This is a genomic window from Mesorhizobium sp. P2_C4 (genome assembly GCF_056404575.1).
In genome coordinates, this window is the sequence record NZ_JBFUDT010000011.1 from 1 (window position 1) to 114,213 (window position 114,213).

The following is a 114,213-nucleotide window of genomic DNA, read 5'->3' on the forward strand; positions in this document are numbered from 1 at the left end:
TCGCAAGAAGTGCCCGCAGCGTGGCATCAAGCTGATCCATGATATCCTGAGCAGCGTCCGCAATCGCATGCTTGCCGTCCATGGTCGCACCCAGTCACCGATCGAGTAGCGGTAGCACGATCGCCATAAGCTGTGAGCTTAGCCATTCGAGGGTGTTCGCTAGCGTGCCGCGCGTCCTAGCGTGCGCCTGTGGCAGCTGCCACCGCAACCAAGCCTGTTCGGCATCCTGCCCATATCCGGCCGGCATAGACTTCCAATCGGCAGGCGGCAAGCGCATGGTCCACTTGGCATCGCGAAAGCCCCAATGCTCGAGCCCGACCATTTCGGACCCATCAAACCAGACTGTCACATTGAGCTTTGGAAAATGCAGGGGCTTCGCCTGCCACCATGTGCGTTCGATCTCGTATTCGCCGACGCCTTCCGCCCACCGGGCCCAGCCGCGGCCGGGACGCTTTGTCAGTTCGCTATCGCGCATTTGCCACCCGCGATGACCGGCAAGATCCGAGCCAGAGCGGCCATCCAATGGTGCGAAGCCAATGACGCGTCTATCGGTGGAGCACTGAATCGGCCGGCTGAGCCGTCGTTATGGGATCGGCATGACGATGCACAATCTTCCAGAGACCATCTTCTGGGCGAAAGACGCTCGTCACGCGTAACGCCAGAGGCGTGACATCGCTCCGACCGCCAACTTTGGACCTGAGCCGCTCTACTTCGACGAGGTATGCCAGTTCAGACGTCACACACTTTGCTATGTTCTCGAAGCCGGTAGCGTCGCCGTCCCTGTAATTAGATGCCGCTTGCTCCATCGTCGCAACGACCTGCTTCCACCCATGCGCGAAAGGGCCAAAGGGATTGCCCAGTGTTACATCGTCTCGTTGGGAATAGAGCTTCGTCGCAGGCGCTGGGTTTCCTTTCATGAACTCATCCAGAGCCAGGTGGTATTTTTCAACCGCCTGATCGAAGTCATTGGCGTCGAGGGCCATGTCATCTCCCTGTTGGCTTGGTCAGTGTAGCACAGCGCGAGACAAGTCAGGCTTTCACCGCTACGGCCACCACGCCAGCGCCAGAACGACGCCAGCCGATAGGGTGAAGGCGAGCCAGGACGCGATCATCGAGAGCTAAGCGTGAGCATGATTTCGCCCTTCGCCTCACCAGTCGGATGGCGCTGCCGTTGATGGCCTGGCTTTCGACGAACGCAATGGTGCGTTCCTGGCCGTGAGGCCGTGCCGAAGATAAACCCGGCATCGCCGTAAGCAGTTCGCTGAATTGAATGCGAAGGCCACCCTGGCGTGCTACACTGGTTGCTTGGCGCGAAGAGTGAGCCATCTCACAGTGGAGACTGGCGGCACGGGTTAAGTTGGCAAAGCACGCTACTTGATCATGAGTGCGATCGATGCGGTTCTGGGCCGTCATTGTTGGGATGCTTTTGCTGACTGCGGCAGACCTGTCGCAGGCAAGCCTGTTCGCGGCTGACAGCAATCGCGTGGCGCTGGTCATCGGCAACAGCAAATATGTCTATGCGCCGGCGCTCCCCAACCCGGCAAGCGATGCGCGCCTGATGGCCGAGACGCTGCGGCATGCCGGGTTCAATGTCATCGAAGGCGTCGACCTCGACTATGCCGGCATGCGTGACCGGCTCAACAGGTTTACCGAGGCCTCCTACGACGCGGACACGGCGCTCATCTACTATGCCGGCCACGGCATGCAGGTGAACGGCAAGAACTACCTCATTCCGGTCGACGCCGAATTGACGGCGCCGTCGCATCTCAAGACGCGCACCATTCAGATCGACGAGCTGCTGGCCGCGCTGCCGCCGGATCCGGCCGTCGGCATCGTCATCCTCGATGCCTGCCGCGACAATCCTCTGGCCAGAACCTTGGCCGCTTCGTTGCCGAAGAGCCGCTCGACCACAGCGCCGGGCCTGGCGCCGATCAATATCAGTCCGACGGATGTTGGCACCGGGGGCGTGCTGATCGCCTTTGCGACCGACCCCGGCGCGGTGTCTTATGACGGCAACGGCGCCAACAGCCCCTATACGACCTCTCTCGCCAGGCATCTCGCCGAGCCCGGCGTGGAAATCCAGAGCGCGCTGACCCGCGTGCGGGGTGAGGTGGCGGCCGAGACAAACGGCCGCCAGCGGCCCTGGCACAATGCTTCGCTTGGTCGCGAGGTCTTCCTCGGGCCGCAGGCGCCGGCGGCAGCGGTTGCACCTCCGCAGGCGCCGAGCGGCGAGCCTTCGAACCAGGCCGCTGGCAACGACTCTCGCTCATGGGACGTCGAACAACGCGTGTGGGACGAGGCCTCCAAGCGCAACACGGTTGCCCACTATGAAGCCTATCTGAAGCAGTTTCCGAACGGAGCTTTCGCCGCTCTGGCGCGTCTCAACCTGGATGAGATCGAGAAGGGGAAAGTGGCGGCCAAGGCGGAAACCGATACGGCAAGATCCACCACCCCGGAGCAAACTCCGGCCGCGAACGCCGATCCCGGCAACGAGACCGGCACGGAATTGACGGAGAGTGCGCTCGGGCTTGATCGTCAGGCAAAAGTCGAGCTGCAGGAGAGGTTGCTGGCGCTCAGCTATGATCTGGACGATGCCGACGGCACTTTCGGCGCCAAGACGCGCCGGGCCATCGGCCTCTGGCAGGAAGCGAACGGCCTGTCCGCGACCACCTTCTTGACCCCAAAGCAATATGCTCGCCTGAAGCTCGATTCCGACGCCGCCCTGAAGACCTATCGCGCCCAACGGGCGTCCGCGGCGGAGGCGAGCAAGCAGGACAGCGTCACGCCGCAAAAGGCGGGGAAACCGCAGCCGGTTGTCCGTGCGAAGCCGAGACGTGAGCCACAACGCGAGGCGGCAAATCCGCGGCAGGCGCCGAAGCCAAAGCCGGCCAAGCCAGCGACGGGCAAGTTTCGCACCTGCAAGGGCATTGAAGGTCCCTATTCTGTTCCCATAACGCAGAAATGCCCGGTAAGCGGCTACGCCGCTCGTTAATGTGTCATTGTCGTCGCCCCTTTTCTCCGGCAGGCTATAGCCTCCCGCGCTAGGTGTTTCGATAACCCCAGCCATGTGCGGCGCAAATTGGCCACGCCCGTTGCAGCGGGGCGCTAGCTACCCGGACTAGGGCCCAAACCCTCTCAACCGGACGCCGGATCCGGATGCGCGTCGATCGCACTCAGAAAAACCTCGCCGAACTCCTTGAGCTTCGCCGCACCCACGCCATTCACTTCGGCGAAGGCGTCGAGGTCATGCGGGCGGCGCTCGGCCATGTCGATCAGCGTGCGATCGGAAAACACCACATAGGCCGGCACCCGGCGTTCCTTGGCGAGACGCAGGCGCACCGTCTTGAGCGTGGCCAGCAGCGACGCATCCACGTTTTCGCCTTGGGGAGTCTGGCCGGCGCGGGCCTTGCCGCGTGCGGCTCGCGTGCGCATCTCGACACGATACTGGAACGCGATTTCGCCTCGCCCAAGCGCATGGCCTTTTTCCGCAATGGCAAGGCCGCCATGGCCGCCCGGATCCGGCACCAGAAACCCACCCGCGACAAGCTGGCGCATCAGCGACAGCCAGAAATCCTTCTTGTGTGCCAGTCCGGTCCCGAAGCTGGCGAGCCTCTGGTGCCCCCTGGCCAGCACCTTCTCGGTTTCATGGCCGAGCAGAATGTCGACGACATGGCCCGCGCCGAAGCGTTCGCCGGTCTCGCGCACGGCAGCGAGGATGATCCGCGCCTCCGCCCCGCCATCGGCGCGCGGCGCCTGGTCGAGGCAGGTGTCGCAATTGCCGCAAGGCGAAGCTTCTTCGCCGAAATAGCCTAGCAGGATCTGGCGGCGGCACTCGGCCGTCTCGCAATAGCCGATCAGCGTATTGAGCCGGCCATGGGCGCGTCTCTTGTGCTCCGCCGGCGCGTCCTCGTCGTCGATGAAAAGCCGGCGCATGCGGATATCGCCGAGACCAAACAGCATATGCGCCTCGGCTGCCCGCCCGTCGCGGCCGGCACGGCCGATTTCCTGATAGTAGGCCTCCAGGCTGCCCGGCAGGTCGGTGTGGAAGACATAGGCGACGTCGGGCTTGTCGATGCCCATGCCGAAGGCGATGGTCGCCACCATGACGACCCCAGACAAGGTCATGAAACTGTTCTGGTTGGCGTCACGCGCCTCTTTGCTCATGCCGGCATGATAGGCCAGAGCGGTGACGCCGTTCTTGTCGAGGAACGCCGCCATCTCTTCGGTCTTCTTGCGCGACAGGCAATAGACGATGCCGCTGCGGCCTTGATGACGCTGGACGAAGCTGAGCAACTGGCGCTTGCTGTCCTGCTTGGCCTCGATGCCAAGCTTGATGTTCGGCCGGTCGAAACCCAGCACAACGGTTTCGACGCGTCCGGCAAACAATTGCGCCTCTATGTCGGTGCGCGTGGCCTCGTCGGCCGTCGCCGTCAGCGCAATGATCGGCACATCGGGGAAAATATCGCGCAGCCGCGACAGTTCTTCATATTCGCGCCGGAACGCCGGCCCCCATTGCGAGATGCAATGCGCCTCATCGACGGCGATCAGGCGGACATCTAGCCTGGCCAGCGCCTCAAGCATCCGCGCCGTCATCAACCGCTCCGGCGCAAGATAGAGCAGGCGCGTCTGGCCCGCCGCGACGCGGCGCCATGCGGCGATATTGGCATCGCGCTCGATTGAAGAGTTGATCGTGTCGGCGGCGACGCCGGCAAGCCGCAATGCCGCGACCTGGTCCTGCATCAGCGCCACCAGCGGCGAAACGACAATGGTGAGCCCGCCCAGAACCAGCGCCGGAACCTGGTAGCAGAGCGATTTGCCCGCGCCCGTCGGCATGACGGCCAGAACATGACGCCTGGCCAGCAGCGCCTCCATCACATCGGCCTGGCCGGGACGAAAATCGTCGAAGCCGAACACGTCCTTCAAGACACGCCGCTTGGGATCCTGCGCCGGGAGGCTCGCCGCCGATATTTGCATCACCTTGTCGCCTGCTGTTGAAGCGGATGCATGGTTGAGTCCGCCGGCGCTATTCGTTCCGCCGGCATTCGACTCGCCAAAGACCTGCCGTCCTGCTTGGCCGATAAAGCGGGGCTAATCCAGCCCTGTTAAATCTATTTTCACCATCTTGCGGCACCGTCCCGACCCTGCGGTCATGTATCGAGTACCGCGGCGCCACAAGCGCCCAGGCAACAAGCCCGCGCCTCTCCGGAGGCGCGGGCTTTTCGTTTCGGAACCCTGCAAGAAGATTTGCGTCAGTCCAGGAAATCGGCGCGGTGCGGGGTAAAGCTGTCGACCAGACGCCCGGCCTCGAGCGCTTTGACGCCATGCACGAGGTTGGACGGGACGATGAAGCTGCCGCCAGTCTCCAGGATTTCGCTCCTGCCGTCGATGGTCACCTCGAAGCGACCTTCGGCGACATAGCTCGCCTGGACATGCGGATGCGAATGCAGCGCGCCGACGCCGCCCTTGTCAAAGCCGAACTCGACCATCATCAACTCATCGGTGTGCAGCAGAACCCGCCTGCGATTGCCGTCCGGGGTCGGCGTCCACGCGCCCTCGCCGGCATGCGCAAAGATCTTTGCTTCGGTCATTGCTACTCCTATCGCGCCAGCCAGCCGCCATCCACCGGCACCACGGCGCCATGCATGTAGTTGGACGCCGGCGCCAGCAGGAACACGGCGGCGTCACCGATGTCTTCCGGCCCGCCCCAGCGACCGGCCGGTATGCGCGCCAGGATGGCTGCACTGCGATCGGGATCGGCGCGCAGCGCCTCAGTGTTGTTGGTTTCGATATAGCCCGGCGCGATGGCGTTGACGTTGATGCCTTTTGCTGCCCACTCGCAGGCGAGCAGCCTTGTGATGCCGAGCACGCCATGTTTCGAGGCGGTGTAGGAGGCAACGCGAATGCCACCCTGAAAGCTCAGCACCGAGGCGATGTTGACGATCTTGCCGCGCCGTCCCGGATTGGCCAGCACACGCCTGGCAAGACTCTGGCTGAGAAAAAAGACCGTCTTCAAATTGACGTCGGTGACGTCATCCCAATCGGCTTCGGTGAGATCGACCGCATCGGCACGGCGGATGATGCCGGCATTGTTGACCAGGCCGTCGAGTGGCCCGGTTTCCTCCCAGACGCGGTCGAGCATCGCTTGTGCGGCGGCATGGTCGGCGAGATCGCAGCCTACCGCCTCGAACTGTCCGCCCGCTGCGGCGACTTTCTCAGCTGTATCGTCCATCGCCGAACGGCCGACGCCGATGACTGCGCCGCCGGCGCGCGCGATCGACAAGGTTATGCCCTGCCCGATGCCGGTGTTGGCGCCGGTGACGAGGATGCGCTTGCCGGCAAGGCTGAAGGCGGAGAGATCGATCCTGGTCATGCTCATCGTGTCCACCGTTTGCGTGTATTCCATGGCCCGCGACCCCAAGGCGCTGAAAAAGCGCAAGCGTCAGCTCAGAGTCGATAGGCCTTTTTTGCCAGCGTGTAGGCCAATTCCCGCGCCAGCTCATGCGCCTCGTCTTCGCGCAGCCGGTGCTCGGCAACGAGGCGCGCGAGAAAGGCGCAGTCGACCCGACGCGCCACATTGTGGCGAGCCGGGATCGACGGAAAGGCGCGGGTGTCGTCGTTGAAACCGACGGTGTTGTAGAAGCCGGCGGTCTCGGTGGTCATCTCGCGGAATCGGCGCATGCCCTCAGGACTGTCATGGAACCACCAGGCTGGGCCGACTTTCAGCGCCGGATAGACACCGGCCAGCGGCGCCAGTTCGCGCGCATAGCTGGTTTCGTCGAGCGTGAACAGGATGATGGTGAGATCGCGCTCCAGCCCGACACGGTCGAGCAGCGGCTTCAGCGCCGTCACATAGTCGGTTCGGGTCGGGATATCAAAACCCTTATCCCTGCCGTATTTCTGAAAAATAGCCGGCGAATGATTGCGCCGGGAACCGGGATGGATCTGCAGCACCAACCCGTCATCGCGGCTCATCTTGGCCATCTCGGTCAGCATCTGGGCGCGAAACAGTTTGCGCTCACGCTCATCGTCCGAGCCGCTGCGGATGCGGCTGTACAGTTCTTCAGCCGCGGCATCCGAGAGATTGGCGGTGTCGGCTGTCGGATGGCCGTGATCGGATGACGTCGCGCCGAAACCTCTAAAGAAGGCGCGCCGCTGGCGATGCGCATCGAGATAGCCGCTCCAAGCACCGGTGTCGCAGCCGGTGATCTCGCCAAGCCGATCGAGGTTGGCGGAAAACCCTTCGAAATCGGGATCGACGACCGCGTCCGGCCGGTAGGCGGTAACGACACGCCCTTGCCAACCACTCTCGCGGATCGCTCTGTGCCATTTGAGATCGTCGAGCGCGCCCTCGGTCGTCGCGATGACCTCGATGTTGAAGCGCTCGAACAAAGCGCGCGGGCGAAACTCGTCGCGCTGCAGCAGGGCAGCGATCGTGTCGTAGTGGCGGTCGGCTGTTGCCGCATTCAGCGGCTCGTCGATGCCGAACAGGTGGGCTAGCACATGGTCGAACCACAGGCGGGTCGGCGTGCCGCGAAACAGATAATAGTGCTCGGCAAAGCGCCGCCAGATCGTCCTGCCGTCGGTCTCCACCGGCGCGCCGTCGAGTGTCGGCACGCCGAGATCCTCAAGGCGAACGCCCTGGCTGAACAGCATGCGGAAAATGTAGTGATCGGGCACGATCAGCAATTGCGCCGGATCGGGAAACGGCTCGTTGAGCGCATACCAGCGCGGATCGGTATGGCCGTGCGGGCTGACGATCGGCAGATCCTTGACGCCGGCGTAAAGGTCGCGGGCCAGCGAACGCGACTGCGCTTCGGGCGGAAACAGCAGATCCGGATCGGTCAGCGCGATCATCGAAAAGCGGCTCCTCCCAGGCCCGGTATCGGTACGGTCGGGCCGGAATGATGTCAACGCCGTCGCCGGACATTGGCGTCCTTGCGGCATCGGGAAACAGGTGTTACGCCGCTTGTGATTTGCCGCGCAGGAACCCCGCCATGCACACCACCTCTCAACCCTTCTGCATGCCATGACGCACGGCCATCTCTCCATCAGCACGCTACGGTCATTGCCGAAACAGGTCGCCATTCCCTCGTATGACCGCGGCAGTGTCGCGCCGGGCATCGTCCATCTCGGCGTCGGCGCCTTCCACCGCGCCCATCAGGCCGCCTATGTCGACGACTGCCTGGCGGCGGGCGAAACCGGCTGGGGCATCGTCGGCGTGTCCTTACGCAGCCCCGACACGCGTGACGCGCTTGCGCCGCAGGACGGGCTCTATACGCTGGCGGTGAGAGGCAGCGACGGTGAGAGCCTGCGGGTCGTCGGCTCGATCCAGTCACTGCTGGTGGCGCCGGAGGACCCCAGCGCGGTGCTGGCCGCGCTGACCGATCCGCGCACCCTTATCGTCACGCTGACGATCACCGAAAAGGCCTATCTCAGAGCCGCCGACGGCAGTCTCGATACAACCCATCCCGACATCGTCCACGATCTGGCGAACCCGCAAAGCCCGAAGACGGCGCATGGTTTCCTGACCGAGTCGCTGGCGCGCCGCCGCAGTGCCGGTCTCCCGCCTTTCACCGTGCTCTGCTGTGACAACCTGCCGGCCAACGGAGCCACGCTGCACCGGCTGCTGGTCGAATTCGCCAAGCAGCGTGACCCCCGGCTCGCCACAGGCGATGCCCGGCTCGCCACTTCTGGCGATGCCGACCTTGCCCGGCATATCGCCGACGAAGTGGCCTTCCCCTCGAGCATGGTCGATCGCATCGTGCCGGCGACCACCGACGTCGACCGGGCGCGTATCGCTGTCGAGCTTGGGCTCAACGACGCCTGGCCGGTGATGACCGAGCCATTCTGCCAATGGGTGGTCGAAGACAATTTCCCGGTGGGCCGGCCGTCCTGGGAAAAATTCGGCGTCACCATGGTCAGCGACGTCGGCCCTTTCGAGGACATGAAGCTGAGATTGCTCAACGGCTCGCATTCGGGGATCGCCTATCTCGGCCTGCTCAGCGGGCACGCCACGGTCGACCGCGCCTTCGCCGATCCGGCGATCCGGCAGTTCGTCGATGCCTTGTGGGCCGAGGCCGCTTCGACGCTGCCGGAGGATGCCGGGCTCGATACATCGGCCTACACGGCCGAGCTCACTGAGCGTTTTTCCAACACTGCGCTCGCCCACCGCACGGCGCAGATCGCCAATGACGGCAGCCAGAAACTGCCGCAGCGGATTGTCGCCTCCGCCATCGAGTGCCTCGAAGCCGGTACTGAGTTCGTTCATCTCACGCTTGTGGTGGCGGCCTGGATCGCCGCTTGCGGCGCGCGCGGAACAACATTGCCCGAAGGCCATTTCACCGATCCGCTCGACACGGCTTTGACGGCGCTTTTGAGCCAGCATCTGCCGGCGAACGAAACCGTGGCCGCGGTGTTCGACCTGGCCGGCTTCGCGAGGGACCACGCCGAGCGTCAGACGCTGATTGAACTCGTCGCCGTCCATCTCGTCCACCTGCGGCGGGGCGGTCCGACCCTGGCCTTCGCCGCGCTCGGCATACAGAGTGAACAATCCTGAGCTATGCGCTGGGATCAGTGCGCGCCCCTCTGTCCTGCCGGACATCTCCCCCACAAGGAGGGAGATAGGCAGCCCGGATGCCGGTGCTGGTCCTGTAACGTTGGAGATGGCGCAAGCCCCGCAGTGGCAGCCGATCTCCCCACCTGTGGGGGAGATGTCCGGCAGGACAGAGGGGGGCGCGAAGGATCGCTACCGAACACTCATTCGGCGCTACTAATGTCGCGGCATGAGTCCCAAGCCTGCGCTCCGCTTCGCGTTCGCTCCGCTTGGAATGACGAGGAAATAGCCGGCCCTTACGCCGGCAGAATGGCGCTTTCCAGCGTGGTGAGCTGGCTAAGGAACTGCTCTGCCTTGCTGCGGGTCTGGTCATCCTTGGCGTCGGCAGCGTCTTCCCTGGCTTCCTGGATGCGGCGGGCGAGATCGGTGCGATCGACATCCTTCACGGCCACGGCCGATTCCGCCAGCAGCGTGCAGCCCGACGGCACGATGTCGGCAAAGCCGCCGAACACCACATAGCGTTCTTCCTGGCCTGCCGCGGTCTTCAGCGTGACGACACCCGGCTTGATCGTCGTCATCACCGGCGCGTGATGCGCCATCACGGTCATCTCGCCTTCGGCGCCCGGAATGACAACGGACTCGACCTGCTCGGAAACCAGCAGGCGCTCCGGCGAAACCAGTTCGAATTTGAAAGCTTCAGCCATGCCAATCTAGCGAGTAGGGAATAGCGAGTAGCGAATAGTTCAGGAACCCTCGCCACTCATACGCCCTATTCGCTACTCCCTATTCGCTATTCGCTTCTTTTCGCTTCTTTATGCTGCTTCGGCCGCCAGGCGCTGTGCCTTCTCGACCGCTTCCTCGATGCCGCCGACCATGTAGAAGGCAGCTTCCGGAAGGTGGTCATAGTCGCCGTTGCAGAGGCCCTTGAAGCCCTTGATGGTGTCGGCGAGGTCGACCAGCTTGCCCGGCGAACCCGTGAACACTTCGGCGACGAAGAACGGCTGCGACAGGAAGCGCTCGATCTTGCGGGCACGCGCCACAGTCTGCTTGTCCTCTTCGCTGAGCTCGTCCATGCCCAGGATGGCGATGATGTCCTGCAGCGACTTGTAGCGCTGCAGAATCGACTGCACCTGACGCGCGACGCCATAGTGCTCTTCACCGACGACCAGCGGGTCGAGCATGCGCGAGGTCGAATCCAGCGGATCGACGGCCGGGTAGATGCCCTTTTCCGAGATCGCGCGGTTAAGCACGGTCGTCGCGTCCAGGTGGGCAAACGAAGTCGCCGGCGCCGGGTCGGTCAGATCGTCGGCCGGCACGTAGATCGCCTGCACCGAAGTGATCGAGCCCTTGGTGGTCGTCGTGATGCGTTCCTGCAGCGCGCCCATGTCGGTGGCCAGCGTCGGCTGATAGCCCACGGCCGAAGGAATACGGCCGAGCAGCGCCGACACTTCGGAACCTGCCTGCGTGAAGCGGAAGATGTTGTCGACGAAGAACAGCACGTCCTGGCCCTGGTCGCGGAAATATTCGGCGACCGTCAGTCCGGTCAGGCCGACGCGGGCGCGCGCGCCCGGCGGCTCGTTCATCTGGCCATAGACCAGTGCCGCCTTGGAGCCTTCGCCGCCGCCCTTCTTGTTGACGCCGGATTCGATGAACTCGTGATAGAGATCGTTGCCTTCGCGGGTGCGCTCGCCAACGCCGGCGAACACCGAGAAGCCACCATGCGCCTTGGCGACGTTGTTGATCAGCTCCTGGATCAGCACCGTCTTGCCGACGCCGGCGCCGCCGAACAGGCCGATCTTGCCGCCGCGGGCGTAGGGCGCCAAAAGGTCGAGAACCTTGATGCCGGTGATCAGGATCTGCGCTTCCGTCGACTGCTCGACATAGGACGGGGCAGGCTGGTGGATGGAGCGCATCTCGATGCCGTCGACCGGGCCTTCTTCGTCGACCGGCTCGCCGATGACGTTGATGATGCGGCCGAGCATGCCCGGGCCGACAGGAACGGTGATCGGCGCGCCGGTGTCATAGACCTCCTGGCCGCGGACCAGACCTTCGGTCGAGTCCATGGCGATGCAGCGCACGGTGTTTTCGCCGAGATGCTGGGCCACTTCGAGCACGAGGCGGTTGCCGACATTGACTGTCTCGATCGCGTTCAGGATGGCCGGCAGGTGATCGCCGAACTGCACGTCGACGACAGCGCCGATGACCTGGCGGACCTTGCCGACAACACCCGTCTTCTTGACCGAAACGACCGGCGTCTTGGCTGCGGCTGCCTTGACGGGAGCTGCCGCCTTGGCGGGCGCAGCTGCCTTCTTGACCGGAGCGGCCTTCGCCGCTGCTGCCGGAGCCTTCGCTGGTGCCGCCTTCGCGGCAGTCTTCGGGGTCGCTGCTTTCGCCATCGTCTTTACCCTTTTCGTCCTTTGTTTCTCACGCTCCATCAGAAGGCCGATGACCCTCTGGCGGTCGCGCCTAGAGCGCTTCGGCGCCCGAAATGATTTCGATCAGTTCCTTGGTGATCTGCGCCTGCCGCTGGCGGTTGTAGGTGATCGACAGCTTGTTGATCATGTCGCCGGCATTGCGCGTCGCATTGTCCATGGCGCTCATCTTGGCGCCCATTTCGCCGGCTGCGTTTTCGAGCAGCGCGCGGAAGACCTGGACGGAGATGTTGCGCGGAATGAGATCGGAGAGGATTTCGCCCGGCTCCGGCTCATACTCATAGACGGCATTGCCGCCGTCCGCAGCAGCGGCCGGAGCGGAAGCCAGACCCGCCGGAATGATCTGCTGCGTGGTCGGGATCTGGCTGATCACCGACTTGAACTGCGAATAGAACAGCGTGCAGATGTCGAAGCCACCCTCGTTGAACAGGTGGATGACCTTGCGGGCAATCGCATCGGCGTTGACGAAGCCGAGCGTCTTGACCTCGCGCAGATCGACGCGGTCAATCACCAGCGACGCGTAGTCGCGACGCAGTATGTCAAAGCCCTTCTTGCCGACGCAGATGATCTTGACCTGCTTGCCGTCGGCCAGGAGCTTGCGGATGTGGTCGCGGGCGAGGCGGGCAATCTGCGAATTGAAGCCGCCGCACAGGCCGCGCTCGGCGGTGCAGACGACGAGCAGATGCACGTCATCCTTGCCGGTGCCGGTCATCAGCGCCGGGGCATCGCCGCCGCCGCCGATCGCCTGCGTGATGTTGGCCAGCACCGCGCCCATCCGTTCCGAATAGGGGCGTGCAGCTTCCGCCGCTTCCTGCGCGCGGCGCAGCTTCGCCGCGGCGACCATCTGCATCGCCTTGGTGATCTTCTGCGTCGCCTTGACCGAGGCGATACGGTTACGAAGGTCTTTTAATGAAGGCATGCTTCAAACCTGATCCCGTCCGTACGTCTTCGTTCAAGCAAAGGTCTTGGCGAAGGCGTCGATTTCCGCCTTCAGCTTGGCGCGCAGATCGTCCGACAGCGCCTTCTCCTTGCGGATGGCGTCGAGCACGTCCTTGCCGGCTGCACGCATATGCGACAGCAGGCCATGCTCGAACTTGCCGACCTGGTTGATCGTCAGCTTGTCGAGATAGCCGTTGACGCCGGCGAAGATCACCGTGACCTGCTCCTCGACCTTGAGCGGCGAGAACTGCGGCTGCTTCAACAGCTCGGTCAGGCGCGCGCCGCGATTGAGCAGGCGCTGCGTGGCGGCGTCGAGATCGGAACCGAACTGCGCAAAGGCGGCCATTTCGCGGTACTGCGCGAGCTCGCCCTTGATCGAGCCGGCGACCTGCTTCATCGCCTTGATCTGCGCCGAGGAACCGACGCGCGACACCGACAGGCCGACGTTGACGGCCGGGCGAACGCCCTGGAAGAACAGATTGGTTTCCAGGAAGATCTGGCCGTCGGTGATCGAGATGACGTTGGTCGGGATGTAGGCCGAGACGTCGTTGGCCTGCGTCTCGATGATCGGCAGCGCGGTCAGCGAACCGCCGCCATTGTCGTCATTGAGCTTGGCAGCCCGCTCGAGAAGACGCGAATGCAGGTAGAATACGTCGCCCGGATAGGCTTCGCGGCCCGGCGGGCGGCGCAGCAGCAGCGACATCTGGCGGTAGGCGACGGCCTGCTTCGACAGATCGTCATAGCTGATCAGCGCGTGCATGCCGTTGTCGCGGAAATATTCGCCCATGGTGCAGGCGGTGAATGGCGCCAGGAACTGCATCGGCGCCGGGTCGGAAGCGGTGGCGGCGACGATGATGGAATATTCGAGCGCGCCGCGCCCTTCGAGAACCTTGACGAACTGCGCAACCGTCGAGCGCTTCTGGCCGATGGCGACGTAGACGCAGTAGAGCTTTTCCTTCTCCGGGCCGTTGTCGTGCACCGATTTCTGGTTGAGCATCGTGTCGAGAATGATCGCGGTCTTGCCGGTCTGACGGTCGCCGATGACAAGCTCGCGCTGGCCGCGGCCGACCGGGATCAGCGCATCGATGGCCTTGAGGCCGGTCGACATCGGCTCGTTCACCGACTTGCGCGGGATGATACCGGGCGCCTTGACGTCGACGCGCTTGCGTTCGGTCGCCTTGATCGGGCCCTTGCCGTCGATCGGATTGCCGAGCGCGTCGACGACGCGGCCGAGCAGGCCCATGCCGACAGGCGTGTCGACGATGGCGCCGGTGCGCTTGACGATGTCGCCTTCCTTGATGTCGCGGTCGGCGCCGAAGATGACGACGCCGACATTGTCGGCTTCGAGGTTGAGCGCCATGCCGCGGATGCCGCCGGGGAACTCGACCATCTCGCCGGCCTGGACATTGTCGAGGCCATAGACGCGGGCGATACCGTCACCGACGGACAGCACCTGGCCGACTTCGGAGACCTCGGCCTCCTTGCCGAAATTCTTGATCTGGTCTTTCAGAATTGCGGAAATTTCCGCGGCGCGGATGTCCATCAGCCGACCTCTTTCAGTGCAAGCTTGAGCGAATTGAGTTTGGTTTTGAGTGACGTGTCGATCTGGCGCGAGCCCATCTTGACCACCAGCCCGCCGAGCAGCGACGGATCGACGGTGACGGTGATGGCCACGTCCTTGCCGGCAACGCTTTTCAGCGCCGCCTTCAGTTCAGTCTGCTGGCCGGCCGTCAGCTCATGAGCCGAGGTGACTTCAGCAGCGGTCTCGCCGCGATGTTCGGCGGCGATCTGGCGGAAAGCCTTGATCATGCCGGGGACAGCGAAGAGACGGCGGTTGCGCGCAACGACACGCAGGAAATTTCCGGTCAGCCCGGTGATTTCAGCCTTGTCGGCGATTGCCGCGATCGCCTTGGCCTGGTCCTCGCTGGAGAACACCGGGCTGTTGATGAGGCGGGAAAGATCGGCGCTGTCATCGAGCATCTTGGCGAAACTGTTGAGGTCGGCCTCGACCTTGGCGATCGAATTTGCCTGCAGCGCGAGTTCGAACAGCGAACCCGCATAGCGTTCTGCGACACCTGAGATTGGCGATGACGATTGGGCCACGGACCGTCTTTTCTCTTGTCTGACAGGCCGCAGATTGTTGGCGCGAGCAAAAACTCTGGCTAAATCTTTGACCTTACTACGTTTTTCCAAGCACGGAGGCGCGGCTTCCGCTATCCCCGGCCGAAAGTCGATTGCCGTCTAGCACAGGCATTTTAAGACCGCAATGCGTCGTTCCGCATGCTTCTCAGGCACTATTGTCGCATCCGGCGGCTGAGTTCAACCGAAGCCGTTGGATTCAAGGCAAAAAGCCGAAGGCGAAGGCGAGCGGGAGCCCGGCCAGCACCAGTTCCACGACGATGGAAACCCAGTTGAAAGGCGTGTTGGCGCCATCCGACATCATCGACAGCAAGCGGCCGAAGGCGGTGAACAGCCAGGAAAAGCCAAGTGCCATGTAGAGCAAGGGCTGCGCCAGCAGGAGGCAGCACAGGCTGACGCCAAGATAAAAGCCCGACATGCGGCCGCGCCCTTCGGCGATGGCGGCGAGTTTTTCGGGCTTGGGCTGCAGCCGAAGAATCCTGAAACCAATTCTGGGCGCCAGAAACAGCAGCAGGCCGAAGGCGAGCGTGACGACGGCGCTCGACCATGCCAGCCACTCGCCCTGGCTCGTCGGCCACGGAAATGCAAATTCCATTTTTTGGGTCCCCTCACAGCAATGGATGCATTGAATGTCGCTGGGAAAGGAAGTCAAGCGTGCAGCGGGCCAGCCGAAGGTTCGGCACCAGGGCGCTGGCCTGCTTCGTCCGCACGCATGATCGGTTTGCCGCCAACTCGACCGGTATTTAAGAAAACTCTTAAACAAGAAGATCCGGTGTGATTTCTTCTACAGTATAGGCTGCCTGTCTTGCCCTAACGTAAAGTCAGTACTATGCTTCCAATGTTCTTTTAGCTGATTTCTTGTTTGCTTCGCCAATTTCGCATTTTTCGCAATCACTTGTGAAATCTGTGCCGATGAATTGCTGCAGGCAGGATCTGAAAATTCGGAGAGGATCATGCCAGGTCTTTGTCGGACGTTGCATCTGGCCGGGATCTGGATTGCTGCGGCAGCCCTTGCGGCGATCGCGCAGGGCGCACGCGCAGACTGTATCGCCGAACGACCGACGGCCATGGTTCCTGCCGATCCTTTGGCCTGCCAGCAGCTCGAGGCGACGATCCGCAAGCCTTCGGCGCTGTCCCTGGGGGACTACGAGAACAAGCTCAATCAGTATCTGGGCAATTACTGCTATCGCAGCGAGGCTGCCGGATGGGTGCACGACAAATTCGTGCGCCCGGCCGGACCGCGCATCGCCACCCTGGTCAACGGCGCGTGGCAGGGCAAGGATTTCGGAACCCATGCGCCTGTGATGATCTGGTATTCACCGGAGATGGCGGACTGGCTTCGCAAGAACCGCCCGGCCGAAGGCGAGGTCGATCATCCGCCGCCGGTTCCCGACGGCGCCATCATGGTCAAGGAGATGTTTTCCGAGCCGGCGTCGGATTGCCGCGCCGTCGATCCTCGCAAACTGTTTCCGACCAGCGGCGCCGCCATCATGATCCGCGATGCCGCCGCCTCCTATGACGGCTGGTTCTGGGGCTGGTACGGCTTTGGCAGCCAGAGTGGCTGGACCCCGGACTGGCCGGCGCTGCCGGCCGACAACAACAGCCTGCCGAATATGGGCTTTGCCCAGTACTGCATGAACTGTCATGCCTCGGCGACCGACAATCTGACCTTCGCATCTCCCAAGAACATCGCGGGTGAACCCGGCAAGCCGCTCAACTATCTCGCCCAGGATTTTTTCCAGGGGTCGCCGGCGCCGACCTTGCACCAGACCGTCGTTCTGCCGGTCAATGCCAAGCCGCGGCTTGGCGAACCGCTTTATAGCCCGAACGCCGGCGTGATCGCGGCGCTGCGGGCCTATGTCCGCGAGATGCCGACCTATGACACCGTGTCGCGAATGCCTTCCGAGACCTACGACAACACCTGGGTCGGGGCCAAAGGCCCTGACGCATCCGACACCTTCCTGACCTCGAGCCAGTGCCTCGGTTGCCATGACGCCGGCAGCACCGGGCTGCAGTTCGACATGACCAAGCCGAACCCGCATGGCGACGGCCTGATCAACCTGTCTCCGCTGGCCACCTGGCGAACCTCGCCTATGGGGCTCGGCGGCCGCGACCCGATTTTCTTCGCGCAGCTGGCGAGCGAAACGCAAAGCTTTCACCCCAAAATGTCTGGTGTCGTGCAGGACGTTTGCCTCGGGTGCCATGGCATAGCCGGGGAACGGCAATTTCATATCGACGAGAAGGCGCGCTCGGGCAAATGCGAACTGTTCCTGCGCGACATGGTCGATGCGACGCCTTGGCCGGCCGATAATCCGAGTGCTGCACTTGCCAATTACGGCATGCTTGCCCGCGATGGCATCACCTGCACCTCCTGCCACCGCATGGTGCTCAACAGCAAGGCCAGCGAGCCGCTCGCCGACAAACCGCAAAACGCTTGCGTGGAGGAGCGGCAGGCGCTGCTCAATCCGCACGCCAGCGGCTTTGCCAAGACCTTCACCGGCAGCTTCATGGTCGGTTCGCCGGATGCGCTGATCGGCCCCTTCGAAAAGCCGGAAGTGGGACCGATGCACACCGCGCTTGGCATCAAACCGGTCCACGACGCCACGATCATGAGCTCCGAGGTTTGCGGTACATGCCACACGGTTCACTTGCCGGTCCTGCAAGGCACCAACACCCTGGCGCATATCTACGAACAGACAACCTATCCGGAGTGGGCGTTCAGCGCCTATCGAACCGGCAGCACGCCCGACGGTCCGCTGCCGCTGGGCGCCGGCGCCACGCCGCGGAGCTGCCAGGGGTGCCACATGCCGTCGACGGAAGCGGACGGATCGCCGACGATGAGCAAGATCGCCAGCATCCAGGAAAACCTGAATTTCCCGCAGACCGAGTCCAGCAACGCCCCTGATCTTTCGGGTCGCGAGGGATTTGCGCGCCACACGCTCGTCGGTCTCAACGTCTTCCTGGTCAAGATGGCGCAGCAGTTTCCCGATGTCTTCGGCATCAGGACGCGCGATCCGATGATGGGCAAGAAGGCGCTCGATCCGCTCGTCCTCACCGAGCAGTCGATGCTGGACATGGCGTCGCAGACAACCGCCACCGTCGCCATCAGCGATATCGCCATGACCGGACATGCGCTCGACGCCAAGGTGACGGTGAAGAATTTTGCCGGTCACAAGTTTCCCTCCGGCGTGGGGTTCCGGCGTGCGTTTCTCACCTTCAGCGTGCTCGACCAGAATGGCGAGCAGCTCTGGGTCTCCGGCCGAACCAACGCCGCCGGTGTGATCACCGACGCGGATGGCAAGCCGCTCGATGGCGAGCTGTGGTGGAAGGACGATTGTTCCGGCCGGATCCATCCTGGCGAGCGGCCGCATCAGCCGCACTACCAGAAGATAACCCGGCAGGATGAGGTTCAAATCTATCAGGAACTGGTCTCGACGCCGCCCGCCAATACGCCCAATCCGGTCTGCAATGCGCATTCGAAGCCGGAAGGCGAACTGACCACCAGCTTCCTGTCGATCTGCACGGAGGTGAAGGACAACCGTATATTGCCGTCCGGCTTCCTGCCGCTCGAAGGCCGCCTCGAAATCGCCAAGGCGCTGGGTGCAGACGAGGAACTCGCCGTCGATGTCGGCACGACCGCTGTCGAGGACGATCCCGACTATGTCTCGGGCGGCAGCGACACGCTGACTTACTCGATCCCGCTTGCCGATCTGCCGAAGGGCACGCGCCCCGCCAGCATCGTGGCGAACCTGTACTACCAGGCGACGCCTCCCTCCTATCTGCAGGACCGCTTCTGTACCGCCAAGGGCCCCGACACCGATCGCCTGTATTTCCTCACCGGGCATCTCAACCTGGCCGGCACGGAAGCAGATGGATGGAAGCTGAAAGTGGTCGGCAGCGGAAATGTCGCCGTGGCCGCCCAGCCCTGAGTCAACGGCAGCAGGCTACGGCAGCAGCCTATGGCAGCATGAACGCCACCGCCGCCTCGGCATGGATGCGCGTCGTGTCGAAGACCGGAATGTCGAAATCCGGCTGACCGATCAGCATGGTGATCTCGGTGCAGCCCATGATGACCCCATCGATCTTTTCATCGCGCCGCATACGGGCAAGTTCATCGATGTATGCCGTCTTCGACTCCGTTGTGACGATGCCCTGGCAGAGCTCCTCGTAAATGACGCGGTGAACCATGTCGCGCCCGGCTTGATCCGGCACCACGGGCTGCAGCCCATGCTTCTCGATGAGCCGGCCCTTGTAGAAATCCTGTTCCATGGTGAAGCGCGTCGCCAACAGAGCTGGACGGCTGACGCCGGCAGCCTTGACCGCGACGGCCGTGGCATCGGCGATATGGATGATCGGGATCGACACGGCCGCCTGCACGGCGTCGGCCAGTTTGTGCATGGTGTTGGTGCAGATCAGCAGCCCTTCGGCGCCTGCGGCTTCCAGTTTGCGCGCGGCTTCGATCAACTGCACACCGGCGCCTTGCCAGTCACCTTCATGCTGCCGTTCGGCAATCTCGGCGAAATCGAACGACCACAGCAAAAGCTCTGCCGAATGCAGCCCGCCCAAACGCTCGCGAACGATCTCGTTGAGCAGGCGATAATAGATCGCCGTCGATTCCCAACTCATGCCGCCGATCAGGCCAAGGGTTTTCATGACGTTCGCTGCTCCGATCCGACTTGCATCGTCGATTTCACAAAAAGCTCTGCGGGTCGATGTCGACCTGCACCCGCACCGAGCCACGCTGCTTCGGCCCCTCGGCCAGCATGGTGCGAATAAAGCCTTGCATGTCGGCGCGCCGCTCGCCCTGGATCAGCAGCCGGAAGCGATGGCGTCCGCCGAGCAAGGACAACGGTGCTTCCGCCGGGCCGAGCACGAACAGGTCGGTCGCTTGCGGTGCGGCACGGCGCAGGCCGCGCGCATGACCCTCGGCTTCCGCCCGCGACGCGGCGCTGACGATGACGCCGGCGAGCCGGCCGAAAGGCGGCAGTGCCGCCCGCTCGCGCTCGGCGATCTCGCGTTCGTAGAAGGCATCGGCATCACCGGAGACGATCGCCCGCATCACCGGATGCTCGGGTTGAAAGGTCTGCAGCAGGCCAAGGCTTTTCTTGCCGGTGCGGCCGGCACGGCCGGTCACCTGGCTGAGCAGCTGAAAAGTGCGCTCGGCGGCGCGCGGATCGCCATTGGCAAGGCCGAGATCGGCATCGACGACGCCGACCAGCGTCATGTTGGGAAAGTTATGGCCCTTGGCGACCAGCTGCGTGCCGATGACGATGTCGGCTTCGCCATCGGCGATGGCTTCCAGCTCCAGCCGCAACCGCCGCACGCCGCCCATCAGGTCTGACGACAGCACGATGGTGCGGGCGTCGGGAAAGTGCGTGAAGACCTCTTCGGCGATGCGCTCGACGCCCGGACCGCAAGCGACGAGATGGTCGAGCGTGCCGCATTCCGGACAGGCCTCGGGCCGGCGCTCATTGTGCCCGCAATGATGGCAGACGAGCTGGCCGCGAAAACGGTGCTCGACCAGCCAGGCCGAGCAGACCGGGCAACCGAAGCGGTGGCCGCAGACCCGGCATAGCGTCAGCGGCGCATAACCGCGCCGGTTGAGGAACAGCAGCGACTGTTCCTGTTTCTCCAGAGTGCGCCGCATATGGTCGATCAGCACCGGCGACAGGAAACCGCCGCGAGCCGGCGGGGCGCGGCGCATGTCGATCGTCTTCAGGTCGGGAAGGGCGGCCTCGGCAAAGCGCGCCGAAAGCACCGCCCTGCCGTAGCGGCCTTGCAGCGCGTTGACCCGGCTCTCCACCGACGGTGTCGCCGAAGCCAGCACCACCGGAAAGCCGCCAATATGGCCGCGCACCACTGCCATGTCGCGCGCATTGTAGAAGACGCGGTCCTCCTGCTTGTAGGCGGGGTCGTGCTCCTCGTCGACGACGATCAGCCCAAGTTCCCGGAACGGCAGGAACAGCGCCGAGCGGGCGCCGGCGACGACGCGCACGCCGCCTTCCGCCACTTGCCGCCAGACCCTTTCGCGCATTTTTGGCGGCAGGTCCGAATGCCATTCCGCCGGCTTGGCGCCGAAGCGTTGCTGGAAGCGTTCGAGAAAGGCGTGCGTCAGCGCAATCTCCGGCAGCAGGATCAGCACCTGCTTGCCTTGGTCGAGCGCGGCCGCCACCGCTTCGAAATAGACTTCCGTCTTGCCCGATCCTGTGACGCCGTCGAGCAGCGTAACGCCGAAGGCGCCGGCCATCACATTGCTGCGCAGCGTGGCGGCCGCATCGGCCTGGTCCGACATCAGCTCGGGCGCGGCATAGGCGGGATCGGGTGCTGCGACCACCAGTCGCGGCGGGATCATCACCGTCTCGAACACGCCTTGCGCCTTCAACCCGTCGATGACGGTCGACGACACGCCGGCCGCATGCGCCAGCCCGGAGCGCGTCCAGGCGAGCCCGCCTTCGGCTGTCTCCAGCACCCGTATTCTCGCGGCCGTCATCCGGTCGGGCTCGGTCACGGTGCGCAGCAAGCCCTCGATCCATGGTTCCGGGTCAAAGGCTTCCGGCGCCCGGAGCAGCATGCGCGCCACCATGCCGGGCGGCGACAGCGTGTATTGCGCGATCCAGTCGACGAACTGGCGCATCGCACGATCGATCGGCGGGCAGTCGAAGACCTGCTCGATCGGCCGCAATTTCTTCGCATCGACCTTTTCGACAACGCCGTCCCAGACGATGCCGGCAACCTGGCGCGGACCGAGCGGCACGCGCACGATCGAGCCCGGCACCACCCGCATGCCGGCAGGCACGGCGTAGGTGTAGGGGCGTTCGGCAGGCATCGGCACCAGCACCGGTGCGGCTGCGGCAAAGGGCGAATCTTCGATCATGAGGCGTGACCTTGCCCCGACTTTGGTCTAGATCAAAGGGCAACCCCGAATGTGCATTGCATGCACATGAAAATCTTCAGGAGACCCCCCATGAAATTTTTTGTCGACACCGCCGATATCAAGGACATTCGTGAGCTGAACGATCTGGGGCTGCTCGACGGCGTCACCACCAATCCCTCGCTGATCCTGAAATCCGGCGGCAAGATCGCTGAAGTCACCAAGCAGATCTGCGACATCGTCAAGGGCCCGGTCTCGGCCGAAGTCACCGCAACTGAATATTCCGAGATGATGCAGCAGGCCAAGGTTCTGGCCAAGATCGCCGACAATGTCTGCATCAAGGTGCCGCTGACGCTGGACGGCCTGAAGGCCTGCAAGACGATCCGCACCGAGATGAACCGCCTGGTCAACGTCACGCTCTGCTTCTCGGCCAACCAGGCTTTGCTGGCAGCCAAGGCCGGCGCCTCGTTTATCTCGCCTTTCGTCGGCCGCCTTGACGACATCGGCCTCGACGGCATGGAGCTGATCCAGGAGATCCGGCAGATCTACGACAATTACGATTTCCAGACCGAGATCCTCGTTGCCTCGGCGCGCACCGTAAACCATGTCAAGCAGGCAGCCCTGATCGGCGCCGATGTCGTCACCGCGCCGCCGGCGACGCTGAAGGCGCTGGTCAAACACCCGCTGACCGACAAGGGCCTGGAACAGTTCCTCGCCGACTGGGCAAAGACCGGCCAGACGATCGGCTGAGGTCAAGGCGCATCGCGCTACAAAAAAGGCCGAGCGATCGGCCTTTTTTTGTTGCCAGGAATCTAAGCGGGAAAGCCTCTAGCTCGAGGCCTTTCCATGCTTGACCAGGTCCTGGGCGACGGACAGGGTCACCATTTCGGCCAGTTCGCGCGCAGCGCGGTTCTCGGCGTCGATCTGCGCCCGGTAGGAGGCGAACTCCTGGGTCGGCTTGTCGAACGACGATGGGATCGAGCGCTTGCCCGTGGCGATGACCACGCCGGTCTTGGCGTCGGTCAGCACGTAGTTCGCGGTTAGCGTCACCGTACCCGCGGTCGGCTCGTCCTCGTCGGTTTGAATCTGCACCTGCGCCGCCGATTCGACCAGTTCGGTAACGCCAAGATCAAGCATATAAACCGGCGCGGCCGGCTCGCCGGCACCCTGGCCAAGCGCGAAGATCAGATTATTGCGGACCTGCTGGGCGTAGCGGGTCTTGACCGGCTTGACCGAGATCGACGCCAGTTCGGCCGAAGCGCCGACCGTGGAGCCGGCCGTCAGCGGCGCGCTCGAATAGAGCGGGCGCACCGTGCAGGCGGAAACCAGCGCGACCGAGGCGATCAGGCCGAAAAGCGCGGTACGGCGCAGCAAACGCGTCACTTCTGTCTTCCCCAGGTCAGGCAACGACATTGACGATCCTTTGCGGGACGATGATGACCTTGCGCGGCGCCTTACCTTCGAGCGCTTTTTGCACGAAGTCGAGGGCCAGCACGGCTTTTTCGACAGCACCTTGGTCCGCGTCGCGGGCAATTGTCAAATCCCCGCGCTTCTTGCCGTTGACCTGCACCGGCAGCACGATCTCGTTGTCGACGACCAGCGCCGGATCGTAGACCGGCCACGGCCTTTCGGCGACCAGATCGGTACCGCCCAGCGTGTGCCAGCACTCCTCGGCCAGATGCGGCATGACCGGCGCGACCACATGCACCAGGATCTCCACCGCTTCGCGGCAGGCGCCCTTTAGCGCCGCATCGGCCTTGCCCTCGGCAACGTCGTTGAGCGGCGTGGTCAAGGCATTGGCCAGTTCGTAGATGCGGGCGATGGCGCGGTTGAAGCCGAGCTTCTCGATATCCTCGCCGATCGCTTTCAGGATCTTGTGCGCGGCCTTGGAAACAGCACCGGCCTCGCCGTCGCTGGCCGCCTGCGGCTTGACGCCGTCGAGCGTCTCGGCGGCGATCGACACCAGGCGCCAGACGCGCTGGATGAAGCGATGCGCGCCGGCAGCGCCATCGTCGGTCCATTCGACATCGCGCTCGGGCGGCGAATCCGACAGCATGAACCAGCGCGCGGTGTCGGCGCCGTAGCCGTCGGTGATGTCTTCCGGGCTCACCGTGTTCTTCTTCGACTTCGACATCTTTTCGAGCGAGCCGATCGTAGCCTCTTCGCCGGTGGCGATCTCGATGGCGCGGCGCTTGCCGCCGACATCCTCGATCTTGACCTCGCCCGGCGACAGCCAGCGGCCATTGTTCGACGCACCGCCGACCCGGTAGGTCTCGTGCACCACCATGCCTTGCGTGAACAGGCCCTTGAACGGCTCGGCCAGGTCGAGATGCCCGGTCTCGCGCATGGCGCGGGTGAAAAAGCGCGAATAGAGCAGATGCAGGATCGCATGCTCGATGCCACCGATATACTGGTCGACGGCCAGCCATTCATTGGCCGCGCGGGGATCGGTCGGGTCGTTGGCCCAGGGCGCGGTGAAGCGCGCGAAATACCAGGACGAATCGACGAACGTATCCATCGTGTCGGTCTCGCGCCGCGCGTCCTTGCCGCATTGCGGGCATTTGACATGCCGCCAGGTCGGGTGACGGTCGAGCGGATTGCCGGGGCGGTCGAACTCGATGTCGTCGGGCAGCTTGACCGGCAGGTCGGCCTTCGGCACCGGCACCACGCCGCAATCCTCGCAATGGATCATCGGGATCGGACAGCCCCAGTAGCGCTGGCGCGAAATGCCCCAGTCGCGCAGGCGGAAATTCACCTTGCGCTCGGCCATCGGCCGGCCGCCAATGCTCTTCTGCTCCAGCAGCTTCGCCACTTCGTCGAACGCCTGCTCCGGCTTCATGCCGTCGAGGAAGCGCGAATTGATCATCACGCCGTCATCGACATAGGCTTCTTCGGTGACCTGGAAGGTCTTGGCGTCGGCGCCTTCCGGCATCACCACCGGGATGACCGGCAGGCCGTATTTGTTGGCGAAGTCGAGGTCGCGTTGGTCGCCCGACGGGCAGCCGAAAATGGCGCCGGTGCCATATTCCATCAAAACGAAATTGGCGACATAAACCGGCAGCGTCCAGCTGTCGTCGAACGGATGCACGACACGGATGCCGGTGTCGAAGCCTTTCTTCTCGGCCGTCTCCAGCGCCGCCACCGAAGTGCCCATGTGGCGGACCTCTTCGATGAACTTGGCCAGCTCGACATTGGTCTCGGCGGCCTTCCTGGCCAGCGGATGGTCGGCGGCAACCGCCATGAACGACGCGCCGAAGATGGTGTCGGGCCTGGTCGTGTAGACTTCCAGCTCGTGCGCGTTGCCAACGGGTGCCGCCAGCGGCCAGCGGATCAGCAGCCCTTCCGAGCGGCCGATCCAGTTCTGCTGCATCAGCTTGACCTTTTCCGGCCATTCACCGAGGCCGTCGAGCGACTCCAGCAGGTCCTGGGCAAAGTCGGTGATCTTGAAGAACCACTGCGTCAGCTCGCGCTGTTCGACCAGCGCGCCCGAGCGCCAGCCGCGGCCGTCGATGACCTGCTCGTTGGCAAGCACCGTCATGTCCTCCGGGTCCCAGTTGACCTTGGAGGATTTGCGCGTCACCAGCCCCTTCGTGACGAAATCGAGGAACAGCATCTGCTGGCGGTGGTAATAGTCGACGTCGCAGGTGGCGAATTCGCGCGCCCAGTCCAGCGACAGGCCCATCATCTTGAGCTGCTCGCGCATGGCGGCGATATTGGCGTAGGTCCACTCCTTGGGATGGACCTTGTTCTGCATGGCCGCGTTTTCGGCCGGCATTCCAAAGGCATCCCAGCCCATCGGGTGCAGCACGTTGAAACCCTTGGCCCGCTTGTAGCGCGCCACCACATCACCCATCGTGTAGTTGCGGGTGTGGCCGATATGGATCTTCCCCGAGGGATAGGGGAACATCTCCAGCACGTAGTATTTCGGCTTCGGGTCGTCGTTCTGCGCTTCGAACAGCTTCTTTTCGGCCCAGGCTTTCTGCCATTTGGGCTCTGACGCGCGCGGATTGTATCGTTCGGTTGCCATCGGATGATTTTCACTTAAAAGCAGGCGCAGACCGCCGGACAAGGCCCGGTGGCCAAGGTAAATGTCGTCGCGGTGTTCACCATGGATTGCCGGACCCGTCAACTGCGGCGAGCCGGCGAGCACGATTAAAGACAGGCAGGATGTAGGCATGGCCAAGGCCGTCGAACAGTTTTTCGCCGTCAAGACGAGGATCGCTGCTGCCGAGCGTGAGGCCGGCCGCAACCCCGGTTCGGTGACGCTGGTTGCCGTGTCGAAGACTTTTGAGGCCGACGCCATCCGCCCGGTCATCGAAGCCGGCCAGCGCGTCTTCGGCGAAAACCGGGTGCAGGAGGCGCAGGCCAAATGGCCGGCGCTGAAAGCTGAATTCCCCGACATCGAGCTGCACTTGATCGGCCCCCTGCAGTCGAACAAGGCGAAGGAAGCCGTCGCGCTCGCCGACGTCATCGAGACGGTCGACCGCGAAAAGATCGCCGCCGAACTCGCCAGGGAAATTGCACGACAGGGCCGCGCGCCAAAACTCTACGTGCAGGTCAACACCGGCTCGGAGCCGCAAAAGGCCGGCATCGAGCCGCGCGAGGCCGTCGCCTTCGTCGCCCGCTGCCGCGACGTCCATGGCCTCGCCATCGAAGGCCTGATGTGCATCCCGCCCGCCGACGAGAATCCCGGCCCGCATTTCGCGCTGCTGGAGAAACTCGCGACCGAGGCCGGCGTCGCAAAACTGTCGATGGGCATGTCCGGCGATTACGAGACCGCAATCGCCTTCGGCGCCACCAGCGTCAGGGTCGGGTCGGCGATCTTCGGTAGCCGGTAGCCAGTCAGGTCTTGGTCCAGAGCCACCGGCCGGTTGCACCAACACTGGAAACGAAACGTGTCGTTCCTATATGACCGGTGTCATCACCACACCTCTGGAGCCGCACCATGCGCTACAATCAACTTGGAAACACGGGGATGTTCGTCTCCGAACTTTGCCTCGGCACCATGACGTTCGGCGCCGCCGGCGAAAACGCCCAATGGGGCCTGATCGCCAGCCTCGACCAGAAAGGCGTCAACGAGATCGTCGGCCGCTCGATCGCCGGCGGCGTCAACTTCTTCGATACGGCCGATGTTTATTCCTTTGGCCAGTCCGAGAAACTGCTCGGCCAGTCGCTCAGGGATCTCGGCGTCAAACGGTCGGACGTGATCATCGCCACCAAGGTGCATGGCGCCATGGGCAGCGGTCCGAACGAGCGCGGCTCCTCTCGCGGCCACATCATGGATGCGGTCGATGCCAGCCTCGAGCGGCTGCAGCTCGACCATATCGATCTCTACCTGCTGCACGGCACCGATGCGGTGACCCCGATCGACGAAACGCTGCGGGCGCTCGACGATCTCGTCGCCAGCGGCAAGGTCCGCTATGTCGGCGTTTCCAACTGGCAAGCCTGGCGCATCGCCAAGGCCTTGGGCATCGCCGAGCGCAAGGGCTTCGCACGCTTTGAGACCGTGCAGTCCTACTATTCGATCGCCGGCCGCGATCTCGAGCGCGAGATCGTGCCGCTCATCAACGAGGAAAAGCTCGGCCTGATGGTCTGGTCGCCGATGGCGGGCGGGCTGCTGTCCGGCAAATACGGACCTGGCGCGCCCGGCAATGGCGAGGGGCGCCGCGCCTCCTTCAACTTCCCGCCGGTCAACGAGGACCGCGCCTGGGCAGCAGTGGCCGTGATGCGCGAGATCGCCAAAAAGCATGATGTCAGCGTCGCCACCGTCGCGCTCGGTTATGTCCTGGCCAAACCCTTTGTGATGAGCGTCCTCATCGGCGCCAGCCGCATGGAGCAGCTCGAGCAGAATCTCGCCGCGACCGAGCTGAAGCTCGACGCCGACGATCTGACGAAGCTCGATGGGGTGAGCGCACTGCCCGCCGAATACCCTGGCTGGATGCTGGAGCGGCAAGCGGCAGCCCGGCGCCCGGCGCCGTTCGTGGCGAAGACGTAGGGGTTTTCGACGACAGGTTGCGAAGGCCGCGTGCCCCGTCGGTACGCGGCCTTTTGCAGTTGTTCAGAGCCGCACGGTCTCGACAAGGAAATCGAGAAAAGCCCTCACCCGCGCCGGCAGATGCTTGCCCTGGCCGACATAGACGGCGTGGGTGAACTCCTCATCACCCGGATTGAAATCTTCCAACAATGGCAACAGCCGCCCGCCGGCGATGTCGGCCTCCACGTGCCAGCGCGCCAGCCGGGCGATGCCGGCGCCTGCCAATGCCATCAGCCGCATTGCCTCACCGTCACTGACCAGCGCGTTGCCAGTCGTCGGGACAATCACGCTTCCGCCCGCGCCGTCGAGGAATGGCCAGCCGTCAATGTGCCGGACGAAGCCGAAACTCATCCGGTTGTGGCGCTCGAGGTCGGCCGGCATCAGCGGGGTACCGTGCGTCTCAAGGTAGGAAGGTGCCGCGACGACGACGGTCCGGCTTTGCCCGAGCTTGCGCGCCACCAGCCGTGATTCGTTGAGCGGGCCGGCGCGGATAGCGACATCGGCGCGCTCCTGCATCAGGTCGATGACGCTGTCGGTCAAAACCAGATCGACTGATACTTCAGGGTAGCGTTCGAGGAAGCGCGGCAAAAGCGGGATCAGCCGGTGCTGCCCGAAAGGCACATAGCTGTTGACGCGCAACAGCCCGCGCGGTGCCGCACCTGCCGCCGCCTCGCGCTCGGCCGCCGCCATGTCGGCCAGGATGCGCACGCCGCTGTCGTAGAAGGCCGAGCCTTCCGGGGAGAGCTGCAGCTTGCGCGTCGAGCGGCTGACCAGCCGCGCGCCGAGCCGCCCTTCGAGACGCGCGATCAGCTTGCTCACCGCCGAAGGCGTCATGCGCAAAGCGCGCGCCGCCGCCGAAAAGCTCCCGGTCTCGACGACGCGGACGAACACTTCGATCTCGCCGGAGCGGTTGATGTCGGGTCTCGCCATTCATGAATCTATTTCACAGACAATGTGCCTCACGCAAGTCTGGTTCACAGTGCGTGACATCACGATCTTCCAGCTCGGGGGCGTGAGAAGGCCCTTCCTCCTCGAAGTGGAAACCGTCATGCCTGTTGCTCTATATGCCCTCGCGGCCGGTGCCTTCGGCATCGGCGTCACCGAATTCGTCATCATGGGTCTGCTGCTTGACGTCAGCACCGACCTCGGCGTCTCGATCTCGGCCGCCGGCCAGCTGATTTCGGGCTATGCACTCGGCGTCGTCATCGGCGCGCCGCTGTTGACCATCGCCACCGGCCGCTGGCCGCGCAAGACCGTTCTCTTGGCGCTGATGGCGATCTTCACACTGGGCAATCTCGCCTGTGCGCTCGCCCCCGACTACTGGACGCTCATGGGCGCCCGCGTGCTCACCGCCTTCGCCCACGGCACCTTCTTCGGCGTCGGTTCGGTCGTGGCGACCGGACTGGTGGCGCCCAACAAGAAGGCCTCGGCGATCGCGCTGATGTTCACCGGCCTGACCATCGCCAACATCCTTGGCGTTCCCTTCGGCACCTGGCTCGGCCAGGCTTTTGGCTGGCGCGCGACCTTCTGGGCGGTAACCCTGGTCGGGCTCGCCGCTTTCGCGATCATTCTCCTGCTGGTGCCGCGCAGCCAGGCATCACCGGAAAAGAGCAACCTGCGCAGCGATCTTGCCGTGCTCGGTCGCACACCGGTGCTGCTCGGCCTTGCCACCACCGTGCTTGGCTATGCCGGCGTCTTTGCCGTCTTCACCTATATTGCCCCGCTGTTGACTGAGATCAGCGGCTTTGGGGAAGCCGCCGTGTCGCCGATCCTGCTGGTCTTCGGCGGTGGCTTGATCGCCGGCAATCTGCTCGGCGGCAAATTCGCCGACCGCTGGCTGGTGCCGTCGGTTCTCGGCAGCCTCGTCGTGCTGGCGCTGGTCCTCGGCACCATGACCTTCGCCCTGCACAGCCAGATAATGGCCGTCATCTATGTCGGCCTGCTCGGCGCCGCCGCCTTTGCCACCGTGGCGCCACTGCAGATGTGGGTGCTGGAAAAGGCGCAAGGCGCCGGCCAGAGTCTCGCCTCGTCTTTCAACATCGCCGCCTTCAATCTCGGTAATGCCGGCGGCGCCTGGCTCGGCGGCATGGTCGTCGCCCACGGCCCCGGCCTCGGCGCCGTCAGCTGGATCGCGGCCTTGCTGCCGCTCTCGGCGCTCGCCGCGGCCACGCTGACGCTGCGCCTGGATCGCAACCCGGCGCTCGGCGAACCAGCGCCTGCCCGCTCCTAGCGAGCCCTAACCCTTTCGACATCACAGGAGAAAAAAGATGGACTATCGACGTCTCGGCGTATCGGGCCTCAAGGTCCCGGCACTCTCATTCGGCACTGGGACCTTCGGCGGTTCGGGGCCATTGTTCGGCGCCTGGGGCACCAGCGATGCCAATGAAGCACGGCGACTGATCGACATCTGCCTGGAAGCCGGCGTCAATCTGTTCGACACGGCGGACGTCTATTCGAACGGCGCGTCCGAAGACGTGCTCGGCGCAGCCATCAAGGGCCGCCGCGACGCGGTGCTGATCTCGACCAAGACGTCTTTGCCGATGGGTGACGGGCCGAACGATTTCGGCTCCTCCCGGTCGCGGCTGATCAAGGCCGTGGAAGATGCGCTCGGGCGTCTCGGCACCGACTATATCGACCTTCTGCAGTTGCACGCCTTCGATGCCGCGACGCCGATCGAGGAGGTGCTGTCGGCGTTCGACGAACTCGTGCGCGCCGGCAAGCTGCGCTATGTCGGCGTCTCCAATTTCTCCGGCTGGCAAGTGATGAAGTCGCTCGGCCTCGCCGATAGGCATGGCTACCCGCGCTATGTCGCGCATCAGGTCTATTATTCGCTGCTCGGCCGCGACTATGAATGGGAGCTGATGCCACTCGGCCTCGACCAGGGTGTCGGCGCGCTGGTGTGGAGCCCACTCGGCTGGGGCCGCCTGACCGGCAAGATCCGCCGCGGCCAAAAGCTACCGGAAAAGAGCCGGCTGCACGATACCGCAAGCTTCGGCCCACCGGTCGAGAACGAGCATCTCTACCGGGTCGTCGACGCGCTCGACGCGGTGGCCGAGGAAACCGGCAAGACCGTGCCGCAGATCGCCATCAACTGGCTGTTGCAGCGCCCGACCGTGTCCTCCGTCATCATTGGCGCCCGCAACGAGGAACAATTGCGCCAGAACCTCGGCGCCATTGGTTGGACCCTGACGCCGGACCAGATGAAAAAGCTCGACGCCGCAAGCGAAGTCACCGCGCCCTACCCGTATTTCCCCTATCGCCGCCAGGAAGGTTTTGCCAGGCTGAACCCGCCGGCGGTGTGAAGCGCCGGCTGACTCAGCGCAAGCGCTTGTAGTTTGGCCGCGGCCTTGGAGGTTCGTCATCCTAGGGCGAAGCAGGAGCGCAGCTCCGTCGCGGAGACCCTAGGATCCATGCCGTGACATCAGCCGAGGAATGCAACGGGGTAGAATTCTGCACCGTAGCAACGCCTTGATGTCGCGGCATGGATCCTCGGGTCTGCGCCGCGTCGCTACGCTCCTTGCTCCGCCCGTGGATGACGAAGCGATGGGTGTTCCGCCAATCACTTGCGGTCTGCGCTGCCCCTAATGCAGCACGAATTCGCCATCCACCTTGCGCCACTCATTCGGCGCGATCAGCTTCTGGTGCGTGTAGACGACCGAATGCAGCGGCCCGTCGAGCTTGGCCTTCCAGAACTCGATGAAGCGGACCAGCACCGGGAACTTCGGCGCCAGGTCATAGTCCTGCCAGATGAAGCTCTGCAGGAGATGCGGGTGGTCGGGAAAGTGATAGAGAATCTTGGCCGTGGTCAGGCCATAACCCCTGAGCATCAGGTCCATTTCGGCATGGTCGCGCATTGCAGCCCCCAGGTTGATTAACCTCGCCTCCCACGCAACATTGTGCGCGCCGTTGCTTAACTGTCTATTGATTTTTCCTGATCGAAGCAGGCTTTTCCTCGCGAAAACATGTGGTTAGCAGCGAGCTTGATCGAGTGCTGACAGCGATGGGTAGTACCCCTGCGTCATCCCGCCACGCAAACCCAACGTCTAATATTGCCGTCACCGCGGAACTGGTAATAATGCCGCCGAATTCGCGGCCGCGTCGCCGCGATCCCGCCGGCGTTTCAAGCCGGCGGATTGGTTTGGGAGGAAATGAAGAAATGTCCGAGGTTCATGTCCATCGCGTCCAGCCGGCGTGGAAGAAAAACGCACTGATCGACAACGACACCTATCTCAAATGGTACGCCGACAGCGTGAAAAACCCGGACAGGTTCTGGGGCAAGCACGGCAAGCGCATCGACTGGTTCAAGCCTTTCACCAAGGTCAAGAACACCTCCTTCGACGGCAAGGTCTCGATCAAATGGTTCGAGGACGGCCTGACCAACGTCTCGTACAATTGCATCGACCGCCACCTGAAGAAGCGCGGCGACCAGACCGCCATCATCTGGGAAGGCGACAATCCCTATGACGACAAGAAGATCACCTACAATGAGCTCCACGAGCATGTCTGCCGGCTCGCCAATGTGATGAAGAAGCACGGCGTCAAGAAGGGTGACCGCGTCACCATCTACATGCCGATGATCCCCGAAGCGGCCTATGCGATGCTCGCCTGCACCCGCATCGGCGCCATCCATTCGATCGTCTTCGGCGGCTTTTCGCCAGATGCGCTGGCCGGCCGCATTGTCGATTGCGAATCGACCTTCGTCATCACTGCCGACGAAGGCCTGCGCGGCGGCAAGACCATTCCCTTGAAGGAAAACACCGACAAGGCGATCGATATCGCCGCCAAGAACTTCGTCATGGTCAACAAGGTTGTCGTCGTGCGCCGCACCGGCGGCAAGGTCGGCTGGGCGCCGGGCCGCGACGTCTGGTACCACGATGAAGTCGCTTCGGTGAAAGCCGAATGCAAGCCCGAGAAGATGAAGGCCGAGGATCCGCTGTTCATCCTCTACACCTCGGGATCGACCGGCAAGCCGAAGGGCGTGCTGCACACCACCGCCGGCTATCTCGTCTATGCCTCGATGACCCACCAATATGTCTTCGACTATCATGACGGCGATATCTACTGGTGCACCGCCGACGTCGGCTGGGTCACCGGCCACAGCTACATCGTCTACGGCCCGCTCGCCAATGGCGCCACCACGCTGATGTTCGAAGGCGTGCCCAACTACCCCTCGCAGTCGCGCTTCTGGGAAGTCATCGACAAGCACAAGGTCAACATCTTCTACACCGCGCCAACGGCGCTGCGCGCGCTGATGGGCGCCGGCGATGAGCCGGTGAAGAAGACATCGCGCAAGTCGCTGCGCGTGCTGGGCTCGGTCGGTGAGCCGATCAATCCCGAAGCCTGGCAGTGGTATTTCAACGTCGTCGGCAACGGCAAGGTGCCGATCGTCGACACCTGGTGGCAGACCGAGACCGGCGGCATCCTGATCACGCCGCTGCCGGGCGCCACCGACCTCAAGGCCGGTTCGGCGACGCGGCCCTTCTTCGGCGTCAAGCCGCAGCTGGTCGACAGCGAAGGCAAGGTGCTGGAAGGTGCGGCCGACGGCAATCTCTGCATCACCGATTCATGGCCGGGCCAAATGCGCACCGTCTATGGCGACCACGAGCGCTTCATCCAGACCTATTTCTCCACCTACAAGGGAAAATACTTCACCGGTGACGGCTGCCGCCGCGACGCCGACGGCTACTACTGGATCACCGGTCGCGTCGACGACGTCATCAATGTCTCCGGCCACCGTATGGGCACGGCGGAAGTCGAATCAGCACTGGTCAGCCATGACAAGGTTTCCGAGGCCGCGGTCGTCGGCTATCCGCACGACATCAAGGGCCAGGGCATCTACAGCTATGTCACCTTGATGAAAGGTGTCGAGCCCAGCGAGGATCTGCGCAAGGAACTGGTCGGCCATGTCCGCAAGGAGATCGGCGCCATCGCGACCCCCGACAAGATCCAGTTCGCGCCCGGCCTGCCGAAGACCCGCTCGGGCAAGATCATGCGCCGCATCCTGCGCAAGATCGCCGAGGACGATTTTGCCGCCCTCGGCGACACTTCGACGCTGGCCGACCCGGCCGTCGTCGACGACCTCGTCGCCAACCGGCAGAACAAGAAGAGCTGATGCAGCCGACAGTCGGGTCCGTCACCGAGCTTTGGCGTTATCCGGCGAGTTCGCTCGCCGGCGAACGGCTGGACGCGATTTCGGTGGATCTGGAAAGCATCGACGGCGACCGCATGTTCGGTCTCGTCGATGTCTCCGACAACGAGATCGCCCGGCCCGATCGCGACGCGAAATGGCACAAGGTGCCGCGCATCCGCACCCGGCTTTCGCAAGCTCGCCAGCTTGAGGTCGCCATTCCCGGCGGCGACTGGCTGGCGGCACCCGGCGCCGAAAGCGACCGCGCCGTATCAGCCTATCTCGGCTTCGAAGCCTCGATCCGGCCGCTCGACCCTGAAAATGCCGCGCCCGGCTATTCCGGCCCGCTGACCGCGGCGCGCTACCGCAAGGCGCCCATCCATCTCCTGACCACGGCGTCGCTGGCGCGCCTGAAGGCGTTGCATCCGGAAGGTGCCGCCGACCCGCGCCGCTTCCGCCCCAACATCGTCGTCGACATGGCGGCGATTGAGGGATCGTTCCCCGAGACGGAATGGATCGGCAAGAAGCTGGCCATCGGCGACCTCAAGCTGACCATTTCCGAGCCGTGCCGTCGCTGCGGCTTCACCATCATCGCCCAGGACGGCTTCGACCACGACCCGGGAATTCTGCGCAATCTGGTGCGCCACAACGCGCACAATCTCGGCGTCTACTGCACGGTCGACCAGCCCGCCCGCGTCGAGATCGGCGCAACGATGCGGCTTCTCTGAGGGTTGTGGTTTCGTCATACTCGGGCGAAGCAAGGAGCGAAGCGACGCGGCGCAGACCCTAGTATCCATGCCGTGACGCTAACGCGTTGCAGCAGTGCAGAGTTTTGTTTCCGCCGCATTCCCCGGCAAAGGTCGCGGCATGGATCCTCGGGTCAAGGCCGAGGATGACGAAGGCGCGAGGGCATCGGCCAATCTCGAAGCTTGGCGACGAGCGAAGGTTCCCGGTACGCTTCGGCGCGGAAAACCCGCGCGCGGCTTTTTCGACTGTGGCGACTTGCCATTTGCCAAACGAGACCCCATCATCATGGTGTGTTCAACAAATCGAAAGGAGGTGATCCGATGTCGAGTGATTTCGTTTTCCAGAACGTGGCCTCAGCGGATTGCACTTTCGGGAAGCAGTCTTCCCGTTAAGGCGCGAAATGCGCGGCGGGTGACTTCGGTCACCGCCATGGGCCGCGCCACGGACGGAAACACGGAAGGCCGCCGGCTTCGCAAGAAGCGGCGGCCTTTTCCGTTTTCGGCCCTTCAGGCCAGCATCTGTGCGCTGACCGTCCTGTCGATGCCGTGATAGGGCGGGTTGAACAGATTGCCTTCCTGCTCGTAGGTCCACACCTTGAACAATGAGAGCTGGTGCTGGCCGAAACTGTGCAACAGCGGCACATCGGTGGCGTCGCGTCCGCGCGCAATGACGACGCGGCCGATCCTCGGGCGATTGTGGCGCGGGTCGAACGTGTACCATTTGCCGTCGAGGAACACTTCCATCCAGGCAGAAAAGTCCATCGGCGCCGGGTCAAGTGGCACACCGATGTCGCCAAGATAGCCATTCACGTAGCGGGCCGGAATGTTCATGCAGCGGCACAGCGTGATCGCCAGATGCGCAAAATCGCGGCAAACGCCAACGCGCTCCTCATGCGCCTGCGCCGCCGTGCGGGTCGAGCGCGCATAGCCGTAGCCGAAGGACAGCCGGTTGTGGACATAGTCGACGATCGCCTGCACCCGCGCCCAGCCGGATGGAAGCGAACCGAAGCGCTGCCAGGCCAGTCCGCTGAGGTGATCGGTCTCGCAGTAGCGGCTGCCCAGGAGATAGAAGAGCACCTCGTCCGGCAACTCCGCCACTGGCACTTCCCTGGCCAGCGTATTGACCGCGTCGGTCTCGCCGCTGTCCTCGACGACGGCGTCGTAGAGGATGCGAAAATTGCCGGCAGGTGCGGTGAACCGCCGGCAGGCATTGCCATGAAGGTCGTGAAAGATCTTGGTCGGCACTGATGGCGAGGTGAGCACCTTGGTCTGCCGCTTGATGTCGGCCTGCCTGTCCTTGTGGATTTCGAGCAGCGAGACGACCGGCGTGGTGGCGACACAGTCAATGGCGATTTCGTAGCCGAGTCGGATCAGCATCGCAGTCCCCCTGTTGGTCATCGTGGAAAACAGTTGGTCAAACGCAAGAGGTCGGGCCGTGGTTCCCTTGGGCTGGCCGAAAAGACAGCCGCGCGCCTTCCCATCCGGCTGCCGCACCGTTACGGTCAGTGACACCTCTCCCCTCCCCAAGCGCTCCCAGGATTTCAGATGTTTGCAGGCAGAAAATTCGCGGCCTTCCTGTTCGATATGGACGGCACGGTGATCAATTCGATAGCCGCAGCGGAAAGGGTCTGGGCCGCGTGGGCGCTTCGGCAAGGTCTCGACGTCGTGAAATTCCTGCCGACGATCCATGGCGTGCGGGCGATCGAGACCATCGGCCGGCTGGCGCTTCCGGGCGTCGATGCCGCCAACGAAGCCTATTTGCTGCTACAGGCCGAGGCGGCCGATCTGGATGGCATTGTTCCAATCGCCGGCGCCGCGGCGTTCCTGGCGTCGCTGCCGCCCGAGCGCTGGGCGATCGTCACCTCGGCGCCGCGCTCGCTGGCGCTGTTGCGTATGCAGGCGGCCGGCATCCCGGTTCCCGCCTTGATGGTCGCGGGCGAGGACGTTTCCCACGGCAAGCCGGCGCCCGACTGTTTCCTGCTGGCGGCAAAACAGCTCGGCGTCGATATCGGCGACTGCCTGGTCTTCGAGGATGCCCCGGCCGGTATCGCGGCAGCGGAGGCCGCGGGCGCCTCGGTGATGGTGATCAGCGCCACCCACCAGCACCCACTGCCGACGCAGCACGCTGCGATAGGCGGCTACGAGGGGGTCGGCATCACCGTCGACGAAAACGACTGGATTGCCCTCGAACCCCAGCGCAACGCCGCCTAAGCCAAGGGTGTGTTGAGATTCAGGTCAGGCCGAGTCGAATGCGGTGGTTCCCGAGAACCGGAGCGGAGCGTACTTAAAGTACGTGAGCACCGGCCTACGCCGGCCGTAGCCTAAACTGCCGCGACCACTCATGAGTGCTTCGGCCGGCGAAGGCCGGAAGCGCAGGAATCGGTTGTTCGCAGGCCGGCATCACCTGAATCCCGGCATATCCTCAGAAGTCGCTGGTCAGGCCTTTGACCTCCCAGTCGCCATAGCGGCCGGGCTCCTTGCCGCCGCGGCCGCCGATTTCCTTCGGCAGCGCGGCTTCCTTCTCGCCATAGGATTCGCGGCGCGCCTTGGCCTCGGCCAGAGCGCGGCTGGCCGCCGGCGACAGTGGCTTTTGTGGCGTGTCGCTACCGGGAACGGCGTCGGTTTTTCTGGTTTCGTCGATCATGCGATATGTCCGGCGGATTGAAACGAGCGCAGGCGTTTCCCATCATATAGCGATGAGCCCACGAGGATCGACCCTTTTTTACCGCCGCCCCAAACCTAGCCACGAGCAAAGACGGAGCAGACGATGAACACCTTGCGCACCGCCATGCTTCTCGCCGCCATGACGGCACTGTTCATGGGCGTCGGCTTTCTGATCGGCGGGACCGGCGGCATGGTGATTGCGCTGCTGTTCGCCGCCGGCACCAATCTGTTCAGCTACTGGAACGCCGACAAGATGGTGCTGTCGATGAACCGCGCCGTCGAGGTCGACGAGAAGAACGCGCCTGAATATTACGCCATTGTGCGCGACCTCGCCAATCGGGCCGGCCTGCCGATGCCGAAAACCTATCTGATCGACAACCCGCAACCCAACGCCTTCGCCACCGGCCGCAATCCGCAAAATGCCGCGGTCGCCGCCTCCACCGGCCTGTTGCAGGCCCTGACGCGTGAGGAGGTTGCCGCCGTCATGGCGCATGAACTCGCCCATGTCGAGCACCGCGACACATTGACCATGACCATCGTCGCCACGCTTGCCGGCGCGATCTCGATGCTCGGCAATTTCGCCTTCTTCTTCGGCGGCAACCGCGACAACAACAACCCGTTCGGCTTTGTCGGTGTGCTGGTGGCGATGCTTGTCGCCCCCTTCGCAGCCATGATCGTGCAGATGGCGGTGAGCCGCACCCGCGAATATGAGGCTGATCGGCGCGGCGCCGAGATCGTTGGCAACCCGCTATGGCTGGCGTCTGCCCTTGACAAAATCGCCCGCGGCGCCGAACGCATCCGCAACCCGGATGCCGAACGCAATCCGGCGACCGCCCACCTCTTCATCATCAATCCCCTTTCCGGCGAGCGCATGGACAGTCTGTTTTCCACCCACCCGAACACCGACAACCGTATCGCCGCTCTGCAGGCGATGGCGCGGGAGATGACTGAGACGGCTGCAGCACCACGGCAGGCGGACGAGCAACGGCCGTCCGGTCCATGGGAGAAGGCAGTGCAGCCCGAGCAGCCGGCTGAACCGGCCAGGCCGAAATCCAATCCCTGGGGCCGCAATCCGACCGGACCCAAAGGTCCGTGGTCGTGAGCGGAGCCAGGCCCCGGCCCGCAGTTTCAGCCGATCGTGAAACAGGCGACGCCGATGGACCGGTGGCCGGCCTCGCCGCCCGCAAGGCTGCCGCCCGCCTGCTCGCCGCCGTCATCGACGCCAGGACACCGCTCGATGGGCTGACCGACCACGAGAACGGCCACCCGCAATACAAGGCGCTCGACCTGCGCGACCGTGGCCTGGTGCGCGCCATACTGGTCACTGCGCTGCGCTACCGCATGACCATTTCGGGGCTGCTGGCGCGGCGTCTGGAAAAGCCGCTGCCGCCCAACGCCACGGCGCTGTCGCACATACTGCATGTGGCGGCGGCGCAGATCCTGTTCCTCGACATTCCCGACAGCGCCGCCGTCGACCTTGCCGTGACCCACGCCAAGTCCGATCCACGCACGCAGCGTTTCTCCGGCCTCGTCAACGGTGTGCTGCGCACGCTGGCGCGGGCGAAAGAGGCCGAACTGACCACCGCCCTTGCCGCCACCGACGAGGCGCCAAAATGGTTTTCCGACCGGCTGAAGGCCGCCTATGGCGCCGACAAGACCAGGCAGATTCTCGCGGCCCACCGTGTCGAGGCGCCGGTCGACTTCTCGGTCAAATCCGACCCCTCGCTGTGGGCTGAAAAGCTCGGCGGCATCGTGCTGCCGACCGGCACCGTGCGCGTGGAAAAGCTCAGTGCCTCGGTCACCGAACTGCCCGGCTTCGCGGACGGCGCCTGGTGGGTGCAGGATGCGGCAGCCAGCTTTCCCGCGCGCCTGTTCGGCGATGTGCAAGGGCTTCGCGTTGCCGATCTCTGCGCCGCACCCGGCGGCAAGACCGCGCAGCTGATCCTTGCCGGCGCCAAAGTCACTGCCGTCGACACTTCCAAGAACCGGCTGGCGCGGCTGACGCAAAACCTCGAACGTCTCGGCCTCGCCGCCGAGATTGTCCAGGCCGACCTGCTGAAATACCAGCCGGCGGAACTGTTCGACGCCGTGCTGCTCGACGCGCCCTGCTCCTCCACCGGCACTGTGCGTCGGCACCCCGACGTGCCCTGGACCAAAACGGCGGCCGATGTCGAGAAACTCGCCGACCTGCAGCGAAAGCTGCTCGCCCGCGCCGTCACTTTGGTCAAGCCGGGCGGACGCATCGTCTTTTCCAACTGTTCGCTCGACCCGCTCGAAGGCGAGGAGCTTCATCGAGGCTTCCTGTCCGGCGACAAGAGCGTCATCGACGATCCACTGCAGCCAGGCGAGATCGCCGGCCTCGATGCCTTCCTGACGCCTCAAGGCACGCTGCGCACCACGCCCGCCGACCTCGACCTCGGCTCGCCCGGGATTTCCGGTCTCGACGGCTTCTTCGCCGCCCGCATGCGGCGCTTAGTCTAAGGTGCAACGCGCAGTCAGGATGTGTCGAGATTCAGGTCAGGCCGAGCCGAGAGCGTCGGTTTCCGAGAACCGGAGCGGAGCGTACTTAAGTACGTGAGCACCGGAAGCGCAGGAAACCGGCACTCGCAGGCCGGCCTCACCTGAATATCGATACATCCTAAAGCATGTCGTCGAGCGACCAGTGGTTCCCCCACCGCGCATCGATTTCATCGTCGACGTTCTGAAAGCGGATATCGGTGGAAAGCCGGATGCGCCCGTCCATGCTCCGGTTGGTCGTCGAGGCATGGATCATGTAGGGCGAGTGAAGCACGACATCGCCGGCCTCGAAATCCGCGATCAGCCAGCGCGCATTGAAGCGCTCCGCCATTTCGGGCAGATCCTTCGACACCCAGCCACCCTCGGCCATGTTGCGGTTGTAGGCGCTGATGCGCTCTTGGGCGTCCATGCCGGCATTGTCCCTGTTGAACCGGGCTTCCATGCCAGCGCCGATCGCATGCGACCCCTCGAGGTAGACCAGGCCGCCCATATCGACTGAAATATCGCCCAGCGGTATCCAGGCCGTGACGATGCGGCTGGTGCCGCCACGCAGATAGACAAGATCGTAATGCGCCGGCGTCGCGACCGGCGATCCGGGCTGGGTGAAGCGCATGATCTTCCGTTTGTGCAGGTAGGACAGCCCATCCAGGAATTTGTCCATGAAGCGGGACAGAGGCGGCTGCGCGCAAAAGCCTTCATAGGTGGCAGAGCGAACCAGCGACATCAGGCGGCGGTCGGCGAGCTGGCGGTCAAAGGCGTCGGCTGCCGCTATGCCGAGCGACGGATCGAGCCCGGGTTTGAGCAGCCCGGTATCCGCCATATGCGAAAACACAAAGCCGCGAAAATCGACCACGTCGCTGCGCGGCAGCAGACCCTTCAGCCAGACATAGCCCTGCGCCGCAAAGAGCTTGCGGATCGTCTCGATGCCGACCGAAGGATCGGTCGGGGTGAGATATCCCAGCCGGTTTTGCGCTGTCGACAACACCTTGCCGTTGGCGATCAGATCGACAGCGGCTTCGCGTTGTCCGCCGGCGGCAAGGCTTGACATTTCGATCACCCATGGCGTGTGATTTCGACGAATGGTGCCATGAGGCTTCTCACTTTGCCCATGGACAGAAAGCAAAGCTGGACTTTTCGCTCATGCCGGACCGGGACTTCGCGCTGTACAGATCGCCGCCGGCCGCTGCCGGTGGCCTGTCGGCAACGGGCGTCGGCCGGCATCGCGTCACCCAGGCAATCACCAATCGCAGGCTGCCGGATTTTGCCGTCGTGCTCGTCGAGGAGGGGCAAGGCTGGCTTGAAACCAGGGCTGGCGGCCCGCAGGCGATCGCGGCGCCGGCCTTGTTCTGGCTGTTTCCCGGCAAGACACATTCCTATGGACCGGACGCGTCGGGCTGGACCGAACGCTGGGCGCTCTTCGACGGCGCCATGACGCGCGATTTCACGCGGCTGCGGCTCATCGTCGAAGACGAACCTGTCGTTGCCTTGCACGACCTTGGCGAAATGCAGCGCCTGTTCGACAGGCTGCATGCCGAACTGTCGCTGGATACCGTGCTCAGCCAGTCGGAAGCCGCTGCCACCATGCACGCAATCGTTGTACGGGCCGCCCGGCAGGCGGCCCAATGGAACAACCGCAAACGAGATCCCGATTTTCGGCGCGCCACCGATTTTCAGCACGTCGTGGACAACTTGCGCAATTGCGCGCTCGATCCACTCGACCTCAACGCGTTCGCAGCAAAATTCGGCATGTCGCCGGCGACGCTGCGCCGCAAGTTTGCGCTGGCCACCGGCATGTCGCCCAAGGCATTCCAGCTGCGCATACGGCTCGACCTTGCCAAGCAATTGCTGGTCGCCTCCGATTCCCCAGTGGAATCTGTCGCGGCTGCGGTCGGTATCCACGATGCATTTTATTTTTCCCGGCTCTTTCGCGATCGCGAGAATTGTTCGCCCAGCGCGTTCCGTAGCCGCCACAGGCGGACATGAGCGCCGGGATGATCAGGGACTTGATCCCCGAAATGTGCTGACTTTTTTGGGGTTGATCCGGCGGCAACAGCGTGAACTCCTTCACGCCGGTGGAATTCGCCTTCGCATAAGTTCTTGAATCATATAAACTTGTATCGGGGCAAATGACGATCAGGAGGGGTTTTGGCACTCGCTGCCGGCAGCACGACGCGTCTTTGGACACTTGTCGCGAAGGAGTTCTGGCGCAAGGCGCGCCGGCGCCTGCGTGCCGGGCCTGTCTATCGCTGGCGTTATTCCGGTCGCACGCCCGAACGCGTCCTCATCGCACCGCCGGATCTGCGCCTCGCCGACCCGCAAATTGCGCTCGAGATCTACTATGGCCGCTATCCGCTGTCGGGACATCTGGTCGAGACCGGCGGCAAGTCGCCGTTCCAGATCGGGGTCTCCAACCGCGGTTGGCTGAAGACACTGCACGGCTTTCGCTGGCTGCGCCATATGCGCGCCGCCGGCACTGAGCTTGCCGCCGCCAACGCCCGCGCGCTGGTTTCCGACTGGATCGCTATCCATGGCGGCAATATTTCCGGCATCGCCTGGGAGCCCGGCACCACGGCCAAGCGCGTCATTGCCTGGTTGCAGCATTCCTCGGTTGTGCTGCAGGGCGCCGAGTTTCCCTTCTACCGCGCTTTCCTGAAATCGCTTGCCGTCCAGATCCGCTATCTCAGGTCGATGGCGCGCGAGATGCCGGATGGCAAGGACAGGCTGCGCGCCCGCATCGCGCTGGCCTTTGCCGCTCTGTCGCTGCCGGCGCCGGCATCGGCGCTGCGCGGCGCCACCCGCAATCTCGCCGAGGAGCTCGACCGCCAGATCCTTGCCGACGGCGGCCATATCTCCCGCAATCCAATGACGGTTCTCGAGCTGCTCGCCGACCTTCTTCCCTTGCGCCAGACTTATGCCAACCAGGCGGAGACACCGCCTGCCGCGCTGATGGGCGCCATCGACCGCATGCTGCCGGCGCTGCGCTTTTTTCGCCACCAGGACGGCAGCCTCGCCCGCTTCAACGGCATGGGCGCGACCATCCATGACCGTATCGCCACCATTCTGCGCCACGACGACACTGCCGGCGCGCCGCTGCTGCACGCCCCGCATTCAGGTTATGAGCGGCTGTCCATGGGCGGCGTGACGGTGATCGCCGATACCGGCCTGCCGCCGCCTGTCGACGTGTCCAACGCGGCGCATGCCGGCTGCCTCGCCTTCGAAATGTCCTCGGGCCGCCAGCACTATGTCGTCAATGCCGGCATCGACACCTATGGCGCCGCCGAATTCCGGCCGCTGGCGCGTGCCACCGCGGCGCATTCGACCGCCACCATCAACGACACGTCGTCGGCGCGCTTCAGCCATTCGCTGCGCGTCAACGATCTGCTCGGCACACCCTTGATCGGCGGCCCGCAGCATGTGCCGTGCAAGCGCATCGACCAGAAGGGCATGCAGGGCTTCATCGCCCGCCACGACGGCTATGTGGCACGCTTCGGCTTCCTGCATGAACGCGAACTGAAACTGTCGTCGGACGGCAATGTGCTTGCCGGCAGGGACCGCATTCAGCGGCCCGGCAATGCGGCGATCCGCAACAACGGCCGCGATTTCGTCACGCTGCGCTTCCACATCCATCCCGACATCAACGTGCTTCAGGACGAACATGACCGGCTGGTGCTGGCCGCCGACGGCGCCGACACCTGGGTGTTCACCTGCGCCGAAGTGGTGCCGGAGGTCGATGAGTCGATCTACTTCGCCGGGCTGGGCGGCCCGCGCCGCAGCCGCCAGATCGTGATTGCCTTCAAGGCCTCGGAGATTTCGGAGGTCCACTGGCAGCTGACGCGCACGACCATCGCCGGCTACCCGGAAAACAACTGACCGCTGCTCTGCGGGCAATCAGTCGGTCAGCTCAGGCCTGTTGCGAAACACCGAAGGCGTCGTAGGTGCTCAGCGACGGCGGACCGGCGAAGGCGAAGCGGATCTTGTCCACCATCGCCGCCGCCTGGCCGCTTCGGTCATAGCGCTCGGCGTCCTCCACAGTGCTCCAAACGGTGATCGCCATGAATGTGTCGCACGCCTGATGCTGCTGCAGCAGCACGGCGCTGATGTTGCCGTCTGCGGCGCGGATGGCGGGGATCGCCTCGGTTTCGTAGATTGCCCGCAACTGCTCGGTCGTGTCCGGCAACGCTTTGAACTGGCCAATACGCACAAATGCCATGATTTTGCTCCTCCAGGATGGTCAAGCCTATACCCGGGGCCAGCAAATACGAAACCTTGGAACGGCGCGCGGCGCTTGATTTCCTGATCTCATGTGCTACGGCCCGCGGACGCTTCAAATCAAGCCTTGAAAGGCCGCCAGCCCATGGCCGTCGCCGCCAAGAACATTCCCGCGCCCGACCTCGTTCCCGTCCGCCGCGCGCTGCTTTCCGTTTTCGACAAGACCGGCCTGATCGACTTCGCCAGGGGATTGGCCGCGGCCGGCGTCGAACTGGTCTCGACCGGCGGCACGGCAAAGGCCATCGCCGAAGCCGGCCTCGCGGTGCGCGACGTCTCGGAGTTGACCGGCTTTCCCGAGATCATGGATGGCCGCGTCAAGACGCTGCACCCGTCGGTGCATGGCGCGCTGCTGGGCGTGCGCGACGATCCCGACCATGCCAAGGCGATGCGAGACCACAAGATAGAGCCGATCGATCTGTTGGTCTCCAACCTCTATCCCTTCGAGGAGGTGCGCCGCTCCGGCGCCGACTACGCCTCGATCGTCGAGAACATCGACATTGGCGGCCCGGCGATGATCCGCGCCTCGGCCAAGAACCACGCTTATGTCGCCATCGTCACCGACCCCAGCGACTATGCCTCGGTGCTGAATGCGCTGGAGATGAATATCGGTTCGCTATCATTGGATTTCCGCAAGAAGCTGGCGGCCAAGGCCTTTGCCCGCACCGCCACCTACGATGCGGCGATCTCCGGCTGGTTCGCCGAGGCGCTGGAGATCGAACATCCGACCTGGCGTGCCTTCGGCGGCAGGCTGGAGAGCGTCATGCGCTACGGCGAGAACCCGCACCAGAGCGCCGGCTTCTACGTCAATGGCGACAAGCGGCCGGGCGTCGCCACCGTGCGCCAGTTGCAGGGCAAGCAGCTTTCCTACAACAACATCAACGACACCGACGCCGCCTTCGAGCTGGTCGGCGAGTTCGATCCGGCGCGCTCTGCTGCCGTTGCCATCATCAAGCATGCCAACCCGTGTGGCGTCGCCGAAGGCGCGTCGCTGATATCAGCCTATGCCAAGGCGCTGGCCTGCGACCCGGTCTCCGCCTTCGGCGGCATCGTCGCCATGAACCGCCTCCTCGATGCCGAGGCGGCGGAAGAGATCGTGAAAACGTTCACCGAAGTCATCATTGCGCCGGACGCCAGCGAGGAAGCAATCCGCATCGTCGCCGCCCGGAAGAACCTGCGGCTGCTGGTCACCGGCGGCCTGCCCGATCCGCGCACCGCCGGCATCACCGTCAAATCCGTTGCCGGCGGATTGCTCGTCCAGGGCCGCGACAATGCCGTCGTCGACGACCTCGACCTGAAAGTGGTGACGAATCGCGCGCCGACGCCGACGGAAATGGCCGATCTCAAATTTGCCTTCCGCATCGCCAAGCACGTCAAGTCGAACGCCATAGTCTACGCCAAGGATGGCGCCACCGTCGGCATCGGCGCCGGCCAGATGAGCCGCGTCGATTCCTCGCGCATCGCCGCCCGCAAGGCGCTCGATGCCGCCGAGGCCGCGGGATTGGCTGAGCCGCTGACCAAGGGCTCGGTCATCGCCTCGGACGCCTTCTTCCCCTTTGCCGACGGGCTGCTGTCGGCAATCGAAGCCGGCGCCACCGCCGTTATCCAGCCCGGCGGCTCGATGCGCGACGACGACGTCATCGCCGCCGCCGACGCGCATGGCATCGCCATGGTGTTTACCGGCGTGAGGCATTTTAGGCACTAGCGCCTTTTGCCCTCCCCCTCGTGGGGAGGGTCGGCGAACGACTTTTGCGAAGCAAAATTCGTGAGACGGGGTGGGGGCAGCGCCGCACCCCCACCCCGCTCCGCTTCGCGGATCGACCCTCCCCACAAGGGGGAGGGTAAGTCACTCCACCGGCTGGTCCGCCGGATAAGGCGTCTTGATCAATATCGCGATGCCAATGCCCAGGAAGAGGATGATCACCGCCATGCCGAGCCGCGCCGAGTCGGCGGCCCAGCTGATCGTTGCCAACAGGAACGGCGCCAGGAAACTGGTCGCCCGTCCGGACAGAGCATAGATGCCGAAATAGCGGCCTGATTCGGCAGCGGTCACGCTGCGCGCCATGTAGGAGCGCGACGACGCCTGCACCGGCCCGAAGGCCAGTCCGATCAAAAGCCCGTAGAGAATATAAGCCTTCTCCGCCGCCGTGCCGAACAGGCCGCCCGAATCGGTGGTCGAGAGCTGTATGAGGCCAAGCAGGGTGAACCCCGGCCCGGTCGAAACGATGCCGGCGGTGGCCACCGTCAGCATCACGAGCGCGATCATCACAACCACTTTGGAGCCGAAGGCGGTGTCCACGCGGGCGGCAATCCAGCAGCCGAAGATGGCGACGACATTGAGGATGATGCCGAAAATGCCGATCTCGGTGATCGACCAGCCGAACATCGCCGCAGCAAACACGCCGCCCTGCGTCAGCAGCGCGTTGACGCCGTCCTGATAGATCATGCGGGCGATAAGAAAGCGGAAAATGCCGACGCGCTTGCGTGCTTCGGCCAGTGTCGACTTCAGTTCAGACAGGCCTTGGCGTACGGCCGGTCCGATGGGGATGCCTTTGACGGCATCCGGGGTGAAAAAGAACATCGGCAGGATGAACAGGAAATACCAACCAGCCGACAGCGGCCCGGTGGCGCGTGCATCTTCGCCGAGCTTCGGGTCGAGCCCGAAGATGGGATTGAGCCCTATGATCGTCTTGCCGGTTTCCGGCGTGCCGGCCATGCAGGCAATGACAAAGATCAGCGCGACCATGCCGCCGAGATAACCGAGGCCCCAGGCGATGTTGGAGATGCGCCCAATCTCGCTCTTCGGCACCAGGCGCGGCATCATCGAATCGTTGAATACGGTTGAGAACTCCGCCGCGACGGAGGCCAGCGAGAACAACGCCACGATCAGGAATGCATTCGAGCCGGGCGCAGCCAACCACAACAGGCAAAGGCTGGTGATCTTGATCGTTGCGAAAAAAGCGATCCACGGCTTGCGCGGCCCGGTCTGGTCGGCGATCGAGCCGAGAATGGGCGACAAAACGGCAATGACCAATCCGGCGGCGGCGATGCCCCAGGCCCAGATTGCCTGGCCCATGACCGGATCACTGACCATGCGCGAGGCGAAATACGGGCCGAAGATGAAGGTGGTGACGACGGTGAAAAACGGCTGCGCCGCCCAGTCGAAGAACATCCATCCCCAAATGCCGCGTCCCGATGCCCGCTGCACTGTTTCTACCGCCGCCATGCTGAAAGTCCCTGCTCCGCCCGTATCGGGCGCCATGTCTGCATGTTTCGAATGCTCATGCAAATAACAAGCGCCAACCCCTACCTCCCCCTTGTAGGGAGGTCGGACCGCAGGTCCGGGTGGGGTCGGTGCCGCACCCCCACCCCGCTGCTTCGCAGCGACCCTCCCCCCAAGGGGGGGGTAAGGTGCACAGCCGGAGGAGGGGCGGCGCCAGCCTTGCGAAGATGATCACATCCCCGTGAGATCGCTCATCAGGCCCGATGCCACCGACAGCCGCGATACGGTGATATCGCCGCCTTCGGTCAGCGCCTGCAGCCGCTCGCGGATGCGCGCCACCCTTTCGCCGCCGGCCTCAAGCCATGCCGCCACCGGGTCCGCCGCCTTGGCGTGGCCGGTGAGTGCTGCCACCGCGATGCCGCGCCGGGCAGCGCCGATCGTGTCGGTGGCGCGGGAAAGCGCCAGCTGGTCGTAATAGTCGGATGGCGTGATGGAGCGCGCCGCGTCCTCGACGCGTGGAATGCGGAAGGCATCGCTGACCGCAAAGAAAGCCTTCGCCGCAGCGACGATATCGGCATTCGCCATTCGCGCCGTCAGCGCGATGTCGGGGATGAGTTCCGCCATGTCGGCCAGCGCCAGCTGCTCGGCCAGTTTTTCCGGCGCACCGCCCTTGAACAGGCCATGCCGCTTTTCCTCGATCCGCTCGCGCGAGAAGGCCGGCAGCAGCGAGCCGAGTTTCGGCTCCAGCGCCTTGCGTGCCTCCTGCAATTCGGCGATGCGCTGGCCGAGCGGCGCGGTGCCGGCATCGTTCTTCAGATACCAGCCGCTCGTCATAAAGATAAGCCGGCTAACCGACTGGTAGAGATCGAGCTGCACCTGGCCGTCGATCTGGTTGTCGAGCGCATCGATCTCGCGATAGAGCGCCGGCAGCGCGAAGCCGTCGCGCACCACGGCGAAAGTGCGCACCACGTCTGCGGCACTGCGGCCGGTGGCTTCCTGCAGCCGGTTGACGAAGGACGGGCCGCCGCGGTTGACCAGATCATTGGCGACGACACGGGCGATGATCTCGCGGCGCAGGCGATGGTTGCGGATTTCGTCGCCATACTTCTTCGCCATGCGATCGGGGAAATAGCCCATCAGATCGCGGTCGAAATGCGCGTCATCAGGCACGTCGCTGGCAACGATGTCGGAAAACAGCACGATCTTGGCATAGGCGAGCAGCACGCCAAGTTCGGCCCTGGTCAGCGGCTCGCCGCGCGCTTCGCGCTCGGCAAGGGCTGCCGGCGACGGCAACGTCTCGACCGCACGGTCGAGCAGACCGCGCGCCTCCAGCGCCGCCATGAAGCGGCTCTGGTGCGCGATGTCGGCGAGGCCGCGCTTGCGGGCGATGGAGAGCGCCAGCGTCTGCTCGTAATTGTTGGACAGCACCAGGCCGCCGACCTCGCCGGTCATCTCGGCCAGCAATTTGTTGCGCGCCGGGCGGGTCAGCGATCCCTTGCGCATGGCGGAGGCCAGCGCGATCTTGATGTTGACCTCGACGTCGGAGCAGTTGACGCCACCCGAATTGTCGATGGCGTCGGAGTTGCAGCGGCCGCCATTCAGCCCGAACTCGATGCGGGCGCGCTGCGTCACGCCGAGATTGGCGCCCTCGCCGATCACCTTGGCGCGCACGTCGAGCGCGGTGACGCGGATGGCGTCATTGGCGCGGTCGCCGACATCGCTATTGGTTTCGGTCGATGCCCTGAGATACGTGCCGATGCCGCCGAACCACAAAAGGTCGACCGGCGCCTTGAGGATGGCGTTCATGATCTCGACCGGTGTCGCGGTCGTCTTGCCAAGCCCGATTGCCGCTGCCGCCGCCGCCGGCAGCGTGATCGACTTCTGGCTGCGCGAGACGATGACGCCGCCTTCCGACAGCTTGGCCTTGTCGTAGTCCTGCCAGCTTGAGCGCGGCAGGGCGAACATGCGCTCGCGCTCGACCATCGACGCCACCATGTCCGGATCGGGATCGATGAAGATGTCGCGATGGTCGAAGGCGGCGATCAGCCGCGTCTGCGGCGACAGCAGCATGCCATTGCCGAACACATCGCCCGACATGTCGCCGACACCGACGACGGTGAACGGCGTGGTCTGGATGTCGCGGTTGATCTCGCGGAAATGCCGCTTCACCGCTTCCCAGGCGCCCTTGGCGGTGATGCCCATCTTCTTGTGGTCGTAGCCAGCCGAGCCGCCGCTGGCAAAAGCGTCGTCGAGCCAGAAGCCATGCTTCTCCGAGATGGCGTTGGCGGTGTCGGAGAAGGTCGCCGTGCCTTTGTCGGCGGCGACGACGAAATAGGGATCGTCCGGGTCGCGCCGCACCACGCCGGCCGGCGGAATGATGCCGTCCAGGCCGATATTGTCGGTGATCGACAGCAGGCTGGAGACGTAGTTCTTGTAGGCCGACGTGCCGGCTTCGAAGATCGCGTCGCGGCTGCCACCCACCGGCAGACGCTTGGGGAAGAAACCGCCCTTGGCGCCGACCGGCACGATGACGGCGTTCTTGACCTGCTGCGCCTTGACCAGGCCGAGCACCTCGGTGCGGTAATCCTGGGCGCGGTCCGACCAGCGCAGGCCGCCACGCGCGACCGGACCGAAGCGCAGATGCACGCCCTCGACCTCGGAGCCGTAGACGAAGATCTCGCGCCACGGCCGCGGCGCCGGCAAACCGTCGACCGCGTGCGAATCGAGCTTGATCGCCAGCGACTGGCCCTTCGCTTTCGTTTCGGCGACGAAATGATTGGTGCGCAGTGAGGCTTCGATCAGATTGAGATAACGGCGGATGATGGTGTCGTCGTCGATGTTGGGGACGTCTTCCAGCGCATCCTTGATCTTGGCCTTCAGATGCTTTGCCGCCACCAAGCCTTCCCCTTCGGCCGTCGGGCCGAGGCGGGCGATGAACAGCGCATGCAGGCCGCGCGCGATCTCGGGATAACGGTTGAGTGCTGCGGCGATGAAATCCTGGCTCTGGGGGATGCCGACCTGCTGCAGATAGCGGCCATAGGCGCGCAGGATGGTGATCTCGCCCGACCACAGGCCGGCGGTCTGGGCAAGGCCGTTATAGCCGTCATTGTCGACATCGCCGCGCCACACCGACAGGAAGGCGTCCTCGAACAGCGCGCCACCATCGGCAAGGTCGATCGGCTTGCCGTAGCTGTTCTCCAGCTCCATGTCGTGGACGAAGACCATGCCGGAAGCTTCGTCGCCGACCTCGAAAGTGCGCTCGCTGATGACGCGGAAACCGATGTTTTCCAGCACCGGCACCCGCCGCGACAATGCCACCGGACTGGCGTGGTGATAGATCTTCAGCGCCGCCTGATGCGGTTTTTGGTCGGCATGCCGGTAATAGTCGATGGCGATCGGATTGGCCTCGGCAATTTTGGCGATGCGACCGGCGTCGGCCAGCGCCACCGCCGGCGGGAAACTGTCGCGGTAGCTTTCCGAAAAGCGCGAAGCAATTGCCGTCAACGCCGCGTCGGCGCCGGTTTCTGCCGCGGTTTCGCGCAGCGCGTCTTCCCAGGTGCGCACGATGTCGCGGATCGCCGCTTCGATCGTCGCTTGCTCGACCTTCGGCGTCTTGCCGCCGGAACGGCCGATGATGAAATGCACGCGCGCCAGCCCGCCTTCCGGGAAAGCCGGGTAATAGGCCGACAGCCGGCCCTCGAACACCGTCTTCAAATAGGCGCCGACCTTCTCGCGCACGACGCTGTCGTAGCGGTCGCGCGGCACGAAGACGAGGATGGAGACGAAGCGGTCGAACTGGTCGACGCGCACCAAAGCGCGCACGCGCGGCCGCTCGACCAGTCCCAGAATGGCTTCGGCGTGCTTGCGCAGGATCGGCACCGGGACCTGGAAAAGCTCGTCGCGCGGATAGCTCTCCAGCACGTTGATCAACGCTTTGCCGGAGTGATCGCCGGGATTGAAGCCGGACTTGGCGATGATGGTTTCGGCCTTCGACCTGAGATAGGGGATCTTCATCACCGAGCGCGTGTAGGCGGTCGAGGTGAACAGGCCGACGATGCGCAGTTCGCCCGACAGCACGCCCTTGGCGGTGTAGGTCTTGACGCCGATGTAATCGAGATAGATGCGGCGGTGCACGGAAGACTTGGCGTTGGCTTTGGTGACGATCAGCGGCTCCGGCCCATGCAGGAAGGCGCGGATTTCCGGCGTCGTCGTCACCGCTTCGGTGCCGCGCCTGAGCACCAGCACATCGGGATCGGACAGGATGCCGAGGCCGGGCTTGTCGGCGCGCTCCAGCGTGCCGCTCTTCTCGCCGCCAGTGTATTTGAACTCGCGCATGCCGAGGAAGGTGAAATTGTCGTCGCGCAGCCATTCGAGGAAGGCGATCGCCTCGGTGACGCTGGCCTTGTCGAGCGGCACCGGCGCGTAACGGAACTCCGAGATCGCCTGGTCGAGACGGGCCAGCATCGGCTTCCAGTCGGTAACCGCGGCGCGCACCTGGCCCAGCATCTTCTTTAGCCGCCCGGCCATGGCCTCGGCCTGATCGACCGACAGGCGGCCGATATGGACGTGGATGACGCTCAGCCGGTCGTGGCTGTGGTCGCCCTTGGCGAAACCGCCATCGCCGAGGATTTCATCGACGCCGCCCTTGCCGTGCTTGACGACGATGACCGGGTGGGTGACCAGCAGCGGCTCGCCGGCACTCTCGGTGATCTCACCGAGGATGGAATCGAACAGGAACGGCATGTTGTCGTTGACGACGGTGATGACGGTCATCGGCCGGCCCTGGCGCACGACACCGGAATCGACGTCTATGGCAACGACGCAATCGCCCTTTTTGTGCCTGGCGACGGCGCGGCCGGCCAGATCGGCGGCACGTTCGAGATCGGCGGCATCATAGGCGGCGACATCTTCGGCGGGCGCGCGGGCCAGCAGATAGTCGGCGAGCCTGCCGGGCTTTTCGCCCGCCTTTGCCGCACCTCCCTTGATCGGACTGGTCTTTTTCGGGCTGCTTGCGGATTTCAGGCTGGCCATGACGCTAATTCCCTCCCGTCACATGCTTTTGCGACTATGGTAGCAGATGACCGGTATTTGGCGACAAAGGTTTGACGGCTTGCGAAGAAATATCGGCATTCCGCGACAGATCGCCGCCCAACGAGGAGAAATGCCCCATGTCCGGCAAGATTTCCGCGCTTGACCTCGCCCAGGCGGAGCTGAGCGACGCAACAAAAGCCTATTTTGCCAAATGCGAGGAAAAGCTCGGCCTCGTTCCCAATGTGCTCAAGGCCTATGCCTTCGACGAGAAGAAGCTGCGCGCCTTCACCGACATGTACAACGATCTGATGCTGGGTGTGTCAGGCCTGTCGAAGCTGGAGCGCGAGATGATCGCGGTCGCCGTCTCCTCGATCAACCACTGCTACTACTGCCTGACGGCGCATGGCGCGGCGGTGCGCCAGCTGTCCGGCGACCCGTCGCTCGGCGAGATGATGGTGATGAATTTTCGCGCCGCCAACCTGTCCGCCAGACAGACAGCGATGCTCGAATTCGCGGTGAAACTGACGGAAGAGCCGGCAAAGATCGTCGAGGCCGACCGGGCGGCTTTGCGTAAGGCCGGCTTTTCCGACCGCGACATCTGGGACATCGCCTCGACCGCCGCCTTTTTCAACATGTCGAACCGGGTGGCGGCGGCAATCGACATGCGCCCGAACCATGAATATCACGCCATGGCGCGGTAGCGACCCCCCCGTTGCTTCGGTATGTTAGCTACTGCGCATTCTCGTTGCTTGTTTGCCGATTTGGTCCGATGATCGCCGGGCGGCATGACCGCATGCCGGTTCGATGCCGCTGATCAAGGGAGGAGAACATGGCAAAGTTTCTCTACGTCTATCATGGCTCGGGCAAGATGCCGACCGGCGAGGCCGAGCGGAAGGCCGCAACGGATGCCTGGACCGGCTGGTACGGCAAACTCGGCAAGTCCGTAGTCGACGGCGGCAATCCCGTCGGCAGGTCGAAGATGGTGCTGCCCGGCGGCAAGGTCGAGAACAATGGCGGCAGCAATCCGACCGCCGGCTACACAATCATCGAGGCGAAGGACATCGACGATGCCGTCGCCAAGGCCAAGGATTGCCCGATCCTGATGGACCCGGCGTTCACCGTCGAAATCGCGCCGATCATAGAAATGATGTAACGCGCCGTTAGAGCAATTTCAGGAAAAGTGTAATCGGTTTTCCGTCCGGAATTGCGCAATAAACAAAGAGATAGAGCGGTTCGCCGTTTCCGTGAAACGGTGAAACGCTCTAGGACCGCGCCGCGATAGCCGCAGCGGCGCCGGCCATGGTGCCGGCGCTGATGCGGTTGGCGATCTTCATCGCCCGCTTGCTCCTGAGAAGCTTGCGCGCCTGCGATGCGGCAAGCACCCAGGCGAGATCGATGGCGACCAGGACCACCGCCATGGTCGCCGTCAACTCGACCCAGCCGATGACGCTGACCGAAGCGAGGTCGATGATCGTCGGCAGCAGCGCTAGATAGAACATCATGATCTTGGGATTGCCGAGCGTCACCGCCATGCCGGCGAAGAACAGCTTCGCCGGCGAATCTTCGCGCGGCATCTCGCTTTCTTTTGCCTGGACCGGTGCCGTCCACATCTTCCAGGCGAGGTAAGCGAGATAGGCGACGCCCACCCATTTCACCGCGACGAAGGCGAAGTGAAAGGTCTGCGCCACCACCGCCAGCCCGAACACCGCCAGCGACAGCCAGATGCCCTCGCCGATCCACATGGCGAGCAGGAACGGAAACACGTCGCGAAAGCCCTTTGAGATCACACGCGCTACGAGCGCAGCGATCGACGGGCCGGGCGAACCGGCGGCGACGAAAAGGGCCGCGGCGAAGATCAGAAGCGAGGTGAGGTGCATGGGGGGTCTCAGATTTGAGGTTTGGCAGGCATACTAACCAGCGGCGGCGGCGCTGGCAAAGACGGAACGACAATCGCTTTGGTCAGCGCCGCCCCTCATTGTCCTGCCGGACATTTCTCCCCGTATGGTGACGGGGAGAAAAAGCGCCGTCACGAATGGTTTCGCCAATCTCTAGCGTCGCAGAATGGGCGCGGCCTTGCGGCCAGCCCCCTTCTCCCCGTCACTGTACGGGGAGAAGGTGCCGGCAGGTGGATGAGGGGCAGCGCCGACCTCGACAATTGCCACCCTTGTCGTCCTCATCGGTCCCAGCTAGAAGGGCCGACGCGAAACAATTTCGAGCTTCACTTTGCCCCAGTAACCGCCGGTCTCGCCAACTCCCCTGATCACACTTGGCAGGGCGCCGCATAAGCGGTGTCTGCTTATTTTTCATGTGTTCCTCAGGCGGCGGTTCGAGACCGGTTTGGCAATGCTGAACCGCTGTCGCGTGGCTGTCGCCCGTGACACCTGACTTCCAACATAGCTAGCTCTCGCCACGCCGTGCCCGCATGGGCATCTCGACATTGCCGGCCTGGAGAACTTCCACACTGGAAGGTTTTCGGCTTGTCTCAACATCTCGCTGTTCGCTGGACGGTCGCGCCCGTCACCGCACCTCAACCTCTCATCAACTGCAATCGCTGCGGCACTGTGAAGGCCTATCGCTGCAGCTCGAAATTTCGCGTCAACGCCAATGGCAAGCGCATCGACGTCTGGCTGATCTATCGCTGCATCGACTGCGACAATTCCTGGAATTTCGGCATTTTCGAACGCTGCAATCGCCGCGACATCGGACCGACGCTGCTAGCATCCCTCGAAAGCAACGATCCCATGCTCGCCCGCCGCCACGCCTTCGATGTCGTGGCATTGCGAAACCGGGTCGGGCGCGTCGAGGAATTTTCGGACGTTGCCGTTCACAAGCACCGGCTCGGCGACGAAGGCGCAACCGCGCTTGAAATCCGGCTCGCGCTTGAGGCACCAACATCACTGCGGCTCGACCGGCTGCTCGCCGGCGAACTCGGCATCTCGCGGTCGCGCCTTCAGGCGCTGGACGAGAAAGGATTGCTGGTTGTCGTTCCCGACGGCGCCAGAGCTTTGCGCAAGTCGGCCCGCGACAGCACGACGATCCACATCGATCTCGCCGGCGAAGCCGACCATGTGGCCATCATCTCAGCGGCCGGCGGATAAACGAAAAGGGGCGAAGCACATCGGTGCTTCGCCCCTCAAAAGTCTGGAAAATTAAATGATTACGCCGCGCCAACCACCTTGGCCGATTTCTCGAAACGCTTGCGTTCGTTCGGGTCGAGATAGAGCTTGCGCAGGCGAATGGTCTTCGGCGTCACCTCGACCAGTTCGTCGTCCTGGATCCAGGCCAGAGCACGCTCCAGCGTCATGCGGATCGGCGGCGTCAGCTTCACCGCCTCGTCCTTGCCGGCGGCGCGGATGTTGGTCAGCTTCTTGCCCTTGAGGACATTGACCTCAAGGTCGTTGTCTCTGGAGTGGATGCCGATGATCATTCCCTGATAGACCTTGACGCCCGGATCGATGACCATCGGGCCGCGGTCTTCGAGGTTCCACATGGCGTAGGCGACCGACTCGCCCTGCTCGTTGGAGATCAGCACGCCATTGGTGCGGCCGGGCAACTCGCCCTTGTAGGCTTCGTAGGCATGGAACAGCCGGTTCATGACGGCGGTGCCGCGCGTGTCGGTCAACAGTTCCGACTGGTAGCCGATCAGGCCGCGCGTCGGCGCGTGGAAAACGATGCGCTGGCGGTTGCCGCCCGACGGACGCAGTTCGACCATCTCGGCCTTGCGCTCCGACATTTTCTGCACGACGACGCCGGCATGCTCCTCGTCGACGTCGATGACGACTTCCTCGACCGGTTCCAGCAATTCGCCGTTCTCGCCCTTCTGCATGACGACGCGCGGACGCGACACGGCGATTTCAAAGCCTTCGCGGCGCATCGTCTCGATCAGGACGGCCAGCTGTAATTCGCCGCGGCCAGAGACGAAGAACGAATCCTTATCAGGCGATTCCTCGATCTTCAGCGCGACATTGCCTTCGGCTTCACGCAGCAGGCGGTCGCGGATGACGCGGCTGGTCACCTTGTCGCCCTCGGTACCGGCGAGCGGCGAGTCATTCACCAGGAAGGACATGGTCACGGTCGGCGGATCGATTGGCTGCGCATGCAGCGGCTCGGTCACCGCCGGGTCGCAGAACGTGTCGGCGACCGTGCCTTTCGACAGGCCGGCAATGGCGACGATGTCACCCGCCTGCGCCTCTTCGATCGGCTGGCGCTCGAGGCCGCGGAAGGCCAGGATCTTGGAGATGCGGCCGGTTTCGACCAGCGTGCCGTCATGGTGCAGCACCTTGACCGGCTGGTTGGACTTCAGCGTGCCGCTTTCGATACGGCCGGTGATGATACGGCCAAGGAAGGGATTGGCTTCCAGGATGGTACCGATCATGCGGAACGGGCCGGGATGAACGGTCGGCGCCGGCACATGCTTGATGACGAGATCGAACAGCGGCGCAAGCTGCTGGTCCTTTGGGCCTTCCGGATTTTCCGAAACCCAGCCATCGCGGCCTGAACCGTAGAGAATCGGGAAGTCGAGCTGGTCGTCGGTGGCGTCGAGTGCGGCAAACAGGTCGAACACTTCGTTGACCACTTCGACGTGGCGGGCGTCCGGGCGGTCGATCTTGTTGATGACGACGATCGGCTTCAGGCCGACCTTGAGCGCCTTGCCGACGACGAACTTGGTCTGAGGCATCGGGCCTTCGGCGGCATCGACCAGCACGATGGCCGAATCCACCATCGACAGGATGCGCTCGACCTCGCCGCCGAAATCGGCGTGGCCGGGGGTGTCGACGATGTTGATGCGGGTATCCTTCCAGTCGACCGAGGTCGCCTTGGCCAGGATGGTGATGCCGCGTTCCTTTTCGAGGTCGTTGGAATCCATGGCGCGCTCGGCGACGCGCTGATTGTCGCGGAAGGAGCCGGATTGCCGGAGCAATTGATCGACCAGGGTGGTTTTTCCATGGTCGACGTGCGCGATGATCGCGATATTACGAATTTTCATGTTGTGGTCTCGGGAGCGTTGCAGGCAGCAGGCCAAACGGCGCCGCCTCTTTCGGTTGCGCGGCTCATACAGGGTTTTTCGCAATTGCGAAAGAGGCGGGTCGTCACCAAATACTCATCAAATCTTAAACATCCGCGTGTGAAATGATTTCATTAACCAAGGCGGGAACCTTTCAGGACCCGGGCAGTTCGACCTTCATGACCGATCCAGTCATCAGATTCCGGCAAATCTTCGTGTGGACCGCCCTGGCGGCCGTCCTTGCCGCGGGCGCCGCACAGTCGGCCGCGACGCTGAGAGAGCCCCCGCCCGGAGAGCCCCCGCCCGCGCTGGCGTCCGATACCCCGACCGCAGAGCAGCTTTTTGCCGACGCCCCCGATGGCGTCGACCCGATGGTGACCGGTCCGGTCAGCGCCGCCTTCAGGCAGCGGCAGGAAGCCGCCAACTGCGACAACGCGGTCTGGCCCAACATTCCGACGGTTTGCTATCCGAACTAGCCTGAGCTCTTACGCCGAGCGCACCGGATCCAGCGTCACCTTGTAGAGCTCGTTGTCGTCGCGATCCATCAGCCGCACCGTCAACTGCTCGGTGGCGCCGGAAATGTCGACGAGGCCGAAGAACTGCAGGCCGGCTGACGGCGGCAGGTTCTGGCCCTGCTCGGCGGTCGGCGCCTTGATGAATTTCAACTCCGGACCAAACGTCATGTCGAAATCGTTCGGACCGAACGTGCCGGCGTGGATCGGACCCGAGACGAATTCCCAGAACGGATTGAAATCCTGGAACTGCGCCTTTTCGGGGTTGTAGTAGTGCGCCGCCGTGTAGTGCACGTCGGCGGTCAGCCAGACAGTGTTGCTGATGCCGGCATTCTTGATGTAGCGCAGCAGATCGGCAATCTCGAGCTCGCGGCCCTTGGGCAGGCCGTTGTCGCCATTGCTGACCGCCTCGGCGCCCACCTTCTTGGCGCCGTCGTTCCAGACGACAAGGCCGAGCGGCATGTCGGCGGCGATGATTTTCCAGGTCGCCTTGGAGTTTGCCAGTTCTCGCTTCAGCCATTTCGTCTGCTGTTCGCCCAGCATGCGCGATTCCGGCGTCATCGTATCCTGCATGTCCGGGCCGTTGGGGCCGCGATAGGACCGCATATCGAGGAAGAAGACATCGAGCAGCGGCCCGTAGGCGATCTTGCGGTAAACGCGACCGGGCTCGGACGGCTCGTAGCGGATCGTCGTCATCTCATGGAAGGCGCGCGCGGCGCGCGCCGCCAGCACATGGATGGATTTTTCCTTGTAGCGGTCGTCGGCGGTCAGGTCCTTTGAATCCGACCAGTTGTTCAGCACCTCATGGTCGTCCCACTGGTAGAAGGTCGGGCAGATGGCGCTCAAGCCCAGCACATTCTTGTCCATCATGTTGTATTTCCACTGGTCGCGGTATTCCTCCAGCGTCTCGGCAACCTTGCGCTTGCCGTCGATGAGCACGACGTTCTTCCACTTGCCGCCGCCGGGCAGGTCGACCTCGTCCTTCATGGCGCCATCGGCATAGATGGTGTCGCCCGAATGCAGGAAGAAGTCGGGCGTATGCTTGCCGATCGTGGCGTAGGTCTTCATGCCGGTCTCGTCGATGCCCCAGCCCTGGCCCGCGGTATCGCCCGACCAGGCGAACTTGATGTCGCGCTTGGAGGCTGGTGCTGTGCGGAAGCGGCCAACGATCGGCTCGGACACCGCGTTGATGTCAGCCAGATCGGCCGCGACCATGCGGTAGAAAATGTCCTGGTCGGAAGCGAGGTCGGTGAGCAGCCGCTTCACCGTGTAATCGCTGGCCGGTGAGGTATCTAGCGGCGCCAGCCGGGTGGCATTGGCGAAATTTTCGGTGGACGATATCTCGAACATGACGCGCGACGGGCGATCGGTGCGCGTCCACACCATGCCGCTGGTGGCGTCGACGTCGCCGGACTGGATGCCGTGGATGAAAGCCGGCCGCTGGTTGGCGCGCGAATAATAGGGCATCGCCAGTCCCGAGACGCCGACCAGGCCGACGGCGCTGGCGGAGGTGACGAAAGCGCGGCGGGAAATCTTGTTCATGGCTGTCTCCTGGATGGCTTCGAACGGTGCCACCAGAGTCCAGCTTCAATGTTTCAGGCGCATCTCGGGATGATGAAGGTTTGATAACAACGGACAGGCAAGCTGCCGATCTCCCCCCGTGTGGGGGAGATGGCCGGTAGGCCAGAGGGGGGCGCTGTCCCGCCGACGTAGCAAATCAAACAGCGCAGCCTTTGCGGCAGAACGCTAGGTAGGACCAAAGGCTGGCGATCCTTCACGCCCCCCTCTGCCCTGCCGGGCATCTCCCCCACGAGGGGGGGAGATTGGCAGTTCCGCCGCCGCGCCTTAAGCCGCCTGCGGTTCCGGATCAAACGCCGGCTGGCTGGTGTTGATCAGCAGCGAGATACACGCCGCGGCAATGGCCGTCATGCCGGCGATCAGGAAGGCCAGTTCGTAGTTGCCCTGCAGCTCGCGCATGGTGCCGCCGAAGAAAGCCGCGGACGCCGCCCCGATCTGGTGGCCGGCAACGATCCAGCCGAACACGATCGGCCCGCTGCGATCGCCGAACGCCTCGTTGGCGAGCCGCAAAGTCGGCGGCACGGTGGCGATCCAGTCCAGACCGTAGAGCACGGCGAAGATGATCAGGCTCATCGCCGAAAAGCCGGAATAGGGCAGGTAGATCAGTGCCAGACCGCGTATGCCGTAATAGACGCCGAGCAGCTTGCGCGGATCGAAACGGTCGGTCAGCCAGCCCGACAGCGTCGTGCCGATCAGGTCGAATATGCCCATCAGCGACAGCAGGCCGGCGGCCTGCACCTCACCGATGCCCATATCGCTGCAGAAGGAAATCAGATGCGTGCCGACCAGCCCGTTGGTCGTGAAACCGCAGATGAAGAAGGTGGCAAACAGATACCAGAAGACGCGGGTGCCGGCGGCGCGGCGCAGCGTGTTCAGCGTATGCGCGAGGAAATTGCCTTGCGATGCCGGTGGCACCGGCGGCACGTCGTCGAGCTCGGCGCCGTAGCGCACCATGCCGATCGAGGCCGGACGCTCCGGCACCAGCAGCCAGACCAGCGGCAGTAGGCAAGCGGTGGCGACGGAAATGGCGATGGCGACCGGCTTCCAGCCGCCCGACTGGGCAAGCGCGGCGAGCAGCGGCAGGAACACCAGCAGGCCGGTGGCGCTGGAGGCCGACATCAGCCCCATCACCAGGCCGCGATTGGTCTTGAACCAGCGATTGACGATGGTGGCGCCAAGCACCGTGGCGACCGCGCCTGAACCTATGCCGGAAAACACACCCCAGGTGATGAGCAGATGCCACGGCTTGGTCATCAGCAGGCTGAGCGCCGTCGAGCCCGACATCACCACCAGCGAGGCAAGCAGCGTGCGGCGCAAGCCGATCCGCTCCATCAGTGCCGCGGCGAACGGCCCGGTCATCCCGTAGAGGAAGATGCCAACGGCAGCGGCCAGCGAAACCACATCGCGCCGCCAGCCAAAACTTTCCTCCAGTGGCAACATCATGACGGCGGGCGCCGAGCGCAGGCCGGCTGCGATTAGCAGGCAGAGGAAGATGACACCGACCACGACGAAAGCGTAGCGCTGGCCAAACGGACGAGATTGAGCTATCATGTTACTGACCGGTACGTTGCAGTTGAGGCAAAGGTATACGTACCGATCGGTAACACTGTCAAGCGAGTCTTCGGATGCCATCGGGCAAAAATATTGAACCACCCATCAAGGACGCTCACGCATCGCCGCCGAAGGCTGCTGAGAAGATCCTCGACGTGGCGTACGATCTGTTCTACCGGCGCGGCATCAGAGCAATCGGCGTCGACGAGATCGTCAAACGCGCAGGTGTCACCAAGCCCAGCCTCTACCGCAGCTTTCCTTCCAAGGATGAGCTGGCGGCGTCCTATCTCAGGCAATACGACCTCGAATTCTGGGATCGCTTCGACGAGGCGGTAGACGCTCATCCCGGCGACCCGCGCGCGCAGATCAAGGCCTTCCTGACCCGTGTCGGCAAACGCACGCAAAGACCCGACTATCGCGGCTGCGGCATGACCAATGCGGCGGTGGAGTATCCCGAGCACGGCCACCCGGCCCGCGTGGTGAGCGAGGCCAACAAGCAGGAATTGCGTCGCCGCCTGCGCGCCATGGCGACCGCGATGGGCGCCGACGATGCCGACACGCTTGGCGACGGGCTGCTGCTTTTGATCGAGGGCGCCTACATCAGCGGCCAGTTGTTCGGGCTGGGTGGCCCGGCACAGTCGGTGGCGCGTAATGCCGACCTGCTGATCGGGGCGAGCTTGAAGAAGTAAGACTTTCGAGCGTCGGCGCTGCCCCTCACCTGCCTGCCGGCATCCTCTCCCCGTAAACGGGGCGAGGGACGCTCCCACCGCCGATTTCGCCAATCGCCGGCGTTGCAGGAATAGCGCCGAGGCTGCGTTCAGCCCTTTCTCCCCGTCACTATACGGGGAGAAATGCCCGGCAGGGCAATGAGGGGCGGCGCCCACCCTACGAATGGGACGCTAGGCCTGTCGAAAATTTGACGATAGGCTGAAACGAACTCCACGGGGATTCTACATGCGCACCCTGCTGCTTGCCTCCCTTGCCCTCTCCGGCCTCTGCCAGGCGGCACATGCCGATGGCATTTCCAGCACCTACACCGATCTCGACTGGAAGAAGGACTGCGTCACCTATGCGCAGGCCGAGGAAGGCGATGGCGACTGGGCTGAACTCGCCTGCTCCGGCTATCGCGGCTACCCTGTGCTGGTTGCCTATGACGACGCCCGTGAATCGCTGTTCTATGGGTTTCCGCCCAGCAGTGACATGACGACGGTCTGGGAGAGCTTTTCCGGCTTCAATTCGTCCGGGGCCAAGGTCGAGTGGCGCATCGAGACCAAGGGCGATGTTGCCGTGCCCTTCGCCGCCATCCACCGCCGCTCGATCAGCAATCCCGACGACGAGAACAAGCCGACGGAAGTGCTGCTCGTCGCCAAGGTCGCCCAGATCGACGCGCGCGACGGCTGCACCGTCGGCCTTGTGCTGGCCACCGGCAATCCCGCCGCCAACGATCAGGCGCGCAAGCTAGCCGACGAAAAGGCGAAGACCTTCGCCTGCGGCAAGGACAAGCACACCGTCATCGGCGATGTGCCGGCTTTCGGCCGGGTGGATAATTAGGCACTTTAGCGATTGGCCGCGGCGCCCGTGCGAGGCTCAGCCGTGTTTAGCCGCCTTGGCCCGCGCGATCGCGTCGACGATCATCTTCTTGGCATATTTGGAATCGTGCCAGCCTTCGATCTTGACCCATTTGCCGGGCTCGAGATCCTTGTAGTGCTCGAAAAAGTGCTGCACCTGCTGGCGGGTGATGTCAGGCAGCTGCGTGTATTCGGTGACGTTTTCGTAGCGCAGCGTCAGCTTGGGTGAAGGCACGGCGATGACTTTCTCGTCCTGGCCGGCATTGTCTTCCATCACCAGCACGCCGATCGGCCGCACATTGATGACGCAGCCCGGCACCAGCGCGCGCGTGTTGCAGACCAGCACGTCGATCGGGTCGCCGTCGCCCGACAGCGTGTGCGGCACGAAGCCGTAATTGCCGGGATAGCGCATCGAAGTGTGCAGGAAGCGGTCGACAAACAGCGTGCCGGCTTCTTTGTCCATCTCGTACTTGATCGGCTCGCCGCCGATCGGCACTTCGATGATGACGTTGATGTCCTCCGGCGGATTCTTTCCGATGGCGATGGCTTCAATGCGCATGGCTTTGTCCCTCTTTTGATGGGAGATCGATAGCGGGCGCTGTCGCCCGGCGCAATGCGGCGAATGGTGCTGGACACGATAGCAAGACGTGAATGGCAGGAAGGCCGGGGATTACTCCCAGACGAAAGCGACCTTCTTCAGCGCCTTCTGCTCGAAGATCTCGACGCCTTCGGCGACATCGCGGCCGCCGGCGCCGGTGTAGAAGTCGAGCGCGTTCTGGTTGTCTTCCAGCGCCCACACCACCATGCCTTTCAGCCCGTGGTCGGCGAGCCGTGCACGTGCCGCCTTGAACAGCCGGCTGCCAAGCCCGATGCCCTGATATTCCGGGCACATATAAAGCTCATAAATCTCGCCCTGCTGCCTGAGTTCGCGGGCGCGGTTCTTGCCGATCGTGGCGTAGCCGGCGATCTTGCCGCCGATTTCGACCACCAGCACGGTGGCGGCGCGGCGAATGGCGTTCGCCCACCAGTCGGCGCCACGGCGGTTGATCATCGACGTCAGCGTGCGGTGCGGGATGATGCCGGAATAGGCGCCGTTCCAGGCCTGCTGGTGCACGTCGGCGATGGCGCCGGCGTCGCGCGGCTCGGCTTTTCGGATGTCGATGCTCAGCGTATTCATGATTTGTTAACCATAAACCCGCATCGGCCATTTGCAAGAGTTCGGTAAGCCGGCTCGCGCGCTTTCTCACAGGCGATCGAGATGCAGAAAGAGCCTGTCCGAAAACGCGCTCTGCCGAGGCGGATGGTGTGGTTTTCGAGAACCGAAGCGCAGCGGACTTTTTGGTCCGTGAGCACCGGCCTACGCCGGCCGAAGCCCTACCTGCCAAGGCCACTCATGAGTGAGCGCTCCGGCCGGCGAAGGCCGGAAGCGCAGAAAATCGCGTCAGGCGTCCGGCAGAGCAGCGTTTACGAGCAGGCTCTCAGATTTCGACCAGGTGATCGTCGAGCTCATTGGCATCGGCAGCCGAAACCGGGAAATGCTCGGCCAGCACGATACCGACCGATTCGATCGCCTTGACGAAGCCGTCGGCGAGGCGATCGTCGCCGGCATGTTCGGTCAGGTCGCGGATGACACCGTCCCAGACATGCTGGCCGACCTTGGCATTGATGCCGCTGTCGGCAACCACTTCGGCATAGCGCTCGGCGATCGAGACGAACACCAGCACGCCGGTGCGCGCTGTGGTGCGGTGAACGTTGCGCGCCAGGAACTGCTTGATCGCATTGGTATGCGCCGCCTGGTAGCGCAGCCGCCGCGGCACGAGGTGAATGCGCAAGCCGGGCAGCGCCCACAAAAGGATGAGCACGCTGGCCAGTGCCAGAAGCTGGGCGATGACGAAATGCGGCAGACGGATCGTCAGCCACCAGGCTTCCAGCCCGTAGCCGACGGCAAGGCTGACGATGAGCATGCCCAGCGTCGCCATAAAGGCGGCCGGGAAGAAATAGCCGTCGCTGGCATGCGCCACGACGCAATAGATCTCGCCGTCGGTTTTTGATTCGGCGGCACGGATCGCGGTGGCGATGCGCTCATGATCTTGCGGGCTGATCGGTCGTGTTGCCATGATCTGTCTCACCAGCTCCCTGAAGAACCACCGCCGCCGGACGAGCCGCCGCCGCCTGAAAACCCGCCGCTGCTGCTCGAGCCCGACGACCAACTGCTGCCGGAACTGCCCGACGACCAGCCGCTGCTCGACGACGACCCCGATGTCCAGCTACTGCCCGAGGACGACCCGCTCGGCCCCTGGCCGTAGCGAAACGTCATACCCAGCCATTTGTACACGCCCGGCGACAGCTTGGTGCCGAACATCGGCGGCAGGAATGCCATCGCCAGCCCGCCGAAAAACATCGTCCCCCACAGGATGAGGAACACCGTGACAATGGGATCGAGCGGCGTGCTGTCGTCGGCCGGGTTGCGCTTGCCGCGCGCCTCCAACTCCTCCGGATTGCCTTCCAGCACCATGACCATGTCGTCGACGGCCCTGCTGATGCCGCCGGAAAAATCGCCGGCACGAAAAGCCGGCACCATGTCGTTTTCGATGATCAGCTTGGTGTGCAGGTCGGTCAACGTGCCTTCCAGGCCGTAGCCGACCTCGATGCGCATCTTGCGATCGTTCTTGGCCACCAGCAAAAGCACGCCATTGTTCTCGCCGGCCTGGCCGAGCTTCCAGAAACGGAACAGCCGGTTGGCGTAGGGCTCGATCTCTTCGCCATCGAGGCTGGATATCGTCGCCACGACGATCTGGTCCGAACCCTTTTTCTCGAAATCGGCCAGCTTCTGGGTCAGCGCCGCCTTTGTCTCGGCATCGAGGATGTTGGCATTGTCGACGACACGACCAGTGAGAGCGGGCAGGTCGGCGGCAAGGGCCGAAAACAGCATTGCCACCATCGCCAGCACGGCGAGGCCGACGGTCGCGCCGGCGCGGCCGGGTTTTGGCGGATCGAAGACGCGTCCTGTCATGTGGTGGCCAGGTCCCTCAAGTGCCATGACTGTCCTCGATCACCGTGATCATGTCATCAACCGCTTTGGCAATGCCGCCGGAGAAATCGCCGGCGCGGAACGCCGGCACCATGTCATCTTCAATGATCCGTGTGGCGTCCTGGTGGGTCAGCGTGCCTTCCAGCCCATAGCCGACCTCGATGCGCATCTTGCGGTCATTCTTGGCCACCAGCAGAAGCACACCATTGTTCTTGCCGGCCTGGCCGAGCTTCCAGTGATGGAACAGCCGGGTGGCATAGGGCTCGATCTCCTCGCCGTCGAGACTGTTGATCGTGGCGACGACAATCTGGTCGGAACCTTTGGTCTCGAAATCCGCGAGTTTCCGGGTGAGCGCCGCCTCGGTCGCGGCGTCGATGATGCCGGCATTGTCGACCACCCGCCCGGTAAGTACGGGCAACTCCGCCGCCAGCGCCGCGAAGCCGGCAAACAACACCGCCAGGGCCAACAACGCGCCGGCGACGAAACGGCCATGCCAGGAATTGATGATGCTTGTGGTCATGTCGTCACCAGCTTCCCGAGGAACCGCCGCCGCCGGACGAACCGCCGCCGCCGGAAAAGCTGCCACCACTGCTTGAACCCGACGACCAGCCGCCGCCCGAAGACCCACGGCTCGACGAGCGCTTGCCCGGTTCGAAAGTCATGCCAAGCCAGCGATAGCGGCCGGGCCCGAGTTTCTGGCCAAAAATCGGCGGCAGAATGGAGGCCGCCATGCCACCGAAGAAAATGATCGCCCAGATGGTTATGAAGACGCCAAAGAACAGATTGTCCATGTCGACGGGCGGTTGCTCATTGCGCTTGCCGCGCGCCTCAAGCTCCTCCGGATTGCCTTCCAGCACCATCACCATGTCGTCGACGGCCTTGCTGATACCGCCAGAGAAATCGCCGGCGCGAAAGGCCGGCACCATGTCGTTTTCGATGATCAGCTTGGTATGCAGGTCGGTCAGCGTGCCTTCCAGGCCATAGCCGACCTCGATGCGCATCTTGCGGTCGTTCGGCGCGACCAGCAGCAGCACACCGTTGTTCTCCTTTGCCTGGCCTAGTTTCCAGAAGCGAAACAGCCGGTTGGCGTAGGGTTCGATCTCCTCGCCGCCGAGGCTGGGGATCGTCGCGACAACGATCTGGTCCGAGCCTTTTGCCTCGAAGGCCGCGAGCTTCTGCGTCAGCGCCGCTCTGGTCCCGGCATCGATGATGCCGGCATTGTCGACGACGCGGCCGGTGAGGGCCGGCAGGTCGGCGGCGAAGGCGGTGAGGGGGAGGAAGAGGCCTAGAAAGATATATAGCAAGGCAAGGCTGGCGATCCTTCGCGCCCCCCTCTGGCCTGCCGGCCATCTCCCCCACGAGTGGGGAGATTGACTGCCACGACCGCTATCGCCAACTCTCAAAGCAGGTGAATGGATGCCTTCGCAAGAACTGCCAATCTCCCCCCAAGTGGGGGAGATGTCCGGCAGGACAGAGGGGGGCGCGAAGGAATACAAGGCCGACAAGGGACCAGGTTCGATGGACCGAGATTACCCGCCCTGCTTCGTCCCGAAATCGACCTTCGGCGGCTGCATCTTGTCTTCATCGATGGTGAAGTTGGCGTACGGCTCGTTGCTGCGGAACCAGAAGGTCGCCCACAGCACCGAGGGGAAGGTCTTCAGCGTCAGATTGTAGTCCTTGACCGCCAGGATGTAGTCACGCCTTGCCACCGCGATGCGGTTCTCGGTGCCTTCAAGCTGCGCCTGCAGCGCCAGGAAATTCTGGTTGGCCTTGAGGTCGGGATAGGCCTCCGACACCGCGATCAGCCGCGACAGCGCGCTGGTCAGTCCGGCCTGGGCATCCTGGAATTTCTTGAGGGCTTCAGGATCCTTCAGTGTCTCCGGCGTCACCGTGATCTGCGTTGCCTTGGCGCGCGCCTCAACCACCGCGTCGAGCGTGTCCTTCTCATGCGCCGCATAGCCCTTGACCGTCTCGACCAGGTTGGGGATCAGGTCTGAGCGGCGCTGGTACTGGTTCAGCACCTCGCTCCACGCTGCCTTGGCGTTTTCCTCCGCCGTCGGGATGGTGTTGTAGCCGCAGCCGGCAAGCAGCGGCAGCACGATGGCCATCATCAGGAAGGCGGGCAAGGTCCGGAACGGTGAGGAAAGGCGTTGGGCAAGCATGATAAGATCCCTCAGTAGAAGTTGCATGCGAAGCATTAGCACAATCCGCCGCCAAGAAAATGACCTCCCAAGCGGGTTGTCCTTGGCGCGTCTCATCCCCGCGTGAGGCCCTGTGATTGGCCGCGCGAACACGCTAAGCTTGCCGTCAAACAGGACAGCATCATGGCGGATCGCCACGACAATGACAGCGAATCGCGCCGCATTATCGAGCGCGTGGCGCGCGAAACCGATCCGGGCGGCACCTCGTTCATCGCGCGCACCGCCAAGGGCGCGCGCGATCACGTCACCGCGGCGGACGCCGACCGGTCGGACCCGATCGAGGTTTGGGGCACCCGCATCGGCCGGGTGCTGGGGCTTCTCATCGCCATCGGCCTGTTGATCTGGCTCGTGTACTACGTCACCCGGGGCAGCTAGGAATTCCATGAACACTGAAAAACCCGACGCGCCGCGCGCGGTCATCGTCATTTCCAGTCATGTCGCCCGCGGGTCGGTCGGCAACCGCGCCGCCGTCTTTGCACTGGAGACGCTCGGCTTTCCGGTATGGGCGGTGCCGACCGTCATCCTGCCCTGGCATCCCGGCCATGGAAGGGCAACGCGCATCGTGCCGCCACTCGACCAGTTCAAGGCGCTGATGGCCGATCTCGAGCGTGCGCCATGGCTGGGTGAGGTCGGCGCTGTGCTGTCGGGCTATCTCGGCGAGGCCGGCCAGGCCGACGCCGTCGCCTCGTTGGTGTCAGCGGTCAAGGCCAGGACGCCCGGTGCCATCTATATCTGCGACCCGGTGATGGGCGATTCGGGCGGGCTCTATGTGCCTGAGACGACGGCCATCGCCATGCGCGACCGGCTGATGCCAATCGCCGACATCGCCACGCCCAACCGCTACGAACTGGAGTGGATGGCCGGTGCGCCGCTGCCCGACCTGAAATCGGCGATGGCGGCCGCCCTGCATGCCGGGCCGTCGACCATGCTGGTCACCTCGGCGCCGGCGATGATGGCCGGCGGCACCGGCAATCTGCTGATCAACGGCAGCCAGGCGCTGCTTGCCGAACACCGGCTGATCGACAAGCCGCCGAACGGGCTTGGCGACCTGACGGCGGCTGTCTATCTCGCCCGCATCCTGTCCGGACAGCCGGCGATCAAGGCGCTGCAGTCGACCACGGCGGCGGTCTACGAGATCCTGGCGCGCACCGCCAAGCGCGGTGGCGACGAATTGCAGCTCGAAACCGATGCCCAGAGCCTGTCGCACCCGATGGCGATGGTGCAGCTTCGCCACCTCCTGCATCCGGGGCGGGACAAGAGGGCGTGACTTTTGTCGGCGTCGACGGCTGCAAGGCCGGCTGGATCGCCGTCCGCCGCGATGCCGGTTCTGCCCCGTCGGTTGCCGTCTATCCAAGCTTCGTTGCCCTGCTCGACACACTGCCCGCCGATGCGACGGTGGCCGTCGACATGCCGATCGGGCTGCCGGATTTTTCACAAAGAGGCGGGCGCGGACCGGAGGGGCTGGTGCGGCCGCTGCTTGGCAACAGGCAATCCAGCGTCTTTTCAATTCCGTCTCGCGCTGCGCTCTATGCCGATACCGGTGACTTCACCACGATAGAAGCCTGGTATGCCGCGCATCGCCGGGCGAGCGAGGTGGCCAAGGCAACCTCCGACCCGCCGCGCGGCGTTTCGATCCAGGCTTTTGGCATCTTTGCCAAGATCCGCGAGATCGACACCCTGCTGATCGTGCGGCCAGAACTGCGCCGCTGCGTCTTCGAATCCCATCCGGAAGTCGCCTTCTGCCGGCTGAACGGCGACCAGGCCATGTCCTTGCCGAAGAAGATCAAGGGCGCCGTCAATCCGGCCGGCATGGAAGAACGCAAGGCGCTGCTGTGCCGGCATGGCTATGAAAAAGCCTTTCTCGACCAGGCGCCGCCGCGCGGTGCCGCCGCCGACGATTTTCTCGACGCTGCCGCGATGATGCTGATCGCCGGCCGCATCGCCGCGGGCCGGGCAAGACCGTTCCCGGATCCGCCGCTCGCCGACCGATTTGGCATTCCGGTCGCCATCTGGGCGTGAGCGGGATGCGCCCAGTCCGGGCCGAGTCATGCTTGCTGCATGGCTGTTGCGACCCGGTGCTTCGCAATTCGGCATTGCTCGCGGCACCGTTTTGCCGTTAGAGCCATTCTAAACTGAAAACGAGCTGCCGCCTCCAACCCGGAAAGGCTCCCGCCCCCGCCCATGCCCCATCTCCCCGATCACCTTCTCGCCGGCTATCGCAATTTCATGAGTGGCCGCTATCTCACCGAAAGCGGCCGCTATCGTGCGCTTGCCCGCGAAGGCCAGGCGCCGGAAACCATGATCGTCGCCTGCTGCGACTCGCGCGCGGCCCCCGAAGCGATCTTCGACGCCGGGCCGGGCGAGCTCTTCGTGCTGCGCAATGTCGGCAATCTGGTGCCGCCCTATGCACCCGACGGCCAGTTCCACTCGACCTCGGCCGCCCTCGAATTCGCCGTGCAGAGCCTCAAGGTGAAGAACATCGTCGTCATGGGTCACGGCCGCTGCGGCGGCATCCGCGCGGCACTCGACACCACCTCGGCGCCCTTGTCGCCCGGCGACTTCATCGGCAAGTGGATGAGCCTGATCGCGCCGGCGGCCGAAACCGTGGCCTCGAGCACCTTGATGACCGCGACCGAACGGCAGACCGCGCTGGAGCGCATCTCGATCCGCTATTCGATCGCCAATCTCCGGACCTTTCCTTGCGTCTCCATCCTCGAGGGCAAGGGGCGGCTAGCGCTGCACGGCGCCTGGTTCGACATCTCGACCGGCGAGCTTTGGGTGATGAACAAGGAGACCGGTGACTTCGAGCGGCCGGAACTCTCGTAAGGGGGCGGCCCATGACGCTGAAACGCCGGTCGATCGCTTTCGCTTTTGCCGCGCTGCTGTTTTCGATCGTCTCCGCCCGCGCCGATGAGGGCGCCATCATCGACCGCTGGTATTCGGCGCTGCTGGTCGCCGACCGCACCGAACTGTCGGACCTGCTTGCCGACGACGTCCAGATCAAGCTCGACGACCTCGGCATCGTCCAGAACAAACAGGAATTCATCGCCTCCATCGACGACTGGCAAAGCGCCGTCGCCGGTGCGGCGATCCGGCATCGGGTCGAGAAGACCGAGGCCGGCGTTACCTCGGTGATCGCTTGCTATGATTTCCCCAGCAACGACATGCTGATGCAGGAAACCTTCGCCATCTCCGGCAACCGCATCACCGCCAGCTCGCAAGCCGCGCTCGCCGAAAGCTGCGAGGGCTACTGACGAAACCCTGACTGACCACGGTGTTGCGCGCGAAGGAGTCGCGCCCTACATCGGTGATCATCTCGCCCTCCTCCTTGCCGCCAATCGCGAAGGATCTCCATGCCCTCCACCAAAAGCCTTGACCTCGCCGCCCATCCGTTGACCGCCTGGCAAGGGCCGCTTGGCCTGCCCGATTTCTCTCGCATCGGCGACGGTGATTTCGCACCCGTCTTCGATGCGGCGCTGAAGGCGCATGAGGTCGAGATCGAGGCGATATCAGGCAACAAGGACGCGCCGACCATCGACAACACGCTGACAGCACTCGAACTTGGCGGTGAGGCGCTCGACCGTGTCTCCTCGATCTTCTGGTGCCGGGCCGGCGCCCACACCAATGAAGCGATCCAGGCGCTGGAGCGCGACATTTCGCCAAAAATGTCTAGGCATTTTTCGGCCATCTCGATGAACGAAAGGCTGTTTGCCCGCATCGACGACCTCTACCAGCGCCGCGAAACCCTGAAGCTCGACGCCGAGACGTTGCGGGTGCTGGAAAAGACCTGGAAAGGTTTTGTCCGCTCGGGCGCCAAGCTCGACGCCGACGGCAAGAAGCGGCTCGCCGGCATCAGCGAGGAATTGTCGTCGCTCGGCACCAATTTCGGGCAGAACGTGCTTGCCGACGAGCGCGACTGGGCACTGTTCCTCGACATATCAGACCTTGCCGGCCTGCCCGATTTCGTCAAGAGCTCGATGGCCGAAGCCGCCGAGATGCGCGGCCAGAAAGGCCGCTACGCCGTCACTCTGTCGCGCTCGATCTACGAGCCGTTCTCGACCTTCTCCGAACGCCGCGACCTGCGCGAGACCGCCTTCCGCGCCTTCACCATGCGTGGCCAGAATGGCGGCGCCACCGACAACACATCAGTGGTGCGCGACATGCTGAAGCTGCGCGCCGAAAAGGCAAAGCTGCTTGGCTACGCATCATTCGCTGCGCTTAAGCTCGACGACACCATGGCCAAGACGCCGAAGGCGGTGCACGCGCTGCTCGATCCGGTCTGGGAGAAGGCGCTGGAGAAGGCCGCCGCCGATCAGACCGAATTGCAGCGGCTGGCGCTTGCTGCCGGCAGCAACGAACAATTCGCCGCCTGGGACTGGCGCTTCTACCAGGAGAAACTGCGGGCCGAGAAATTCGCTTTCGACGAGGCCGAATTGAAACCCTATCTACAGCTCGAGCGCATCATCGACGCCTGTTTCGACGTGGCGACACGGCTGTTCGGCATCACCTTCGAAGAGAAAAAAGGCATTGCCGCCTGGCATCCCGACGCCCGCGTGTTCGTGGTGAAAAATGCCGACGGCAGTGAGCGCGGCCTGTTCCTCGCTGACTATTTCGCGCGGCCCTCAAAACGTTCCGGCGCCTGGATGAGCGCGCTGCAATCCGGCTATCATCTCGGCCACGGTTCGAAGCCGGTGATCTACAACATCATGAACTTCGCCAAACCGCCGGTCGGCGAGCCGGCGCTATTGTCGGTCGACGAGGCCAAGACCCTGTTCCATGAATTCGGCCACGCGCTGCACGGCATGCTGACCGACGTCACCTGGCCATCGGTCGCCGGCACCTCGGTCAGCCGCGATTTCGTCGAACTGCCCTCGCAGCTTTACGAGCATTGGCTGACCGTGCCGGCGGTGCTGGAAAAGCATGCGCTGCATGTCAAGACCGGCAAGCCGATGCCGAAGGCGCTGCTCGACAAGATGCTGGCGGCGCGGACCTTCGGCGCCGGCTTCGCCACGGTCGAATTCACCGCCTCGGCGCTGGTCGACATGGCCTACCACGCACGACCCAACGGCCCGGAAGAGCCCCTTCGTTTCGAAGCCGAAACGCTCGACAAGCTCGACATGCCCGACACCATCGCCATGCGCCATCGCACCCCGCATTTCGGCCATGTGTTTTCCGGCGACGGCTATTCGGCCGGGTACTACTCCTACATGTGGTCGGAAGTGCTCGACGCCGACGCCTTCGCCGCTTTCGAGGAGACCGGCGACCCCTTCAACCCGGCACTGGCCGAGCGGCTGCGAAAGAATATCTACGCTGCCGGCGGATCGAAGGACCCGGAAGAGCTGTACACAGCGTTCCGCGGCAAGATGCCTTCGCCGGAAGCGATGATGGTGAAGCGCGGGCTGGTGTGATTAGCCAATCTCCCCCCTTGTGGGGGAGATGGCCGGCAGGCCAGAGGGGGGCGCTGTCCCGCCAGCCTGTCAGTGGACCGCAATTGCGCCGTCCGACTTGCCTTTGAGCGTCTTATGACGAAGAAGCGCCGCGATCCTTCGCGCCCCCCTCTGCCCTGCCGGGCATCTCCCCCACAAGGGGGGAGATTGGCTGCTTCCACGGATCCGCCACCCTCGGCCAGATCGGCCGCGTCAGCTTCGTATAGTTGGTCACCGCTGGATCGCTCGGATACGAACTCGGCGCCGAGACGTAGATAATCTCCGCCGCGATCGGTTCGAAGCCGGCGTAGAAATGGTTGGTCGACTTCACCAGCAGAATGTCCTTAGACATCGGATCGACGCCGATGTTGGAAAAGATGTCCGGCTCGAAGGTCTGCGTGCGGTTGGTGTTGAGGATGATGTCGACCTCGGTGCCTTCGATGCGCACCAGCGCCGTTGGCCCGAGCGTGACGCGGCTCGGCCCGAAACTCTGCCAGCCCTCGGCGACCGCTTTCAGCACCTTGACGCGGGCGTCGATCGGTTCGCCCGCCAGGGGTCCGGCCTTGCCGCCGAAACGCAAATCGATGACGGCGCCCTCGCCCGCCGCCTGACAGAAGGTCACCGCGATCGGATCCCAGATCGTCGCCACGCCGATATTGCTCAAGCCGCGTTCCAGCATGGCGCGCAGCACGACGGTGCCGTCGCCGGCGACGCCGCCACCCGGATTGTCCCAGATATCGGCGATGACCACCGGCCTGGCCGGATTTTGCGCGCGCACGGCCAGTGCACGCTCGATGCCGTCACTGGTGTTCAGCATCGTCATCGCCGTCTCTTTGCGCATGGCGTAGAGCTCGCGCCCCAGCCTCTCGGCCAGCGCGTCGCCCTTCTCCTTGTCATTGTCGGTGACAACCAGGATGCGCGTGCCGACTTCCGCCACGTCGGCGGCCATGAAGCCATGGATTACGGAGATCGACAGCACGCCGTCCCTGCCGTGCAGCGCCTTGATGCGGTCGACGAAGGAGCGCATCGGCTCGCGGCTGGTCGGCAGCACCTGGATCATGCGGCAGTCGAAGGTGGAGATAACAGGCTTGATCTCGCCGCGCGCGGCCGCCAGCCCAAGCTCGACGACATGCTCGCCACGCTCGTAAAAGTCGGTGTGCGGAAATTCGAGGAAGTAGGCGAGAATGTCAGAGGCAGCCACCCGCTTCGGCGTCAAATGGCTGTGCGGGTCGAGTTCCGCCGCGATCACCACATCCGGGCCGACCATGGTGCGGACGCGTTCGAGCAAATCGCCCTCGCAATCGTCATAGCCTTGCGCCACCATCGCGCCATGCAGGCCGAGGATGACCGCGTCGACCGGAAGCGCTTCCTTGAGCTGGCTAAGGATCTCGTCGCGCAGTGCCTCAAAAGTCTGCCGCTGCACCAGGCCGCCCGGCTCGGCCCAGGTGGCGGTGCCTTCGATCACATCAAGCCCTTCTTGTGCCGCGCGCTTGCGCAAGGCGACGATCGGCGAGGAACACAGCGTCGGCGTTTCCGGATGCTTGCCAGGCCCGGCATAGAAGGCCATGTCGAACGAGGCCCGGTCGGTCGGCACCGGCGAAAATGTGTTGGTTTCCGTCGCCAGCGAGGCGGTGAAGATGCGCATGAAAACTCCGCAAGTGAAGAACGGCTATTTGACGGCCCCGAGCGCCAGCCCCCGGACGAGATAGCGCTGCAGCCAGATGAACAGGATTGCCACCGGCAAGGTCGCCAGCAGCGTGGCGGCCATCACATGGTGCCACTCGATCGTGTAGCGGCCGGCGACCAGCGAAAACACCTGGATCGGCAGCGTGTAGCTTTCCTGGCTGCGCAGCATGGTGAGCGCGACGACGAATTCGTTCCAGGCATTGATGAAGGTGAAGATGGCGGTCACCGCGATCGCCGGCAGGCAGAGCGGCAAGAACACCTTGCGCAAGGTCAGCCAGCGGCCGGCGCCCTCCATCCAGGACGCTTCCTCGAGATCGCGCGGGATGGTGTCGAAATAGCTCTGCAGCATCCACACGGTGAAGGCGACGTTGAAGGCCATGTAGATGAAGCCGAGCGCCGTCGTGCTCTCGATCAGGCCCCAGGCGGCCATCAGTCGGAACAGGCCGAGCACCAGCACGATCGGCGAGATCATCTGCGACACCAGCAGGAACTGGCGGAACGCGCCATAGCCGGCAAAGCGAAAGCGCGACATGGCGTAGGCGGCGGGAACCGAGATGAGAATGGCGCCGACAGTGGCAATGACCGAGACATAGAGCGAGTTGGCAAGCGCCTGGCCAAAGCCGGTCGCCACCCACATGTCGGAAAAGTTTGACCAGTGGAATTCGCTCGGCCACCAGGTCGGCGACAACACTTCCTGCCGTGGCTTGACCGCGGTCAGGAACATCACGGCGAAAGGAAAGATCGTCACCACGATGAGCGGCGCCAGCAGCAGCCAGGCGATGATCGAACGCTTCAGCTTGCCGTTCTTCATGTGCGCTGCTCCCGCATCGCCAGCCTGACATAAATCATGGTGAAGACCAGCAATATGGCAAACATCACCAGCGACACCGCCGAGGCCTCGCCGAGCTTGCCAATGCGAAAAGCCAGTTTGTAGAGATGGGTGACCAAAATGTCGGTCGAGTTGGCCGGCCCGCCTTGCGTCATCACCCAGATGATCGGGAAGGAATTGAAGACGTAGATTGTGTTGAGCACGATGGCGATGTTGATGAACGGTTTTAAGAGCGGAAAGGTGATTTCGCGAAACTGCTGCAGCGGTGTTGCCCCTTCGAGGGCTGCCGCCTCGTAAAGATCGTCCGATATCGACGACAGGCCGCCAAGGAAGATCGTCGTCGTGAACGGCACCGTCACCAGGATGCCGATCAGCACCTGCATCGGAAAAGCCGTCTCGGCGCGTGCCAGCCACTGGATATTCTCGTGGATCAGCCCGAGCCCGATCAGCGCCGAGTTCAGCATGCCGCTTTCGCCGTTGAGCGCCCAGCGCCAGACCACCGCCGTCATGGTCAGCGATACCGCCCAGGGCAGCATGATGATGACGCGGGCAAGCCCCCGGCCGTAGAAATCGGTGTTGAGGATCATCGCCACCGGAATCGACACCAGCAGCGCGCCACCGACGACCAGCACCGTCCACACGCCTGTGCGCCAGAGCGCCGCGAGGAAATCGGGATCGGCGAGGAAGGCGTGGTAATTGGCGAAATTGTTGAAGTCGCGCAGCTGGCCGAAGCGGCTGACATCATGCGTCGATATCTGGATCAGGTCCCAGACCGGCCAGAAGATGACGACCGCCGCCAGGAACAGGCTGGGCAAGGTCAGGAGATAGGGCAAGAAACGATTTTGCATCGGCCGGTTTTGTACCGTGTTGGATGTGATGCTGGCTTACCAGCTCGGATCAACCTTGCAATCGGTCTAGAGCAGCGCTTCAGCGTTTGAATTCCTGCGGACGTTTGCGCTGCCCCTCACCTGCCTGCCGGCATCCTCTCCCCGTATAGAGACGGGGAGAGGGGCGCTCTCATCGGCGGTTTCGCCAATCTCCAGCGTTGCAGGAATTGCGCCGGGAGTGCGGCCAGCCCCTTTCTCCCCGTCACTATACGGGGAGAAATGCCCGGCAGGGCAATGAGGGGCAGCACTCACATCTGCAATTCGTCCCTTTGTCTGAAGACTGGGAAAAGTGTGGCGCGCCCCGATTGAGGGCGGGGCGCGCCGGGCGTCGGGAGAAAACGCCCTATTTCTTCAGCACCGCGTTGGCCTTGTCAGCCGCTTCCTTCAGGCCTGCCTCGGGGTCGCCGCCGAGATAGATCTTCTGCATCGCATCCGACGTGATTTGGGCGACCTCCTCCCAACCCGGGATGACCGGCGCGAAGCGGGCATCGGGCAGAAGGGGTGTGAAGGCGGCGAGGTCGGCATTGTTGACGTAATAATCCATTTTCGCCTCTTCCTTGTTCACCGGCAGGAAGCCTTCGCCTTGCGTGAACTTGGCGCGCTGTTCCGTGGTGAACAGGAAGTCGAGCAGTTTCCAGGCCTCGTCCTTGTTCTTCGAGTTCTTGAACATGATGATGGAATCGGTGACGCCATAGGTGCCGCGCGCGCCGCTCGGCCCGGCGGGAATGGCCGCCACGCCGTATTTCAGGTTCGGCGCCTCGTCCTTTATCTGGTTGGACAGGAAGGGCGCGGTGATCATCATGCCGACCTTGCCCTGCTTGAACAGGTTCTGCACGTCCTCGCGGTTGTTGGAGGTGACGCCCGGCTCGGTCAGGCCTTCGTCGATCATCGACTTGTAGAGCTTGGCGGCTTCGAGCGCGCCGGGCGTGCTGAGGCCCGACGTGCCGTCCTTATTGAGGATTTCAGTGCCTTGCGACCACATCGCATAGTAGTAATAAACGTCGGTCTCGATCTCCTTGCCCTGCAGGCCGAAGCCGAACGTGCCGGAGCCGAGCGCCTTGATCTTGCGGGCGTCTTCCTGCAGCTCAGTCCAGGTTGCCGGCGGCTTGGCGATGCCGGCTTTCTCGAACAGTTCCTTGTTGTAATACATGGCGCGCGCCGAAGCCGCGATCGGCAGGCCGTAGGTCTTGCCCTGCATGATCGAGGGCGACAGGAAGGTGTCGATAAAGCGGTCCTTGAAGTCGGGCTTGATGTAGCCGTCGAGCGGCTCGGCGACATCCTGCTGGACGAAATCGATCAGCCAGCGGGTGCCGATGATCGACAGATCCGCATTGGTGCCGGCGGTGATGTCGGTGGTCAGCTTCTGCAGCAGCACATCCCACGGCACCACCTCGAACTTGACGGTGATTCCGGGGTTCGCTGCTTCGAATTCCTTCTTGACGCTTTCGAAATAGGGGGCGGTCTTGGCGCTGTATTCGGCGACGGTGACGCGCACTTCGCCGGCATCTGCCTGCGCTGCCAGCGCCAGCATGCTCATTCCAGCCAGCAGGCCGGCAGTCCAATTTGCAAGCTTCATTCGATCTCTCCCATTTGATTGCGCATAACGGCCCCTGAGCCATTCGGCACCAAAAGCTTTATGTGACTTTCCTACATTATCCATCATTTTGCCGCGTGCAAGCGGATTATCCTGTTGCTTATTTACATTTCATAAAATAGCGTTTTGCCTATTATCATGCACAAGACAAGGACCTGGAGGGCAGCGCGGAGTGGTTTCGAGAGCCGAGTTCGAAGGCAAGACAGTGGTGGTAACCGGTGCGGGCGGTGGCCTCGGCGCGGCGATCGTGGCGCTGATGGCCGAGCGCGGCGCGCGGGTCGTCGGCTGCGACCAATCGAGCGAGGCATTGGCCAGCCCGCACATTGCCTCGCGCCACGTCTTCAACCTTCTCGACCAGGCTTCGATCGCGGCGGCGATAGCGGCGATCCTGGACAAGGATGGCGTTCCCGACATCCTGATCAACAATGCCGGCTGGACACGTGCCGAGACGCTGCCAGCGCTGACCGCAGCCAAGATTGAGCACGAGTTGGACCTCAACCTGACCGGCGTGATGACTTTCGCCGATCCGCTGGTCAAGGCGATGGCCAAAAACGGCTCGGGCAACGTCGTCTTCATCTCCTCGGTCAACGCCATCGCCCATTTCGGCAACCCCGCCTATGCGGCGGCCAAGGCCGGCATCAACGCCTATGCGAAATCGATCGCGGTGGAACTCGGCCGCAGCGGTCTGCGCGCCAATGTCGTCTGCCCCGGTTCGATCCGCACCGCTGCATGGGACCACCGCCTGGCCAAGGATCCCGAAATCCTCGGCAAGCTGCAACGGCTCTATCCGCTCGGCCGCATCGTCAACGCTGCCGAGGTCGCCGAAGCGGTGGCTTTCCTTGCATCCGACCGCGCATCGGGCATAACAGGCGTGGTGATGCCGGTGGATGCCGGACTGACCGCCGGCTGCCTGCCATTCATCGACGACATATTGGGGGCGTGAGCATGACCGATGTCCAGTTTCGCGGCCTGTCGAAATCCTTCGGGCAGCACAAGATTCTTGAAGACATCAACCTTGAGATCAACAGCGGCGAGTTCGTCGTGCTGGTCGGCCCCTCTGGCTGCGGCAAGTCGACCTTGCTGCGCATGCTGGCCGGGCTGGAGACGATCACATCAGGCGATCTCATGATCGGCGGTGTGCGCGCCAACGATTTGCCGCCGCAGCAGCGCAACATCGCCATGGTCTTCCAGTCCTACGCGCTGTTTCCGCATCTGAAGGCGGCGGACAATATCGGCTTCGGTCCAAAAATCCGTGGCGAGACCCGCACAGCGATCGACGAAAAGGTCAAGAAGGCCTCCGGCGTCCTCAATCTGTTTTCCTATCTCGACCGCTATCCCAGGGAATTGTCCGGCGGCCAGCGCCAGCGCGTCGCCATGGGCCGCGCCATCGTGCGCGAACCCTCGGTTTTCCTGTTCGATGAGCCCTTGTCCAATCTCGACGCGCAATTGCGCGTGCAGATGCGCACCGAGATCAAGGCGCTGCACCAGCGGCTGAGATCGACGATCGTCTATGTCACCCATGACCAGATCGAAGCCATGACCATGGCCGACCGCATCGTGGTGATGGACCGCGGCCGCATCCAGCAGGTCGGCGCGCCGCTGGAGCTTTACGACAAGCCGGCTAACAAATTCGTCGCCAGCTTCATCGGCTCGCCGTCGATGAGCTTTGTTTCCGGAGCGCTGAAGGCGACGGCCAGCAAGGCCTGGTTCGAGACATCGGGCGGCGGCCGCCTTGCCCTTGCCGGCAAGGCGGTGTCGGATGGCGCCACGGTCGAGGCCGGTATCCGCCCCGAGCACTTCGTCATTGGCGGCGAGAGCGACGCGATGGCGATCAATGTCGACGTCGTCGAGCCGACCGGCGCCGAAACCCATGTTTATGGCTCGATCGGCAGCGACACGGTGCGGGCGGTGTTCCGCGACAGGTTGCAGATCAGGCCCGGCGACCGGTTGCCGGTCTCGGTCGATCCCGGCAACATCCATCTTTTCGACACGGCAACGGGCCTGCCCCTGTGAAACCACAAGCATGAAAACACCGGCCGACATCATCACGCGCCTGCAATTGATGTCGCAGGACGGCACCAAGTCGGACCGCCGGCTGGCCAGCCTGGTGCTGTCGGATCTCGATTTCGCCTCCAAGGCGGCGATCTCGGAAATTGCCGCCCGCGTCGGCGTCAGCGAGCCGACGGTCACCCGCTTCTGCCGCAACCTCGGCTGCGAAGGCTTGCGCGATTTCAAATTCTACCTGGCGCAAGCCATCGCCATTGGCGGCCAGTATCTGTCGCCCGAACCGCTGAGCCGCGACGTGCGTGAGCAGCGCATCGCATCGGCCATTACCGAGGCGGCGATAGCAGCCATCCAGCGCGCCAGCGAAAACCTCGACATGAAGGTGTTGGTCGGCGTCGCCGCGCGCATCGCCACCTCAGGCAACATCCTGTGCATCGGCTCCGGCGGCATTTCGTCGATGATGGCGACCGAGATGCAGAACCGGCTGTTCCGGCTCGGTCTGTCGGCGCTGGCGCAGGTCGACGGGCAATTGCAGCGCATGTATGCCGCGGTGGCGACGCCCGAGACGACGCTCGTCGCTTTTTCGGTCTCCGGCTATGCGCGCTCGGTCATCGAGGCCGTGCAGGTCGCCCAGCAATATGGCGCCACCACCGTCGCCATCACCGCCCCCGACTCCGCACTCGCCAAGGCCGCCGAAACCGTGATCCATCTACAGTCGCTTGAGGACGGCAACATCTACAAGCCGACCTCGTCGCGCTATGCGCTTTTGGCGATCGTCGACATGATCGCCACTTCGGTCGCGGAAACGCGCGGACCAAAGGTGCTGGAGAGCTTGCGCCGCATCAAGCAGAGCGTGAACACGCTGAAGGTCGACGATCCCCGTCTGCCGCTGGGCGATTGAAGGGCTCTGCTCGCTGCATTTTTGTTCAGGCGCCAAATGGGTCCATCTGGTCGAAAACGCCAATTCGAAAACGGCAGTGCTGCCCCTCATCCGACTGTCGGCACCTTCTCCCCGTAAACGGGGAGAAGCGCGCTGGCCGTAACTTCGGCGCCCATTTTGCAACGCTTGTGATTGGCGAAGCCGCCGATGGCAGCGTCTTTCTCCCCGTCACTATACGGGGAGAAATGCCCGGCAGGGCAATGAGGGGCGGCGCGGACCTTGAACAACTTAGCCGCCGCCGAGTGCCTCAACACGCTTCGCCAGCGCCACCGGGTCGCCAAGCACCCGCAATGTCTTCAGCCGCGCCGTGCCGCCGGCGACAACCGAGACCGCCGACGCCGGCACGCCCAGCGCCTTGGCGATCAGCTTTTCGAGTGCATGATTGGCGGCGCCGTTTTCCGGCACGGCGCGGACGCGGGCTTTCAGATGGCTTCGCCCGTCAGAAGCAGTCTCGATGCCTTCAAGCCGGTCCATCGCCGCCTTCGGCGTCAGCCGGACGAACAGATCGATGCCATTCCGGCTGGTTCTGAAGAATCCGGTCGGCTCCACGGATCAGTAGAACAGCGACCTTACCGTGCTGTTCAGGAACCGCTCCAGGAAGAAGATGATCAGCAGCACGATGATCGGCGAGATGTCGACGCCGCCGAGATCCGGCAGCAAGCGGCGGATGGGACGGAACACCGGCTCGGTCAGCCGATACAGCATGCCGCCTATGTTGTTGACGACCTGGTTGCGCGAATTGACGACGTTGAAGGCGTACAGCCAGGAGAAGATCGCCGCGGCGATAATCACCCACCAGTAAAGTTCGAGCGCGTAGATCAGCGTATCGATAAGCGCGTCCATTCAAAGCTCCATTGATTGCGCGACATGTAGCCATTGCATGCCAAACCGGCAAGAGCCGGCTTGTGCCGCGTGCCAAAGCCGATGCGCCTGCGCCCGGTCATTTCGCCAAAACGCCGCCTTGACAGAAAACCGCCGCGCCCGATAAATGCGCCATCCGCTGGACGGGGCTGTAGCTCAGCTGGGAGAGCGCGTCGTTCGCAATGACGAGGTCAGGAGTTCGATCCTCCTCAGCTCCACCAGCGGATTTTCCCGAACCTTTGCCCACTGTGCGTGCTTGGAAAGCCCGCTGTTCGACCATGACTCGGACCGGATTCGCACCCTCACGCCACCCTTACATAGCTCGTCATCCCCGATTTCTGATGCTCGATGATGTGGCAGTGCAGCAGCCAGTCGCCGGGATTGTCGGCGACGAAGCCGAGCTGGACCTTCTCATTGGGCTGGATCAGATAGGTGTCGGAAATGACCGGCTGAACCGGGCGCGTCGAGGATGACAGCACCTTGAAGCTCATGCCGTGCAGATGCATCGGGTGCGATTGCGGCGTCAAATTTTCCATGTCGATGACATAGCTCTTGCCGAGCTTCAGTTCGGCCAGCGGCGCGGTCGGGTCCGGCGTGTCGCCCGGCCACGGCACCTTGTTGATGGCCCAGAAACTGTAGCCAAGCGAACCGCAGATGCCGTCGCTCGGGACGTTTTCCGCCGTGGCGCTAAGCGCCAGGGAAATATGCTCGGCGCTGCCGAGATCCACCTCCCCGACCGGATTGACCTCCAGCGGCGCAAGGTCGCGAAGGTCGCGCTTGAGAGAAGGTCCAACCGCACGCAGGGTCGCCAGCACCTTTGGCTTGGTGCCCCTGACGTCCCTCAGGCTGACGATTGCCCCCTCATCATCGGGCATGCGTATGGCCAGCTCCATCCGCTGCCCGGGTCCCAGCAGCAAGGCATCGGGCGCAAAGCGCTGCGGTACCGGATTGCCGTCCAGCGCGATCACCGTCGCCTCGGCGCCTTCGACGACAAAGGCATAGATGCGCGTCACGTCAGTGATGGCGACTCTCAGCCGCACCAGCCCTCCGGTCGGCGCGTCATAGGACGGCTGGTCGAGCCAGTTGGCGGTGCGCAGCGTGCCGTAGGTGCCGGTTCTCGCCGCGTCGCGCGGCCGGAACGGGTCGATGAACTGGCCGTCGTCGCCGAGCCGCCAGTCGCGCAGGTTGATCACCTCCTCGGTATCGAATTTCGGATCGCTGGCGTTCTCCACGACAATGACGCCGGTCAGGCCGTGGCCCATCTGGATCAGTGTGTTGCAATGCGGGTGATACCAGAAGGTGCCGGCGTCCGGCGGCGTGAAGGCATAGTCGAAATGGTCGCCGGTATAGACATAGGGCTGCACCAGGAACGGAACGCCGTCCATCTTGTTGGGAACGCGAATGCCGTGCCAGTGGATCGTCGTCGGATCGTCGGTGCCGTTGACCAGCCGCGCTGCGAAGGGCTCACCTTTTTTCACCCGCAGCACCGGCGGCATGCCTGATACGCCATAGGTCAGCACATCCCTAGTTGGGCCGATATCCATCAGCTTCGCCTCGATCCTGGCTGTCTTCAGCACCACCGGCTCCGGCGCCGCCCAGCTGCCGAATTTACCCATGGCGGAAAGCCCTATCCCGCCAACGCCGACAACTGCGGCGGTCTTTAGAAGTTTGCGACGTGTGAACACCGTCATGCTGCACTCCAACCGGAAAGACGACTGCCCTGACCGTCAGGGAACCCCTGGCACATCAGCTCTTCGTGATGTCAGCAAGACGGACGCAGCGTCTTGGCCCAGGCGGGCAGCGAGCACAAGAGCGGACAGCGCTCACTCTCTTTCTGTCTCCAGCCCGGTCACCAGCACATCGACAAAATTCAGCAATTCGGCTTCGAGATCGGTCGGCGCCAGGCCGATGAAGCGGTCTTCGAGCGAAATGGCGACGATGCCGTGCACCGCGGAAAACAGCGTGCGCGCGCGTGCCAAAAGATCCGGTGTTTCCAGCGCCGGGCGCAGCGCCGCCAGCGGTTCGACCAGATGCTGGATGAGCACGGCGTGCTCCGCCAGATGCCATTCGGGCACCGGCACGCCGGGCGCCATGCGATGCTCGAACAGGGCTGCCCACAGCATGCGGTTGTCGCGCGCAAAGCCGAGATAGGCTTTGGCCAGCGCCTTGAGCTTGGCCCTTGGCGCAACCGCGCTGGTCGCCTCCTCGCGCAAGGCCGCGCCCAGCCGCGCCAGGGTTATGGAATTGACATGCAGGATGAGCTCGTCGAGATCGGCAAACGCGGTATAGAGCGCGCCGAGCGCGCAGCCGGCGTCGGCCGTGATGTCGCGCGCGCGCAGCCCGCCGAGTCCTGACGATTGAATATGCGCATGCGCGGCCTCGATCAGCCTGCCCTTGAGGTCCTCGCGCTTGGCGTCCCGTTTTGCTGTCATTAACCTTCTCTATCTGAAACTTTTGAACAGTGTTCATTTTTCACTTGAACGCCGTTCACGATGTGTTACGTTGCGTTCGTGAACATTGTTCATAGAGGAGAAGCCGGAATGTTGAAACAGTTTTTTGCGCTGATGCGCGGTCATAGCCACGAAGCCGCAGAAGCGATGGTCGACCGCAATGCGATGGTGATCCTGCGCCAGCAGATCCGAGATTGCGCCGACGCCATCGCCGCCGCGCGCCGGGCGGTCGCCGTCGCCATCGCCCAGAACGAGCAAGAGGTCGTGCAATTCAAGAAGCTGGTTGCCCGCATCGAGGACCTGGAAAAGCGCACGATCGCCGCCATCGAGCAGGGTCAGAACGAACTGGCCCGCGAGGCGGCGGAAACCATCGCCTTGTTGGAAGCCGAACGCGATGCCTCCAGCGAGGCGCAAAAAAGCTTCACCACCGAGATCGAGCGCCTGAAGCGGATTGTCCGCGCCTCCGAAATGCGACTGCGCGAATTGCAGCGCGGCCAACGCATCGTCGCTGCGGTCGACACCACCCAGCGCCTGCGCGAAAGCCCCGGCTCCAGCCTGTCGGCGCTGAAGGACGCGGAGGAAACCCTGCTGCGGCTGCGCACGCGGCAAAAGCAGATCGATGCCACGGCTGCTGCCATGGCCGAGATGGAGCAGTCGGGCGATCCGGCTGCGGTGAGTGAAAAACTGGCCGCCGCCGGTTGCGGCGCGCCGCTGAGAAGCAGTGCCGACGCCGTACTCGAACGGCTGGCAAAGACCATCGCCAAGCCTGCCTGATTGTATCCGGCCTGAAACAGACCGACGCCCACCCAACCTAACCCAGAAACGAAAGGACCATACCGATGACCCCCAACACTTACGCATCAAAGGATTCAAGCGCCTGGAAAACCTTCACCATGGCCAGCTTCGCCGTTGCCGCCTCGATGATGGCAGGCGGCATCTACTTCATGGAGGCAAGCTTTGCCGCCAAGGGGTTTTACGCGATGGCCGCCATCATGCTCGTGCATACCTCCATCACCATCACCAAGACGCTGCGTGACGCGGAAGAATCGAACCGCTTCATCAACCGGCTGGAAGACGCCAAGACCGAGAAGCTGCTGATGGATGTCAGTCGCAGTAACGAAGTGTAACCGGGTTCCCGCTAGAACAAGACCCAAACCACGCAAGACCGCTGATCGATCCCCAGGGATTGCACCGGTCTTGCCCAATGGAAGTCGCCGCTATGGAAATCGCCCCGATCAATCGTCCGACAGCTCATCTGATGACATCTAGGCGCTTTGCGCCGCTCTTCTGGACGCAGTTCCTGTCCGCCTTCAACGACAATTTCCTCAAGAACACGCTGGTGTTCCTAATTCTGTTCACGCTGGCGGCGGACAAGGCGGCGTCCCTGGTCACCCTGGCAGGCGCCGTCTTCATGGCCCCCTTCCTGCTTCTGTCGGCGCTGGGCGGCGAGATCGCCGACCGCTTCGACAAAGCCCTCATCGCCAAGCGTCTGAAATTCGCCGAGATCGCCGCGGCGGGAGTCTCCGTCGTCGGCATCGCGCTGTCGTCTATTCCCGTGCTGATGGTGGCGCTGCTGATGTTCGGCATCATCTCGGCGCTGTTCGGGCCGATCAAATACGGCATCCTGCCCGATCATCTCGAGCGCAAGGAACTGCCCAAGGCCAACGCCTGGATCGAATCCGCGACGTTTGCCGCCATCCTCGGCGGCACCATCGCCGGTGGCGTCGTTTCCGCCGATGGCATCGGCGTCACGGTGTTCGGACCGATCATGATGGCCTTGGCCGTCGCCTGCTGGTTCGTCAGCCGCTACATTCCGTCCACCGGTTCGGCGGCGCCCGACCTCGTCATCGACAAGAACATCTTCCGCTCGACCTGGCGTCAGGTCTCGGAATTGCGTACCGACACGCGGATCTGGCGCGCCGGCCTGATGACGTCGTGGTTCTGGCTGATCGGCGCCATCGTGCTTTCGATCCTGCCGACGATGATCAAGGATTCGCTCGGCGGCAACGAAATGGCCGTCACCGTCTATCTCGCCGTGTTCGCCGTCTCCATCGCCATCGGCTCGGCCATCGCCGCCTGGATGTCGCAGGGCCGCATCGTGCTGTTGCCGGCACCGGTCGGCACGGCGCTGCTGGCGCTGTTCGGCCTGCACCTCGCTTGGACCATCTGGAGCATGCCGCCTTCACCAAGCGTCGAAACCCTTGGCGCATTCTTCGCCGGCCCGAACACGATCCGCGTTGCCATCGACCTTGCCGGCATGGCTATCGCCAGTGCCTTCCTCGTGGTGCCGACCTTCGCCGCCGTGCAAGCCTGGTCGCCCGAAGCCCGCCGCGCCCGCGTGGTCGCCGCGGTGAGCATCGTCAATGCCGGCTTCATGACCGTCGGCGGCATTGTTGTCGCCGTGATCCAGACGAAGGTCTCCACCGGTGGCATCCTGTTCGGCCTCGCCGCTGCCAACGCCATTGCCGCCTGGCTGATGCTGAAATTCCTGCCGACCAACGCCTTCCGCGATTTCGTCTCCATCCTGTTCCGCGCCTTCCTGCGCCTCGAGGTCGAAGGCATGGAGAACCTCAAGGCGGCCGGCAAGGCGCCGATCCTGGCGCTCAACCATGTCAGCTTCCTCGACGGTCCGCTGGCCTTGACGCTGACCGATGAAGAGCCGGTCTTCGCCATCGACTACACCATCGCCCAGGCCTGGTGGATGAAGCCGTTCATGAAACTCGCCCGCGCTTTGCCGCTCAACCCGGCCAAGCCGATGTCGACCCGCACGCTGATCAAGATCGTGCAGGGCGGCGACCCGCTGGTGATCTTCCCGGAGGGACGCATCACCGTCACCGGCGGCCTGATGAAGGTCTATGATGGTGCCGCCATGGTCGCCGACAAGACCGGCTCGATGGTGGTGCCGGTGCGCATCGACGGGCTGGAGAAGAGCTATTTTTCGCGGCTGTCGGCGCAGCACGTGCGCCACCGCCTGTTCCCGAAGGTCAAGGTGACCATCCTCGAACCGGTCAAGCTCGAGGTTGCGCCGGAGTTGAAGGGCCGCAAGCGCCGCGCCGCCGCGGGCTCCGCCCTCTACCAGGTCATGTCGGATCTCGTCTTCCGCACCCAGGACATCGACAAGACCGTGCTGGAAAAGATCATCCAGACCGCGAACGAGCGCGGCATGAGAGAGCTCGCCGTGCAGGACCCGGTCACCGGTTCGCTGAGTTACGGCAAGCTTTTGACCGCTGCCGCCGTGCTCGGCGAGAAATTCCAGAATCTCTATGCCGACCAGCAGACGCTCGGCATCATGCTGCCCAACGCCAACGGCTCCTGCGCGACGCTGCTCGGCGTCATGTCTTCCGGCAAGGTGCCGGCGATGATCAACTTCACCGCCGGTGCCGCCAACATCCTGTCCGCCTGCAAAGCCGCCGAGGTGAAGACGGTGCTCACGTCGCGCGCGTTTGTCGAACAGGCAAAGCTCGGCGCCGTGGTCGAGGAAATGGGCCGCGCGGTGGACATCGTCTGGCTCGACGATTTGCGCAAGACCATCAGCCTCAGGGAAAAGCTGCTCGGCCTGCTGCGCAAGTCGACGCCGCGCGCCAAGCGCTTGCCCGACGATCCGGCGGTGATCCTGTTCACCTCGGGTTCCGAAGGCACGCCCAAGGGCGTGGTGCTGACCCACCGCAACATCCTGGCCAACGCCGCCCAGGCGGCGTCGCGCATCGACTTCCATTCGGGCGACAAGGTGTTCAACGTGCTGCCGATCTTCCATTCCTTCGGCATGACGGCGGGCACCGTGCTGCCGCTGGTCGCGGGCGTCCCGGTCTATTTCTACCCCTCGCCGCTGCACTACCGGATCGTGCCGGAACTGATCTACGCCTCGAACGCGACCATCATCTTCGGCACTGACACGTTCCTCTCCGGCTATGCGCGCACCGCGCACCCATACGACTTCCGCTCGATACGCTATTGTTTTGCCGGCGCAGAACCGGTCAAGGCAGCGACGCGCATGACCTATATGGAGAAGTTCGGCGTGCGCATCCTCGAGGGCTACGGCGTCACCGAGACGGCGCCGGTGATCTCGATCAACACGCCGATGTACAACCGCTCCGGAACCGTCGGCAAGATCATGCCCGGCATGGAATACCGCCTCGACCCGGTGCCGGGCGTCGACGATGGCGGCCGCCTGTTCGTGCGCGGCCCCAATGTCATGGCCGGCTATCTCCGGGCCGAGAAGCCTGGCGTGATCGAGCTGCTCGAAGACGGCTGGCATGACACCGGCGACGTCGTCACCGTCGACGAAGCCGGCTTCATCACCATTCGCGGCCGCGCCAAGCGCTTCGCCAAGATCGGCGGCGAGATGATCTCGCTGGCGGCTGTCGAGGCCTTGGCCGGTGAGTTGTGGAAAGGCTCGCTGTCGGCGGTCGCCAGCGTGCCCGATGCCCGCAAGGGCGAGAAACTGATCCTCATCACCGAAGCCGTCGACGCCACGCGCGCGCAATTCCTGGCCTTCGCCAAGGCCAACGGCGCCATGGACCTGATGGTGCCGGCCGAAGTGCGCGTCGTCGCGAAAGTGCCGGTGCTCGGCTCCGGCAAGCTCGACTTCGCCGGCGTGACCAAGATGGTGCGCGCAGAAGAAGACATGAAGATCAAGGCCGCTTGATCCTGATACAGAACGGGCCGGCGAAAATGCGCTGGCCCGTCTACGTCATCGCTTCGCGTTGCGCGATCAGCATGGCCATGCGCTGGACGGCACGCAGTTCCATTTCCACGCCCGGTGACGACGCCAGCGCCGGCATGTTGAGCGCGACCACGGTCAATGGATTGAGCGTCGCCAGCAGCACATGGGTCGCTTCGTATTTCTCGAACAGCCAGGCCAGCTGTTCACGGATGTCCTGGTCGACAAGCGCATCCGGCTGCACATCGGCGAGCGAGCGCACCGGGGCCAATTCCAGCGCCCGGGTCAAAACGTTCAGATCGAAATCGCCAAGCTCGGCCGCCGGCAGGATCAAGGCGCCATCGACAAGGCTATGGTTCTGCAGGCCGCGCAGGAAACGGGCAGAATCCGTCAAATCGCCCTCGGCCATGTGCCGCAGCAGCGAGTCGCGGCGCTTTTCGGCGGCCAGGCTGACGCTGTCATTGTAGATGACGGCGAGCAGCGTCGCGGACAGCACGATCACCACACCCTGAACACTGCCCCGCCAGCCGATGTGATCGATGCCGCCCAGAGCCAGGCCGGCAAAGACAGAACTCAGTGCGATAACAGCGAAAGCCCCGATCGTGTCGCGATGGCCGAGGCTCGACCGTCCCAAGCCGATCGTCAGCCAGCACAGGAACAGGATGGCGATGCCGCCAAGCCGCACCGGCACTTCGAACAGGCCGGGCCGATAATCGGTGATCATGAACGGAAGGATGAGCAGCAGCGACAGCGCCATGCGCTCGACCGTGCGGTTTTCGGCAGCCGATAGGCTGTCGCGGTCGCGCATCACCACCAGCCAGCCAATCGCCAAAAAGCCGCCGAACTGAAAAAACAGAAGCGCCGCCATTCGCCATGGCTCGGCAAAGCGTTCCGGGATCATCGCCAGCAGCAGAAAGGCCACGGCACCGCCGGCGGCGAGAACCTTGAGGAAGAAGGGAGCGTGCCGGCGCAGTAGGCCCTCGGTCAGCAGCAGCGCTGCCAGCGGCAATAGGCCTGCCGCCACGATGGTGACCAGCCGGAAGACGCCGAAGCCAGTGATCCAGTCGAGGATCCGGCAGGCCAGCAGCACCGCCAGCACCCGCAGGCCGAACAGAAAACGCCGCGACAGCGGATCGCTGGCATCCCGCCCGCCGACGACCGCGATGACGATCAACAGCCCGGCCAGGGCAGCCAGCGAGGTGATGGTGTCGGCGACAAATGTGTTGTCAAAGGTCATGCGCCATTTTCCGTCAGCTTCCGCATGAACCGGCGCCCTATGAAGAAAGCCGCTAGCGTGTCCATGGTCGCAACACATCCCATTGCCGGCTGCTGTCGGCCCAGTGAACCACGGGCAGGATGAGCCGCTGCAAAGTGGCCGCCGTGCCCGCAACCGCAAGCGCCGCAAGCGAGCCGCGCGGCACGGCGTCGGCGAGATAAATGCGCGCCGCCTGGAAATTCATCTGGCCGATCTGCAGCACATCGTCGCCGCGCCCGTAATCGAGCTCGTTCCGGCAGAAGTCGTTGTAAGTTTCGACCCGATGCTTGGCCGCGTCGTCGAAGGACTTTTTCAGATCATCCGATCCGCCGGTATAGGCATTGGTGATGACAAAGCGTTCCTCGTCGAAACCGGCATCCGCGCCGACGCCGAAGACATGACGATGACGCGCCATGATCTGCCGCGCCAGAAGGACATGGGTTAGCGACCGCCGCGCCCCGGAATGAGGATCGGGAAACACGTTGGCAAAGGCCTCCGCCACCATCCCGACCACGGCCGGAACCTGCGTCACGTTGGAGATCCAGACCGGCCTGAACTGGTTGCGCAGGAACATCAGGAAGCAGGTCAGGCCGTAAAGAATCCAGCTCAGGCCGCGGCTGCGCTCCTCCGGATCGACCATGACCAGTCCGAGATGCAAGACCTCATAGGGCTTGCCGGCCAGCGATATCTCCATCGGCGCCAGCGCATTGAAGGCGATCGGCCGCCCGTCGCCGCGCCGGTAGACGACGGTGATGATGGCATGTTCCAGCCGGCTGCGGTCGCCGGAAAACACACCGTAGGTCAGGCTGCCATCCCCCAGCGTTTTCGACGCGACCAGCCGCAAATCCTGCGTCAGCTGCTCCAGCTCGGCCGGCTGCATCCAGCGTCCGGGCCGCTCGACGACGCGCGTATCGTAGTCGTCGGATGCGCGCATGCGCACATCCATGAACCGACCCGGCAGCATCTGCAGAACCGCACCCAGCAAGTCTTGTTGTCCCCGTGGACCGAACGCGCATGATGACGGCATCGGCCTAAGGCGGGGTAAACCCTGCAAATGGCAGGTTTCGGCCGGCCTGCCAGGATGGACGGCGGCGACATCCCCGGCCACGATGGCCCTATCCGGAATGAGGTGAGCGGCAGATGATCAAGGCGACCCCTTTCGACTTTCCCTATGACGGCCGGCTGATCGCCGAAAACACCGCGTTGATCGTCATCGACCTGCAGGAGGATTTCCTGTCGACGACGGGTTACTTCGCCAAACAGGGATATGACCCGACGCCATTGCGGGCGATCTTGCCTGTGGTGAGCCGGCTGATCGCAGCGGCGCGTGCGGCGGGTCTCAGGATCATCCACACCAGGCAAGGCTATCGTGGCGACATGGCCGACATGACGCCCTACGAAAAATGGCGCCGCCAGCGGGCCGGGCTCGAAGGCACCGAAATCCTGCTGCGTTCAGGCCCGGGCTTCCAGATCGTGCCGGAGATCGACGTCGCGGCGGAAGACATCATCGTCGACAAGACCTGCAACGGCGCTTTCACCTACACGGACCTGGAGCTGGTTCTGCGGGCGCAAGGCATCACGCATCTCATGTTTTCGGGATGCACGACCGATGTCTGCGTGCACACGACGTTGCGCGAGGCCTGCGACCGGAATTTCCAGTGCCTGACCATTTCGGACGCCTGCGCCAGCGGCGACCGCAAGGCCCATGAGGCAGCGCTGCACATGGTCACGGTTGAGAACGGCGTCTTCGGCGCGCTGACCGATTCAGACGCCGTCATCGCCGCCTTGTCGCAAATGGGCGGCAAGGCAAGTTATTGACCCCGGAGGGACAGCACCCCCCTCTGGCCTGCCGGCCATCTCCCCCTCAAGGGGGGAGATCGGCAGCTTGAATGGCGTCGCCACTACTGCAACGTTGATGATTGGCGAAAGCAGTGATGCACCCAATCTCCCCCCTTGAGGGGGAGATGTCCGGCAGGACAGAGGGGGGTGCTGTCCCGCCAGCGTTTCAAGATCGCGATTCGCAGCAGGCGTCAGTTCCGGTACGCAACTACCCTGCGTGAATGTCCGAGCCGGCTCGTGATACAAACGCCCCGGGTTGGCCGACCTCAGCTTCGCGACGTGCCAGCGAATTGCGCAGCAGCGCGATCGTCTCGCGGCCGGCGGCCGCAATCTCGCGCGGCCTGTCGACACCGACGATCATGAATTCGTGGATGCCGAGGGCCGCATAGGGCAGCAGCGACAGCGCGATCTGCGCTGGCGGCCCGAAAACCTCGACCGCCTTGTGGCCGGTGGCGTTGCCTTCCGAACGGATGCGAACGGGAAGCGCAAAACGCACCTTGCTGGCCCGGCCGTGTTCGGCGGCGGCGCTGCGCACGCGCGCCATCAGCTGGCGGATCTCGTCGAGCGTATCAGGCGTCAGTTCGAAGACATCGGCATGCCGCCCGGCGACCTTGAGCGCGGTTCCGGACTGGCCGCCCATGCGGATGGTGACATCGGCGCCATGCGGGCCCTTGCGCGGCACGTAGCCGCCCTTGACGCTGTAGAAGGCGCCTTCATGGTCGAAGGGTCGGTCGTTCGACCACAGCCGCTTCAGCAGCACCAGATATTCGTCGATGCGCTGCCAGACCACCGTATGGCCAACCGGACGCGTCTCGGCATCGTCGTCGTTGAGCGGCTCGCTCAGCATCCTCAGCGACAGCCGCCCGCCGCTCTTGGCGTCGAGCGCCGCTAACTGCCGCGCCGCCACCGTCGGCTCGATCACGCCGGCCCAATGCGTCAGCACCACCTCCAGCGACGAGGTGCGGTCCAGCGCCTGGGCGGCAATGTCCATATTGGTAAGCAGACCGGCCTGGTCGTCGACGACGATCTTCTGGAAGCCGGCATCCTCGATCAGCGACAGTTTTGTCGCCGTCTCCAGAAAATCGTAGAAAAAGGGCACGGCCGAACCGGCGGGGTGCGTTTTACCGGGAACATGCGTGAACTCGATCGGCATCGCCATCTCCTCCATCACGTTGCAATCAGCGGGCGCGCGAAAGCGCACCGCGATTAGGGTTCATTCAACTCCGGTTGCCTGAAAGCGGTAGGCCGCTACCCCCAGTCACCCAGGAGAAGAGTCACTCAGGGAATAAGACCCAGGACCACTGCCCCGGTGAACACAAACGCGAGGGCAAAGACGAGATAGGCGAAGGCGCCCGCATAGGCCGGGCGAAAAGTCTGGGCATTGGCCAGCCTTTGGCCGCTGCGATCAGTCTGGGCGTTCTGGATATAGGACATACCGACCTCCGTCTCGGCGGTTAATCTATAAAATCAGTAGACTTTGTCGATTGCTATTTTTTGGCCATTGCTGGAACGATTTTCTCCAACCGGGCAAGAAATTGGTCGTCGTTTGCTGGGTGAGGCGTCCGGGCGATCGAACGGCTTCGGGCGACGACATGCCCGGTGTGCATGAATGGCCCTATGGCCGCGCTCCTCTGCACCACATTCATGCATTGGCCGTCAGGGACATGAGGGATAGCATCGCTGCCCGGACGAAAAATCACCAGATAGGACAAGGGGAGCTGAAAATGAGCGGAAGACTGGCCGGCAAGGTCGCCATCGTATCGGGCGGCGCGACGGGAATGGGCGGGGCGGCCTCGGAACTCTTCGCCGCCGAAGGCGCCAAGGTGGCGATCATCGACCGCAACGGCGAAGCGGCCGCCGCCACCGCGGCAGCGATCCGTGCGCGCGGCCATGTCGCCGAGCATTTTGTCGCCGACGTCTCCGACGAAGCGCAGGTTCAGGCGGCGGTCAAAGGGGCGAGCGAATAGTTCGGGCCGGTCACCGTGCTGTTCAACCATGCTGGCACCATCGTCATAAAGCCGTTCCTGGAGACGACGGTTCAGGAATGGGACTGGCTGCATGCCGTCAATGTGCGCTCGATGTTCCTGATGACGCGCGCCGTGCTGCCCGGCATGATAGCGGCCGGCGGCGGATCGATCGTCTGCACCTCGTCGATCTCAGCGGTGGCGGCGACGCCGATGGAGGTGCTCTACGACACCACCAAGGGCGCCTGCCACATGTTCGCGCGCGCCATCGCCGTCGAGTTCCGCGACCGCAACATCCGTTGCAACGCCGTCTGCCCAGGCTTCATCCGCACCCCGCACGGCCTGCGCGAGGTTGCCGATCTCAGCAAACTCGGCGTCGACGTCTCCGACGCGGCGATGGCCGCCCAGCAAGGCCGTATCGGCGAGCCGGAAGAGGTGGCGAAGGCGGCGCTGTATCTCGCCAGCGACGAGGCCAGCTTCGTCAATGGCGCGCATCTGTTCGTGGATAATGGCTTTACGGCGATGTGAGGCTTTCCAGAATCTAGGTTCCTCGCCCCCGTGAAGCGGGGGAGAGGTGGCCGCGAAGCGGACGGGGAGGGGCTGCGACGCTGGAGTTTTCACGGGACCACGACGAGGTCGAGCCATTCCCCCTCTCCGTCTCGGCTTCGCCGAGACACCTCTCCCCCACCTTCGTGGGGGCGAGGAACCCAAGCCTTGCTACCCTTGCTACCGCTCTTCCCGCCGAAACGGCTTCAGCAATGCCGAAGGCGCCACCGCATTGCGCGACATCACTGCCATGGCGACGATGGTGAAGATGAAGGGCAGCATCAGGAACGCCTCGTAGGGGATGTGGCCGAGCCCGCTGGCCTGCATGCGCAATTGCAAGGCATCGACGAAGGCGAACAGCAGCGCCGCCCCGGCCGAGCGCCACGGGTCCCAGCGGCCGAAGACGACCAGCGCGATCGCTACCCAGCCGCGCCCAGAGACGACGCCGAAGGTGAAGGCGTTGAACTGCGCCATCGTCAGAAACGCGCCGGCCAAGCCCATCAGGGCGCCGCCGAGGATGACCGCCTGGAAGCGCGTGGCAATGACGCTGACGCCGGCCGAATCGGCGGCGCGCGGATTTTCGCCGACCATGCGCACCGACAGGCCCCATGGCGTGCTGTAGAGCACGAAAGCCGCCAAGGGGATGGCCAGCATCGCCATGTAGACCAGCGAAAACTGGTTGAAGATGGCCGGCCCGAGCACCGGAATGTCGGAGAGAAACGGAATCGGCAGCGTGGCGAATCCCTTGATATTCGGCGGCACCGATTGCTGGCCAAAAATCAGCCGGTAGAGGAAATAGGCAAGGCCCGACGAAAACAGTGTCACGCCGATGCCGCAGACATGCTGGCTGAGGCCCAGCGCCACCGTGAACAGCGCATGCAGCGCGCCCATCAGCATGCCGGTCAGCACCGCCACCAGCACGCCCAGCCACAGGCTGCCGCTGAGGCTGGTCGCGGTGAAGCCGGTCATCGCCGACAAAAGCATGATGCCTTCGATGCCGAGATTGAGCACGCCGGCCCGCTCGGAGAACATCTCGCCCAGCGTGGCAAAAGCCAGCGGCGTGGCGATGCGGATGATGGCGGCGAGAAACCCGACCTGAAAGATCTGTTCGAACACCGCGCTCATTTGGCAGCTCCGACGCTGCGGATGCGATAGGCGGTGAACAGCAGTGCCACCAGCATGGCAAGCAGCGCGGTGCCCTGGATGACATCGCTGAGGAAGGCCGGGACGCCGGTCGCCCGCGACATCGCCTCGGCGCCGGTCATCACGGCGGCAAGGAAGATCGCCGCCGGCACCACGCCGAGCGGGTTGAGCCGCGCCAGCATGGCAACGACGATGCCGGAATAGCCGTAGCCCGGCGAAATGTCGCTCATCACCTGGAAATGCACGCCGCCGACCTCGCCGACGCCGGCGAGCCCCGCCAGCGCGCCGGAGAGCAACGCCGTCGAGATCAGCACCCGCTCGACATGGATGCCGCCATAGCGCGCCGCTTCCGGATTTTCGCCGGTGACCCTGATCTTGAAGCCGAGTGTGGTGCGCACGATCAGGAACCAGATGATCGGTGCGGCGAGCAGCGCCACGAGGACGCCGAGATGCAGCCTTGTGCCTTCGAGCAGCACCGGGAAATTGGCCGAATCCTCGATCGGCGGCGAGATCGGATAGCCGCTGAACGTATCCTTCCATGGCCCTTCGATGAGCGCCATCAGGGCGTAATAGATGACCGAGTTGAGCAGCAGCGAGGAGACGACGTCATCGACCTTGAACTTCACCCGCAGCGTCGCCGGCACCAGCGCCACCGCAGCCCCGGCCGCCGCACCCGCCAGCGCCATCAAAAGCATGGCGAGCGGCCCTGGCATGGGGATGGCGCCGACAAAGCAGCTGGCGACCGCGCCGGCGAGCAACTGGCCCTCGGCGCCGATGTTCCAGAATTTCGCCCGGAAGGCGACGGCGACCGCGAGCCCGGTGAAGACCATAGGTGCTGCGCGCACCAGCGTTTCGGTGATGGCATAGCTGTCACCGAACGAAGCCGTAAACATCACGCCATAGGCTTCGAGAACGCCGGCGCCGGCCAGCGCGATGAGGCCACTGCACAGGATGAGCGTCGCCCCGATGGCCAGCAGAGGCAGCGCCAGATTGAACCAGGTGGGCGTCGAGGTGCGGGCTTCGAGACGGAACATCAGGCCACCGCCTCCGCCTTTCCGGCCCCGGTCATCAGCAGGCCGAGCCGTGCGATCGTGGCGTCAGTGCTGTCGAGCGTGCCGGCGATGCGGCCCTCATACATCACCGCGATGCGATCGCAGAGCACCAGCAATTCTTCGAGATCCTCGCCGATGACGATGAGGCCACAACCCTTGGCGCGCATATCGAGGAATTTTTCATGGATGAAACGGGCCGCACCGATGTCGAGGCCACGGGTTGGCTGGGAGACGATCAGCACCTTCGGATCGAACGCAAGCTCGCGCGCCAGAAGCGCCTTTTGCAGATTGCCGCCGGACAGCGCCCCGGCGCGCGTCATCGGTCCGGGGCAGCGTATGTCGTAGGCCTTGATCTGTTCTTCGGCGAAGGCTCGGATCGCATCCGGCTTGAGCAGGCCTCGGCTGCTGAACGCCGCCGTGCCGATGCGCGGCAAAACCATGGAGTCGGCGAGCGGCAGATTGGTGACCAGCCCGGTCGTCATGCGGTCTTCCGGAATGCGGCCGAGACCAAGCGCCTGCAACTCGCGAGGCGAAAACCGCGACACTTGTTTGCCGGCTATCGTCATCTGGCCAGCATCTGGCACACGTACGCCGGAAATCACCTCGGCCAGCGTCCGCTGGCCATTGCCGGAGACACCGGCAATGCCGAGAATCTCGCCGGCGCGGACCGAGAGCGACACATCGCGCAGCGCCATGCCCGAATGGTGCGATGTCGATATCCCGTCCAGCGTCAGGACCGCTGCTCCGGGGGTCGACGGTCCCCGCGCCGGCGGCACGATTTCGTGGCCGCACATCAGCTGCGCCATCTCGGAGGATGTCGTGTTGGCCGGGTCGTCGACGCGGCCGGCGACGCGGCCATGCCGCAGCACGACGCAGCGATGCGTCAGCGCCCTGACTTCGTTGAGCTTGTGCGAAATAAAGATGATGCCGAGCCCTTGCGCCGCCATCGAGCGCAACGCCGAAAACAGCCCGTCGACCTCGGTCGGCGCCAGCACCGCCGTCGGCTCATCGAGGATCAGGAGCCTGGCGCCGCGAAACAGCGCCTTGACGATTTCGAGCCGCTGCTGCTCGCCGACCGAGAGTGACGAGACCGGAAGGTCGGGATCGAGCGTCAGCCCATGCTGGCGGCCGATCTCGGCCAGCCGCGCCAGCCCGCCGGCGCGGTCGATGCGGCCGGATTTGCCTGGGATGCCGATAAGCAGGTTCTCCAGAACCGTAAGCCTTGGTGCCAGGTGAAAATGCTGATGCACCATGCCGATGCCGGCGGCCAGCGCATCGGCAGAACTGGTGATCCGCACCGGCTTGCCCTGGATCAGAATCTCGCCGGCATCCGGCGCATAAGCGCCGAACAGCACGTTCATCAAGGTGGTCTTGCCGGCGCCGTTTTCGCCGAGCAGCCCGAGGATTTCGCCGGGCGCGACGCTCAGATCGACGGCCTCGTTCGCCTTGACGGCGCCGAAGTTTTTGGAGATGCCGCGCATTTCTATGAGAGGGGCGGGCGTCGGCAAGGGGCTTTTCCCGTTTTGAGGGTGGCGTTTGGAGCGGCTCCTCACCCTCCCCCTTGTGGGGAGGGTCGGCTTACGATCGCAGCGAAGCGAAGATCGTGAGACGGGGTGGGGGTGCGCCCTACGAGACCCCCACCCCGCTCCGCTTCGCGGATCGACCCTCCCCACAAGGGGGAGGGTGAAAGATCAATCCGAGACCGGCGTGTTCTCGTCGACATCCACCCGGAAATTGCCTTCCAGAATCTCGGCCTTCTTCTTCTCGACCAGGTCCTTGACCTCCGCCGGCAGCGTCTTGTCGAACTTGTGGTACGGCGCCAGGAACGAACCGCCCTTGGCCATGCGCGAGAAATCGCCATAGTCCTGCGCGGTGAAGACGCCGGCCTTGACCAGCTTGATCGCCTGTTCGACGGTCGGGTACATGTCCCAGACCGGCCCGGTGATCACCGTGTCGGGGCCGAGGCTCGCCTGGTCCGACATGTTGGAGATGGCCAGGATCTTCTTTTCCGCCGCCGCTTCGATGACGCCGAAGCGCTCGGCATAGATGACGTCTGCACCGGCATCGATCTGGGCGATCGCCGCTTCCTTGGCCTTCGGCGGATCGAAGAACGAACCGATGAAGGCGACCTTCTTCTTGATGTTCGGATTGACCTCCTTGGCGCCGGCAAAGAAGGCGTTGACCAGCCGGTTCACTTCCGGAATGCCCATCGCCGCGACGGCGCCGACCGTACCCGACTTCGACATCTTGCCGGCGATCAACCCGGAGAGATAGGCCGGCTCGTGGATCCAGTTGTCGAAGACGCCGAAATTAGGCTCCGCCGGCCCGGCGCCTGAGCCGAACAGAAAGGCGGTCTTCGGGAACTGCTTGGCCGTCTTGCGCGATTCACGCTCGGCGGCGAAGGCATCGCCCAGCACCAGCTGATAGCCGCCTTGCGCATATTCGCGCATCACGCGGCTGAAATCGGCGGTCTGCACCTTTTCCGACCATTTGTACTCGATGCCGAGTTCCTTCTCGGCCTTCTGCAAGGCGACATGGATCTGGTTGTCCCATGGCTCCTCGATCGGCGTGGCAAAGATCGCCGCCACCTTGAGCTTCTTGTCCTTGGCGAAGGCGCTGCCCGGCAGCATGGCGGCCGCCAGTCCGAGAGCGCCCAGTTCCAGCACGTTGCGTCGCGAAAGCCCTTGAATCTTGCTGTTGTCGTCTTTCATGGAAGTGCCCCTCTGGCTGACAGCCGTGTCGAGCCGGCTGTTCTCAGGAATGTAGACGGGGAACTATGGAACGACGCTTGACTTTTGTCCACATGGTCAAATTTGACGCACTGAGTCAGTCTGAAACCTGCCCGCCAACACTGCCCAGATAGGCGCTGATCGCTTTCGCTGTGGCCTCCGCACGCGCACGAGAGGTTGCCCTCTGACCCAATCCCATATGATCGCGTTCGATCTCCATGAGAAAATTCACAGCATCTTCCAACACCCAGTCTCTTTGGAGCCGTCCAGCCGCTTCAAGGAGATACGAATCATACTCATCTGCAAAGGGCTTGTGGTTCCAAACCTCGCCTTTTGCCAGCAAACCTATTGGATCCCACTCAGCAAACCCGATGTCTCGCAAGTAGGAAAGCTTCAAAGGGTGATTCATTTTCACGCGTTCCCCCTACACGATCACCGCACGACCGCCATCACTGTCCGGCGGCAGTGTCTTCCCACGAACCGGTTTCAGCCATCTGCCTGAGCAGCGGCGCTACTTTGAACACATCCTTGCCGGTCCGCTCATGCCAGTAGTCCAACTGCTCGATGATCTTGCTCGCCCCTTCGAGCCCGGCCCAGAACATCGGTCCGCCCTTGCCCACGGGAAAGCCGTAGCCATTGACCCAGACGATATCGATGTCGGAGGCGCGGGCGGCGATCTTCTCCTCGAGGATCTTCGCGCCCTCGTTGACCAGCGGATAGAGCGTGCGCTCGATGATCTCCTCGGTGCCGATGGTGCGCGGCGCGATGCTTTTTTCCGCCGCCTTGTCGCGGATCAGCGCTTCGACCTCCGGATTGGGAGCAGGCGTGCGCGAGCCGTTCTCGTAGCGATAGAAGCCGCTGCCGGTCTTCTGGCCAAAACGCCCCTGTTCGCACAGCGTGTCGGCAATCACTGCCGTCAGGCCGCGCGCCTTGCGGTTGCGCCAACCGATGTCGAGCCCGGCGAGGTCACCCATCTGGAAAGGCCCCATCGGCCAGCCGAAATCGGTGAATGCCTTGTCGATCTGGCTGGGCGTTGCGCCCTCAAGCAGCAGCGCCTCTGATTCCGAACCCCGCGCGGCCAGCATGCGGTTGCCGACAAAACCGTGGCAGACGCCAACGACGACCGGCACCTTGCCGATGCGCCGCGCCAACTCGACGACCGTCGCCAGTGCGTCCGGCGCGGTCTTCTCGGCCCGCACGATCTCCAGCAGCCTCATGACATTGGCCGGCGAAAAGAAATGCAGGCCGACGACATCCTGCGGCCGCGACGTCGCGGCGGCGATGGCGTTGACGTCGAGATAGGAAGTGTTGGTGGCCAGGATCGCGCCGGACCTGGCCACTGCGTCGACTTTTGCGAACACCTCGTGTTTGACCGCCATGTCCTCGAACACCGCCTCGACGATAAGGTCGCAATCGGCGAGGTCGCCGTAGTCGGTGGACCCCTTGAACAGGCCGAGCCGCTCGCTCTTGGCGTCTTCCGACAACGAACCACGCGTGACCGAAACGGAATAGTTTTTCTCGATCGTCGCCAGCCCGCGCTGCAGTGCTTCGCCGCTGGTTTCCAGCAAGGTCACGGGATAACCGCCATTGGCAAACGCCATGGCGATGCCGCCGCCCATCGTGCCGGCGCCGATGACACCAACGCGTTCTATCTGGCGCCTTGCGACGTCCTTGCCGGGGCCCTTTGCTGCCTCACGTTCGGCGAAGAACAGGTGCCGCTGGGCACGCGATTGGTCGCCGGCGACGAGTTTTAGGAACAGCGCCCGCTCCGCCGCCAGCGCTTCCTCGAACGGCAGCGAGATGGCGTTGCGGACCGCTTGCGCGCAGGCGACCGGCGCTTCGAGGCCGCGCACCTTTTTCGCCAGCTCCGCCGCTTGCTTGTCGAAGGCCGGGAGATCGACTTCCTGGAGCCGCTCGTCGCGCTCGCGCACCGGTATGAACGGCCTGCCCTCGGCAACCATTTCGCCGGCGAAACGAACAGCTTGCGCGACAAGGTCGCGGTCGAAGAGCGCATCGACCAGGCCCGAGACCAGCGCATCGCCCGCGCCGATCGGCGTTCCAGAAACGATCATGCCGAGCGCCTTTAGCGCACCGACGAGGCGCGGCAGCCGCACCGTGCCGCCGCCACCCGGCAGCAGCCCGAGCTTCACTTCAGGCAGGCCGAGCCTAGCCTGGACATCGGCGACGCGGAAATGACAGCCGAGCGCCAGTTCCAGCCCGCCGCCGAGCGCGGTGCCATGGACGGCGGCAACCGTCGGCTTGGCAATGGTCTCCAGCGTCGCCACGATGGCGCGCAGCTCTGGCTGCTGCAGCGGCTTGCCAAACTCGGTGATGTCGGCGCCGGCAACGAAGGTACGCCCGGCGCAGGCGATGACGATGGCCGCGACCGATGGATCGTCGCGCAGCGAAACCAGGGCCTGCATCAACGGCTCGCGGACATGGAAGCTCAGCGCATTGACCGGCGGATTGTCGATGGTGACGATGGCAACGCCGTTCTCGTTTGCGACGTTGACAGAATTGGACACGCGGAACCTCCCGAGACCGGCTGCGATCGCGGATGGGTTTACTAGGCCGTGCCGCAAATGGAAACCCGATCCGCCTCTGGCCCAATGCTTGGCCGTGAGCCTACCGTCGACTTGCTGCCTAGGCTGCCAGGCAATTGCGCGTCGGCGCTGCGCCCGCCGCGTCACGAAGAGGCCGCAGCCGAGGCCGTGGAGGAACAGAAGCCCGGCAACGGCCGTGTAGGAGAAGCAGGGGCTGGCAGGGCCAGCAGCGCCACGAAGCTCGCGGCACCCGCCACCATGCCGCCAACAGAAAACGAAACGCCTTCGAAACGATCCCAGAAACAGCCGGAGATCGGCGCTGCGCCGAGCATCAAGATCGCCGACCAGAGCAGCGTCTCCTCGATTGAGTACCAAGATTGTACATTTCGGCCCGGCCGAACTGGTCGCCGAGACGGCCGAATGCGACGACCAGCACGGCGGCGGCGATGATGTAGCCGACGGCGCCCACGCCAGATTGTTGATTTTTCCAGGGTCGAGCACCTGAGCCCATGCCGCGGAACGCAGCCGGCAGGCTGATCAAAAGGATCGGGCCTTTGTTGGCGGCGGCCAGCGTGGTTGCTCAGAACCTTCCATCCGTGTTGTTGCGGACGGTCCTGCATGGTGGTGATCATCGTGGTAATGTCCGGCAACGCTGGCATGATAGCCGCCGTGCTAGATATGAGGGTGGTCTGCGTCATATGAGGCTGACCTCACATATGTATGAGGATACTCTCACGTATATATGAGGATGGTCTCACTTTTGGAAGTATGAGGATGACCTCTGAAAAGGCAAGCACAACACTGCCGCAGCCGCGCGCGCCGCAGCAAAAAAGAGGCCACGATCGCGTCGCGGCCCTGATGGCGGCAGCCGCGGAGCTGTTCGTCGAAAAGGGTTTCGAGGCCACGACGATGACCGAGATCGCTGCCAGGGCGGGGGCGGCAATCGGCACGCTCTACCTGTTCTTCCCGACCAAGCAGGCCATGGCGCAGGCGATCCTGGTCGCCACGGCGGAAGAGCTGTCGGCCGAGCTCGATGGCCTGCGCGAGCAAACCGAGGCGATGCACGCGGCGACAATCGCCGACCAGTTGTTCGCGTTGCTGGGCACGTTCATGGCCACGCATCCGGTCTATTCGGCGCTGCTCGATCTGCCCGGCGACGATCAGTGGCGGCGTGCGGTGCGCGCCCGCCGCCGGGAGCAGATCGCCGCCTTGTTTGCGCAAGCCTATCCGCCCTTGCCGGCGGAGCAGGCGGAGCGCCTGGCGGTGATCGTACCACAGCTTATGCGCATACCTCTGACGCTGGTCGGCGAGGAGCGCCTGCGCGACGAGGTGCTGGATGAGTTGCGGCTGATGCTGAACAGGCATCTGGAGTCATGAGAAGGCTGACGCAGGTGATCGGCCAGAGCATGATCCCGAAAAGTGGAACCTGGTTTTCGGAGAAATCATGCTCAAGCAAAAAGATAGAGCGCCATCCCGATTCCATCGGGATGGAACAGGCTCTACCGCACTGCCTTCTGCCCGCCCGCCACCGTGATGACGCCAACGATGATCAGCCCGGTCAGCAACAGCCGAACGCCGGCGCTGACGCCAAATGTGTTGAGCATGGTCAACAGCAGCACCAGGAACAGCGCTGCGCCCCAGACGCCTGGCACATTGGCCTTGCCGCCGGCCACCGAGGTGCCGCCGATGACGACGACGGCGATAGAGGCCAGGAGATACTCGTTGCCGATATCGACATTGGCGCCACGGAAATAGCCGGCCAGCAGCGCTCCGTCGATGCCGCCCAGCGCGCCCGACAGCGTGTAGGTGAGGAAGCGGATGCGGCCGACATTGACGCCGGCCAGCCATGCAGCACGGATGTTCTGGCCGATCGCCAGCACCGAGCGACCGTAGATCATGCGTTGCAGCGCGATGGCAGCACCGATGGTGAACAGCACGGTGAGGATCGCCAGCACCGGAATGCCAAGAATCTGCCAGTTGGCGAAATCGGCGAAGCCCGGCGGCGGCTTGATCTGCAGCCCGCGCCCATAGCTGATGTCGATCGACTGGATGATGAAGCTTGCCGACAAGGTGGCAATGATCGGCGGAATGCGTAGCGCCCAGATCAACAGATAGTTGGCGGCGCCGATGGCCATGCCGCAGGCGAGCGCTGCCAGCAGCCCGACCGCGATCATGGAGTCGTTACCGTCCATGACTTTCATAGCGACCGCGCTGGCCAGACCGATATTGGCCGGCAGCGACAGGTCGACATTGCCAGGTCCGAGCGTGATGACGAACATCTGGCCGACGCCGACGATGACGGTGAAGACGGCGAGCGACAAGGCCGCGGTGATCATGCCGCCGCCGCCATAGCCGCCGGTGAAGGCGATGGTTGCCAGCCACACCAGAACCGCGCCGAGAAACGACCAGATCCAGGGTTTGGCGAGCATTGTCCGCAGCGAGGCCATCTCACCTCTCCTTGCGGCTGATCAGCACCCGGGCCGCCAGCACGATGATGAGGATGGCGCCGTTGGCGGCCACCTGCCAGTCGGGTGGAATGTGCATGAAGGTGAGAAGCGGCGAGGCGGCGAGCGCCAATGTCAGCGCGCCGAGCACGGCGCCTATCGGCGACACCCGGCCGCCGACGAATTCGCCGCCGCCGAGGATGACGCCGGCGATCGACAGCAGCGTGTAACCATTGCCGATATTGGCATCGGCCGAGGTGGTGATACCGATCAGCGCCATGCCGGAGAGCACGCCGAACAGGCCGGTCAGCGCAAACAGCACGATCTTGGTTTTGAGCAGCGACCAGCCGGCGCGCCCAAGCGCCGCAGGATTGCCCCCGGAGCCACGCAGGATGACGCCATAGGAGGTGCGCATCAGGCCGAAATGGACGACCGCCGCAATCAGCAGCGCGGCAATGATCGGGAACGGAATGAAGGGCGGCTTGAAGGCCATCAGCGACAGCAGCCAGTCCGGCGCCTTGCCGCCGGGTTTTGGCAAGACGAGAATGGCAAGCCCTTGCCAGACAAAGCTCATGCCCAGCGTCACCACGATCGACGGCAGATTGCGCAGATGGATCAGCGCCCCGAGCAGCGCATAGACACCGATCGAGCCGAGCAGGATGACGACGCCGGTGAGCGGCGCATCCTTCAGCCATGTCGCGGTGACACAGCCGACGAAACCGACAAAGGTGCCGATCGACAGATCGAGCTCATTGCCTGCGATGACGAACATCTGCGCGATCGTCGCCAGCGCGATCGGGATCGCCAGATTGAGCATCAGGCTGAAGCCGAAATAGCTGATGGCGCGCGGGTTGAGCCAGGCGATGGCCAGCAGCACCAGCACCAGCGACAGCGCCGGCAGCAGGCCGCGCAGCAGCCTGGCCCGCGCCAGCGCGCCGCGTTCGGAAGAGCCTTTCGGGGCGGTCGCGACGGAAGCCATTGTCATCTCAGGCCGCGTCGCCGAACGAGGACTGGATGATCTTTTCCTCCGTCAACTCGTCGCGCCGAAGATTGGCGACGATGCGGCCGTTCTTGAAGACATAGATGTGGTCGCAATTGTCGAGCTCTTCGGTTTCGGTGGTGTACCAGAGGAAGGTGCGGCCGAGGCGCGCCTCTTCGCGCACGAGGTCATAGACTTCGAGCTTGGTGCCGATATCGACGCCGCGCATCGGATCATCCATCAGCACGATCTTGGCGTCCGAGCCGAGCGCCCGCGCGAACAGGGCTTTCTGCTGATTGCCGCCGGACAGTGAAAAAATGTTGTTGTTCATGTCCGGCGTGCGGATGCCGATCTTCTTTTGCCAGAATGCGCCCAGTTCCGCTTCCCGCTGCGGCGAGATCAACAGACCGGTGCGCAAGCGCGCCAGCGAGCGGATGCCGATGTTCTCCGATATCGACCATTGCGGAAAGATTCCGTCCGACTGGCGGTCGCCAGCCACCAGCGCCACCGGCGCGGTCACCTCGATGCCGGTCCTGGCGCGCTGAGCAGCGGCGAAGATCGCCAACAGCAGATCCGTCTGTCCATGGCCGGCAAGCCCGGCCAGGCCGATGATCTCGCCCGCATGCGCGACGAGTTCCTTGCCGTCCTCCTGCCGTGCCGGGCGGGCTCGAACCCGCAGCGGGCCGGCCGCTGATTTGGCCGCCACCTCGGCCACGATCTTCTCGCGCGCTTCCGCGCCACCCATCGCCGTCACCAGCTTTTCGCGATCGAAAGCCTTGGCCGCATCGGCGGCGACAACCTTGCCGTCGCGCATCACCACGATGCGGTCGGCATTGTTCAGCACCTCGCCCAGCACATGCGAGATCAGGATGCAGCTGCCGCCACCGGCGACGAAGCGGCGCACGAAGGCCAGCAACTGGCCGGCCGTATGCGCGTCGAGCGAGGATGTCGGCTCATCGAGGATGACCAGTTCGAGCGGGTCCTGCGTCACCGTGAAGGCGCGCGCCACTTCGACCATCTGGCGCCGGCCGATGGACAGGTCGCCGGCAATGTCGGCTGCCGATATGCTGTGGCCCGGAAAAATCTCGTCGAGCTTGGCGGCGATAAGATCGGCCGCCTTGCGCCGCCAGCTAAAACCGCGCAGCGACGGGTGGTTGATGCGGGTGTTTTCGGCGATGCTGAGGTTGGGGCACAGCGACAATTCCTGGAACACGCAGCGTATGCCGAGCTTTTGCGCGCGCGGCACCGAATAATGGTCCTCGATGCCGCCGCGCACGGCGATCTGGCCGCTGTCGGGCACCATTGTGCCCGCCACCATATGCATCAGCGTCGATTTACCCGCGCCATTGTGGCCGACCAGGCCGACGCACTCGCCTGATACAACGTGGAAGTCGACGCCGTTAAGCGCCCGAACGGCGCCGAAATGTTTTTCGGCCCCGTTCAGTCTGACTATGTCCAATTTGGCGGCGCCGAGATGTTTTTCGGCGCCGTCCAGTCTGGCGGTGTCTGCGTTGGCCTCAGGCATGCTCAACGATATCCGGTCGGCGATGCCAGCGGCAACAGGTCAGCCATCACTTGATGTTGGCTTTGATGGCCGCGATGGCATCTTCCTGCGTGTATTCGTGGCTGGCGACGCCGCCCTTGACGATTTTTGGCAGCTCGGCCTCGAAATCGTCCTGGGTGAAGGCGAGATACGGCACCAAGAGATCGTGCGGGATGTCGGTGCGGCCGTCGAGCACCTGCTGTGCCACCCAGAAGGCGAGCGACGACACGCCGGGCGCGATCGACGCCGACCAGGTGTTGTAGCCGTCCTTGTCCTTCTGTTCCTTCCACCACTGCAGCTCATCTTGGCGGTTGCCCATGATGATGGTCGGGCGCGGCTTGCCGGCGGCGGCGAAGGCCTGTGCGGCGCCATAGCCGTCACCGCCCTGGTCGACGATGCCGACGACATCCGGCAACGACGGCAGGATGGTAGCCACCGCCTTCTGCGCCGTGGTCTGGTCCCAGTCGCCAGTCACCGAGCCGACGATCTTGAACTCGGGATGGGCAGCGACACCCTCGAGGATGCCGGCATGGATGGCATCGTCGATCGAGGTGCCAGCAAGGCCACGGATTTCCAGGAGATTACCGCCCTTGGGCTGGAACTTGGCCATCTGCTCGACTTCCTGCTTGCCCATGTCCTTGAAGTCGACGACCACGCGGTAGGCGCAAGGTTCGGTGACGGTGCCGTCGAAGGAAACGACGGTGATGCCGGCGTCGCAGGCCTGCTTGATGGCGCCGTTGAGCGCATCGGGCGAGGCGGCGTTGATGACGATGGCGTCATAGCCCTGCAGGATCAGGTTCTGCACCTGGGCCGCCTGGGTCGGCACTTCCTTGTCGGCCGTGGTGAAGATGTCGGCAGCGCCGACCACCTTGTCGGCAACCGCCTTCTTGGTGACGATGCCATAGCTGTCGAGCATCGCCTGCCGCCACGAATTGCCGGCATAATTGTTGGAGAAGGCGATCTTCTTGCCACTGGTGTCTGCCAACGCCGTGCCTGAGGCCAGCATGGCCGCCAGGGTACTCAAGACCAGTAGTTTCTTCATGTCATAGTCCTCCCATGTGATGTTGACTGCTGCACTTGCCACCGGCTTTCAGGCCGGCGGACCTCCCATCCCGATTTGAGCACGGATGATCCCGGGCTCAAAACAGTCTCAACCCCGGCACACGAACCCTTAGCCGGTAAAGCGACGTCGACGCAGCGATGTAGAGGCTCTTCAGATCCTCGTCGCCGAAGGTGAAATTCGCACAGTCTTCCGGCGTCGCGATGACACCCAGAATGTCGCCTGAGGCATCGAAGACATGGATGCCGCCGGGGCCGGTGCAGTAGAGATTGCCACGGCTGTCGATCTTCATGCCGTCCGGCGCTCCCGGCTCCGTGCCTTCGGTCACGGCCCATACGGCGCCGCCGTTCAGATCGCCATTCGCCTCGACCCCGAACACCCGGATATGGCCGCGCTCTGTGTCGTTGATGAACAGCCGCGACTCGTCGAGCGAGAAGCACAGCCCGTTCGGCTGGGCGAAATCGTCGGCGACCAGCGTCAACCGGACGCCATCGCCGTCGATCCGATAGACGCCCTGGAACGACAGCTCCTGAGGTCTTGGCACGCCGTAGAACTCCACCCGGCCAAAGCCCGGATCGGTGAAGTAGATCGACCCGCTGGTGGCGACGACAATGTCGTTGGGGCTGTTGAGCTGCTTGTCGCCGTGATGCGTGGCCAGCACCGTCGTGCTGCCGTTCGGTTCGGCGCGGGTGACGCGGCTCGTCGCATGCTCGCAGGTGACCAGTCGGCCCTGGCGATCGAGCGTGTTGCCATTGGCCTTGTGGCTCGGCTCCCGGAACAGCTCGACATCGCCCGAGGGGCTTCGCCTGTACATGCGGCTTTCGGGAATATCGCTGAACACCAGCCATTTCTCGTAGGGGTGCCACACCGGCCCTTCGATGAAGCCGAAGCCGCTCGCCAGCCTTTCCATGGCCGCGTTGCCAACAACGTCGCCGAAACCGGAATGGCGGGCACCCACCGACGCAGCCATCATTGGCTCTTCGGTTCGCCCAAGAGCATCCATATGCTGGCGAATGGCATAAGCGCTTCCCGTATATCTTATTTTTTGTTGGGGTGAGGTTAGTCGTCGCTCCGCAGGAGCGATACCGGCCTACCCGCAGCAACGACTGTGTGTTTGCACAGTCGCAACCGCGTCCGATGATTTTCTATGGGATCAATGGCCTTGGGGCGGCAGCGCCGTGTTGGCCAGCCAGGCGTCGAGGCGGTCCTGTTCGCGGCGCAGCGCATCGACATTGATCAGACCACGCGCCATGGCAAGATAAATCGCCCGCGTGCGCGAGTTGAAGACTGACGCATCGCCGGCGCCGTCCTCGGCAGGCACGATGCCAAGCTTTTCGTAGACATGCTTGATGCGGCTCTGCGCGCCGCGGATCGACAGCCCCCGGCGCGACGCAATGGCCCGGTCGGTGAGGCCGAGCGCGATATCGATCAGGCTTTCATACTCGCCGTCGGTGATGCCTTCGAAGCGATCCTGCACGCGGTGCTGGATGCCGCGGATCTCGCGGTCGATGATGCAGTGGCCTTCGCGGAAAACGCCGCGCAAGGCCGAGCGCATGCCTTCTTCCGTCGCCGATTTCAGCACATAGCCGTAGACCGAACCGGGCGGCACGATGCGCGCCACGCCTCGGACATAGGCTTCGTCGGCGAAATTCGACCAGAACAGGATATGCGTGCCAGCAGAGCGGCTCCAGATCGAACGGGCGACCTCGATCCCCGTCGCCTTGGGCAGCTGCAGGTCGAGCACGACATGCGGCGGCTGGCGCTCGGCCGCCAGATTGATGGCGTCCTCGCCATCGCCGGCCTCGATCACCTCGACATCGCCGGGCCATAATTGCTCAACGGTTTGCCGCGCGAATGTGCGGTGCAGCCCGTCATTCTCGGCGATCATGACCAGCATCATAGTGCCTCCGACACGACCCGGTGTTCGGGCGTTGCTGCTGCTAGAACGGCCGCCTTGCCTTGCAAGGGCTGGCGGTCGATCTCGATGACCACCCGCGTTCCGCTGCTCTTCCGGCTGGCCCGGCCGATACGCAGGCGTGCGCCGATGAGCGCCGCCCGCGTATGCATATGGCCGATGCCGCCATGCGCGGCCGGATCGACCGTGCCGCAGCCTTGGCCGTCATCGGTGACGACGACCCGCAGCACGGTCTCGGTCGCGTCCAGCAGCACGTCGATGCGGTGCGGTGCGGCGTGACGAACCGCGTTGTTGATGGCTTCCTGGACGATCCGGTAGAGCGCCGTGCGCATCGGCTCCGACAAATTGTCGGCGCTGCCGGCGCTGGTATCGGCGATGCGCACGGCAATCGGCGGCTTGGCTCTGGCGACACTGCGGTTGAGATGCGCTTCAACGGCATCGCGCAAGCCGAACAGTTCGAGCACGCTTGGCCGCATGTCGTCGACGATGTGGCGCAATTCGGTGAGGCAGCCGACGACCTCCTGCTCGAGGTCGGCAAGCTGCGCCGCCCGCGCCACGCCCTGGCTGCGAAACGCCGAAACCTGGCGCGCAATGCGGGCAAGATCGCCAAGCGTCTGGTCGTGCAGGTCCATGGCCATGCGGCGGCGCTCCCGCTCCATGCCTTCCGTTAGTTGCGAGGCGCCGACCCTGAGCAGTTCCACCCGATTGTGCGCTTCGCTTTCGGCGAGCATCGCCCGGCGCGCCTCCTCGGTCTGGATCAGCGCAAAAATATAGGGCGCGATCAGGTCGGCGCATTGCTGGGCCACCGCGACATCGGCGAGCGTATAGCAGCCGACTTCGTGCCGGCTGATGTTGAGGGCGCCGATGATGCCGCCGCGCGCCTTGAGCGGCACGACGATGCGGCTGCGCAGCCTGGCGGCGAAGATCGGTCCGTCGATCGCTTTGTCGAAATGGAAGCGCTGGTCGCACAGCGCGTCGTCGGAAAGCAGATAGGGCACCTCGCCCCACAGGATCGAGCGTATCGGGCTGACCTCGGTCGGCAGCGGGTGCTGGGCCAACTCGCTCCAGCTGGTGTGGAAGCCCGCTTCGTAGCAGGCATGCTTGCGCCCATCCTGCGACAGCACCGCCAGATCGACGTGATCGTGCGGAATGAGCGTGCCGATCTCGATGGCGGTTGCGCGAAACGCCGAGCCCGGGTCGATATGGCCGGCCAGCGCCTGCGAAATGGCCAGCAGCCGGTCGATCAGCATGGGAGATACATCCGACATCGCTTTGAGACCCTCCCATGACACCCGAAAAAATTACGCTACGCGAGCCGCGACGCTTCTCGCGCCGCCAATTCCCGAATTTCGTCAGGCCTCCCCTGCGGCCGGAATAGTGGGCACCTGTGACCGGCGCTGTCAACGACGCCTCCGTCGCGGCGGCCGATCAACTTGCGGTGCATCAATTGAAAAGGGTTCGCGTCCTGGTCTAGGGAAGAGGCAGGAGACCAAAGCAAAAATGGCAGTGACGCCAACAGTTGCGCCGGGCGCACCCGGAATCCCAGCGCGCTGGACATCGAGCGCCAAGAGCGGCGTTGGCGCAGCCCTTTCACCGGCCAGCCGCGTCTGGTTCACGCTCAGCCACGGCATTCTCAACGAAGTCTACTATCCGCACCTCGACAGCGCCTGCACCCGCGACATGGGATTGCTGGTGACCGGCCCCGATGGCTATTTCTCCGAGGAGAAGCGCGACGCCGAACATAAGGTTGAACCGTTCGAGGATGGCGTGCCGGCCTACCGGCTGGTCAACACCGCTGCCGACGGAAGCTGGCGGATCGAAAAACTTATCGTTACGGATCCGAAACGGCCAGCCTTGCTGCAGGAGGTCACCTTCACGTCGCTCAAGGGCGGCGACCACCGCGTCTACGCACTTCTGGCGCCGCATCTCGTCAATGCCGGCATGGGCAACACCGCCTGGATCGACGACCACGAGGGGAAAGCGATGCTGTTTGCCTCGGGGCGTGGCGTCTGCCTGGCGCTTGCCTCGTCGCTGCCCTGGGGAGACTGCTCGGCCGGCTATGTGGGTGTCTCCGACGGCTGGCAGCAACTCAGCCGCAGCGGCCGTCTCGATCCGGCCTGCGCCAGGGCCGAGGACGGCAATGTCGCGCTGACCGGTGAGATCGGTTTTTCCCCGGCAAATCCAAAAGCCCTGCTGGCGCTTGGCTTCGGCGCCACGCCGCAAGAGGCGGCGGACCATGCCGTCGCCAGCCTTGCCCAGGGGTTTGAGCCTGCCGCCAAGGCCTATGTCGAGACGTGGCGCAAATGGCAGGCCGGCCTGCTGCCGCTCGATAGGCATGACCAGTCCGGCCTCAACACCTATCGCGTCAGCACGGCTGTGCTGGCAACGCACCGGTCCTTGGCCAAACCAGGAGCGGCCGTCGCCAGCCTGTCCATCCCGTGGGGGTTCAGCAAGGGCGACGACGATCTCGGCGGCTATCATCTGGTCTGGCCGCGCGACCTGGTCGAAACGGCGGGCGGCTTCCTCGCCGCCGGCGATGCCGAGGCGGCGCTGCAGACGCTTACCTATCTCCGTTCCATCCAGCAGCCGGACGGCCATTGGCCGCAAAACGTCTGGCTCGACGGCTCGGCCTATTGGCCGGGCATCCAGATGGATGAGTGTGCCTTTCCGCTGCTGCTTGCCGACGCGCTGCGCCGCGCCGGCCATCTGCCGCGCGCCGTGCTCACCACCTTCCTGCCGATGATCGAGAAGGCGGCGTCCTACGTAGTGCGCAACGGTCCGGTCACCGGCGAGGATCGCTGGGAGGAAGATGCCGGCTATAGCCCGTTCACGCTCGCCGTCGAAATATCGGCGCTGCTCGCCGCCGCCGATATGTTCGACGCTTTCGGCAAAGCAGAGCCGGCTAACTATCTGCGCGAAACGGCGGACAGTTGGAACGACCAGATCGAGCGCTGGACCTATGTCAGCGGCACGGATTTGTGCGCAGAGCACGGCGTCAACGGCTATTATGTCCGCATCGCTCCACCCGACGATGCAGGCGCGGCATCGCCGAAGGACGGCTTTGTGCCGATCAAGAACCGCCCGCCCGGCGACACCGACAAGCCGGCCGAGGCCATCATCAGCCCGGATGCGCTGGCGCTTGTCCGCTTCGGCCTGCGGGCGGCCGACGATCCGCGCATCGTCGACACGGTCAAAGTTATCGACGCGCAATTGCGCATCGACTTACCGCAAGGACCGCTCTGGTACCGCTATACCGGGGACGGCTATGGCGAACACGCCGACGGCGCGCCGTTCGACGGCACCGGCACAGGCCGGCCATGGCCGCTGCTGGCCGGCGAACGCGCCCATTACGAGCTGGCCGCGGGGCGCAAGGACAGAGCGGCAAGCCTGCTCGAGACATTCGAGGCCTCCGCCGGGGTCGGCGGCCTGCTGCCGGAGCAGGTCTGGGATGGTCCTGACCTGCCGCAGCACGAATTGCGGCACGGCGGACCGTCTGGCAGCGCCATGCCGCTGGTCTGGGCGCATTCGGAGCATATCAAGCTGCTGCGATCGCTGCGCGACGGCGCGGTCTTCGACATGCCGCCGCAAGGTGTGGAGCGCTACATCACGGACAAGACCGTGTCGCCGCGCAGGACATGGCGCTTCAACAACAAGCCACGCACCATCCCCGCCGGCAAGCTATTGCGCGTGGAGCTTCCGGCGCGCGGCGTGGTCCACTGGACAAGCGACAAATGGCTGACTGTGCAAGACAGCAAGACCGCGGAGAATGCCTTTGGCATCCATCTGGTGGATCTGCCCGTTGCCGATATTCCGCCGGGCAACGCCATCGTCTTCACTTTTTTCTGGCCCGATACAGGCGGTTGGGAGAATGTCGAC

98 protein-coding genes, 1 tRNA gene and 2 pseudogenes (1 of these 101 only partly in view) are annotated in these 114,213 nt (G+C 63.8%); 41 read left to right on the forward strand and 60 right to left on the reverse strand.

Features of this window, described 5'->3' with window-relative positions; all coding sequences use genetic code 11:
- Positions 1–94 precede the first annotated feature (94 nt).
- The gene (locus AC1DX6_RS28435; RefSeq protein ID WP_477319544.1) at positions 95–475 is read right to left on the reverse strand and encodes a hypothetical protein; all 381 of its coding nucleotides are present in this window, start codon (positions 473–475) and stop codon (positions 95–97) included.
- 70 nt (positions 476–545) lie between these two features.
- On the reverse strand, positions 546–983 hold the full coding sequence (locus AC1DX6_RS28440; protein ID WP_477319546.1) for a YybH family protein: 438 nt from the start codon (positions 981–983) through the stop codon (positions 546–548).
- A gap of 410 nt (positions 984–1,393) precedes the next feature.
- Here AC1DX6_RS28440 and AC1DX6_RS28445 point away from each other — a divergent pair, with 410 nt between their 5' ends.
- Positions 1,394–2,992, forward strand: coding sequence for a caspase family protein (locus tag AC1DX6_RS28445; RefSeq protein ID WP_477319548.1), 1,599 nt, complete (start codon positions 1,394–1,396; stop codon positions 2,990–2,992).
- 143 nt (positions 2,993–3,135) lie between these two features.
- On the opposite strand, the gene recQ is transcribed toward AC1DX6_RS28445, so the two are convergent.
- The 4 genes from recQ to uxaC all read right to left on the reverse strand — a co-directional run bounded on the left by recQ (position 3,136) and on the right by uxaC (position 7,854).
- Positions 3,136–4,974: a DNA helicase RecQ gene (gene recQ / locus AC1DX6_RS28450; RefSeq protein WP_477319550.1), complete on the reverse strand. Its 1,839-nt coding sequence runs from the start codon at positions 4,972–4,974 to the stop codon at positions 3,136–3,138.
- A 275-nt stretch (positions 4,975–5,249) separates the two neighbouring features.
- Complete coding sequence (locus AC1DX6_RS28455) at positions 5,250–5,588, reverse strand: cupin domain-containing protein (protein ID WP_477319552.1); 339 nt, start codon at positions 5,586–5,588, stop codon at positions 5,250–5,252.
- An 8-nt stretch (positions 5,589–5,596) separates the two neighbouring features.
- Positions 5,597–6,376, reverse strand: a complete 780-nt coding sequence (gene kduD, locus AC1DX6_RS28460; RefSeq protein WP_477319801.1) for a 2-dehydro-3-deoxy-D-gluconate 5-dehydrogenase KduD — start codon at positions 6,374–6,376, stop codon at positions 5,597–5,599.
- A 68-nt stretch (positions 6,377–6,444) separates the two neighbouring features.
- On the reverse strand, positions 6,445–7,854 hold the full coding sequence (gene uxaC / locus AC1DX6_RS28465) for a glucuronate isomerase (RefSeq protein WP_477319554.1): 1,410 nt from the start codon (positions 7,852–7,854) through the stop codon (positions 6,445–6,447).
- Between the two features lie 172 nt (positions 7,855–8,026).
- On the opposite strand from uxaC, the gene AC1DX6_RS28470 reads away from it, so the two are divergent.
- The gene (locus AC1DX6_RS28470; protein WP_477319556.1) at positions 8,027–9,556 is read left to right on the forward strand and encodes a mannitol dehydrogenase family protein; all 1,530 of its coding nucleotides are present in this window, start codon (positions 8,027–8,029) and stop codon (positions 9,554–9,556) included.
- A gap of 293 nt (positions 9,557–9,849) precedes the next feature.
- Here AC1DX6_RS28470 and AC1DX6_RS28475 read toward each other — a convergent pair whose 3' ends face one another.
- The 6 genes from AC1DX6_RS28475 to AC1DX6_RS28500 form a co-directional block, all read right to left on the reverse strand.
- A complete protein-coding gene (locus tag AC1DX6_RS28475; protein ID WP_477319558.1) occupies positions 9,850–10,257 on the reverse strand; it encodes a F0F1 ATP synthase subunit epsilon in 408 nt (135 codons plus the stop codon).
- Positions 10,258–10,365: 108 nt separating this feature from the next.
- On the reverse strand, positions 10,366–11,949 hold the full coding sequence (gene atpD, locus AC1DX6_RS28480; RefSeq protein WP_477319560.1) for a F0F1 ATP synthase subunit beta: 1,584 nt from the start codon (positions 11,947–11,949) through the stop codon (positions 10,366–10,368).
- A 70-nt stretch (positions 11,950–12,019) separates the two neighbouring features.
- Complete coding sequence (locus tag AC1DX6_RS28485; RefSeq protein WP_477319562.1) at positions 12,020–12,904, reverse strand: F0F1 ATP synthase subunit gamma; 885 nt, start codon at positions 12,902–12,904, stop codon at positions 12,020–12,022.
- A 33-nt stretch (positions 12,905–12,937) separates the two neighbouring features.
- Positions 12,938–14,467, reverse strand: coding sequence for a F0F1 ATP synthase subunit alpha (atpA, locus tag AC1DX6_RS28490; RefSeq protein ID WP_477319564.1), 1,530 nt, complete (start codon positions 14,465–14,467; stop codon positions 12,938–12,940).
- Positions 14,467–15,027, reverse strand: coding sequence for a F0F1 ATP synthase subunit delta (locus AC1DX6_RS28495; protein ID WP_477319566.1), 561 nt, complete (start codon positions 15,025–15,027; stop codon positions 14,467–14,469). Before AC1DX6_RS28495 ends, atpA begins: the two co-directional genes overlap by 1 nt.
- 235 nt (positions 15,028–15,262) lie before the next feature.
- Complete coding sequence (locus tag AC1DX6_RS28500) at positions 15,263–15,658, reverse strand: AGROH133_08824 family phage infection protein (protein ID WP_477270544.1); 396 nt, start codon at positions 15,656–15,658, stop codon at positions 15,263–15,265.
- Between the two features lie 358 nt (positions 15,659–16,016).
- On the opposite strand from AC1DX6_RS28500, the gene AC1DX6_RS28505 reads away from it, so the two are divergent.
- The gene (locus AC1DX6_RS28505; protein ID WP_477319568.1) at positions 16,017–18,992 is read left to right on the forward strand and encodes a hypothetical protein; all 2,976 of its coding nucleotides are present in this window, start codon (positions 16,017–16,019) and stop codon (positions 18,990–18,992) included.
- A gap of 28 nt (positions 18,993–19,020) precedes the next feature.
- Here AC1DX6_RS28505 and AC1DX6_RS28510 read toward each other — a convergent pair whose 3' ends face one another.
- Positions 19,021–19,716, reverse strand: coding sequence for an aspartate/glutamate racemase family protein (locus tag AC1DX6_RS28510; protein WP_477319570.1), 696 nt, complete (start codon positions 19,714–19,716; stop codon positions 19,021–19,023).
- A 37-nt stretch (positions 19,717–19,753) separates the two neighbouring features.
- On the reverse strand, positions 19,754–21,937 hold the full coding sequence (locus AC1DX6_RS28515; RefSeq protein WP_477319572.1) for a primosomal protein N': 2,184 nt from the start codon (positions 21,935–21,937) through the stop codon (positions 19,754–19,756).
- Between the two features lie 90 nt (positions 21,938–22,027).
- On the opposite strand from AC1DX6_RS28515, the gene fsa reads away from it, so the two are divergent.
- A complete protein-coding gene (gene fsa / locus AC1DX6_RS28520) occupies positions 22,028–22,684 on the forward strand; it encodes a fructose-6-phosphate aldolase (protein ID WP_477245957.1) in 657 nt (218 codons plus the stop codon).
- Between the two features lie 78 nt (positions 22,685–22,762).
- On the opposite strand, the gene lptE is transcribed toward fsa, so the two are convergent.
- Both lptE and leuS read right to left on the reverse strand, forming a co-directional pair.
- Entirely contained in the window at positions 22,763–23,347 is a 585-nt protein-coding gene (gene lptE / locus AC1DX6_RS28525; RefSeq protein WP_477319574.1) for an LPS assembly lipoprotein LptE, read from the reverse strand.
- On the reverse strand, positions 23,334–25,961 hold the full coding sequence (gene leuS, locus AC1DX6_RS28530) for a leucine--tRNA ligase (protein ID WP_477319576.1): 2,628 nt from the start codon (positions 25,959–25,961) through the stop codon (positions 23,334–23,336). Before leuS ends, lptE begins: the two co-directional genes overlap by 14 nt.
- A 148-nt stretch (positions 25,962–26,109) precedes the next feature.
- Here leuS and AC1DX6_RS28535 point away from each other — a divergent pair, with 148 nt between their 5' ends.
- Together AC1DX6_RS28535 and AC1DX6_RS28540 are read left to right on the forward strand one after the other, a co-directional pair.
- Positions 26,110–26,772: a YggS family pyridoxal phosphate-dependent enzyme gene (locus tag AC1DX6_RS28535; protein ID WP_477319578.1), complete on the forward strand. Its 663-nt coding sequence runs from the start codon at positions 26,110–26,112 to the stop codon at positions 26,770–26,772.
- Between the two features lie 107 nt (positions 26,773–26,879).
- The gene (locus tag AC1DX6_RS28540) at positions 26,880–27,929 is read left to right on the forward strand and encodes an aldo/keto reductase (RefSeq protein ID WP_477319580.1); all 1,050 of its coding nucleotides are present in this window, start codon (positions 26,880–26,882) and stop codon (positions 27,927–27,929) included.
- Positions 27,930–27,992: 63 nt separating this feature from the next.
- On the opposite strand, the gene AC1DX6_RS28545 is transcribed toward AC1DX6_RS28540, so the two are convergent.
- Positions 27,993–28,898 carry a LysR family transcriptional regulator gene (locus AC1DX6_RS28545; RefSeq protein ID WP_477319582.1) on the reverse strand — a complete coding sequence of 302 codons (906 nt, stop codon included), beginning with the start codon at positions 28,896–28,898 and terminating at the stop codon, positions 27,993–27,995.
- Between the two features lie 118 nt (positions 28,899–29,016).
- On the opposite strand from AC1DX6_RS28545, the gene AC1DX6_RS28550 reads away from it, so the two are divergent.
- The gene (locus AC1DX6_RS28550) at positions 29,017–30,198 is read left to right on the forward strand and encodes an MFS transporter (RefSeq protein ID WP_477319584.1); all 1,182 of its coding nucleotides are present in this window, start codon (positions 29,017–29,019) and stop codon (positions 30,196–30,198) included.
- A gap of 37 nt (positions 30,199–30,235) precedes the next feature.
- Positions 30,236–31,270, forward strand: a complete 1,035-nt coding sequence (locus tag AC1DX6_RS28555; RefSeq protein ID WP_477319586.1) for an aldo/keto reductase — start codon at positions 30,236–30,238, stop codon at positions 31,268–31,270.
- Positions 31,271–31,549: 279 nt separating this feature from the next.
- Here the strand turns inward: AC1DX6_RS28555 and AC1DX6_RS28560 are convergent, their stop codons facing one another.
- Entirely contained in the window at positions 31,550–31,822 is a 273-nt protein-coding gene (locus AC1DX6_RS28560; protein ID WP_477319588.1) for an usg protein, read from the reverse strand.
- 302 nt (positions 31,823–32,124) lie between these two features.
- On the opposite strand from AC1DX6_RS28560, the gene acs reads away from it, so the two are divergent.
- The 3 genes from acs to AC1DX6_RS28575 all read left to right on the forward strand — a co-directional run bounded on the left by acs (position 32,125) and on the right by AC1DX6_RS28575 (position 35,391).
- Positions 32,125–34,080, forward strand: a complete 1,956-nt coding sequence (acs, locus tag AC1DX6_RS28565) for an acetate--CoA ligase (RefSeq protein WP_477319590.1) — start codon at positions 32,125–32,127, stop codon at positions 34,078–34,080.
- Positions 34,080–34,823: an MOSC domain-containing protein gene (locus AC1DX6_RS28570; protein ID WP_477319592.1), complete on the forward strand. Its 744-nt coding sequence runs from the start codon at positions 34,080–34,082 to the stop codon at positions 34,821–34,823. The genes acs and AC1DX6_RS28570 overlap by 1 nt, the downstream gene beginning before the upstream one ends.
- A gap of 94 nt (positions 34,824–34,917) precedes the next feature.
- Positions 34,918–35,391 (forward strand): hypothetical protein, encoded by a 474-nt coding sequence (locus tag AC1DX6_RS28575; RefSeq protein ID WP_477319594.1) that lies wholly within the window; start codon positions 34,918–34,920, stop codon positions 35,389–35,391.
- On the opposite strand, the gene AC1DX6_RS28580 is transcribed toward AC1DX6_RS28575, so the two are convergent.
- On the reverse strand, positions 35,349–36,218 hold the full coding sequence (locus AC1DX6_RS28580) for a transglutaminase-like domain-containing protein (protein ID WP_477319596.1): 870 nt from the start codon (positions 36,216–36,218) through the stop codon (positions 35,349–35,351). The genes AC1DX6_RS28575 and AC1DX6_RS28580 overlap by 43 nt on opposite strands.
- A 168-nt stretch (positions 36,219–36,386) precedes the next feature.
- On the opposite strand from AC1DX6_RS28580, the gene AC1DX6_RS28585 reads away from it, so the two are divergent.
- Positions 36,387–37,052 (forward strand): HAD-IA family hydrolase, encoded by a 666-nt coding sequence (locus tag AC1DX6_RS28585; RefSeq protein ID WP_477319598.1) that lies wholly within the window; start codon positions 36,387–36,389, stop codon positions 37,050–37,052.
- A gap of 211 nt (positions 37,053–37,263) precedes the next feature.
- On the opposite strand, the gene AC1DX6_RS28590 is transcribed toward AC1DX6_RS28585, so the two are convergent.
- Positions 37,264–37,485, reverse strand: coding sequence for a DUF1674 domain-containing protein (locus AC1DX6_RS28590; RefSeq protein ID WP_477319600.1), 222 nt, complete (start codon positions 37,483–37,485; stop codon positions 37,264–37,266).
- Between the two features lie 123 nt (positions 37,486–37,608).
- On the opposite strand from AC1DX6_RS28590, the gene htpX reads away from it, so the two are divergent.
- The gene (gene htpX, locus AC1DX6_RS28595) at positions 37,609–38,607 is read left to right on the forward strand and encodes a zinc metalloprotease HtpX (protein WP_477319602.1); all 999 of its coding nucleotides are present in this window, start codon (positions 37,609–37,611) and stop codon (positions 38,605–38,607) included.
- Entirely contained in the window at positions 38,598–39,986 is a 1,389-nt protein-coding gene (locus AC1DX6_RS28600; RefSeq protein WP_477319603.1) for an RsmB/NOP family class I SAM-dependent RNA methyltransferase, read from the forward strand. The genes htpX and AC1DX6_RS28600 overlap by 10 nt, the downstream gene beginning before the upstream one ends.
- A 157-nt stretch (positions 39,987–40,143) precedes the next feature.
- Here the strand turns inward: AC1DX6_RS28600 and AC1DX6_RS28605 are convergent, their stop codons facing one another.
- Positions 40,144–41,070: a phytanoyl-CoA dioxygenase family protein gene (locus tag AC1DX6_RS28605; protein WP_477319605.1), complete on the reverse strand. Its 927-nt coding sequence runs from the start codon at positions 41,068–41,070 to the stop codon at positions 40,144–40,146.
- A gap of 92 nt (positions 41,071–41,162) precedes the next feature.
- Between AC1DX6_RS28605 and AC1DX6_RS28610 the strand changes: the two genes are divergently transcribed.
- Together AC1DX6_RS28610 and AC1DX6_RS28615 are read left to right on the forward strand one after the other, a co-directional pair.
- Positions 41,163–42,005: a helix-turn-helix transcriptional regulator gene (locus tag AC1DX6_RS28610; protein WP_477319607.1), complete on the forward strand. Its 843-nt coding sequence runs from the start codon at positions 41,163–41,165 to the stop codon at positions 42,003–42,005.
- Between the two features lie 162 nt (positions 42,006–42,167).
- Positions 42,168–43,892, forward strand: coding sequence for a heparinase II/III family protein (locus tag AC1DX6_RS28615; RefSeq protein WP_477319609.1), 1,725 nt, complete (start codon positions 42,168–42,170; stop codon positions 43,890–43,892).
- A gap of 31 nt (positions 43,893–43,923) precedes the next feature.
- Here the strand turns inward: AC1DX6_RS28615 and AC1DX6_RS28620 are convergent, their stop codons facing one another.
- Positions 43,924–44,232: a putative quinol monooxygenase gene (locus AC1DX6_RS28620; RefSeq protein ID WP_477319611.1), complete on the reverse strand. Its 309-nt coding sequence runs from the start codon at positions 44,230–44,232 to the stop codon at positions 43,924–43,926.
- 144 nt (positions 44,233–44,376) lie between these two features.
- Between AC1DX6_RS28620 and purH the strand changes: the two genes are divergently transcribed.
- Positions 44,377–45,993, forward strand: a complete 1,617-nt coding sequence (gene purH, locus AC1DX6_RS28625; protein ID WP_477319613.1) for a bifunctional phosphoribosylaminoimidazolecarboxamide formyltransferase/IMP cyclohydrolase — start codon at positions 44,377–44,379, stop codon at positions 45,991–45,993.
- 141 nt (positions 45,994–46,134) lie between these two features.
- On the opposite strand, the gene AC1DX6_RS28630 is transcribed toward purH, so the two are convergent.
- Together AC1DX6_RS28630 and AC1DX6_RS28635 are read right to left on the reverse strand one after the other, a co-directional pair.
- Positions 46,135–47,514, reverse strand: a complete 1,380-nt coding sequence (locus AC1DX6_RS28630; protein WP_477319615.1) for an MFS transporter — start codon at positions 47,512–47,514, stop codon at positions 46,135–46,137.
- Between the two features lie 228 nt (positions 47,515–47,742).
- Positions 47,743–52,542, reverse strand: a complete 4,800-nt coding sequence (locus AC1DX6_RS28635) for an NAD-glutamate dehydrogenase (RefSeq protein ID WP_477319617.1) — start codon at positions 52,540–52,542, stop codon at positions 47,743–47,745.
- Between the two features lie 137 nt (positions 52,543–52,679).
- Here AC1DX6_RS28635 and AC1DX6_RS28640 point away from each other — a divergent pair, with 137 nt between their 5' ends.
- Together AC1DX6_RS28640 and AC1DX6_RS28645 are read left to right on the forward strand one after the other, a co-directional pair.
- The gene (locus tag AC1DX6_RS28640; RefSeq protein ID WP_477319619.1) at positions 52,680–53,243 is read left to right on the forward strand and encodes a peroxidase-related enzyme; all 564 of its coding nucleotides are present in this window, start codon (positions 52,680–52,682) and stop codon (positions 53,241–53,243) included.
- A gap of 128 nt (positions 53,244–53,371) precedes the next feature.
- Positions 53,372–53,695 (forward strand): hypothetical protein, encoded by a 324-nt coding sequence (locus AC1DX6_RS28645; RefSeq protein ID WP_477319621.1) that lies wholly within the window; start codon positions 53,372–53,374, stop codon positions 53,693–53,695.
- Between the two features lie 109 nt (positions 53,696–53,804).
- On the opposite strand, the gene AC1DX6_RS28650 is transcribed toward AC1DX6_RS28645, so the two are convergent.
- The gene (locus AC1DX6_RS28650) at positions 53,805–54,419 is read right to left on the reverse strand and encodes a LysE family translocator (RefSeq protein ID WP_477319623.1); all 615 of its coding nucleotides are present in this window, start codon (positions 54,417–54,419) and stop codon (positions 53,805–53,807) included.
- A 600-nt stretch (positions 54,420–55,019) separates the two neighbouring features.
- Here AC1DX6_RS28650 and AC1DX6_RS28655 point away from each other — a divergent pair.
- Positions 55,020–55,640, forward strand: coding sequence for a DUF1062 domain-containing protein (locus tag AC1DX6_RS28655; RefSeq protein WP_477319625.1), 621 nt, complete (start codon positions 55,020–55,022; stop codon positions 55,638–55,640).
- A 59-nt stretch (positions 55,641–55,699) separates the two neighbouring features.
- Here the strand turns inward: AC1DX6_RS28655 and typA are convergent, their stop codons facing one another.
- Positions 55,700–57,529 carry a translational GTPase TypA gene (gene typA / locus AC1DX6_RS28660; protein ID WP_477319627.1) on the reverse strand — a complete coding sequence of 610 codons (1,830 nt, stop codon included), beginning with the start codon at positions 57,527–57,529 and terminating at the stop codon, positions 55,700–55,702.
- Positions 57,530–57,726: 197 nt separating this feature from the next.
- Between typA and AC1DX6_RS28665 the strand changes: the two genes are divergently transcribed.
- Complete coding sequence (locus AC1DX6_RS28665) at positions 57,727–58,023, forward strand: hypothetical protein (RefSeq protein ID WP_477319629.1); 297 nt, start codon at positions 57,727–57,729, stop codon at positions 58,021–58,023.
- A 9-nt stretch (positions 58,024–58,032) separates the two neighbouring features.
- Here AC1DX6_RS28665 and AC1DX6_RS28670 read toward each other — a convergent pair whose 3' ends face one another.
- Positions 58,033–59,601: an alkaline phosphatase D family protein gene (locus tag AC1DX6_RS28670; RefSeq protein WP_477319631.1), complete on the reverse strand. Its 1,569-nt coding sequence runs from the start codon at positions 59,599–59,601 to the stop codon at positions 58,033–58,035.
- A gap of 303 nt (positions 59,602–59,904) precedes the next feature.
- Complete coding sequence (locus AC1DX6_RS28675) at positions 59,905–61,188, reverse strand: MFS transporter (protein WP_477319633.1); 1,284 nt, start codon at positions 61,186–61,188, stop codon at positions 59,905–59,907.
- Between the two features lie 74 nt (positions 61,189–61,262).
- Here AC1DX6_RS28675 and AC1DX6_RS28680 point away from each other — a divergent pair, with 74 nt between their 5' ends.
- Together AC1DX6_RS28680 and AC1DX6_RS28685 are read left to right on the forward strand one after the other, a co-directional pair.
- Entirely contained in the window at positions 61,263–61,877 is a 615-nt protein-coding gene (locus AC1DX6_RS28680; protein WP_477319635.1) for a TetR/AcrR family transcriptional regulator, read from the forward strand.
- Between the two features lie 265 nt (positions 61,878–62,142).
- Positions 62,143–62,739: a hypothetical protein gene (locus tag AC1DX6_RS28685; RefSeq protein ID WP_477319637.1), complete on the forward strand. Its 597-nt coding sequence runs from the start codon at positions 62,143–62,145 to the stop codon at positions 62,737–62,739.
- Positions 62,740–62,775: 36 nt separating this feature from the next.
- Here AC1DX6_RS28685 and ppa read toward each other — a convergent pair whose 3' ends face one another.
- The 7 genes and pseudogenes from ppa to AC1DX6_RS28720 form a co-directional block, all read right to left on the reverse strand.
- Entirely contained in the window at positions 62,776–63,315 is a 540-nt protein-coding gene (gene ppa, locus AC1DX6_RS28690) for an inorganic diphosphatase (protein WP_477319639.1), read from the reverse strand.
- Positions 63,316–63,426: 111 nt separating this feature from the next.
- Complete coding sequence (locus AC1DX6_RS28695; protein WP_477319641.1) at positions 63,427–63,933, reverse strand: N-acetyltransferase family protein; 507 nt, start codon at positions 63,931–63,933, stop codon at positions 63,427–63,429.
- A 301-nt stretch (positions 63,934–64,234) separates the two neighbouring features.
- Positions 64,235–64,873 carry a TPM domain-containing protein gene (locus AC1DX6_RS28700; protein ID WP_477319643.1) on the reverse strand — a complete coding sequence of 213 codons (639 nt, stop codon included), beginning with the start codon at positions 64,871–64,873 and terminating at the stop codon, positions 64,235–64,237.
- A gap of 8 nt (positions 64,874–64,881) precedes the next feature.
- Positions 64,882–65,769 carry a TPM domain-containing protein gene (locus AC1DX6_RS28705; RefSeq protein ID WP_477319645.1) on the reverse strand — a complete coding sequence of 296 codons (888 nt, stop codon included), beginning with the start codon at positions 65,767–65,769 and terminating at the stop codon, positions 64,882–64,884.
- 34 nt (positions 65,770–65,803) lie between these two features.
- A pseudogene (locus AC1DX6_RS28710) lies at positions 65,804–66,307 on the reverse strand (TPM domain-containing protein); the annotation flags it as partial.
- Positions 66,308–66,311: 4 nt separating this feature from the next.
- A complete protein-coding gene (locus AC1DX6_RS28715) occupies positions 66,312–67,091 on the reverse strand; it encodes a TPM domain-containing protein (RefSeq protein ID WP_477319647.1) in 780 nt (259 codons plus the stop codon).
- Between the two features lie 225 nt (positions 67,092–67,316).
- The gene (locus AC1DX6_RS28720) at positions 67,317–67,949 is read right to left on the reverse strand and encodes a LemA family protein (RefSeq protein ID WP_477319649.1); all 633 of its coding nucleotides are present in this window, start codon (positions 67,947–67,949) and stop codon (positions 67,317–67,319) included.
- Positions 67,950–68,111: 162 nt separating this feature from the next.
- On the opposite strand from AC1DX6_RS28720, the gene AC1DX6_RS28725 reads away from it, so the two are divergent.
- From AC1DX6_RS28725 to AC1DX6_RS28750, 6 genes are all read left to right on the forward strand, one after another.
- On the forward strand, positions 68,112–68,363 hold the full coding sequence (locus tag AC1DX6_RS28725; RefSeq protein ID WP_477319651.1) for a hypothetical protein: 252 nt from the start codon (positions 68,112–68,114) through the stop codon (positions 68,361–68,363).
- 7 nt (positions 68,364–68,370) lie between these two features.
- Positions 68,371–69,255 (forward strand): pyridoxal kinase PdxY, encoded by an 885-nt coding sequence (gene pdxY / locus AC1DX6_RS28730; RefSeq protein ID WP_477319653.1) that lies wholly within the window; start codon positions 68,371–68,373, stop codon positions 69,253–69,255.
- Entirely contained in the window at positions 69,252–70,007 is a 756-nt protein-coding gene (locus AC1DX6_RS28735; protein WP_477319655.1) for a DUF429 domain-containing protein, read from the forward strand. Before pdxY ends, AC1DX6_RS28735 begins: the two co-directional genes overlap by 4 nt.
- Positions 70,008–70,169: 162 nt before the next feature.
- Entirely contained in the window at positions 70,170–70,814 is a 645-nt protein-coding gene (locus tag AC1DX6_RS28740; RefSeq protein ID WP_477319657.1) for a carbonic anhydrase, read from the forward strand.
- Positions 70,815–70,825: 11 nt separating this feature from the next.
- Positions 70,826–71,242: a nuclear transport factor 2 family protein gene (locus AC1DX6_RS28745; RefSeq protein WP_477319659.1), complete on the forward strand. Its 417-nt coding sequence runs from the start codon at positions 70,826–70,828 to the stop codon at positions 71,240–71,242.
- A gap of 99 nt (positions 71,243–71,341) precedes the next feature.
- Entirely contained in the window at positions 71,342–73,396 is a 2,055-nt protein-coding gene (locus AC1DX6_RS28750) for a M3 family metallopeptidase (RefSeq protein ID WP_477319661.1), read from the forward strand.
- Positions 73,397–73,508: 112 nt separating this feature from the next.
- Here the strand turns inward: AC1DX6_RS28750 and AC1DX6_RS28755 are convergent, their stop codons facing one another.
- The 4 genes from AC1DX6_RS28755 to AC1DX6_RS28770 form a co-directional block, all read right to left on the reverse strand.
- Positions 73,509–75,059 carry a M81 family metallopeptidase gene (locus AC1DX6_RS28755; protein WP_477319663.1) on the reverse strand — a complete coding sequence of 517 codons (1,551 nt, stop codon included), beginning with the start codon at positions 75,057–75,059 and terminating at the stop codon, positions 73,509–73,511.
- Positions 75,060–75,083: 24 nt separating this feature from the next.
- The gene (locus AC1DX6_RS28760) at positions 75,084–75,911 is read right to left on the reverse strand and encodes a carbohydrate ABC transporter permease (RefSeq protein ID WP_477319665.1); all 828 of its coding nucleotides are present in this window, start codon (positions 75,909–75,911) and stop codon (positions 75,084–75,086) included.
- Positions 75,908–76,777 (reverse strand): carbohydrate ABC transporter permease, encoded by an 870-nt coding sequence (locus tag AC1DX6_RS28765; protein WP_477319667.1) that lies wholly within the window; start codon positions 76,775–76,777, stop codon positions 75,908–75,910. The genes AC1DX6_RS28760 and AC1DX6_RS28765 overlap by 4 nt, the downstream gene beginning before the upstream one ends.
- A 382-nt stretch (positions 76,778–77,159) precedes the next feature.
- Positions 77,160–78,392: an ABC transporter substrate-binding protein gene (locus tag AC1DX6_RS28770; protein WP_477319669.1), complete on the reverse strand. Its 1,233-nt coding sequence runs from the start codon at positions 78,390–78,392 to the stop codon at positions 77,160–77,162.
- Between the two features lie 190 nt (positions 78,393–78,582).
- On the opposite strand from AC1DX6_RS28770, the gene AC1DX6_RS28775 reads away from it, so the two are divergent.
- From AC1DX6_RS28775 to AC1DX6_RS28785, 3 genes are read left to right on the forward strand one after another with little or no spacing between them, the layout of a single operon-like run.
- Positions 78,583–79,353, forward strand: a complete 771-nt coding sequence (locus AC1DX6_RS28775) for an SDR family oxidoreductase (RefSeq protein WP_477319671.1) — start codon at positions 78,583–78,585, stop codon at positions 79,351–79,353.
- Between the two features lie 2 nt (positions 79,354–79,355).
- Complete coding sequence (locus AC1DX6_RS28780) at positions 79,356–80,423, forward strand: ABC transporter ATP-binding protein (protein WP_477319673.1); 1,068 nt, start codon at positions 79,356–79,358, stop codon at positions 80,421–80,423.
- A 10-nt stretch (positions 80,424–80,433) separates the two neighbouring features.
- Positions 80,434–81,315: a MurR/RpiR family transcriptional regulator gene (locus tag AC1DX6_RS28785; RefSeq protein ID WP_477319675.1), complete on the forward strand. Its 882-nt coding sequence runs from the start codon at positions 80,434–80,436 to the stop codon at positions 81,313–81,315.
- Positions 81,316–81,582: 267 nt separating this feature from the next.
- Here AC1DX6_RS28785 and AC1DX6_RS28790 read toward each other — a convergent pair whose 3' ends face one another.
- Complete coding sequence (locus AC1DX6_RS28790; protein ID WP_477319677.1) at positions 81,583–81,903, reverse strand: DUF167 family protein; 321 nt, start codon at positions 81,901–81,903, stop codon at positions 81,583–81,585.
- A 3-nt stretch (positions 81,904–81,906) separates the two neighbouring features.
- Positions 81,907–82,197, reverse strand: a complete 291-nt coding sequence (locus AC1DX6_RS28795) for a YggT family protein (protein WP_477319679.1) — start codon at positions 82,195–82,197, stop codon at positions 81,907–81,909.
- 163 nt (positions 82,198–82,360) lie between these two features.
- Between AC1DX6_RS28795 and AC1DX6_RS28800 the strand changes: the two genes are divergently transcribed.
- Positions 82,361–82,436: transfer RNA gene (locus AC1DX6_RS28800), tRNA-Ala, on the forward strand.
- Between the two features lie 81 nt (positions 82,437–82,517).
- Here the strand turns inward: AC1DX6_RS28800 and AC1DX6_RS28805 are convergent.
- A complete protein-coding gene (locus tag AC1DX6_RS28805) occupies positions 82,518–83,906 on the reverse strand; it encodes a multicopper oxidase family protein (RefSeq protein ID WP_477319681.1) in 1,389 nt (462 codons plus the stop codon).
- Between the two features lie 132 nt (positions 83,907–84,038).
- Complete coding sequence (locus AC1DX6_RS28810; protein ID WP_477319683.1) at positions 84,039–84,647, reverse strand: TetR/AcrR family transcriptional regulator; 609 nt, start codon at positions 84,645–84,647, stop codon at positions 84,039–84,041.
- Between the two features lie 108 nt (positions 84,648–84,755).
- Here AC1DX6_RS28810 and AC1DX6_RS28815 point away from each other — a divergent pair, with 108 nt between their 5' ends.
- The 3 genes from AC1DX6_RS28815 (at position 84,756) to AC1DX6_RS28825 (ending at position 89,310) form a co-directional block, all read left to right on the forward strand.
- Complete coding sequence (locus AC1DX6_RS28815) at positions 84,756–85,439, forward strand: PspA/IM30 family protein (RefSeq protein ID WP_477319685.1); 684 nt, start codon at positions 84,756–84,758, stop codon at positions 85,437–85,439.
- Between the two features lie 65 nt (positions 85,440–85,504).
- A complete protein-coding gene (locus AC1DX6_RS28820; protein WP_477319687.1) occupies positions 85,505–85,792 on the forward strand; it encodes a YiaA/YiaB family inner membrane protein in 288 nt (95 codons plus the stop codon).
- Positions 85,793–85,884: 92 nt separating this feature from the next.
- Positions 85,885–89,310 carry an acyl-[ACP]--phospholipid O-acyltransferase gene (locus AC1DX6_RS28825; protein WP_477319689.1) on the forward strand — a complete coding sequence of 1,142 codons (3,426 nt, stop codon included), beginning with the start codon at positions 85,885–85,887 and terminating at the stop codon, positions 89,308–89,310.
- A 40-nt stretch (positions 89,311–89,350) separates the two neighbouring features.
- Here the strand turns inward: AC1DX6_RS28825 and AC1DX6_RS28830 are convergent, their stop codons facing one another.
- Positions 89,351–90,562: a hypothetical protein gene (locus AC1DX6_RS28830; RefSeq protein WP_477319691.1), complete on the reverse strand. Its 1,212-nt coding sequence runs from the start codon at positions 90,560–90,562 to the stop codon at positions 89,351–89,353.
- Positions 90,563–90,614: 52 nt separating this feature from the next.
- Positions 90,615–91,514, reverse strand: coding sequence for a GNAT family protein (locus tag AC1DX6_RS28835; RefSeq protein ID WP_477319693.1), 900 nt, complete (start codon positions 91,512–91,514; stop codon positions 90,615–90,617).
- Positions 91,515–91,720: 206 nt separating this feature from the next.
- Between AC1DX6_RS28835 and AC1DX6_RS28840 the strand changes: the two genes are divergently transcribed.
- On the forward strand, positions 91,721–92,398 hold the full coding sequence (locus tag AC1DX6_RS28840) for a cysteine hydrolase family protein (protein ID WP_477319695.1): 678 nt from the start codon (positions 91,721–91,723) through the stop codon (positions 92,396–92,398).
- A 229-nt stretch (positions 92,399–92,627) separates the two neighbouring features.
- Here AC1DX6_RS28840 and AC1DX6_RS28845 read toward each other — a convergent pair whose 3' ends face one another.
- A complete protein-coding gene (locus AC1DX6_RS28845; RefSeq protein ID WP_477319697.1) occupies positions 92,628–93,572 on the reverse strand; it encodes an LLM class flavin-dependent oxidoreductase in 945 nt (314 codons plus the stop codon).
- 125 nt (positions 93,573–93,697) lie between these two features.
- Positions 93,698–93,853, reverse strand: coding sequence for a hypothetical protein (locus AC1DX6_RS28850; RefSeq protein WP_477248798.1), 156 nt, complete (start codon positions 93,851–93,853; stop codon positions 93,698–93,700).
- 290 nt (positions 93,854–94,143) lie between these two features.
- Here AC1DX6_RS28850 and AC1DX6_RS28855 point away from each other — a divergent pair.
- Positions 94,144–94,911, forward strand: a pseudogene (locus tag AC1DX6_RS28855) (SDR family NAD(P)-dependent oxidoreductase).
- A gap of 198 nt (positions 94,912–95,109) precedes the next feature.
- Here AC1DX6_RS28855 and AC1DX6_RS28860 read toward each other — a convergent pair.
- From AC1DX6_RS28860 to AC1DX6_RS28885, 6 genes are all read right to left on the reverse strand, one after another.
- Entirely contained in the window at positions 95,110–96,054 is a 945-nt protein-coding gene (locus AC1DX6_RS28860) for an ABC transporter permease (protein ID WP_477319699.1), read from the reverse strand.
- Positions 96,051–97,106 carry an ABC transporter permease gene (locus tag AC1DX6_RS28865; RefSeq protein ID WP_477319701.1) on the reverse strand — a complete coding sequence of 352 codons (1,056 nt, stop codon included), beginning with the start codon at positions 97,104–97,106 and terminating at the stop codon, positions 96,051–96,053. The genes AC1DX6_RS28860 and AC1DX6_RS28865 overlap by 4 nt, the downstream gene beginning before the upstream one ends.
- Positions 97,106–98,605 (reverse strand): ABC transporter ATP-binding protein, encoded by a 1,500-nt coding sequence (locus AC1DX6_RS28870; RefSeq protein ID WP_477319803.1) that lies wholly within the window; start codon positions 98,603–98,605, stop codon positions 97,106–97,108. The genes AC1DX6_RS28865 and AC1DX6_RS28870 overlap by 1 nt, the downstream gene beginning before the upstream one ends.
- A gap of 210 nt (positions 98,606–98,815) precedes the next feature.
- Positions 98,816–99,835, reverse strand: a complete 1,020-nt coding sequence (locus AC1DX6_RS28875; protein ID WP_477319703.1) for a BMP family protein — start codon at positions 99,833–99,835, stop codon at positions 98,816–98,818.
- 115 nt (positions 99,836–99,950) lie between these two features.
- Positions 99,951–100,268 (reverse strand): hypothetical protein, encoded by a 318-nt coding sequence (locus AC1DX6_RS28880; protein ID WP_477319705.1) that lies wholly within the window; start codon positions 100,266–100,268, stop codon positions 99,951–99,953.
- A 34-nt stretch (positions 100,269–100,302) separates the two neighbouring features.
- Positions 100,303–102,378: a 3-hydroxyacyl-CoA dehydrogenase NAD-binding domain-containing protein gene (locus AC1DX6_RS28885; RefSeq protein WP_477319707.1), complete on the reverse strand. Its 2,076-nt coding sequence runs from the start codon at positions 102,376–102,378 to the stop codon at positions 100,303–100,305.
- Between the two features lie 382 nt (positions 102,379–102,760).
- Between AC1DX6_RS28885 and AC1DX6_RS28890 the strand changes: the two genes are divergently transcribed.
- Both AC1DX6_RS28890 and AC1DX6_RS28895 read left to right on the forward strand, forming a co-directional pair.
- Complete coding sequence (locus AC1DX6_RS28890; protein ID WP_477319709.1) at positions 102,761–102,901, forward strand: hypothetical protein; 141 nt, start codon at positions 102,761–102,763, stop codon at positions 102,899–102,901.
- 269 nt (positions 102,902–103,170) lie between these two features.
- On the forward strand, positions 103,171–103,773 hold the full coding sequence (locus tag AC1DX6_RS28895) for a TetR/AcrR family transcriptional regulator (RefSeq protein WP_477319711.1): 603 nt from the start codon (positions 103,171–103,173) through the stop codon (positions 103,771–103,773).
- Positions 103,774–103,895: 122 nt separating this feature from the next.
- On the opposite strand, the gene AC1DX6_RS28900 is transcribed toward AC1DX6_RS28895, so the two are convergent.
- From AC1DX6_RS28900 to AC1DX6_RS28930, 7 genes are all read right to left on the reverse strand, one after another.
- Entirely contained in the window at positions 103,896–104,843 is a 948-nt protein-coding gene (locus AC1DX6_RS28900; protein ID WP_477319713.1) for an ABC transporter permease, read from the reverse strand.
- Position 104,844: 1 nt separating this feature from the next.
- Positions 104,845–105,825 carry an ABC transporter permease gene (locus AC1DX6_RS28905; RefSeq protein ID WP_477319715.1) on the reverse strand — a complete coding sequence of 327 codons (981 nt, stop codon included), beginning with the start codon at positions 105,823–105,825 and terminating at the stop codon, positions 104,845–104,847.
- A gap of 1 nt (position 105,826) precedes the next feature.
- Positions 105,827–107,344, reverse strand: a complete 1,518-nt coding sequence (locus tag AC1DX6_RS28910) for an ATP-binding cassette domain-containing protein (protein WP_477319717.1) — start codon at positions 107,342–107,344, stop codon at positions 105,827–105,829.
- Positions 107,345–107,390: 46 nt separating this feature from the next.
- Positions 107,391–108,404 carry a substrate-binding domain-containing protein gene (locus AC1DX6_RS28915; protein WP_477319719.1) on the reverse strand — a complete coding sequence of 338 codons (1,014 nt, stop codon included), beginning with the start codon at positions 108,402–108,404 and terminating at the stop codon, positions 107,391–107,393.
- 97 nt (positions 108,405–108,501) lie between these two features.
- Positions 108,502–109,392, reverse strand: a complete 891-nt coding sequence (locus AC1DX6_RS28920) for an SMP-30/gluconolactonase/LRE family protein (protein WP_477319721.1) — start codon at positions 109,390–109,392, stop codon at positions 108,502–108,504.
- A gap of 183 nt (positions 109,393–109,575) precedes the next feature.
- Entirely contained in the window at positions 109,576–110,319 is a 744-nt protein-coding gene (locus tag AC1DX6_RS28925) for a response regulator transcription factor (RefSeq protein ID WP_477319805.1), read from the reverse strand.
- Positions 110,319–111,605, reverse strand: a complete 1,287-nt coding sequence (locus AC1DX6_RS28930) for a sensor histidine kinase (RefSeq protein ID WP_477319723.1) — start codon at positions 111,603–111,605, stop codon at positions 110,319–110,321. The genes AC1DX6_RS28925 and AC1DX6_RS28930 overlap by 1 nt, the downstream gene beginning before the upstream one ends.
- 232 nt (positions 111,606–111,837) lie before the next feature.
- Between AC1DX6_RS28930 and AC1DX6_RS28935 the strand changes: the two genes are divergently transcribed.
- Positions 111,838–114,213, forward strand: the 5' portion of a protein-coding gene (locus AC1DX6_RS28935) for a glucan 1,4-alpha-glucosidase (RefSeq protein ID WP_477319725.1). The gene runs 36 nt beyond the window's last position; the window shows 2,376 of its 2,412 coding nt (coding positions 1–2,376); its start codon is at positions 111,838–111,840; its stop codon lies beyond the right edge, outside the window.

Coding starts and splice junctions, on each gene's coding strand:
- AC1DX6_RS28500 (WP_477270544.1), bottom strand. CDS start 15,658: ATGGAATTTGCATTTCCGTGGCCGACGAGCCAGGGCGAGTGGCTGGCA.
- AC1DX6_RS28750 (WP_477319661.1), top strand. CDS start 71,342: ATGCCCTCCACCAAAAGCCTTGACCTCGCCGCCCATCCGTTGACCGCC.
- AC1DX6_RS28870 (WP_477319803.1), bottom strand. CDS start 98,605: ATGCGCGGCATCTCCAAAAACTTCGGCGCCGTCAAGGCGAACGAGGCC.
- AC1DX6_RS28740 (WP_477319657.1), top strand. CDS start 70,170: ATGCCCCATCTCCCCGATCACCTTCTCGCCGGCTATCGCAATTTCATG.
- AC1DX6_RS28900 (WP_477319713.1), bottom strand. CDS start 104,843: ATGGCCTCGCTGCGGACAATGCTCGCCAAACCCTGGATCTGGTCGTTT.
- AC1DX6_RS28820 (WP_477319687.1), top strand. CDS start 85,505: ATGACCCCCAACACTTACGCATCAAAGGATTCAAGCGCCTGGAAAACC.
- AC1DX6_RS28700 (WP_477319643.1), bottom strand. CDS start 64,873: ATGGCAACACGACCGATCAGCCCGCAAGATCATGAGCGCATCGCCACC.
- AC1DX6_RS28640 (WP_477319619.1), top strand. CDS start 52,680: ATGTCCGGCAAGATTTCCGCGCTTGACCTCGCCCAGGCGGAGCTGAGC.
- AC1DX6_RS28560 (WP_477319588.1), bottom strand. CDS start 31,822: ATGCGCGACCATGCCGAAATGGACCTGATGCTCAGGGGTTATGGCCTG.
- AC1DX6_RS28610 (WP_477319607.1), top strand. CDS start 41,163: ATGCCGGACCGGGACTTCGCGCTGTACAGATCGCCGCCGGCCGCTGCC.
- pdxY (WP_477319653.1), top strand. CDS start 68,371: ATGAACACTGAAAAACCCGACGCGCCGCGCGCGGTCATCGTCATTTCC.
- AC1DX6_RS28535 (WP_477319578.1), top strand. CDS start 26,110: ATGGCCAAGGCCGTCGAACAGTTTTTCGCCGTCAAGACGAGGATCGCT.
- AC1DX6_RS28795 (WP_477319679.1), bottom strand. CDS start 82,197: ATGGACGCGCTTATCGATACGCTGATCTACGCGCTCGAACTTTACTGG.
- AC1DX6_RS28895 (WP_477319711.1), top strand. CDS start 103,171: ATGACCTCTGAAAAGGCAAGCACAACACTGCCGCAGCCGCGCGCGCCG.
- AC1DX6_RS28725 (WP_477319651.1), top strand. CDS start 68,112: ATGGCGGATCGCCACGACAATGACAGCGAATCGCGCCGCATTATCGAG.
- atpD (WP_477319560.1), bottom strand. CDS start 11,949: ATGGCGAAAGCAGCGACCCCGAAGACTGCCGCGAAGGCGGCACCAGCG.
- AC1DX6_RS28585 (WP_477319598.1), top strand. CDS start 36,387: ATGTTTGCAGGCAGAAAATTCGCGGCCTTCCTGTTCGATATGGACGGC.
- AC1DX6_RS28860 (WP_477319699.1), bottom strand. CDS start 96,054: ATGAGCGCGGTGTTCGAACAGATCTTTCAGGTCGGGTTTCTCGCCGCC.
- AC1DX6_RS28470 (WP_477319556.1), top strand. CDS start 8,027: ATGACGCACGGCCATCTCTCCATCAGCACGCTACGGTCATTGCCGAAA.
- AC1DX6_RS28825 (WP_477319689.1), top strand. CDS start 85,885: ATGGAAATCGCCCCGATCAATCGTCCGACAGCTCATCTGATGACATCT.
- AC1DX6_RS28810 (WP_477319683.1), bottom strand. CDS start 84,647: ATGACAGCAAAACGGGACGCCAAGCGCGAGGACCTCAAGGGCAGGCTG.
- AC1DX6_RS28570 (WP_477319592.1), top strand. CDS start 34,080: ATGCAGCCGACAGTCGGGTCCGTCACCGAGCTTTGGCGTTATCCGGCG.
- AC1DX6_RS28455 (WP_477319552.1), bottom strand. CDS start 5,588: ATGACCGAAGCAAAGATCTTTGCGCATGCCGGCGAGGGCGCGTGGACG.
- fsa (WP_477245957.1), top strand. CDS start 22,028: ATGAAATTTTTTGTCGACACCGCCGATATCAAGGACATTCGTGAGCTG.
- AC1DX6_RS28645 (WP_477319621.1), top strand. CDS start 53,372: ATGGCAAAGTTTCTCTACGTCTATCATGGCTCGGGCAAGATGCCGACC.
- AC1DX6_RS28920 (WP_477319721.1), bottom strand. CDS start 109,392: ATGGCTGCGTCGGTGGGTGCCCGCCATTCCGGTTTCGGCGACGTTGTT.
- ppa (WP_477319639.1), bottom strand. CDS start 63,315: ATGCGCATTGAAGCCATCGCCATCGGAAAGAATCCGCCGGAGGACATC.
- leuS (WP_477319576.1), bottom strand. CDS start 25,961: ATGGCAACCGAACGATACAATCCGCGCGCGTCAGAGCCCAAATGGCAG.
- AC1DX6_RS28785 (WP_477319675.1), top strand. CDS start 80,434: ATGAAAACACCGGCCGACATCATCACGCGCCTGCAATTGATGTCGCAG.
- AC1DX6_RS28905 (WP_477319715.1), bottom strand. CDS start 105,825: ATGACAATGGCTTCCGTCGCGACCGCCCCGAAAGGCTCTTCCGAACGC.
- AC1DX6_RS28545 (WP_477319582.1), bottom strand. CDS start 28,898: ATGGCGAGACCCGACATCAACCGCTCCGGCGAGATCGAAGTGTTCGTC.
- AC1DX6_RS28540 (WP_477319580.1), top strand. CDS start 26,880: ATGCGCTACAATCAACTTGGAAACACGGGGATGTTCGTCTCCGAACTT.
- AC1DX6_RS28550 (WP_477319584.1), top strand. CDS start 29,017: ATGCCTGTTGCTCTATATGCCCTCGCGGCCGGTGCCTTCGGCATCGGC.
- lptE (WP_477319574.1), bottom strand. CDS start 23,347: ATGTCGTTGCCTGACCTGGGGAAGACAGAAGTGACGCGTTTGCTGCGC.
- AC1DX6_RS28840 (WP_477319695.1), top strand. CDS start 91,721: ATGATCAAGGCGACCCCTTTCGACTTTCCCTATGACGGCCGGCTGATC.
- AC1DX6_RS28510 (WP_477319570.1), bottom strand. CDS start 19,716: ATGAAAACCCTTGGCCTGATCGGCGGCATGAGTTGGGAATCGACGGCG.
- AC1DX6_RS28805 (WP_477319681.1), bottom strand. CDS start 83,906: ATGACGGTGTTCACACGTCGCAAACTTCTAAAGACCGCCGCAGTTGTC.
- AC1DX6_RS28620 (WP_477319611.1), bottom strand. CDS start 44,232: ATGGCATTTGTGCGTATTGGCCAGTTCAAAGCGTTGCCGGACACGACC.
- AC1DX6_RS28435 (WP_477319544.1), bottom strand. CDS start 475: ATGCGCGATAGCGAACTGACAAAGCGTCCCGGCCGCGGCTGGGCCCGG.
- AC1DX6_RS28685 (WP_477319637.1), top strand. CDS start 62,143: ATGCGCACCCTGCTGCTTGCCTCCCTTGCCCTCTCCGGCCTCTGCCAG.
- AC1DX6_RS28590 (WP_477319600.1), bottom strand. CDS start 37,485: ATGATCGACGAAACCAGAAAAACCGACGCCGTTCCCGGTAGCGACACG.
- AC1DX6_RS28650 (WP_477319623.1), bottom strand. CDS start 54,419: ATGCACCTCACCTCGCTTCTGATCTTCGCCGCGGCCCTTTTCGTCGCC.
- AC1DX6_RS28720 (WP_477319649.1), bottom strand. CDS start 67,949: ATGCTTGCCCAACGCCTTTCCTCACCGTTCCGGACCTTGCCCGCCTTC.
- AC1DX6_RS28680 (WP_477319635.1), top strand. CDS start 61,263: ATGCCATCGGGCAAAAATATTGAACCACCCATCAAGGACGCTCACGCA.
- AC1DX6_RS28875 (WP_477319703.1), bottom strand. CDS start 99,835: ATGAAAGACGACAACAGCAAGATTCAAGGGCTTTCGCGACGCAACGTG.
- AC1DX6_RS28745 (WP_477319659.1), top strand. CDS start 70,826: ATGACGCTGAAACGCCGGTCGATCGCTTTCGCTTTTGCCGCGCTGCTG.
- kduD (WP_477319801.1), bottom strand. CDS start 6,376: ATGAGCATGACCAGGATCGATCTCTCCGCCTTCAGCCTTGCCGGCAAG.
- AC1DX6_RS28925 (WP_477319805.1), bottom strand. CDS start 110,319: ATGCTGGTCATGATCGCCGAGAATGACGGGCTGCACCGCACATTCGCG.
- AC1DX6_RS28760 (WP_477319665.1), bottom strand. CDS start 75,911: ATGAAGAACGGCAAGCTGAAGCGTTCGATCATCGCCTGGCTGCTGCTG.
- AC1DX6_RS28605 (WP_477319605.1), bottom strand. CDS start 41,070: ATGTCAAGCCTTGCCGCCGGCGGACAACGCGAAGCCGCTGTCGATCTG.
- AC1DX6_RS28485 (WP_477319562.1), bottom strand. CDS start 12,904: ATGCCTTCATTAAAAGACCTTCGTAACCGTATCGCCTCGGTCAAGGCG.
- AC1DX6_RS28930 (WP_477319723.1), bottom strand. CDS start 111,605: ATGTCGGATGTATCTCCCATGCTGATCGACCGGCTGCTGGCCATTTCG.
- atpA (WP_477319564.1), bottom strand. CDS start 14,467: ATGGACATCCGCGCCGCGGAAATTTCCGCAATTCTGAAAGACCAGATC.
- AC1DX6_RS28915 (WP_477319719.1), bottom strand. CDS start 108,404: ATGAAGAAACTACTGGTCTTGAGTACCCTGGCGGCCATGCTGGCCTCA.
- AC1DX6_RS28580 (WP_477319596.1), bottom strand. CDS start 36,218: ATGCTGATCCGACTCGGCTACGAAATCGCCATTGACTGTGTCGCCACC.
- AC1DX6_RS28770 (WP_477319669.1), bottom strand. CDS start 78,392: ATGAAGCTTGCAAATTGGACTGCCGGCCTGCTGGCTGGAATGAGCATG.
- AC1DX6_RS28630 (WP_477319615.1), bottom strand. CDS start 47,514: ATGGCGGCGGTAGAAACAGTGCAGCGGGCATCGGGACGCGGCATTTGG.
- AC1DX6_RS28815 (WP_477319685.1), top strand. CDS start 84,756: ATGTTGAAACAGTTTTTTGCGCTGATGCGCGGTCATAGCCACGAAGCC.
- recQ (WP_477319550.1), bottom strand. CDS start 4,974: ATGCAAATATCGGCGGCGAGCCTCCCGGCGCAGGATCCCAAGCGGCGT.
- AC1DX6_RS28705 (WP_477319645.1), bottom strand. CDS start 65,769: ATGACAGGACGCGTCTTCGATCCGCCAAAACCCGGCCGCGCCGGCGCG.
- AC1DX6_RS28635 (WP_477319617.1), bottom strand. CDS start 52,542: ATGGCCAGCCTGAAATCCGCAAGCAGCCCGAAAAAGACCAGTCCGATC.
- AC1DX6_RS28845 (WP_477319697.1), bottom strand. CDS start 93,572: ATGCCGATCGAGTTCACGCATGTTCCCGGTAAAACGCACCCCGCCGGT.
- AC1DX6_RS28910 (WP_477319717.1), bottom strand. CDS start 107,344: ATGCCTGAGGCCAACGCAGACACCGCCAGACTGGACGGCGCCGAAAAA.
- htpX (WP_477319602.1), top strand. CDS start 37,609: ATGAACACCTTGCGCACCGCCATGCTTCTCGCCGCCATGACGGCACTG.
- AC1DX6_RS28445 (WP_477319548.1), top strand. CDS start 1,394: ATGCGGTTCTGGGCCGTCATTGTTGGGATGCTTTTGCTGACTGCGGCA.
- AC1DX6_RS28850 (WP_477248798.1), bottom strand. CDS start 93,853: ATGTCCTATATCCAGAACGCCCAGACTGATCGCAGCGGCCAAAGGCTG.
- AC1DX6_RS28505 (WP_477319568.1), top strand. CDS start 16,017: ATGCCAGGTCTTTGTCGGACGTTGCATCTGGCCGGGATCTGGATTGCT.
- AC1DX6_RS28555 (WP_477319586.1), top strand. CDS start 30,236: ATGGACTATCGACGTCTCGGCGTATCGGGCCTCAAGGTCCCGGCACTC.
- AC1DX6_RS28755 (WP_477319663.1), bottom strand. CDS start 75,059: ATGCGCATCTTCACCGCCTCGCTGGCGACGGAAACCAACACATTTTCG.
- AC1DX6_RS28515 (WP_477319572.1), bottom strand. CDS start 21,937: ATGATCGAAGATTCGCCCTTTGCCGCAGCCGCACCGGTGCTGGTGCCG.
- AC1DX6_RS28765 (WP_477319667.1), bottom strand. CDS start 76,777: ATGCAAAATCGTTTCTTGCCCTATCTCCTGACCTTGCCCAGCCTGTTC.
- AC1DX6_RS28695 (WP_477319641.1), bottom strand. CDS start 63,933: ATGAATACGCTGAGCATCGACATCCGAAAAGCCGAGCCGCGCGACGCC.
- AC1DX6_RS28475 (WP_477319558.1), bottom strand. CDS start 10,257: ATGGCTGAAGCTTTCAAATTCGAACTGGTTTCGCCGGAGCGCCTGCTG.
- acs (WP_477319590.1), top strand. CDS start 32,125: ATGTCCGAGGTTCATGTCCATCGCGTCCAGCCGGCGTGGAAGAAAAAC.
- AC1DX6_RS28780 (WP_477319673.1), top strand. CDS start 79,356: ATGACCGATGTCCAGTTTCGCGGCCTGTCGAAATCCTTCGGGCAGCAC.
- AC1DX6_RS28440 (WP_477319546.1), bottom strand. CDS start 983: ATGGCCCTCGACGCCAATGACTTCGATCAGGCGGTTGAAAAATACCAC.
- AC1DX6_RS28675 (WP_477319633.1), bottom strand. CDS start 61,188: ATGATAGCTCAATCTCGTCCGTTTGGCCAGCGCTACGCTTTCGTCGTG.
- AC1DX6_RS28835 (WP_477319693.1), bottom strand. CDS start 91,514: ATGCGCGCATCCGACGACTACGATACGCGCGTCGTCGAGCGGCCCGGA.
- AC1DX6_RS28830 (WP_477319691.1), bottom strand. CDS start 90,562: ATGACCTTTGACAACACATTTGTCGCCGACACCATCACCTCGCTGGCT.
- AC1DX6_RS28865 (WP_477319701.1), bottom strand. CDS start 97,106: ATGTTCCGTCTCGAAGCCCGCACCTCGACGCCCACCTGGTTCAATCTG.
- typA (WP_477319627.1), bottom strand. CDS start 57,529: ATGAAAATTCGTAATATCGCGATCATCGCGCACGTCGACCATGGAAAA.
- AC1DX6_RS28665 (WP_477319629.1), top strand. CDS start 57,727: ATGACCGATCCAGTCATCAGATTCCGGCAAATCTTCGTGTGGACCGCC.
- uxaC (WP_477319554.1), bottom strand. CDS start 7,854: ATGATCGCGCTGACCGATCCGGATCTGCTGTTTCCGCCCGAAGCGCAG.
- purH (WP_477319613.1), top strand. CDS start 44,377: ATGGCCGTCGCCGCCAAGAACATTCCCGCGCCCGACCTCGTTCCCGTC.
- AC1DX6_RS28670 (WP_477319631.1), bottom strand. CDS start 59,601: ATGAACAAGATTTCCCGCCGCGCTTTCGTCACCTCCGCCAGCGCCGTC.